General features: G+C 61.8%; 101 protein-coding genes and 3 pseudogenes (1 of these 104 cut by a window edge). 56 read left to right on the top strand and 48 right to left on the bottom strand.

What is annotated here, in order from left to right; translation table 11 throughout:
• A protein-coding gene (locus FIV39_RS25525; protein ID WP_090402319.1) for a pectate lyase family protein crosses the window boundary here: on the bottom strand, window positions 1-621 show its 5' portion. The gene continues 522 nt to the left of window position 1, outside the view; the window shows 621 of its 1,143 coding nt (coding positions 1-621); its start codon is at window positions 619-621; its stop codon lies beyond the left edge, outside the window.
• A 157-nt stretch (window positions 622-778) separates the two neighbouring features.
• Between FIV39_RS25525 and FIV39_RS33135 the strand changes: the two genes are divergently transcribed.
• Window positions 779-937, top strand: a complete 159-nt coding sequence (locus FIV39_RS33135) for a hypothetical protein (RefSeq protein WP_159440119.1) — start codon at window positions 779-781, stop codon at window positions 935-937.
• 4 nt (window positions 938-941) lie between these two features.
• On the opposite strand, the gene FIV39_RS25520 is transcribed toward FIV39_RS33135, so the two are convergent.
• A complete protein-coding gene (locus FIV39_RS25520) occupies window positions 942-1,487 on the bottom strand; it encodes a hypothetical protein (protein ID WP_090402321.1) in 546 nt (181 codons plus the stop codon).
• A gap of 283 nt (window positions 1,488-1,770) precedes the next feature.
• On the opposite strand from FIV39_RS25520, the gene FIV39_RS25515 reads away from it, so the two are divergent.
• From FIV39_RS25515 to FIV39_RS25505, 3 genes are all read left to right on the top strand, one after another.
• The gene (locus tag FIV39_RS25515) at window positions 1,771-3,033 is read left to right on the top strand and encodes a serine hydrolase domain-containing protein (protein WP_090402323.1); all 1,263 of its coding nucleotides are present in this window, start codon (window positions 1,771-1,773) and stop codon (window positions 3,031-3,033) included.
• Window positions 3,034-3,149: 116 nt separating this feature from the next.
• Entirely contained in the window at window positions 3,150-4,487 is a 1,338-nt protein-coding gene (locus tag FIV39_RS25510) for an alginate export family protein (protein ID WP_090402325.1), read from the top strand.
• A gap of 40 nt (window positions 4,488-4,527) precedes the next feature.
• Window positions 4,528-5,631, top strand: coding sequence for a polyamine ABC transporter substrate-binding protein (locus FIV39_RS25505; protein ID WP_090402327.1), 1,104 nt, complete (start codon window positions 4,528-4,530; stop codon window positions 5,629-5,631).
• Between the two features lie 46 nt (window positions 5,632-5,677).
• Here FIV39_RS25505 and FIV39_RS25500 read toward each other — a convergent pair whose 3' ends face one another.
• Both FIV39_RS25500 and FIV39_RS25495 read right to left on the bottom strand, forming a co-directional pair.
• The gene (locus tag FIV39_RS25500; protein WP_090402329.1) at window positions 5,678-6,289 is read right to left on the bottom strand and encodes a TetR/AcrR family transcriptional regulator; all 612 of its coding nucleotides are present in this window, start codon (window positions 6,287-6,289) and stop codon (window positions 5,678-5,680) included.
• A 96-nt stretch (window positions 6,290-6,385) separates the two neighbouring features.
• The gene (locus FIV39_RS25495; protein WP_090402331.1) at window positions 6,386-8,155 is read right to left on the bottom strand and encodes a sigma-54-dependent Fis family transcriptional regulator; all 1,770 of its coding nucleotides are present in this window, start codon (window positions 8,153-8,155) and stop codon (window positions 6,386-6,388) included.
• Window positions 8,156-8,425: 270 nt separating this feature from the next.
• On the opposite strand from FIV39_RS25495, the gene FIV39_RS25490 reads away from it, so the two are divergent.
• The 3 genes from FIV39_RS25490 (at window position 8,426) to FIV39_RS25480 (ending at window position 11,755) form a co-directional block, all read left to right on the top strand.
• The gene (locus tag FIV39_RS25490) at window positions 8,426-9,901 is read left to right on the top strand and encodes a benzaldehyde dehydrogenase (protein WP_090402333.1); all 1,476 of its coding nucleotides are present in this window, start codon (window positions 8,426-8,428) and stop codon (window positions 9,899-9,901) included.
• Between the two features lie 57 nt (window positions 9,902-9,958).
• Window positions 9,959-10,726, top strand: coding sequence for a coniferyl-alcohol dehydrogenase (locus tag FIV39_RS25485; protein ID WP_090402335.1), 768 nt, complete (start codon window positions 9,959-9,961; stop codon window positions 10,724-10,726).
• A gap of 81 nt (window positions 10,727-10,807) precedes the next feature.
• Complete coding sequence (locus FIV39_RS25480) at window positions 10,808-11,755, top strand: SphA family protein (RefSeq protein WP_090402337.1); 948 nt, start codon at window positions 10,808-10,810, stop codon at window positions 11,753-11,755.
• Here FIV39_RS25480 and mhpT read toward each other — a convergent pair.
• Window positions 11,733-12,941 (bottom strand): 3-(3-hydroxy-phenyl)propionate transporter MhpT, encoded by a 1,209-nt coding sequence (gene mhpT / locus FIV39_RS25475; RefSeq protein WP_090402339.1) that lies wholly within the window; start codon window positions 12,939-12,941, stop codon window positions 11,733-11,735. The two genes, FIV39_RS25480 and mhpT, sit on opposite strands and share 23 nt — an antisense overlap.
• Window positions 12,942-13,249: 308 nt before the next feature.
• On the opposite strand from mhpT, the gene FIV39_RS25470 reads away from it, so the two are divergent.
• Window positions 13,250-14,575, top strand: a complete 1,326-nt coding sequence (locus FIV39_RS25470; RefSeq protein WP_390620715.1) for an OprD family porin — start codon at window positions 13,250-13,252, stop codon at window positions 14,573-14,575.
• A 5-nt stretch (window positions 14,576-14,580) separates the two neighbouring features.
• Here FIV39_RS25470 and FIV39_RS25465 read toward each other — a convergent pair whose 3' ends face one another.
• A complete protein-coding gene (locus FIV39_RS25465) occupies window positions 14,581-15,069 on the bottom strand; it encodes a MarR family winged helix-turn-helix transcriptional regulator (RefSeq protein WP_056858004.1) in 489 nt (162 codons plus the stop codon).
• A gap of 212 nt (window positions 15,070-15,281) precedes the next feature.
• Here FIV39_RS25465 and FIV39_RS25460 point away from each other — a divergent pair, with 212 nt between their 5' ends.
• The 6 genes from FIV39_RS25460 to FIV39_RS25435 all read left to right on the top strand — a co-directional run bounded on the left by FIV39_RS25460 (window position 15,282) and on the right by FIV39_RS25435 (window position 23,363).
• A complete protein-coding gene (locus tag FIV39_RS25460) occupies window positions 15,282-16,112 on the top strand; it encodes a p-hydroxycinnamoyl CoA hydratase/lyase (protein ID WP_010567568.1) in 831 nt (276 codons plus the stop codon).
• 76 nt (window positions 16,113-16,188) lie between these two features.
• On the top strand, window positions 16,189-17,637 hold the full coding sequence (locus FIV39_RS25455; protein WP_090402343.1) for an aldehyde dehydrogenase: 1,449 nt from the start codon (window positions 16,189-16,191) through the stop codon (window positions 17,635-17,637).
• 62 nt (window positions 17,638-17,699) lie between these two features.
• The gene (locus FIV39_RS25450) at window positions 17,700-19,574 is read left to right on the top strand and encodes a feruloyl-CoA synthase (protein ID WP_090402345.1); all 1,875 of its coding nucleotides are present in this window, start codon (window positions 17,700-17,702) and stop codon (window positions 19,572-19,574) included.
• Window positions 19,571-20,812, top strand: a complete 1,242-nt coding sequence (locus tag FIV39_RS25445) for a thiolase family protein (protein WP_090402348.1) — start codon at window positions 19,571-19,573, stop codon at window positions 20,810-20,812. Before FIV39_RS25450 ends, FIV39_RS25445 begins: the two co-directional genes overlap by 4 nt.
• 27 nt (window positions 20,813-20,839) lie before the next feature.
• Window positions 20,840-22,582, top strand: a complete 1,743-nt coding sequence (locus tag FIV39_RS25440; RefSeq protein WP_146371640.1) for an acyl-CoA dehydrogenase — start codon at window positions 20,840-20,842, stop codon at window positions 22,580-22,582.
• A gap of 67 nt (window positions 22,583-22,649) precedes the next feature.
• On the top strand, window positions 22,650-23,363 hold the full coding sequence (locus FIV39_RS25435; protein WP_090402352.1) for a GntR family transcriptional regulator: 714 nt from the start codon (window positions 22,650-22,652) through the stop codon (window positions 23,361-23,363).
• Window positions 23,364-23,369: 6 nt separating this feature from the next.
• Here the strand turns inward: FIV39_RS25435 and FIV39_RS25430 are convergent, their stop codons facing one another.
• The 3 genes from FIV39_RS25430 to FIV39_RS25420 all read right to left on the bottom strand — a co-directional run bounded on the left by FIV39_RS25430 (window position 23,370) and on the right by FIV39_RS25420 (window position 27,034).
• Complete coding sequence (locus tag FIV39_RS25430; protein ID WP_090402355.1) at window positions 23,370-24,320, bottom strand: PDR/VanB family oxidoreductase; 951 nt, start codon at window positions 24,318-24,320, stop codon at window positions 23,370-23,372.
• 29 nt (window positions 24,321-24,349) lie between these two features.
• Entirely contained in the window at window positions 24,350-25,411 is a 1,062-nt protein-coding gene (locus FIV39_RS25425; protein WP_090402357.1) for an aromatic ring-hydroxylating oxygenase subunit alpha, read from the bottom strand.
• 135 nt (window positions 25,412-25,546) lie between these two features.
• A complete protein-coding gene (locus tag FIV39_RS25420) occupies window positions 25,547-27,034 on the bottom strand; it encodes an aldehyde dehydrogenase family protein (protein WP_090402360.1) in 1,488 nt (495 codons plus the stop codon).
• A 263-nt stretch (window positions 27,035-27,297) separates the two neighbouring features.
• Between FIV39_RS25420 and FIV39_RS25415 the strand changes: the two genes are divergently transcribed.
• On the top strand, window positions 27,298-28,467 hold the full coding sequence (locus FIV39_RS25415; protein ID WP_090402362.1) for a p-hydroxyphenylacetate 3-hydroxylase oxygenase component: 1,170 nt from the start codon (window positions 27,298-27,300) through the stop codon (window positions 28,465-28,467).
• A gap of 56 nt (window positions 28,468-28,523) precedes the next feature.
• Window positions 28,524-29,456, top strand: a complete 933-nt coding sequence (locus tag FIV39_RS25410) for a p-hydroxyphenylacetate 3-hydroxylase reductase component (RefSeq protein WP_090402365.1) — start codon at window positions 28,524-28,526, stop codon at window positions 29,454-29,456.
• 50 nt (window positions 29,457-29,506) lie between these two features.
• Here FIV39_RS25410 and FIV39_RS25405 read toward each other — a convergent pair whose 3' ends face one another.
• From FIV39_RS25405 to FIV39_RS25390, 4 genes are all read right to left on the bottom strand, one after another.
• Window positions 29,507-30,613 (bottom strand): class II histone deacetylase, encoded by a 1,107-nt coding sequence (locus FIV39_RS25405; RefSeq protein ID WP_090402367.1) that lies wholly within the window; start codon window positions 30,611-30,613, stop codon window positions 29,507-29,509.
• A gap of 34 nt (window positions 30,614-30,647) precedes the next feature.
• Window positions 30,648-31,811 (bottom strand): MFS transporter, encoded by a 1,164-nt coding sequence (locus tag FIV39_RS25400; protein WP_090402369.1) that lies wholly within the window; start codon window positions 31,809-31,811, stop codon window positions 30,648-30,650.
• Window positions 31,812-31,833: 22 nt separating this feature from the next.
• Window positions 31,834-32,715 carry a transporter gene (locus FIV39_RS25395; RefSeq protein WP_090402372.1) on the bottom strand — a complete coding sequence of 294 codons (882 nt, stop codon included), beginning with the start codon at window positions 32,713-32,715 and terminating at the stop codon, window positions 31,834-31,836.
• Window positions 32,716-32,846: 131 nt separating this feature from the next.
• Window positions 32,847-33,824: a helix-turn-helix transcriptional regulator gene (locus FIV39_RS25390; RefSeq protein WP_090402374.1), complete on the bottom strand. Its 978-nt coding sequence runs from the start codon at window positions 33,822-33,824 to the stop codon at window positions 32,847-32,849.
• 130 nt (window positions 33,825-33,954) lie between these two features.
• On the opposite strand from FIV39_RS25390, the pseudogene FIV39_RS33775 reads away from it, so the two are divergent.
• Both FIV39_RS33775 and FIV39_RS34035 read left to right on the top strand, forming a co-directional pair.
• Window positions 33,955-34,752, top strand: a pseudogene (locus FIV39_RS33775) (PAS domain-containing protein); the annotation flags it as partial.
• Window positions 34,738-35,049, top strand: a pseudogene (locus FIV39_RS34035) (methyl-accepting chemotaxis protein); the annotation flags it as partial. The pseudogenes FIV39_RS33775 and FIV39_RS34035, both read left to right, overlap by 15 nt.
• A gap of 45 nt (window positions 35,050-35,094) precedes the next feature.
• On the opposite strand, the gene FIV39_RS25380 reads toward FIV39_RS34035, so the two are convergent.
• The gene (locus FIV39_RS25380; protein ID WP_090402376.1) at window positions 35,095-36,423 is read right to left on the bottom strand and encodes an alginate export family protein; all 1,329 of its coding nucleotides are present in this window, start codon (window positions 36,421-36,423) and stop codon (window positions 35,095-35,097) included.
• Between the two features lie 291 nt (window positions 36,424-36,714).
• On the opposite strand from FIV39_RS25380, the gene FIV39_RS25375 reads away from it, so the two are divergent.
• From FIV39_RS25375 to FIV39_RS25360, 4 genes are all read left to right on the top strand, one after another.
• Window positions 36,715-38,214, top strand: coding sequence for an APC family permease (locus FIV39_RS25375; protein ID WP_090402378.1), 1,500 nt, complete (start codon window positions 36,715-36,717; stop codon window positions 38,212-38,214).
• On the top strand, window positions 38,159-38,779 hold the full coding sequence (locus FIV39_RS25370; RefSeq protein WP_090402380.1) for a DUF3156 family protein: 621 nt from the start codon (window positions 38,159-38,161) through the stop codon (window positions 38,777-38,779). Before FIV39_RS25375 ends, FIV39_RS25370 begins: the two co-directional genes overlap by 56 nt.
• 116 nt (window positions 38,780-38,895) lie before the next feature.
• Window positions 38,896-39,858, top strand: a complete 963-nt coding sequence (gene feaR, locus FIV39_RS25365) for a transcriptional regulator FeaR (protein ID WP_090402384.1) — start codon at window positions 38,896-38,898, stop codon at window positions 39,856-39,858.
• Between the two features lie 15 nt (window positions 39,859-39,873).
• Window positions 39,874-40,530 carry a TetR/AcrR family transcriptional regulator gene (locus FIV39_RS25360; RefSeq protein WP_090402386.1) on the top strand — a complete coding sequence of 219 codons (657 nt, stop codon included), beginning with the start codon at window positions 39,874-39,876 and terminating at the stop codon, window positions 40,528-40,530.
• 23 nt (window positions 40,531-40,553) lie between these two features.
• Here FIV39_RS25360 and FIV39_RS25355 read toward each other — a convergent pair whose 3' ends face one another.
• From FIV39_RS25355 to FIV39_RS25330, 6 genes are all read right to left on the bottom strand, one after another.
• A complete protein-coding gene (locus FIV39_RS25355; protein WP_090402388.1) occupies window positions 40,554-41,324 on the bottom strand; it encodes an SDR family oxidoreductase in 771 nt (256 codons plus the stop codon).
• Complete coding sequence (locus tag FIV39_RS25350; RefSeq protein WP_090402390.1) at window positions 41,317-42,117, bottom strand: SDR family NAD(P)-dependent oxidoreductase; 801 nt, start codon at window positions 42,115-42,117, stop codon at window positions 41,317-41,319. Before FIV39_RS25350 ends, FIV39_RS25355 begins: the two co-directional genes overlap by 8 nt.
• Window positions 42,110-42,931: a molybdenum cofactor biosynthesis F family protein gene (locus FIV39_RS25345; RefSeq protein WP_090402393.1), complete on the bottom strand. Its 822-nt coding sequence runs from the start codon at window positions 42,929-42,931 to the stop codon at window positions 42,110-42,112. Before FIV39_RS25345 ends, FIV39_RS25350 begins: the two co-directional genes overlap by 8 nt.
• 85 nt (window positions 42,932-43,016) lie before the next feature.
• Window positions 43,017-43,676 carry a response regulator transcription factor gene (locus FIV39_RS25340; protein WP_090402395.1) on the bottom strand — a complete coding sequence of 220 codons (660 nt, stop codon included), beginning with the start codon at window positions 43,674-43,676 and terminating at the stop codon, window positions 43,017-43,019.
• 57 nt (window positions 43,677-43,733) lie between these two features.
• A complete protein-coding gene (locus FIV39_RS25335; protein WP_090402397.1) occupies window positions 43,734-44,099 on the bottom strand; it encodes a cupin domain-containing protein in 366 nt (121 codons plus the stop codon).
• Window positions 44,100-44,130: 31 nt separating this feature from the next.
• Complete coding sequence (locus FIV39_RS25330; protein ID WP_090402399.1) at window positions 44,131-45,429, bottom strand: NAD(P)/FAD-dependent oxidoreductase; 1,299 nt, start codon at window positions 45,427-45,429, stop codon at window positions 44,131-44,133.
• A 238-nt stretch (window positions 45,430-45,667) separates the two neighbouring features.
• On the opposite strand from FIV39_RS25330, the gene hpaR (FIV39_RS25325) reads away from it, so the two are divergent.
• On the top strand, window positions 45,668-46,090 hold the full coding sequence (gene hpaR, locus FIV39_RS25325; protein ID WP_090402401.1) for a homoprotocatechuate degradation operon regulator HpaR: 423 nt from the start codon (window positions 45,668-45,670) through the stop codon (window positions 46,088-46,090).
• A 200-nt stretch (window positions 46,091-46,290) separates the two neighbouring features.
• On the opposite strand, the gene hpaI is transcribed toward hpaR (FIV39_RS25325), so the two are convergent.
• The 8 genes from hpaI to FIV39_RS25285 all read right to left on the bottom strand — a co-directional run bounded on the left by hpaI (window position 46,291) and on the right by FIV39_RS25285 (window position 53,581).
• A complete protein-coding gene (gene hpaI / locus FIV39_RS25320) occupies window positions 46,291-47,094 on the bottom strand; it encodes a 4-hydroxy-2-oxoheptanedioate aldolase (protein WP_090402403.1) in 804 nt (267 codons plus the stop codon).
• A gap of 13 nt (window positions 47,095-47,107) precedes the next feature.
• Window positions 47,108-47,911: a 2-oxo-hept-4-ene-1,7-dioate hydratase gene (hpaH, locus tag FIV39_RS25315; RefSeq protein ID WP_053139661.1), complete on the bottom strand. Its 804-nt coding sequence runs from the start codon at window positions 47,909-47,911 to the stop codon at window positions 47,108-47,110.
• A gap of 12 nt (window positions 47,912-47,923) precedes the next feature.
• Entirely contained in the window at window positions 47,924-49,228 is a 1,305-nt protein-coding gene (locus FIV39_RS25310) for an MFS transporter (protein WP_090402405.1), read from the bottom strand.
• Window positions 49,229-49,279: 51 nt separating this feature from the next.
• Window positions 49,280-49,672, bottom strand: coding sequence for a 5-carboxymethyl-2-hydroxymuconate Delta-isomerase (locus FIV39_RS25305; RefSeq protein WP_090402407.1), 393 nt, complete (start codon window positions 49,670-49,672; stop codon window positions 49,280-49,282).
• A gap of 99 nt (window positions 49,673-49,771) precedes the next feature.
• Entirely contained in the window at window positions 49,772-50,629 is an 858-nt protein-coding gene (hpaD, locus tag FIV39_RS25300) for a 3,4-dihydroxyphenylacetate 2,3-dioxygenase (RefSeq protein WP_090402409.1), read from the bottom strand.
• A 50-nt stretch (window positions 50,630-50,679) separates the two neighbouring features.
• The gene (gene hpaE / locus FIV39_RS25295) at window positions 50,680-52,140 is read right to left on the bottom strand and encodes a 5-carboxymethyl-2-hydroxymuconate semialdehyde dehydrogenase (RefSeq protein ID WP_090402412.1); all 1,461 of its coding nucleotides are present in this window, start codon (window positions 52,138-52,140) and stop codon (window positions 50,680-50,682) included.
• 5 nt (window positions 52,141-52,145) lie between these two features.
• The gene (locus FIV39_RS25290; RefSeq protein ID WP_090402414.1) at window positions 52,146-52,916 is read right to left on the bottom strand and encodes a fumarylacetoacetate hydrolase family protein; all 771 of its coding nucleotides are present in this window, start codon (window positions 52,914-52,916) and stop codon (window positions 52,146-52,148) included.
• Window positions 52,913-53,581 (bottom strand): fumarylacetoacetate hydrolase family protein, encoded by a 669-nt coding sequence (locus FIV39_RS25285; protein ID WP_090402415.1) that lies wholly within the window; start codon window positions 53,579-53,581, stop codon window positions 52,913-52,915. Before FIV39_RS25285 ends, FIV39_RS25290 begins: the two co-directional genes overlap by 4 nt.
• A 178-nt stretch (window positions 53,582-53,759) precedes the next feature.
• Between FIV39_RS25285 and hpaA the strand changes: the two genes are divergently transcribed.
• The 6 genes from hpaA to FIV39_RS25255 all read left to right on the top strand — a co-directional run bounded on the left by hpaA (window position 53,760) and on the right by FIV39_RS25255 (window position 60,141).
• Window positions 53,760-54,665, top strand: a complete 906-nt coding sequence (hpaA, locus tag FIV39_RS25280) for a 4-hydroxyphenylacetate catabolism regulatory protein HpaA (protein WP_090402418.1) — start codon at window positions 53,760-53,762, stop codon at window positions 54,663-54,665.
• A 183-nt stretch (window positions 54,666-54,848) separates the two neighbouring features.
• On the top strand, window positions 54,849-55,271 hold the full coding sequence (gene hpaR / locus FIV39_RS25275) for a homoprotocatechuate degradation operon regulator HpaR (protein WP_090402420.1): 423 nt from the start codon (window positions 54,849-54,851) through the stop codon (window positions 55,269-55,271).
• A gap of 168 nt (window positions 55,272-55,439) precedes the next feature.
• Window positions 55,440-56,432 (top strand): helix-turn-helix domain-containing protein, encoded by a 993-nt coding sequence (locus FIV39_RS25270; protein ID WP_090402422.1) that lies wholly within the window; start codon window positions 55,440-55,442, stop codon window positions 56,430-56,432.
• A gap of 68 nt (window positions 56,433-56,500) precedes the next feature.
• The gene (locus tag FIV39_RS25265) at window positions 56,501-57,433 is read left to right on the top strand and encodes a SphA family protein (protein ID WP_090402424.1); all 933 of its coding nucleotides are present in this window, start codon (window positions 56,501-56,503) and stop codon (window positions 57,431-57,433) included.
• A 10-nt stretch (window positions 57,434-57,443) separates the two neighbouring features.
• The gene (locus FIV39_RS25260; RefSeq protein ID WP_090402426.1) at window positions 57,444-58,676 is read left to right on the top strand and encodes an MFS transporter; all 1,233 of its coding nucleotides are present in this window, start codon (window positions 57,444-57,446) and stop codon (window positions 58,674-58,676) included.
• 16 nt (window positions 58,677-58,692) lie between these two features.
• Window positions 58,693-60,141 carry an amidase gene (locus tag FIV39_RS25255; RefSeq protein WP_090402428.1) on the top strand — a complete coding sequence of 483 codons (1,449 nt, stop codon included), beginning with the start codon at window positions 58,693-58,695 and terminating at the stop codon, window positions 60,139-60,141.
• 61 nt (window positions 60,142-60,202) lie between these two features.
• Here the strand turns inward: FIV39_RS25255 and FIV39_RS25250 are convergent, their stop codons facing one another.
• A complete protein-coding gene (locus FIV39_RS25250; protein ID WP_090402430.1) occupies window positions 60,203-61,066 on the bottom strand; it encodes a sensor domain-containing diguanylate cyclase in 864 nt (287 codons plus the stop codon).
• A 219-nt stretch (window positions 61,067-61,285) separates the two neighbouring features.
• On the opposite strand from FIV39_RS25250, the gene FIV39_RS25245 reads away from it, so the two are divergent.
• The gene (locus FIV39_RS25245; RefSeq protein ID WP_090402432.1) at window positions 61,286-62,065 is read left to right on the top strand and encodes a FadR/GntR family transcriptional regulator; all 780 of its coding nucleotides are present in this window, start codon (window positions 61,286-61,288) and stop codon (window positions 62,063-62,065) included.
• Here FIV39_RS25245 and FIV39_RS25240 read toward each other — a convergent pair.
• Window positions 62,005-62,838, bottom strand: a complete 834-nt coding sequence (locus tag FIV39_RS25240; protein ID WP_090409888.1) for an NAD-dependent epimerase/dehydratase family protein — start codon at window positions 62,836-62,838, stop codon at window positions 62,005-62,007. The genes FIV39_RS25245 and FIV39_RS25240 overlap by 61 nt on opposite strands.
• Window positions 62,839-62,919: 81 nt before the next feature.
• Window positions 62,920-63,645, bottom strand: coding sequence for an oligogalacturonate-specific porin KdgM family protein (locus FIV39_RS25235; RefSeq protein ID WP_090402434.1), 726 nt, complete (start codon window positions 63,643-63,645; stop codon window positions 62,920-62,922).
• A gap of 359 nt (window positions 63,646-64,004) precedes the next feature.
• On the opposite strand from FIV39_RS25235, the gene FIV39_RS25230 reads away from it, so the two are divergent.
• The 10 genes from FIV39_RS25230 (at window position 64,005) to FIV39_RS25185 (ending at window position 75,571) form a co-directional block, all read left to right on the top strand.
• Window positions 64,005-65,159 carry a mandelate racemase family protein gene (locus tag FIV39_RS25230; protein ID WP_090402436.1) on the top strand — a complete coding sequence of 385 codons (1,155 nt, stop codon included), beginning with the start codon at window positions 64,005-64,007 and terminating at the stop codon, window positions 65,157-65,159.
• A gap of 85 nt (window positions 65,160-65,244) precedes the next feature.
• Window positions 65,245-66,855: an ABC transporter substrate-binding protein gene (locus FIV39_RS25225; protein WP_090402439.1), complete on the top strand. Its 1,611-nt coding sequence runs from the start codon at window positions 65,245-65,247 to the stop codon at window positions 66,853-66,855.
• 20 nt (window positions 66,856-66,875) lie between these two features.
• The gene (locus tag FIV39_RS25220) at window positions 66,876-67,913 is read left to right on the top strand and encodes an ABC transporter permease (protein ID WP_027603508.1); all 1,038 of its coding nucleotides are present in this window, start codon (window positions 66,876-66,878) and stop codon (window positions 67,911-67,913) included.
• A gap of 45 nt (window positions 67,914-67,958) precedes the next feature.
• A complete protein-coding gene (locus tag FIV39_RS25215) occupies window positions 67,959-69,569 on the top strand; it encodes an ABC transporter substrate-binding protein (protein WP_090402441.1) in 1,611 nt (536 codons plus the stop codon).
• Window positions 69,570-69,611: 42 nt separating this feature from the next.
• Window positions 69,612-70,529 carry an ABC transporter permease gene (locus tag FIV39_RS25210; RefSeq protein WP_090402443.1) on the top strand — a complete coding sequence of 306 codons (918 nt, stop codon included), beginning with the start codon at window positions 69,612-69,614 and terminating at the stop codon, window positions 70,527-70,529.
• Window positions 70,530-70,543: 14 nt separating this feature from the next.
• A complete protein-coding gene (locus tag FIV39_RS25205) occupies window positions 70,544-71,383 on the top strand; it encodes an ABC transporter ATP-binding protein (protein WP_090402445.1) in 840 nt (279 codons plus the stop codon).
• Window positions 71,384-71,394: 11 nt separating this feature from the next.
• The gene (locus tag FIV39_RS25200; protein ID WP_090402447.1) at window positions 71,395-72,171 is read left to right on the top strand and encodes an ABC transporter ATP-binding protein; all 777 of its coding nucleotides are present in this window, start codon (window positions 71,395-71,397) and stop codon (window positions 72,169-72,171) included.
• A 199-nt stretch (window positions 72,172-72,370) separates the two neighbouring features.
• A complete protein-coding gene (gene kdgD / locus FIV39_RS25195; RefSeq protein ID WP_046035395.1) occupies window positions 72,371-73,282 on the top strand; it encodes a 5-dehydro-4-deoxyglucarate dehydratase in 912 nt (303 codons plus the stop codon).
• A 79-nt stretch (window positions 73,283-73,361) separates the two neighbouring features.
• A complete protein-coding gene (locus tag FIV39_RS25190) occupies window positions 73,362-73,730 on the top strand; it encodes a 5-carboxymethyl-2-hydroxymuconate Delta-isomerase (RefSeq protein ID WP_090402449.1) in 369 nt (122 codons plus the stop codon).
• Window positions 73,731-73,771: 41 nt separating this feature from the next.
• Window positions 73,772-75,571 carry a glycosyl hydrolase family 28 protein gene (locus FIV39_RS25185; RefSeq protein WP_090402451.1) on the top strand — a complete coding sequence of 600 codons (1,800 nt, stop codon included), beginning with the start codon at window positions 73,772-73,774 and terminating at the stop codon, window positions 75,569-75,571.
• 223 nt (window positions 75,572-75,794) lie between these two features.
• Here FIV39_RS25185 and ppk2 read toward each other — a convergent pair whose 3' ends face one another.
• Window positions 75,795-76,712 carry a polyphosphate kinase 2 gene (gene ppk2 / locus FIV39_RS25180; protein WP_090402453.1) on the bottom strand — a complete coding sequence of 306 codons (918 nt, stop codon included), beginning with the start codon at window positions 76,710-76,712 and terminating at the stop codon, window positions 75,795-75,797.
• Window positions 76,713-76,901: 189 nt separating this feature from the next.
• Between ppk2 and pstS the strand changes: the two genes are divergently transcribed.
• From pstS to FIV39_RS25150, 6 genes are all read left to right on the top strand, one after another.
• Window positions 76,902-77,930: a phosphate ABC transporter substrate-binding protein PstS gene (pstS, locus tag FIV39_RS25175; protein WP_027603516.1), complete on the top strand. Its 1,029-nt coding sequence runs from the start codon at window positions 76,902-76,904 to the stop codon at window positions 77,928-77,930.
• Between the two features lie 74 nt (window positions 77,931-78,004).
• Window positions 78,005-78,970, top strand: a complete 966-nt coding sequence (gene pstC, locus FIV39_RS25170; protein WP_053139617.1) for a phosphate ABC transporter permease subunit PstC — start codon at window positions 78,005-78,007, stop codon at window positions 78,968-78,970.
• Window positions 78,970-79,881, top strand: coding sequence for a phosphate ABC transporter permease PstA (pstA, locus tag FIV39_RS25165; protein WP_090402455.1), 912 nt, complete (start codon window positions 78,970-78,972; stop codon window positions 79,879-79,881). Before pstC ends, pstA begins: the two co-directional genes overlap by 1 nt.
• 76 nt (window positions 79,882-79,957) lie before the next feature.
• Window positions 79,958-80,719 (top strand): phosphate ABC transporter ATP-binding protein PstB, encoded by a 762-nt coding sequence (gene pstB / locus FIV39_RS25160; protein WP_010210300.1) that lies wholly within the window; start codon window positions 79,958-79,960, stop codon window positions 80,717-80,719.
• A 55-nt stretch (window positions 80,720-80,774) separates the two neighbouring features.
• Window positions 80,775-81,473 (top strand): hypothetical protein, encoded by a 699-nt coding sequence (locus FIV39_RS25155; RefSeq protein WP_090402458.1) that lies wholly within the window; start codon window positions 80,775-80,777, stop codon window positions 81,471-81,473.
• Window positions 81,473-82,096 carry a hypothetical protein gene (locus FIV39_RS25150; RefSeq protein WP_090402460.1) on the top strand — a complete coding sequence of 208 codons (624 nt, stop codon included), beginning with the start codon at window positions 81,473-81,475 and terminating at the stop codon, window positions 82,094-82,096. The genes FIV39_RS25155 and FIV39_RS25150 overlap by 1 nt, the downstream gene beginning before the upstream one ends.
• Before the next feature lie 71 nt (window positions 82,097-82,167).
• Here the strand turns inward: FIV39_RS25150 and FIV39_RS25145 are convergent, their stop codons facing one another.
• From FIV39_RS25145 to FIV39_RS25120, 6 genes are all read right to left on the bottom strand, one after another.
• A complete protein-coding gene (locus FIV39_RS25145) occupies window positions 82,168-82,419 on the bottom strand; it encodes a hypothetical protein (RefSeq protein ID WP_090402462.1) in 252 nt (83 codons plus the stop codon).
• 371 nt (window positions 82,420-82,790) lie between these two features.
• Window positions 82,791-83,138, bottom strand: coding sequence for a BrnA antitoxin family protein (locus FIV39_RS25140; RefSeq protein WP_090402464.1), 348 nt, complete (start codon window positions 83,136-83,138; stop codon window positions 82,791-82,793).
• Between the two features lie 3 nt (window positions 83,139-83,141).
• Entirely contained in the window at window positions 83,142-83,423 is a 282-nt protein-coding gene (locus tag FIV39_RS25135; RefSeq protein ID WP_090402466.1) for a BrnT family toxin, read from the bottom strand.
• Window positions 83,424-83,763: 340 nt separating this feature from the next.
• Window positions 83,764-85,104, bottom strand: coding sequence for a c-type cytochrome (locus FIV39_RS25130; RefSeq protein WP_090402468.1), 1,341 nt, complete (start codon window positions 85,102-85,104; stop codon window positions 83,764-83,766).
• 16 nt (window positions 85,105-85,120) lie between these two features.
• Window positions 85,121-87,352: a xanthine dehydrogenase family protein molybdopterin-binding subunit gene (locus tag FIV39_RS25125; RefSeq protein WP_090402470.1), complete on the bottom strand. Its 2,232-nt coding sequence runs from the start codon at window positions 87,350-87,352 to the stop codon at window positions 85,121-85,123.
• A complete protein-coding gene (locus FIV39_RS25120) occupies window positions 87,352-87,810 on the bottom strand; it encodes a (2Fe-2S)-binding protein (protein WP_090402472.1) in 459 nt (152 codons plus the stop codon). The genes FIV39_RS25125 and FIV39_RS25120 overlap by 1 nt, the downstream gene beginning before the upstream one ends.
• A 357-nt stretch (window positions 87,811-88,167) precedes the next feature.
• On the opposite strand from FIV39_RS25120, the gene FIV39_RS25115 reads away from it, so the two are divergent.
• Window positions 88,168-90,129 carry a methyl-accepting chemotaxis protein gene (locus FIV39_RS25115; protein ID WP_090402474.1) on the top strand — a complete coding sequence of 654 codons (1,962 nt, stop codon included), beginning with the start codon at window positions 88,168-88,170 and terminating at the stop codon, window positions 90,127-90,129.
• 46 nt (window positions 90,130-90,175) lie between these two features.
• Here the strand turns inward: FIV39_RS25115 and FIV39_RS25110 are convergent, their stop codons facing one another.
• From FIV39_RS25110 to FIV39_RS25095, 4 genes are all read right to left on the bottom strand, one after another.
• Entirely contained in the window at window positions 90,176-91,132 is a 957-nt protein-coding gene (locus tag FIV39_RS25110; protein ID WP_090402476.1) for a 2-hydroxyacid dehydrogenase, read from the bottom strand.
• Between the two features lie 34 nt (window positions 91,133-91,166).
• Entirely contained in the window at window positions 91,167-91,925 is a 759-nt protein-coding gene (locus FIV39_RS25105) for an SDR family oxidoreductase (protein WP_090402478.1), read from the bottom strand.
• Between the two features lie 42 nt (window positions 91,926-91,967).
• A complete protein-coding gene (locus FIV39_RS25100; protein WP_090402480.1) occupies window positions 91,968-92,660 on the bottom strand; it encodes a fumarylacetoacetate hydrolase family protein in 693 nt (230 codons plus the stop codon).
• A 98-nt stretch (window positions 92,661-92,758) separates the two neighbouring features.
• Window positions 92,759-94,108 (bottom strand): MFS transporter, encoded by a 1,350-nt coding sequence (locus FIV39_RS25095; RefSeq protein WP_090402482.1) that lies wholly within the window; start codon window positions 94,106-94,108, stop codon window positions 92,759-92,761.
• 552 nt (window positions 94,109-94,660) lie between these two features.
• Between FIV39_RS25095 and FIV39_RS25090 the strand changes: the two genes are divergently transcribed.
• Window positions 94,661-95,593, top strand: a complete 933-nt coding sequence (locus FIV39_RS25090; RefSeq protein ID WP_090402485.1) for a helix-turn-helix transcriptional regulator — start codon at window positions 94,661-94,663, stop codon at window positions 95,591-95,593.
• Window positions 95,594-95,607: 14 nt separating this feature from the next.
• Here FIV39_RS25090 and FIV39_RS25085 read toward each other — a convergent pair whose 3' ends face one another.
• Window positions 95,608-96,510, bottom strand: a complete 903-nt coding sequence (locus FIV39_RS25085; RefSeq protein ID WP_090402487.1) for a LysR substrate-binding domain-containing protein — start codon at window positions 96,508-96,510, stop codon at window positions 95,608-95,610.
• A 106-nt stretch (window positions 96,511-96,616) separates the two neighbouring features.
• Between FIV39_RS25085 and FIV39_RS25080 the strand changes: the two genes are divergently transcribed.
• Together FIV39_RS25080 and FIV39_RS25075 are read left to right on the top strand one after the other, a co-directional pair.
• Window positions 96,617-97,984 (top strand): MFS transporter, encoded by a 1,368-nt coding sequence (locus FIV39_RS25080; RefSeq protein ID WP_090409890.1) that lies wholly within the window; start codon window positions 96,617-96,619, stop codon window positions 97,982-97,984.
• Window positions 97,981-99,255, top strand: a complete 1,275-nt coding sequence (locus FIV39_RS25075; protein ID WP_090402490.1) for a glucarate dehydratase family protein — start codon at window positions 97,981-97,983, stop codon at window positions 99,253-99,255. The genes FIV39_RS25080 and FIV39_RS25075 overlap by 4 nt, the downstream gene beginning before the upstream one ends.
• Before the next feature lie 54 nt (window positions 99,256-99,309).
• Here FIV39_RS25075 and FIV39_RS25070 read toward each other — a convergent pair whose 3' ends face one another.
• Both FIV39_RS25070 and FIV39_RS25065 read right to left on the bottom strand, forming a co-directional pair.
• Window positions 99,310-100,992 carry an AMP-binding protein gene (locus FIV39_RS25070; protein ID WP_090402492.1) on the bottom strand — a complete coding sequence of 561 codons (1,683 nt, stop codon included), beginning with the start codon at window positions 100,990-100,992 and terminating at the stop codon, window positions 99,310-99,312.
• A gap of 142 nt (window positions 100,993-101,134) precedes the next feature.
• Window positions 101,135-102,073, bottom strand: a complete 939-nt coding sequence (locus FIV39_RS25065) for a LysR family transcriptional regulator (RefSeq protein ID WP_090402494.1) — start codon at window positions 102,071-102,073, stop codon at window positions 101,135-101,137.
• A gap of 108 nt (window positions 102,074-102,181) precedes the next feature.
• On the opposite strand from FIV39_RS25065, the gene FIV39_RS25060 reads away from it, so the two are divergent.
• The 6 genes and pseudogenes from FIV39_RS25060 (at window position 102,182) to FIV39_RS25040 (ending at window position 109,778) form a co-directional block, all read left to right on the top strand.
• Complete coding sequence (locus tag FIV39_RS25060) at window positions 102,182-103,681, top strand: CoA-acylating methylmalonate-semialdehyde dehydrogenase (protein ID WP_090402496.1); 1,500 nt, start codon at window positions 102,182-102,184, stop codon at window positions 103,679-103,681.
• A 394-nt stretch (window positions 103,682-104,075) separates the two neighbouring features.
• Window positions 104,076-105,065: a pectate lyase family protein gene (locus FIV39_RS25055; protein ID WP_244176271.1), complete on the top strand. Its 990-nt coding sequence runs from the start codon at window positions 104,076-104,078 to the stop codon at window positions 105,063-105,065.
• A gap of 251 nt (window positions 105,066-105,316) precedes the next feature.
• Entirely contained in the window at window positions 105,317-106,567 is a 1,251-nt protein-coding gene (locus tag FIV39_RS25050; RefSeq protein ID WP_090402500.1) for a glycoside hydrolase family 68 protein, read from the top strand.
• Between the two features lie 287 nt (window positions 106,568-106,854).
• Window positions 106,855-107,982 (top strand): annotated as a pseudogene (locus FIV39_RS34030) (HAMP domain-containing protein); the annotation flags it as partial.
• Between the two features lie 144 nt (window positions 107,983-108,126).
• Window positions 108,127-108,840 (top strand): methyl-accepting chemotaxis protein, encoded by a 714-nt coding sequence (locus FIV39_RS34025; RefSeq protein WP_390620716.1) that lies wholly within the window; start codon window positions 108,127-108,129, stop codon window positions 108,838-108,840.
• Between the two features lie 17 nt (window positions 108,841-108,857).
• Window positions 108,858-109,778, top strand: a complete 921-nt coding sequence (locus tag FIV39_RS25040) for a substrate-binding domain-containing protein (RefSeq protein ID WP_090402505.1) — start codon at window positions 108,858-108,860, stop codon at window positions 109,776-109,778.
• A 156-nt stretch (window positions 109,779-109,934) separates the two neighbouring features.
• Here the strand turns inward: FIV39_RS25040 and FIV39_RS25035 are convergent, their stop codons facing one another.
• From FIV39_RS25035 to xylF, 3 genes are read right to left on the bottom strand one after another with little or no spacing between them, the layout of a single operon-like run.
• A complete protein-coding gene (locus FIV39_RS25035) occupies window positions 109,935-111,071 on the bottom strand; it encodes a sugar ABC transporter permease (RefSeq protein ID WP_090402507.1) in 1,137 nt (378 codons plus the stop codon).
• Window positions 111,072-112,616 carry a D-xylose ABC transporter ATP-binding protein gene (xylG, locus tag FIV39_RS25030; protein WP_186731559.1) on the bottom strand — a complete coding sequence of 515 codons (1,545 nt, stop codon included), beginning with the start codon at window positions 112,614-112,616 and terminating at the stop codon, window positions 111,072-111,074.
• 5 nt (window positions 112,617-112,621) lie between these two features.
• Entirely contained in the window at window positions 112,622-113,623 is a 1,002-nt protein-coding gene (xylF, locus tag FIV39_RS25025) for a D-xylose ABC transporter substrate-binding protein (protein WP_090402512.1), read from the bottom strand.
• Between the last annotated feature and the right edge of the window lie 180 nt (window positions 113,624-113,803).

Here is a 113,803-nt window from a genome sequence, read left to right as displayed (position 1 = left end):
ATGCTGCTTCGGACGGCCGTTGGCGCTGCCGTTCTGGTCATCGGTACGGCGGCCATCGGTGAAGGTCACGTGATCGACCCACACGTTGTTGGCACCTTCGATGGTCAGGCCGTCGTATTCCGAGTTCCAGTTGCCGGCGCTGCCGTCTGTAGGGTCCCACTTCGGCTCGGGATCCCAAGGGTTTTCGATGGTGATGTTGCGGATGATGACGTCGTTTTCCTTGGCATAGAAGAAACCCTCGCGGATTTCAGCATTGCTGGTGGTACCGACGATGGTGGTCTTGCCAGGAATATCCAGGCGACCGCGGACCTTCATATCGGCAGTCGTCGTATAAGCCTTGCCTTCGCTGATATCGATGATGCCGGTGATTTTGATGATGCGGCCGTTGGTGCCCACCGAAGCCTTCAGTGCAGTTTTCAGCTCAGCCGCGTTTTTCGCCGTGTAGATATTATTCGCCGCGGCTCGCGAGCCGCCCTTGGTGCCGCCGTTTTGAGTGGCCCAGCCGGTGGTGGCTGAATCCAGCCAAATATCCGCGGCATGCGCAGGAACGCTGGACAGCAGCAGGGCACCGATAACGGCACTGGCCAGTTTGGAGGCAGTGAAGGTTGAGGGGTTTGTCATGAGTAATCAGATCCTTGATTAACTTGAGTGTTTAAACGCGCACAGGCATGCGCGTTTCTCGAGCGGACGTCCTTGCCACTGGTGCAGCGAATCGAACGTCCGCTGCATGAGAAATACTATCATATGGAATTGGCGTTGTCGTACAACTGATTGGGCTATGGCGTTGTTTCTTTTGCAGATCGAGAAGCCTTGGGTCTGGCGAAAGAGCGGCATCCGCAAAGCGGCCTCCGAAGAGACCATCTGGAAACTGGAATGCTCCGGCACCGCCCACATCTTCAACCCGGCCTTGGACTCCCCCACCCAAAGGGAGCCCTGACTGGTTACATGTTTCGTTTGGATTTATCCCACAGTGTCTTGGCCTCAACTTCACACATGGGTATAACTTTGATGATTTTAATTATGGAGGGGTCCAAGATACACAAACTTATTTCATCGTCGTCGTTTTCTACTTCGTTTTTATAACTGATGGCTTTAAATCCATGTTTGATTAAAGTGCTTGATAGTGCAGTACGCTCATAAGCACGGTTGCTTTTGTTTTCTTTTTTTAAATCAATAAGTTGTTCATGGAGAGACTTTATATCCGCAACCACAGCCGCTGATATTTTATAGTCAACATCAGCGGTAACGATTTGATTTGCAATCGCTATTGGGCTCGGTGAGCCCGCGTCGGGAGTATGTAAAACGTCTTTTTTATCTAGGTCGATTTCCACCTCAATGATGAGAGGATTTCCGTCATGACCGTCTTTGTATTTTTTATTTGCGCAAACCATTTTTGCAGCGTTGAAGTCACCAAAGTGTGAAAGCGGCCAAAACGCGTTGATATCTGGCGTTCGTGTTCCGTGATACCAGACTTTGTCCAGTTTCATGTTGTTGCTCTCCGAAATCGCGAGGGCGATACATTAAAAAGTGAGTGTCAAACAATACATTATTTGCTGGCGGCTGTGGTTGCCTGATCGAGGGTTTGGTGGTGCAGACACCGCCTCAGTCGCTACCGGTGAGGACTTGCGGGGGGCGACCTCATCCTTGCGGATTCACAGCGATCAAATCAAAGATTACTAAATAAAAAGTTTTATTGACTAAAAAAATATTATCGGATAATTATTCCCCTGCATCTGCTCCCATGCAGAGTCATTTTTCAGGGTTATCCCGATGAGTCATACAATCCCGTCGTCACTGGCGACTCTTTACGTCGAGGCCAATGAGTCGTCCTTTGCACCCCGCGTGGCACCTGTGCTGATGCAGGGCTTCCCGGCCGAGCCGAAACACCGAGTAACGTGGCATAACTGGATGCGCGCGCCCTTCAGCCAGTGGGGGTTCCGTCATCTGGCGCAGCTGCGTCCCACGATTGATGTGGCGGCGGGTTCAAGGCCTGCCGGTCAGCTCAAGGAAGCGCCCAAAGCGCTGGATCGCCTGTATTTCGACAGCGAGTGTGGGCTGAGCATCAGCGTTATCGAACACCTTGTGGCCAGCCAGACCGATGCCTTTTTGGTGATGCAGGGCGACACGGTGTTGTTCGAGCGCTACTTCAACGGCCAACGTGCCTGTGACCGGCACATCATGTTCTCGGTGACCAAGTCGCTGGTCGGCACCCTCGGCGAGCAACTGGTTTCCAACGGCATGCTCAAGCCCGAGTTGCCCGCCGCGTACTACGTGCCTGAGCTGGTGGGCAGTGCGTTTGGCGATGCCACGGTGCGTCAGTTGTTCGATATGGCCGTGGGCATCGACTACAGCGAGGTGTATGACGATCCCAGCTCTGAGAGCTCGCAGTATGGTTACGCCTGCGGCTTTCAACCGACACCGGCGCAGTACGCCCAGTTCGACTCGCTTTACCAGTACTTGCCGTCTCTCAAGAAGCGCGGCAGCCACGGTGGTTTTTTCCATTACGTGACCGCAACCACCGAAGTGCTGGCATGGGTCATGGAACGTGCCTCGGGCAAGGCATGCAGTCAGATGCTGGAAGAAATCTGGGGGCGTTTGGGATGCGACCGCGACGGTTATTTCATGGCCGATCCCTGGGGGCGTAACGTTGCCGGGGCGGGCTTCAGTGCCACCTTGAGAGACATGGCACGCTTCGGCCGCTTGCTGGCGAACGACGGTCGCCAGGACGGCGTTGAGCTGCTGTCGCCCGGGACCTTGGCCCGTATTGCCGCCGGCGCTGATCCGTCGGTCTACGCGCAAAATGCCGAGTTCTCCAGCTGGACGCCGGGAGCGTCCTATCGCAGCCAGTGGTACGTGTTCAACGACCACAGCCAAGCCCTGATGGCCGGAGGGATTCACGGCCAGTACCTGTTCATCGACAAACCGTCCGGCGTGGTGATCGTCAAGCAATCGTCACTCACCGATGCGGTCAGCCCGTTCGATACCGACAGCGTGCGCATGCTGCGCGCGATCGCCGCGCACCTGAGTCACTGACCCACGCCAAAAAACAAGAGTCTTGCGTTCTATTCACCTGGCTTGCCCAGGTGTTGGCGGCGCCCTGCGTCGCCATTCACTGCCCTGTAACAACAATAATTCCACAGGAGCTTCTTATGGTTTTCACCAAGCGTTTTTCCCGAGCGCTGTTAGCGCTCGGCTTACCCTTGACCCCCCACGTCGCGCTGGCGGGCTACACCTTTGAGGACGGCAACCTCAAGGGTGAAGTCAATCTCACGGTGGGCGGGGCGACGCTGTTTACCCGTGGCGTCAACTTCGGCAGCGGCCAGGTCGATGCGCGCAGCGGAAAAAACGGCGGCGCCAGGATCAACTGGCAAGAGGTCTACGTAAAACCAGGGGTCAAACTCGAGTACGCGCTGCAACCGGATTTCAGCCTGCTGGCGGGCGGTTCCCTGGTGGCGGCGAGCACGTTCGGCGATGGCGATGCGGGTGGCTTCAGCCGCAGCTCCGACGGCAAGGTCGCAGCCGAAGAACTCTACGGCGGTTTTCGTGCCGGCGAGTGGAAGTTCACCGCCGGCCGCCAGAACTACATGATCGGTACGGGGTTCATCGTCATGGACGGTAACCTCGACCAGTACAAGGATGCCGCCTACTGGCTCGGCCCGCGAACCGCCTTCAAGGATTCGGCGATCCTGGCCTGGGATCATGGCGCGCTGAAGTCTCAGGCCTTCACCTTGCGCACTGATGATGACTTGGGCGATTTCCGCATGACCGGCGTCAACCTCGATTACAACCTCGATGACCAGGTGACGCTCGGGGCCATGGCCATGAAGGTCAATGCCCTTGGCCCCAGAGGCAGCACGCTCCCGCGCCGTCGGGACGGGATGCAGGTATACAACCTGCGGGCGCTCAACGCCAAGGTGCCCGGCGTACAGGCGCTGACGCTGAATGCCGAATACGCGCTGGAGCGTGGCAGCGGCGAGGGGGTCGATTACGATGCCAACGCCTGGTATGCCCAGGCTGACTATGCCTTCAGCACCTTGCCGCTGACACCGATCCTCGGCTACCGCTACGCGAGCTTTTCCGGCGACGACAACCTCACCGACAACCGGCAAAAAGCCTGGGACTCACTGAGTAAAGGCTTCGTCGACTGGGGCACGTGGCTGGTCGGGGATGTGGTCGGCAACTACCTGCTGTTCAACAGCAACGAAAACGTCCAGCAGTTCTCCCTCAAGACCCACCTCAACGAAACCCTGACCCTCGGCGCGATTCACTACCAGTTCTGGCTGGACGAGAAAAACTACATGGGCGCACCGGTCAGCGACCGGCGCTTTGCTGATGAAAGTGTGGTTTTCCTCGACTGGACACCCACGCCGTCGTTCTATACGTCGCTGTCCTACAACTGGGTCAAGCCACTGGCCGCCGCTAAACAGGTCTTCGGCGATGACCAGACGTTCAGTGCGCTGGAACTGTATTTCACCTATCGCTATTAAGTGCTGCGAGCCATCGCGGCCGCGCTGGAGTGTTTTGATCATGAACAGATTTTTGCGTAATACCTTGCTGGGCACTCTCGCCTCGTTGCTCATCAGTGGTTTTTGCCTGGCTGAAGAACGCACCGTACGGATCTACAACTGGATCGAATACCTGCCACCCGACGTGCTCAAGAGCTTCCAGGAAGAAACCGGCATTCGCCCGATTTATGATGTGTTCGACAGTGCCGAAACCATGGAGTCCAAGCTGCTGACGGGCAACTCCGGGTATGACGTGGTGTTCCCCGGCACCGCCAACCTGGGCCACCTGATCACGGCCGGTGCCGTGCAGCCGCTGGACCGCAAGCAGTTGCCGAACTGGCAGCACCTGGACCCGCAGTTCATGCAATCGCTGGAAGCCGTGGGTGACACCGGCAATCGCTACGCCGCGCCTTACCTGTGGGGCACCACATTGATCGGCTACAACGTCGACAATGTGCGCAAAGCCCTCGGCCCCGACGTGCAGATGAACAGCTGGGACATCATCTTCAAGGAAGAAAACCTCGCCAAGCTCGCCAGCTGCGGGGTCGGCTTCCTCGACGCCGGCAACGAGATCCTGCCGATTGCCTTGCACTACAAGGGCCTCGACCCCAATAGCCAGAAGCGTGAGGACTATCCGCAGGCCCAGGCCTTGATGATGAAGATTCGCCCTTACATCACCTACTTCAATTCCTCGCGCTATGGCATGGACCTGGCCAACGGCGACATTTGCGTGGGTGTAGGCTGGTCCGGCGGTGTGGCGCTGGCCAAGCAATTGGCGGATGCCGCCGGCAAGGGCGTCAAGGTCGAGATGGCATTGCCCAGGGAAGGCGCGCCGATGTGGTCGGATGTGATGATGATCCCGGCCAAGGCACCTGATCTTGCCGAGGCCCATGCGTTCATCAATTACATCCTGCGCCCGGACGTAATTGCGCGCATCAGCAACAAGATCGGCTACCCCAACCCGAACAAGGACGCCACCGCGCTGGTGGACGCCAGCATCCGCAATAACCCCAACATGTATGTGCCGGAGGAAGCGCGCAAGACCCTGTTCGCCCTGGAGCCGATCCCGGCCGCTGTGGAGCGCATCCGTACCCGCACCTGGACGTCCATCAAGAGCAACCGCTGATCAGTGTGGCCCGGTGCGTGCGCGCCGGGCCCGACCCTGGAAGCTGTCAGGCCTGCATGCCGTAGAACAGCAGCTCGGTGATACGCCTGACCTGGGTGGAGTGCGCGTCGATATCCGGGTGTTCCTGGTTCACCAGCCTGAACAGTTGCAGGTGCGAATAGTCGTTCAGCAGGAACGCGGCCAATTCCACATCGAGTTGTGGGCGCAGCTTGCCGGCCCGTTGCAATTCCCGCAGCAGCTCGCTGATTTCCGCCCTGAGCGCATCGTTCATGGCCCGATAGCCAGCAGGCAGTTCATTGCTGCCGCCGAACAGGATCAGCGGCAGCAGTTCACGCCACAGGCTGGGGTGCATGACTTCCAGGGCATAGCCCGTGAGCAGGCGTTCCAGGTGGCAGAGCGCTTCGACCGGGTCGTCTATTTCGTGGATCAGGCTGCGGGTGTCGGTGATCGCGCGTTGATCGGCGTGGTGCAGGATTTCCAGGATGATTTCCTGCTTGTTGCCGAAGTACTTGAACACCGTCGGCGGCGACACTCCGGCCTGGCTGGCGATCTGTTCGATAGTGGTGTTCTGGAAACCCTGGCGTTCAAACAGTTCAATCGCGGCCTTGCTGATGGCTTGCCGGCGTTCGGCTTTTTGACGTTCACGCAGTCCGCTCACTGGAGATCCTTGTCACGAGTAAAAGAGGGGCGCTTGTCGCCCCGTACCCTTGCAAAATACTTAATTGGCTAAAGCTTTTAAAGCACTCATTACCATTCAAGGGATTTGCCGCTGATGCTTCTTCAACCGGTAGGCAAATTGAGCGCGGCTGAGCCCCACGAGCCTGGCGGCGGCGGCCAGGTTGCCGGCGTTTTGTTGCAGCGCTTCATTGATCAGGCGCGACTCCAGGCCTTCGATGGAAAAGCCCTGATCCAACTGGCCAAGGGTGTCCAGCAGTGCAGGGCGCGGCGCTGTTGTTGTCATCTGCGGCCCTGTGTTGGACAGGCTGCCATGGTCGTCCAGGCCATAGGGATCAGCAGGCATCGGCTCGTTGCGAAACAGGTGCACGAGGTCAATGGGTTGGCCTTCGTCACTGGCGATCAGGCCGCGTTCGATCAGGTTTTGCAACTCGCGCACATTGCCCGCGAAGTCATAGCGCAGCAAAACTTTCAGGGCGCGCATGGTCAGGCCTACCGGCGTTCGCGCGTATTCCTGGCAGAAGCGCGTGAGGAACGCATTGATCAGCAGTGGGATGTCGTCCCGGCGTTCGCGCAGCGGGGGCAGGGCGATGGGGTAGACATTCAGGCGGTAGAACAGGTCTTCACGAAAGTTGCCGTCAGCCACGGCTTTGCGCAGGTCGATATTGGTGGCGGCGACTACGCGCACATCCACCTTGATACCGCGCACCCCGCCGACCCGTTCGATTTCCCGTTCCTGCAAGGCTCGCAGCAATTTGCTTTGCCCGCCCAGGCTGAGGCTGGTGATTTCATCCAGAAACAGCGTGCCGGCCTGGGCCCGTTCGAAACGTCCAGGGCGCGAGTGCGTCGCGCCGGTATACGCGCCGCGTTCGACACCGAACAGTTCGGCCTCGATCAGGTTATCCGGAATGGCGGCGCAGTTGAGCGCCACGAACGGGCCGTCATGGCGGCGACTGAGCTGGTGCAACTGGCGCGCAAACATCTCCTTGCCGACCCCGGACTCGCCGCTGATCAACACCGTTGCCGGGGTCAGCGCGACCCGTTGCAGGGCTTGCATCGCCGCGTTGAACGCCGCACTGGCGCCCACCAACGGCTGGGGCTGGCTGATGCCGCCGCCGCTGCGCAGCGGATTGGCGAGCGTGGGGGCGGCAGGGTGGGTCACGGCTTGGGACACATTCAGGTAGCGCAGGTCCTGCTCGACGTCACCCCATTGTTCGGCGGTCTTGCCGACCACCTTACAGCTGCGATGGCCCATGCCCCGGCATTCGACTTCGCGGAAAATCACCATTTGCCCGAACAGGCCACTGACAAACCCGATGGCATAGCCGGTTTCAGTCCAGCACACCGGGTCCTGGCCAATGCCGTAGGCGCCCACATGTTCATCGGCTTCGCACGAGTGGTGCCAGAGGAACTCGCCTTCATAGAACCCTGAGTCGGCATCGAACTTGAAGTGCAGCGGTTCGACCTTGGCCATGCCTTCCAGGGTGTGCAGGTGGGTCCCGGCGCGAAACACGGCGGCGGCATCGGCCTGTGGCCAGCGCTCGCGTATCAACCGCGCATCCCGCGCGCCGGAGGCATAACCGGTGCGGGTGAACAGGCCACGCGCCTGCTCCAGCCCCAGGCGCGCGATGACCTCCCCGCGCAGGGCGCCGAACGACGAACTGTGCAGCAACACCATGCGTTGATCGTTGAGCCAGATACGCCCGTCTTCGGGCGAAAAGAACAGGCAGTCGGCCAGCTCCGCCGGCGTGGGTGAGCTGCTGTCGCTGAGTTGGCGACTGTCGCCGCGCGGATGGTAGGGCGCGATGGTCACCCGGTCGTCGGGCAGCGCGCTGTGGGGATTAGTCATTGTTATGCCCCTGCAAAGCGAGTGATCGATATGAGTAACTGCTCAGATAGTTATTAAACATAACCTTATCAATTGAACAAGTGGCAGCGCTCCGGTTTTTGCAGGTGATCGGCGGGTGAGGCATGAGCGGCGCGTGGCAGGCCCCGTCCCAAAGCCCTCGACGCTTTATGTCGGCGCCGTTGCGTACAAGCGGCACAGCCTTTGCTCAAGGCTTGATGCGGCGTTTGCACCCTGTGCAGGCGAAGACAATTACAAGAACCGGGAGTTGCCATGTCAGTGTCTGAAACCACCCACTTTCTACAGCGGGCCATTGAGTCCGAATGCCTGTTCAACGGCGATTGGATACCCGCCTCGGGTTCCGTGATCGCGGTGATCGAACCCGCCACCGGCGAACCCCTGATGCGCTGCGCCATGGCCAACCCGGCCGATATCGCCGTCGCCTGCCGCAGCGCGGCCCTGGCGCAGCCGGCCTGGGCTGCACTCGGCCCACGGGAGCGCGCCGAGGTGTTTCGCAAGGCGGCGGACCTGGCCCAGCAGTCCTTTGCCGAACTGGCGCTGTACGTCGCGCGGGAAACCGGCGGCGCGTTGTTCAAGGGCGAACACGAAGTACGCGAAGCGATTGTGCTGCTGCATCAGGCGGCGGGGCTGTTGTCCCAACCTCACGGAGTGGTACTGCCCAGTGAAGCAGGGCGCCTGTCCTATGCCCGGCGTCAGCCCCATGGCGTGGTCGGGGTGATTTCACCGTTCAATTTTCCGCTGGTGCTGTCGCTGCGTTCGGTGGCCCCGGCGCTGGCGGCGGGCAATGCGGTGGTGCTCAAGCCCGACCCGCAGACCCCGGTCAGCGGTGGTTTTCTCATCGCCCGGCTGTTCGAGGAAGCGGGCTTGCCCAAGGGCCTGCTGCAGGTGTTGCCCGGTGCCGCGCCAGCGGGTGAGGCGCTGTGCCGCGATCCGAATGTGCGGATGATCGCGTTCACCGGCTCCACGGCGGCGGGGCGCAAAGTCGCCGAAGTGGCCGGACGACACCTGAAAAAAGTCGCGCTGGAACTGGGCGGCAAAAACCCGCTGATCATTCTCGAAGACGCCGACCTCGACCTGGCCGCGAGCAATGCCGCCTGGGGCGCCTGGCTGCACCAGGGGCAAATCTGCATGGCGACCGGCTTGATCCTCGCCCATGAATCCATCGCCGAACGCCTCACGCGCAAGTTGGTGGACAAGGCCCGTGCGCTCACGGTCGGCAATGCCGCCCGTGGTGAAGCAGCGCTCGGCCCGTTGATCAACCAACGGCAATTGCAGCGCGTGCACGAGATCGTCAGCGACAGCCTGCACGCGGGCGCGCGGTTGGAGGCGGGCGGCGACTATGACCGCTTGTTCTACCAGCCCACTGTGCTCAGTGGCGTGCGTCCGGGTATGCGCGCGTTTGAGGATGAAATCTTCGGCCCGGTGGCCACGGTGGTCAGTTTTGCCACGGACGAGGAGGCCATCGAACTGGCCAACCGCACCGAGTACGGCCTCTCGGCCGCCATCATCTCTCCATCGGTCGGGCGCGCCATGGCCATCGGCGAGCGCCTTGATTGCGGCCTGCTGCACATCAACGACCAGACCGTGGCCGACGAATGCATCAACCCGTTCGGCGGGCGCGGCGCTTCCGGTAATGGCGGCAGCGTGGGCGGGCCGGCCGACTGGGACGAGTACAGCCAGTGGCAGTGGGTCACGGTGAAAAATACCCCGCCCAGCTATCCATTCTGAGCCCTGGCTCATCGGTTTGATCCACCCATGCCTATACAAAAATAAGAGGGCTTGAACATGAACCTGCACAACAAAACCTTGATCGTCACTGGCGTCGCTTCCGGCATTGGCGCTGAACTGGCGCGGCTCGCGCGGTTCCAGGGCGCTACGGTGATCGGCGTTGATCGCCATGAACCGCAACTGACCCTGGATGGCTTTTTCCAGGCTGACCTGGGCGATCCTGCCAGCATCGATGCCTTGGTGGCGCGCCTGCCGGCGCGGGTCGATGGGCTGTGCAACATTGCCGGCGTGCCCGGTACGGCGCCCGTGCCAGCGGTGGCCACGGTCAATTACCTGGGGTTGCGGCACCTGACTCAAGCGCTGCTGCCACGTATGTCGGCGGGCGGCAGCATCGTCAATGTTGCCTCGGTGCTCGGCGCGCAATGGCCGCAACGGCTGGAGCTGCACAAGGCTCTGGCCGCGACGCAAAGCTTCGAGGCCGGGCAGCAGTGGCTGGCGGCCAATCCGGTGGAGCAGGCCAGCTGTTATCAGTACTTCAAGGAAGCGCTCATTGTGTGGAGCTTCCAGCAATCCCAAGGCTGGTTTCGCGATCACTCGGTGCGCATCAACTGCGTCGCGCCAGGGCCGGTGTTCACGCCGATTCTCGGCGATTTCGTCAGCATGCTCGGGCCGGAGCGGGTGGCCGCGGACAGCCAGCGCATGACCCGTCCGGCCCTGGCCGATGAGGTGGCGGCGGTGATTGCCTTCCTCTGCTCGGACGCCGCGCGCTGGGTCAACGGGGTCAATCTGCCGGTGGACGGCGGGTTGGCGGCGACCTACATGTAGGGGTTGCAACAGCGATAAACCCCGGCGCGGATCCACCGTGCCGGGGGTCTTGAACAACAACAAAAATACAGGACATACAAGATGCTCAAGCCTATCTTGCGGGCGGTTGCGGCCACGACGTTTGTCGCACTGACATCGACTGCTTACGCTTATGATTTGCCCGGACTCAACCTCGGCAGCACCAGTTTCTACGACGGCTCACCGGCCCCGGCCGGCCCTGGCTGGTACCTGGAGGAATACCTGACGTACTCCCGGGCCAGCCGCTTCAATGATGCCAACGGCAACAAACTGGCGCTGCCCAAGCAGGACGTGGAAGTGGTGGCGCCTACCACGCAGATCATCTACCTCGGCCAACCTCTGGCCAACGGTGCGATGCCGGGGTTCACCCTGATCAACACCTCCCTGGCCCATGTGGATGTCGACGATGGGTTGAACAATGCGGCGCTGAGTTCTCGCGCCGGCTTTGGTGATGTGATTGTGGGGCCCTTCCTGCAACTGCCGACCCTGAGCCGCGCCGATGGCAGCCCACTGCTGACCCAACGTGTCGAAGTCGATATCTCGGTGCCGGTGGGTGCCTATGACCGCAAGCGCTCGATCAACCCCGGCAGCAACTTCTGGTCATTCAACCCATATTACGCGGCGACGTATTGGTTCAGCCCGAAGTGGTCGGCGAGTGGGCGTTTCATGTACCTGTGGAATGGCAAGAATGATGATCCGCAGGCCGGCTTTGGGGATGTATCCGATACCCAGGCCGGCCAGGCGTTGCATGCCAACCTGACGCTGCAATATGCCTTGAGCCAGCAACTGAGCGTGGGGGTCAACGGTTATTGGTTGAAGCAGATCACCGATACAAAGGTGGACGGGGATGCCGTGAGCGGGCGTCGGGAGAAGGTCTGGGCCATGGGCCCAGGCCTGGTCTATGCCTTCAGCAAGGAAGACGTGCTGTCGGTGAACGCTTACTTTGAGCAGCAAGCTGAGAACCGCACACAGGGCAACAAGCTGGTGCTCAACTGGCTGCACAAGTTCTAGGTGGTGCCTTACGCACCATGACGCTGATGATGGTCAGTGCGGCGATCACCACACCAGGGGCGGTCGCCAGCAGTACCCCGGCGGTGCCGGCGCCGGCGGCGAGCAGTTGCCCCGCCGCCAGTGGCCCGGCCACCGAGCCCAGGCGGCCAACAGCCACGGAGGCACCGACACCGGTGGCGCGTACCGAGGTTGGATACGAGGGCGGTGCCGAGGCGTACAGCACCAACTGCGCAGCCATGACAAACAGGCCGGCGGCAAAACCGGCAATGGCCATGGGCACGATGCCCACCGATAACCCGACCCCTGCCAACGCCGCCAGCAACCCGGCATACACCGACAGCACCACTTTGACGGCATTGCAGCGGTCCAGCAGCACGCCACCGAGCAGCGAACCGAGGGCGCCGCCGATATTGAAGAGCATCTGCACCATGCCCGCCTGGGGTTTGCTGAAGCCTTGTTCCAGCAACAGCGACGGCAGCCAGTTAAGCAGCATGTACATCACGGTCAGGGTGAAGAAGTAGCTGAGCCACAACGCCAGTGTGGTGCGCGCGCGACCTTCGCCGAACAGCGCCTGGCCGGTGGAAGGGCGGGCGGCGTGCGTGGTGTCGAGCTGTTGGCGAAAGGCGCTGGATTCAGGCAGCAGCAGGATCATCAACGGTACGGCCAGCAAGGGCGCCAGGCCGCCGATGATAAAGGTGGTCTGCCAGTGCTCACTGGAAAACATCGCCACCACTGCGGCCAATGCACCCCCCAGCGGCACCCCGCAGTACATCACGCTGATGGCCGTGCCACGGTTGCGTTCGCTCACCGCTTCGGCGCACAGCGCGATCAGGTTGGGCAGCGCAGCGCCCAGGCCCAGGCCGGTGAGAAAACGCACCAGCAACAGGCTTGAATAGCTGTCGACAAACGCGGTGCTCAGGGAAAACAGCCCGAACAGCAGCACGGCGCTCACCAGGATTTTCTTGCGCCCGATGCGGTCGGCGACCCAGCCGCCGAAGAACGCCCCCGGCAGCAGGCCGATGATGCCGACGCTGAACACCCAGCCGAGCATCTTCGGATCCAGGGCGAACGTTTGACGTAACCCAGCGGCGGCAGTGCCGGCGGCTTGCAGATCGAACCCCTCGATCAGCGCAACGATAAAGCACAACGCAATAGTCAGCGTCGAACGACGCGATGGACTGTCCATGGGCAAACCTCATTGTTGTTTTTGTTGTGGTGGCGAGCGCGAGTGGCTGCTGACGATTAAGATAACAAAGATAACTAAAAAATGAATCGTGGATTAAAAACATCTAAAAGACTGAATAAATTCACTGGATTCAAAAGGTTGCGATCTAGATCCATATACAACTAAAAAATAGATAGTTTTATTAATGTTCGATTATCGCTCAGTTGCGGTTGACGGGCACCGTCGGCTGTTTCCATTCTTGGCTCGCGAAGCCGACCGGGCCGAGCGTGTGCCACCCCAAAAACAACAACAAAAAATGGACATCGAACATGCCAGAACTCCCTATGGAGCACGCCGTTGCAGCGGCGCCCGTCGCCTGTGTGTCAAACAACACTCCACGCCTGCTCATGGCATGCCTGGCCTTGAGCGTGCTGCCCGCTCCGCTGTGGGCCGCAGGCTTTATCGACGACAGCCACGGTACCTTGACCTTGCGCAATTACTACCTGGACCGCGACTACAAGGACGACGGTGCGAAGACTGCCGCGCGGGAATGGGCCCAGGCGTTCATCCTCAACCTGGAATCGGGGTACACCCCAGGCCCCGTGGGTTTTGGGCTGGATGTACGCGGGCTGATGGGGGTCAAGCTCGACTCCTCGCCAGACCGCAGCGGCACCGAGTTGTTGCCGGTGTCGGCCAGCGACAAGCGCGCCGCCGATGAGTACTCGCGCCTGGCTCCCACCGCCAAGCTGCGGTTTGCGCAAACCACGGTGAAGGCCGGCGATGTGTCGATCTTCCTGCCGTTCGCCTTTGCCAGTCCGTCGCGCCTGCTGCCGCAAACCTTTCGCGGCACCACCTTGAGCTCCAAGGACATCGATGGCCTGACCCTTAACACCGGCTACATCGACCGTATCAACAAACGCGACTCCACCGACTACCAGGCCATGACCATCGCCTCGCCCAACCGGCGTTTCAACGCCACCGCCACCACGTCGCACCTGGCGTATGTGGGCGGTGACTATCAGGTCAACAAAGACCTCAGCCTGCGCGTCTATCACTCGCAGGTCGCGGACCTCTACCAACAGGACACCCTGGCGCTGCTGCATAACCTGCCGTTGGGCGATGGCGTGTTCACCAGCGACCTGCGCAGTTTTTTCAGTCGCGAAGATGGCAGTGCCAAGGCGGGCAAGGTGGATAACCGCAACCTCTCGGCGCTGTTTGGCTACCGCCTCGGCGGCCATCGCGTCAGCCTTGGCTACATGCACTCAAGCGGGGAGACGGCCACACCTTATATCTCCGGCACCGAGTTGATGGGCATGAGCGAACTGACCATGAGCTCGGACTTTCTCAACGCCAAGGAGCGCACCTGGCAGGCCATCTATGACTACGACTTCGCCGCAGCGGGTGTGCCGGGGTTGAAGACTCGGCTGCGCTATGTGCGGGGCGACAACATCGAACTGGCGGCTTTCAACGCCGAGGATCGCAAGGAGCGCGAGTTCCAGATGGAGCTGGGGTATGTGATCCAGGACGGCCCGCTGAAGAATGTCGGGTTCATGGCGCGCAAGTCGATCTACCGCAATGACTTCCCGAGCGGCGCGGCCTTTCGTGATGAAAACCAGACCCGTTTCCTGGTGCTCTACACCGTGGCGCTCTGGTAAGCCGATCAGTCCTGGTAGACCTTCTTCAGCAGGCGCAGCAGCTCTTCGCGTTCCTGGCCGTCGAGGGCGGCCGTGGCGTCCAGGTCGCTTTGGGCGGCGATGGCCTTGAGCTCCTTGAGCAGGGTTTCGCCGCTCTTGCTGAGGAAGATCCCGTAGGAGCGCTTGTCCGGCTTGCAACGCACCCGCACCGCAAGGGCGCGGCTTTCCAGCTTGTTCAGCAACGGCACCACCTGGGGCGGCTCGATGGCCAGGGCGCGAGCCAGATCGGCCTGCATCAGCCCAGGGTTCTGCTCGATGATCGCCAGGGCCGAGAACTGCGCAGGGCGCAGATCGTGGTCCGACAGCCGGCCGATCAGGTTCTGGAACAGCTTGAGCTGGGCGCGGCGCATGGCGTAGCCGATCAGATCGTCCAGGGCCGAATCCAGCGGCGGCCGTACCTCGTCGTTGTCGGGCAGGGCCTGGCTGGCGGTGGCGATGTTGGAAGGCTTGGCCATTGGCAGTGCAATCCTCAGGAGGTGGAGGTTAAGAAGGCTATCTAGTTTGCCGGGGTTGGCGCGCTATGGCTATGCCGGGTTTCACGGCGCCTGCACCGTGCGGGTTTTAAGCAGGAAAAATATTGGTTATCTGGATTAATAGTTAATTGACATAACTATATTTGCGGTTTAATTTCGAATCATCTTCACAACCAGAACAAGAGCGTACCGCCATGAGCAATTACGAAGGCCGTTGGACCACCGTCAAGGTTGAGATCGAAGAGGGCATCGCCTGGGTCATTCTCAATCGTCCGGAAAAACGCAACGCCATGAGCCCGACCCTGAACCGGGAAATGATCGACGTCCTCGAAACCCTCGAGCAGGACCCTGCCGCAGGCGTGCTGGTGCTGACCGGTGCGGGCGAAGCCTGGACTGCGGGCATGGACCTCAAGGAATACTTCCGCGAGGTGGATGCCGGCCCGGAAATCCTCCAGGAAAAAATCCGCCGCGAAGCCTCGCAATGGCAATGGAAACTGCTGCGCATGTACGCCAAGCCGACCATCGCCATGGTCAATGGCTGGTGCTTCGGCGGTGGCTTCAGCCCGCTGGTGGCCTGTGACCTGGCGATCTGCGCCGACGAAGCGACCTTCGGCCTCTCGGAAATCAACTGGGGCATCCCGCCGGGCAACCTGGTGAGCAAGGCCATGGCCGACACCGTGGGCCATCGCCAATCGCTGTACTACATCATGACCGGCAAGACTTTTGGCGGGCAGAAAGCCGCCGAAATGGGCCTGGTCAACGAAAGCGTGCCGCTGGCTCAACTGCGCGAAGTAACCATTGAACTGGCGCGCAACCTGCTGGAGAAAAACCCGGTGGTACTGCGTGCGGCCAAGCATGGCTTCAAGCGCTGCCGCGAATTGACCTGGGAGCAGAACGAGGATTACCTCTACGCCAAGCTTGATCAGTCGCGCCTGCTCGACACCGAAGGCGGTCGCGAGCAGGGCATGAAACAGTTCCTCGACGACAAGAGCATCAAGCCTGGCCTGCAGGCGTATAAACGCTGAAGGGCGCGGCCGCCTGGCCGCGCCGTTGTACCCTGCTTGAACGTATTCCCGATAAAGACAATAAAGAGGAATCACCATGCTGGACGTGCCCCTGTTGATCGGCGGCCAGTCGTGCCCCGCCCGTGACGGTCGAACCTTCGAACGTCGCAACCCGGTGACCGGTGAAGTGGTCTCGCGGGTGGCCGCCGCGACCCTGGAAGATGCCGACGCCGCCGTCGCCGCAGCCCAAGCCGCGTTCCCCGCGTGGGCGGCGCTGGCGCCCAACGAACGCCGCACCCGCTTGCTCAACGCTGCGGAGCAATTGCAGGCGCGCAGCGCCGAATTCATCGCCGCCGCCGGCGAAACCGGCGCCATGGCCAACTGGTATGGCTTCAACGTGCGCCTGGCGGCCAATATGCTGCGCGAAGCGGCGTCGATGACCACCCAGATCACCGGTGAAGTGATCCCCTCCGATGTTCCCGGCAGTTTCGCCATGGCCTTGCGTCAGCCTTGCGGCGTGGTGCTGGGCATCGCGCCGTGGAATGCCCCGGTGATCCTCGCCACACGCGCCATCGCCATGCCGCTGGCCTGTGGCAATACCGTGGTGCTCAAGGCCTCGGAGCTGAGCCCGGCGGTGCACCGCCTGATTGGCCAGGTGTTGCAGGACGCCGGCCTGGGCGATGGCGTGGTCAACGTCATCAGCAATGCCCCGGCGGATGCCGCTGCGATTGTCGCGCGGTTGATCGCCAACCCAGCCGTGCGTCGGGTCAACTTCACCGGCTCGACCCATGTGGGGCGGATTGTCGGCGAGCTCTCGGCGCGTCACCTCAAGCCGGCCTTGCTGGAGTTGGGCGGCAAGGCACCGTTGCTGGTGCTCGACGACGCCGACCTCGACGCTGCGGTCGCGGCGGCAGCCTTTGGGGCCTACTTCAACCAGGGCCAGATTTGCATGTCCACCGAACGCCTGATTGTCGATGCCAAGGTCGCCGATGTGTTCACCGCCAAGCTGGTGGCCAAGGTCGCGACCCTGCGCGCGGGCGATCCCATTGCAGCGGATTCGGTCCTCGGTTCCCTGGTGGACGCCGGCGCCGGCACACGCATCAAGGCCCTGATCGACGATGCCCTTGCCAAGGGCGCGCGGCTGGTAGTGGGTGGCCAACTGGACGGCAGCATCCTGCAGCCGACCCTGATCGATGGCGTCACCGAACACATGCGTTTGTACCGCGAAGAGTCCTTCGGCCCGGTGGCGGTGCTGCTACGCGGTGACGGGGATGAAGCCTTGCTGCGCCTGGCCAACGACTCCGAGTTCGGCCTTTCGGCGGCGATCTTCAGCCGTGACACCGGGCGTGCACTGGCCCTGGCGCAACGGGTCGAATCGGGCATTTGCCATATCAACGGCCCGACCGTGCATGACGAGGCGCAGATGCCGTTTGGCGGGGTCAAGTCCAGCGGCTACGGCAGCTTTGGTGGCAAGGCCGCGATCGAGCACTTCACGCAATTGCGCTGGGTGACCTTGCAGAACGGGCCACGGCATTACCCGATCTGAGCAGGCGTCGCCACATAACAATAACAAGGCGGCTGTGATCCGCCTTGCTGGAGGACACCCTTGTGAGTTCCGAATTCAGACCGCAACCCCAGCCCGCACCGCGATACCGCGAGGTCTCCATCGGCCACCCCCCGGTGGCGGTCACTGAAGAACACGGCGTGCTGCATATGCGCTCCCTGGAGCCCCTGGCCGAGTTGCCGGCGCGCTTGCTCGACCGCCTGGTGCATTGGGCCCAGGTGCGGCCCGAGCAGACGTTTATCGCGGCCCGCCAGGCCGGTGGTGATTGGCGCCGCGTCAGCTACCGCGAGATGCTCGACAGCGTGCGTGCGATTGCCCAGGGCCTGTTGAGTTACGGGCTCTCGGCGCACAAGCCGCTGGCATTGCTGTCGGGCAACGACATCGAACATTTGCAGGTCGCCCTCGGCGCGATGTACGCCGGCATTCCCTACTGCCCGGTATCGCCGGCGTATTCGTTGTTGTCCCAGGATTTCGCCAAGCTGCGGCATGTGTGCGACCTGCTGCAACCGGGGCTGGTGTTCGTCAGCGATGCGGCCGCTTACCAGCGCGCCATCGACGCTGTCCTGCCGGCCGAGACCCCGCTGATCAGCGTGCGCGGCCACGTGCCTGGGCGCACTCAGGTCAGCTTCGCCAGCCTGCTGCAAACGCCGGGCGGCGCCGAGGCCGATGCGGCGTTCCAGGCCACCGGCCCCGACAGCATCGCCAAGTTTCTCTTCACCTCGGGCTCGACCAAATTGCCCAAGGCCGTGATCACCACCCAGCGCATGCTCTGCGCCAACCAGCAAATGCTGTTGCAGACGTTTCCGGTGTTCGGTGAGGAGCCGCCGGTACTGGTGGACTGGCTGCCGTGGAACCACACGTTTGGTGGCAGCCATAACGTCGGCATCGTGCTCTACAACGGCGGCACCTTTTACCTCGACGACGGTAAACCCACGGTCCAGGGCTTTGCCGAAACCCTGCTCAACCTCAAGGAGATTTCGCCCACCGCCTATTTGACGGTGCCCAAGGGCTGGGAAGAACTGGTCAACGCCCTGGAACAGGACGCCGAGTTGCGCGAGCGGTTTTTTGCACGCATGAAACTGTTCTTCTTCGCCGCCGCCGGCCTGTCGCAAAGTGTCTGGGATCGCCTCGACCGCGTGGCCGAACAGCACTGCGGTGAACGCATCCGCATGATGGCCGGGCTGGGCATGACCGAAGCCGCGCCGTCCTGTACCTTCACCACCGGGCCGTTGTCCATGGCCGGCTATATCGGCTTGCCTGCGCCGGGCTGCGAGGTGCGCCTGGTGCCGTTGGACGGCAAGTTCGAAGGGCGTTTTCGCGGGCCGCACATCATGCCGGGGTACTGGCGGGCGCCCGAGCAAACCGCCGAGGTGTTCGACGAACAGGGTTTCTACTGTTCAGGTGACGCGATCAAACTCGCCGACCCGCACCAGCCGCAACTGGGGCTGATGTTCGACGGGCGGATTGCCGAGGATTTCAAGTTGTCTTCCGGGGTGTTTGTCAGTGTCGGCCCGTTGCGCAATCGCGCCGTGCTCGACGGCTCGCCCTATGTGCAGGACCTGGTGATTACCGCGCCGGACCGCGAATGCCTGGGAGCCCTGGTGTTCCCAAGGCTCTACGAATGCCGGCGGCTGGCCGGCTTGGGCGCCGACGCCAGCGACGCCGAGGTGCTGGGCAGCGCGCCGGTACGCCAGTGGTTCGGCGACTGGTTGCAGCGCCTCAACCGCGAGGCCACCGGCAATGCCAGTCGCCTGGAATGGATCGCCCTGCTCGACGAGCCGGCGTCCATCGACCGTGGGGAAATCACCGACAAAGGCTCGATCAACCAGCGCGCCGTGCTGCAATGGCGTGCGGCCAAGGTCGAGGCGTTGTATCGCGGCGAAGAGGCCACGATCCTGCGCGCCGGGCCCAAGCCTTGAGCAGCGCCGGGCAGTACTCGGCGTTTGCCGATGCGGCGATTTTCGCGGCGGTGCGCACGCCGTGGGTCGACCTTGGCGGCGCACTGTCCCAGGTGTCGCCCATCGACCTGGGCATCAAGGTGGGTCGTGAAGTGTTGGCCCGGGCCGGCATCGACCCCCAGGCGGTGGACAGCGTTCTGGCCGGCTCCATGGCCCAGGCCAGCTTCGATGCCTACTTGTTGCCACGGCATATCGGCTTGTACAGCGGGGTGGCGCAAGCGGTCCCGGCACTGGGGGTGCAGCGCATCTGCGCCACCGGTTTCGAGCTGCTGCGCCAGGCCGCTGAACAGTTGCGCGACGAGGTGCAACTGGCCCTGTGCGTGGCCAGTGAATCCATGTCGCGCAACCCGATTGCGGCCTACACCCATCGCGACGGGTTTCGACTCGGCGGCGAGGTGCAATTCAAGGATTTTCTCTGGGAGGCCCTGTACGACCCGGCCCCTGGCCTGGACATGATCGCCACCGCCGACAACCTGGCGCGCCGTTATGGCCTCAGCCGCAAGGCCGTGGACCGTCACGCCTGCGACAGCCATCAGCGCGCCTTGCAGGCGCAACGTGACGGCGCCTGGACGGAAGAAATCGTCACGGTCGATAACCAGGTGTTCGAGCTTGAGGGGTACCAGCCCAGGGGCATCAGCCTCGCGCGCCGGGCCAGTGCCGTCAGCGTCGACAGCCACCCACGGCCCACCGACCTTGCGGCCCTGACGCGCTTGCGCGCCGTGCATCCAGGCGGCGTGCAAACCGCCGGCAACAGTTGTGCGGTGGTCGATGGGGCGGCGGCGGCGCTGGTGGGGCGTGCCTCGGCCAGCACGCGTCCGGCCCTGGCGCGGCTGCTGGCCAGCGCGGTGGTCGGTGTGGCCCCCGAGTTCATGGGCATCGGCCCGGCGCCGGCGATCCGCCTTCTGTTACAACGCAGCGGGTTGAATTTGGGCGACATCGGCCGCTTCGAGATCAACGAAGCCCAGGCCGCCCAGGTACTGGCGGTGGCCCATGAACTGGAGCTGGACAGCACCCGCCTCAACGTCCAGGGCGGCTCGCTTGCGCTGGGGCATCCCTTGGCCGCCACCGGCCTGCGCCTGGTGATGACCCTGGCCCGACAACTGCGCCAGCACAACCTGCGCTACGGGATTGCCGCAGCGTGTGTGGGCGGCGGGCAGGGCATGGCGTTGCTGATCGAGAACCCTGTCTACCGCGCTTGATGGTTTTTTTGTCGAAGAGGTGTCCCGATGTGGAGCTATGAGGCGCCCCTGGGCGATATGCAATTTGTCCTGGAACACTGGTTGCAGGCGCCCGATACCTGGCAGCGCACCCCGGCGTTCGCGGCCCTGGACCTGCCGCTGGCGGTACAGGTGCTGGAGGAGGCGGCTCGCTTCAGTCAGGGCGTATTGGCGCCGTTGAATAGCAGCGGTGATCGCCAGGGCTGCCGCTGGCAGGCGGGGCAGGTCAGCACCCCGGACGGCTTTGCCGAGGCCTATCGCGCCTATGTCGACGGCGGTTGGCCGGCGCTGGCGTGTGCCGAGGAGCAGGGCGGGCAGGGCTTGCCGCAACTGCTCGATGCGGCGCTGCAAGAGATGCTCTACGCCAGCAACCATGCCTGGGCCATGTACACCGGGATCGCTCACGGCGCCTACCTGTGCCTCAAGACCCACGCCGCCCCTTGGCTGCAGGCGCGCTACCTGCCCGAGATTGTCAGTGGCCAGGCCTTGCCCACCATGTGCCTGACCGAGTCCCAGGCCGGCAGCGATGTCGGCTTGCTGCGCTGTCGTGCTGAACCCCAGGCGGATGGCAGTTATCGCCTCAGCGGCAGCAAGCTGTTTATCTCCGGCGGCGAGCACGACCTCACGGCCAATATCCTGCACCTGGTGCTGGCGCGCCTGCCCTATGCGCCGTCGGGCAGCCGTGGCATTTCACTGTTCCTGGTGCCCAAGCACTTGGACGATGGCCAGGCCAACGGCGTGCACTGCGACGGCATCGAACACAAGATGGGCATCAAGGGCAGCGCCACGTGTTCCCTGGTGTTCGACGCCGCCCAAGGCTGGCTGATCGGCGACGCCAATCGTGGCCTGGCGGCGATGTTCGTGATGATGAATTCGGCGCGCCTGCATGTCGGCCTGCAAGGCCTGGGGCATGTCGAGGCAGCTTGGCAGAACGCTCGCCAGTACGCCGCCGAGCGCTTGCAAATGCGTGCGCCGTCAAGGCCGGAAGAGGTAGCGGCCCAGGCGGCTGATCCGATCCGTTATCACCCGGCCATGCGCCGTGTGTTGCTGGAGCTGCGCACCACCAGCGAGGGCATGCGCGCCATCGGCTACTGGGCGGCGCACCTGCTTGATCAGGCCGAACATGACCAGGACTCGTCGGCCGCCCAGTTGGCGCCGCTGCTGACGCCCATCATCAAGGCGTTTTTCACCGAACAGGGCTTTCGCCAGGCCAGCAATGCGCTGCAGGTGTTCGGCGGTTACGGCTACGTCACCGAGTTCGCCATCGAGCAAACCCTGCGGGACAGCCGCATCGCGATGATCTACGAGGGCAGTAACGAGATCCAGGCCAATGACCTGTTGCTGCGCAAGGTGCTGGGGGATGAGGGCCGGGCCTTTGGCTTGCTGCTGGCCGAGTTGCGCGCCGAGGCCGCGCAGGGCAGGCAGTCTGTCGAATGCGCAGGCTTCTGTGGTGCGTTGGGCAGCCTGTGCGACGCGTTGGCCCGTGTGGTGAGCGCCATACGTGAACGCGCGCATGAGGACAGTGAATACCCCTATCGGGCGGCGCCGGATTTCCTCCAACTCTGTGGCGTCGCGTTGCTGGCCTTTGCCTGGGCGCGGGCCGCGCGGGTCTCCAGGGCACTGCCCGACGATCACCCCTTGCGCGCCGCCAAGCTGCAAAGCGCCGGGTTCTTTTTCGATTACCTGCCGTCGCGGCTGGCACAGCACCTGGGCGCCATAGACGGGGCACGGGCAGCGCTGGCGTTCATCTGACGCGGCCAGGTGATTGCGGTTCTACTTGCGGTACCATGGCGGCTCACGTTTTCTGGAAGTTGCCTGGATGAGTAAACCCGGTCAATTGGTGCTGGTTGCACTGCGCAAGATGATTGCCAGCGGGGAGTTGGCGGCGGGCGAACGGCTGATGGAGATTCCCACGGCGCAACTGTTCGGCGTGTCACGCATGCCGGTGCGCATGGCCTTTCGTACCCTCGAACAGGAAGGGCTGCTGGTGCCGTTTGGCGGGCGCGGCTATCAGGTGCGTTCGGTCAGCCCCAGCGACATTGCCGGCGCCGTCGAAGTGCGGGGTGTGCTTGAGGGCCTGGCTGCGCGTCAAACCGCCGAGCGTGGTTTGTCCGACGAGGCACGCAGAGTACTTGAGCGCTGCCTGGTGGAAGGCGATCAACTGTTCGAAAAGGGCTACGTGACCGAGGATGACCTCGAGGTCTATCACGACCTGAACATGCGTTTTCACCAGGTTATCGTCGAAGGCAGCCACAACCCGGCGATCGCCGACGCGCTGGCCCGCAATGATCACTTGCCGTTCGCCTCGGTGACCGCGCTGGCGGTGGATCGCGAGGACATGGCTCGCGAGTACCGACGCTTCAACTATGCCCACATGCAGCATCACTCGGTCTTCGACGCCCTGGTCAATCGCCAGGGCGCACGGGCCGAAGCCATCATGCGTGAGCACGCCAATGCAACGTTGCGCTATGCCGAGATCTTCAGTTCAGCCACCGCCGCCGCGCGCATGAAGGTGATTTTGCCCGCGTCGTGAACCCTGTCAGATATCGAGCACCAGCAGCGGGGTCTTCGAGCGTGAGCAGCAGGGCGTGAACTGATCATTCAGCGCCTGTTCCTGCTCGGTGAGGAACAGGTCGCGGTGCTCCGGTATGCCCTCCAGCACGCGGGTCAGGCAGGTGCCGCAAATCCCCTGTTCGCAGGACACGGCAATCTCGATGCCATGGCTTTCCAGGACCTGGACCACGGTCTTGTCGGCGGGAATTTCGAAGACCTGGCCGCTGCTGCCGAGCTTCACCGAAAAGCCGCCGTCGAGGCTGCTGTCCACCGGGGCCGCGCTAAAGTATTCGCGGTGCAGGCAGTCTTCCTGCCAGCCCTGTGCGCGTGCGCTGTCGAGCACATGCTGCATGAACCCGCCAGGGCCGCAGACATACAGGTGCACGTCGTCTGCGGGCGCCGCCAGCACCTCGGCAGCCTTCAAGGCCGTGTGCGGCTGCTCATCGAAATGCAGGAACACCCGCTCGGCAAACGGCGACGCCTTGAGCCGCTGCACAAACGCCGCACGCTCACTGGCACGGGCGCAGTAATGCAGTTCGAAGTCGGCACCCGCATGGTCCAGGCGCTCGGCCATGCACAGGAGCGGGGTGATGCCGATGCCACCGGCAAACAGCAGGCTGCGCCGCGCGTCGTGGGCCAGGGGAAACAGGTTGCGTGGCTCGCTGATGGTCAGGTGTGCGCCCTCGTGGACCTGCTCGTGCAAGGTGCGCGAGCCGCCCCGAGAGGCCGGGTCCTTGAGCACGCCAATCACATAACGATGGCGTTCCTCAGGGTGATTGCACAGCGAATACTGGCGCACCAGCCCATCGGGCAGGTGCACGTCGATATGCGCGCCGGCACTGAAGGCCGGCAGCGGCTGGCCATCGACACTGGCCAGTTCATAGCTGCAAATGTCCTGGGCTTCGTTATGACGGGATACCACCACCACATCGATCATGTTCGGTCCTCGCAAAGTTGTCGCGCTGTTCAGGCGGTGGTGGTGGTGATCAGGTGCGGTTCGAGGGCGCGTTCCCTGGCAATCAGTCGCTCCAGGATCTTGCGCGACTGCACGCCGCCCGCGTCGATATTCAACTTGAGCAGGTTGCGCTGCGGGTGGGCCAGCAGGTTCTGCTGCTGGCGCTCGAGCATCTCCAGGTCTTCACTGAAGATCTTGCCCTGGCCCTCGCGAATGCTCGCGGTCAGTGCCTCATCGTGGGGGTTGAAGTTGCGCGCCATGCCCCAGAAGTACCAGATCGAGGTGTCGGTCTGCGGGGTGATGAAGTCGACCACGATGCTCGCGGCCTTGTGTTCGGGGGCGGCGTTATAGCCACCTTTGCCGGCGTGGGCCACGCCGACTTCGATCAATACATGGCTGGGCGGGGTGAAGCGGCAGATCTGCCAGCGGTCCACCGGCACGTCATCGGCGAGGTTATTACCGCGCAGGGCCATGCGCCAGAACGGCGGGGCCATGATGTTTTCCATGTGCCGGGCAGTGACGACTTCATCGCCGTCCACCGTGGTCACGGGCGGCGTTTCGTCGATTTCCTTCTGGCCGATGCTGGAGGCGTGCACGTAGGTTTCGTGGGTCAGGTCCATCAGGTTGTCGATCATCAGGCGGTAGTCGCACTGGATGTCAAACAGCCCGCCGCCATAAGCCCATTGGTCACTCACGGCCCATTCCAAGTGGTGGATCAGCGCCGGGTCGGCCTGGGCCTGATCGCCGGGCCACACCCAGATGAAGCCGTAGCGCTCAACGGCGGCAAAGGTCTTGTTGCACGGAAAGCCGCGTACCCGCTGGCCGGGCATTTCCACGGTCTTGCCGTCGCCGCCCATGACCAGTCCGTGGTAGCCGCAGACCAGGTTGCCGTTTTCGACATACCCCAGTGACAGCGGCGCACCGCGATGAGGACAGAAGTCCTCGACCGCCACCACGGCGCCTTCCTGGCCACGATAAAACACCATCTTTTCGCCGCAGATCTGTCGACCCAGGGGCTTGTGCGCGATTTCATCGGGGGTGCAAGCGACATACCACGTGTTCTTGGGGTACATGATGACTCTCCAGGCAATGGATTATTCTTTTAATGGATCCATTAAATGGCTGGCCTGATGGAGAGTCAATCTTATATCGCTGTTTTATTGGGCGATTATCGGACATTTATACTTCAATGGATCCACTGTATGAAGTCAGTAGCGAATCATCACCGACTTCAGCTCGGTGTAGTCATCAATGAACGCACTGCCGAACTCCCGGCCTATCCCCGAGGATTTGTTGCCGCCAAACGGCACCGCCGGGTCCAGCATCGTGTGCATGTTCACCCACACTGTGCCGGCCTCGATGGCAGGCACCATGCGCAAGGCCTTGCCCAGGTCGTTGGTCCACAGGCTGGCGCTCAAGCCGTAGGGTGTGTTGTTCATCAAGGCCAGCAGTTCTTCTTCGCTGTCGTAGGGCAAGAACGTGGCAATGGGGCCGAAGGTCTCTTCGTTGAGCAGGGTGTCGTTGACGCTGTTGGCGAGGATGATTGTCGGCTCGACGTAACAGCCAGGACGGTCGATCAGGTTGCCACCGTGAATGATGCGGTTGTTTTCGGCGCGGGCCTTGGCGAAGAACTCGCCGAGTTTGAGTTGGTGCTGGCGGTTGGTGACCGGGCCGAATTCGGTGCGCTCATCCAGGGGCGAGCCGATGTTCAGCGTGCTCAGGCGCTGGGCCAGTTTGTCCATGACCGCTTCGATCTGCGAACGATGCACAAAGAAGCGTTCGGCAGCGGCGCAGATTTGCCCGGAGTGCAGAAAGCCCGCTTCGATGATGCCGTTGACGGCCTTGTCCAGGTCCACATCGCGCAGGAACCCGGCCGAGTTTTTCCCGCCCAGCTCAAGGGTGGCCCGGGTCAGGCCGGCGCCCATGGCACTCTGGCCCACTGCAATCCCGGTCGGCACGGAGCCGGTGAACGACACCTTGTCGGTGCCGGGGTGTTCGATCAGGCCTTTGCCGACGCTGCCGCCGCCGGTCAAGACGTTCAGCGCGCCGGCGGGAAGGCCGGCGTCAATCGCCAGTTCGGCGATGCGCAGGATGGTCAGTGGCGTGAACTCGCTGGGCTTGATGATGATGCTGCAACCGGTCACCAGCGCCGAGGCGAGTTTCCAGATGGCGATCATGGTCGAGAAATTCCACGGCACGATGCCGACCACTACCCCGACCGGCTCGCGCAGGGTGAACGCGGTGTAGCGCTCGCCGGCGAAGGAGGGCAGCGACGGGGTGATGGTCTGGCCGCTGATCTTGGTGGCCCAGCCGGCGTAGTAACGCAGGAAGTGCGCGGCCTGGTCGACTTCGAAAGCACGGGAAATCTGGATGATCTTGCCCGACTGGCAGGTTTCGATCTGCGCCAGTTCTTCGCGGTGTTGCTCCAGCAGGTCGGCCAGCTTGAGCAGCACGTTGCCGCGCACTGCCGGTGCGACCTGCGACCACTGCTTGAAGCCTCGGCTCGCGGACGCCACCGCTGCGTCGATGTCGGCCGGGTCGGCGTCGGCGACGTCGGCGATGACCTGCCCAGTGGCCGGGTTGATCACCTCCAGGCGCTGGCTGGAATGACTCTCGACGTAGCCACCGTCGATGAACAACGCATGGTTTCGACGGAGGAAGGCTTCAACCTGGGGCAGCAGTGGAATATCGCTCATGGGGTTTTTCCTGGTGGCAGACATTGAAAAAACCGAGGTTAATCCCCGTGGCCGGAACGGGCTTGACTGTGGCTGCCGAGCGGCATGTCTGTGGCTGCCAGTGCTTGTGCACGGCGGACCCGCCTGAGCCTTTGAAAAGTACAATCTTGACTCTGGAAGGTGCATGTTCTGCCTGGAAGGCGCGCTCCATACTGGCCCTGCATCCGGCGCCATGCCTCGATTTATGGCGGTGCCCGGACATCCAATAATAAGCAGGGCCATCCATGAAAAAGCCAAACCCGCTCCTCGAAGACCTCAAGTCCATCCTGCCGACCATCGCCGCCAATGCCTTTGTGGCCGAGCAGGACCGCAAGGTGCCCGCCGAGAATATTGCGCTGCTCAAAAGCATCGGCATGCACCGTGTGTTTCAGCCCAAAGCGTTCGGCGGCATGGAGTTGTCGCTGCCGCAGTTTGCCGACTGCATCGCGTTGCTCGCCGGAGCCTGCGCCAGCACGGCCTGGGCCATGAGCCTGTTGTGTACCCACAGCCATCAATTGGCGCTGTTCTCGGCCCAACTGCAGCAGGAGGTCTGGGGCACTGACCCGGATGCTACTGCGAGCAGCAGCATTGCGCCGTTTGGGCGCACCGAGGAAGTCGAGGGCGGCGTGTTGTTCAGCGGTGAAATGGGCTGGAGCAGCGGCTGTGATCACGCTGAGTGGGCGATCGTCGGGTTTCGCCGCAACAACGCCCAGGGCACCCCGGATTATTGTTTCGCGGTGCTGCCGCGCAGCGACTACCAGATCCGCGATGACTGGTTTGCCGCCGGCATGAAAGGCAGCGGCACCAAGACCTTGATCATCGACAAGGCCTGGGTGCCGGAGCACCGCATCCAGAAAGCCAAGGACATGATGGAAGGCAAGTCCGCCGGCTTTGGGCTGTACCCCGACAGCAAGATTTTCTACTCACCGTACCGGCCTTACTTTGCCAGCGGCTTTTCCACCGTCAGCCTGGGCGTCGCCGAGCGAATGCTCGAGGTGTTCCGCGAAAAAACCAAGACCCGCGTGCGCGCCTATACCGGGGCGGCAGTCGGTGCCGCGACCCCGGCGTTGATGCGCCTGGCCGAGTCGACTCACCAGGTGGCCGCCGCGCGCGCCTTCCTCGAAAAAACCTGGAACGAACACGCCGAACACAGTGAACAGCAGCGCTACCCAACCCGCGAGACCCTGGCGTTCTGGCGCACCAACCAGGCCTACGCGACCAAGATGTGCATCCAGGCGGTGGACCGTCTGTTCGAGGCCGCCGGCGGCAACGCCTGGTTTGAGCACAACGAGATGCAGCGCCTGTTCCGCGACTCGCACATGACCGGCGCCCATGCCTACACCGACTACGACGTCTGTGCACAGATCCTCGGCCGCGAGTTGATGGGCCTGGAGCCCGACCCGAGCATGATCTGAACCCGTTTTTGAAAACAACAATCAGGGCTGCGCCTGACGCAGCCCGGGAGTCTTGCATGTCTGAATCGACCTTCGACCCACGCGCCTTTCGCCGGGCCTTGGGCAACTTTGCCACGGGCGTGACCGTGGTCACCGCCGCCGACGCCTCTGGCCGCAAGGTGGGTGTTACCGCCAACAGTTTCAACTCGGTGTCCCTGGACCCACCGCTGGTGCTGTGGAGCATCGACAAACGCTCCAGCAGTCACGGGGTCTTCGAGGAGGCCAGCCATTTCGCGGTCAACGTGCTGGCGGCCGACCAGATCGACCTTTCGAACAATTTTGCCCGGCCCAAGGACGACCGCTTCGCCGAGATCGCCTATGAGCCGGGGGAGGGCGGGGCGCCGGTGTTCGCCGATTGTTCGGCCCGTTTTCACTGTGAAAAATACCAACAGGTGGATGGCGGCGATCACTGGATCATGATCGGCAAGGTGGTGGCCTTCGACGATTTTGGCCGTTCGCCGCTGCTCTATCATCAGGGCGCCTACTCCATGGTCCTGCCCCATACGCGCATGACCAAGCGGGACGAAAGCCAACCGCCGAGCAGCCACTTCCAGGGGCGCCTGAGCCACAACCTGTATTACCTGATGACCCAGGCGGTGCGCGCCTACCAGTCCAGCTACCAGCCCCGGCAACTGTCCACCGGCCTGCGCACCAACGAGGCGCGGATGCTGATGGTGCTGGAGAACGACGCCCGCCTGAGCGCCAGCGATCTATTGCGGGAAGTGGCGATGCCGGTGCGGGAAATCGATGACGCCGTGGCCAACCTCAAGCGCAAGGGGCTGGTCGACGACGATGAACACGGTGTGCGCCTGACCGCTGCGGGCATTGAACAGACCGAAGACCTCTGGGCCATTGCACGGGAACAGCAGGACAAGGTGTTCGCCGAGTTCAGCCAGGACCAGATCGAAACCTTCAAGACGGTGTTGAAGCAACTGATCAGCCACTGCTGAGTGCCCGAAATCCGATACCGGTAACGGCATCGGATTTTTTTGCGTCACGCTCAGCGGGCTTCGGCCAACTCATCGATCAAGCGTAACTGAAACGCCGCCAGCGCCGCTTTCGGTTGCTGCAACTGCACAAACTCCAGCATCGGGTCACCGACCTGCGTCCTGACACCCACCAATTCCTCAATGGCCGCCAACCCGCAAAACGGTACATAGGCTTCGGAATAGCCGCCTTCGTGCACCAGCACCAGACGGCCCTGGCACAGGCGTTCGGCTGCTTGGCGTACAAGACGGGTCATGTGCCGGAACGAGTCACTGTGCAACAGCATTCGCGCCAGGGGGTCGACGGCGTTGGCGTCGTAGCCGCAGGCGACGATGATCAATTCCGGCTCGAAGCGCTCCAGCGCTGGAATCACGATGCGTTCCATCGCGTGCATATAAGCCTCATGACCGCTGCCGGGGGGTAGCGGGATATTGATATTCGCGCCCAGCCCGGCGCCGCGCCCGCGATCGGCTTCACCGCTGTAACCTGCCGGGAAACAGCCGTCCTGATGCAGGGAAATCGTCAGCACGTCGCCGCGCTCTTCGAAGATCGATTGGGTGCCGTTGCCGTGGTGCACGTCCCAGTCGATCACCACGACGTTGCCTAGGCCACGCCGGGCTTTTGCGGCTTCGATGGCGATGGCGATGTTGGCCAGGAAGCAGAAGCCCATGGCGCTGTCGGCGAGGCAGTGGTGGCCTGGTGGGCGCGACAGAGAATAGGCATTGTCGACGTCGCCGGACAGCACCGCATCCACTGCCGCCATGGTCAGCCCGGCGGAGAGCCTGGCTATTTCATAACTGCCAGGCCCGATGGGCGCGTGTGGCCCCAACTCGCCGCCCCCGGCATCGCTCATCGCCTTGAAGCGTTGCAGGTAGTCGGGCGTGTGCACCCGCAGCAAGTCTTCATCGGTGGCCGCGACGGCACTTCGCACCTGTAAGTGGCGGGTCAGGCCGGAAACGTCCAGCAGGCTCTTCAAGCGACGCTTGGTTTCCGGTGACTCGGCGTGGCCGGCGGCGGCAGGAGGCTGCACCCACCCGCCCACCGGCAGGGTCAAGGCGTGCAGCCCGGCGCTGTGCCAGAGGCTGAGTTCGTCGAAGAAAAATGCACTTTTTCGGCTCATCGTCTTTCCATTTTCGTTGGGGTAAAAGGGCTTTTCAGGCACTCGGGCGGCTGCTCAGCATCAACACCAGGGACAGCGCGGTGACGCACGCCCCTGCGATCAGCAGTGATTGGAAGCCGCCGCTGGCTTCGATCATCCGGCCAGCCACGGTCGGGCCGATGGCCAGGCCTCCACCGATCACCAGGTTGGAAGCGTTCATCAGTTTCCCGGAGCGGTCGAGGTCGGCCAGGCAGGCCAGGATCAGCGGCAGGATGAAGGTCCAGGTGAACTTGAAGAGCAGCGCCGCCACGGCAAAACGCAGCATGTCGGGTTGGCCCAGCAGCAACAGCACGGCGCCTGCCATCAACGCGTACCCCAGCAGTAACAGCAACAGGCGTGGCAGACGGTCGCCGATCAGTGAGGCACAACCGGCCCCGACGATGCCCATCACCGTGGCGAGCGCCAGAATCTCACCACTGGCCTCGGCAGAGAGGCCGGAGTGGCTGCTGATGGAGCCGATAAATGTCCACACACCGCTCAGGCTGACGTAGAAACTCAGGATGCCCAGAATGCCCAGTGCGGCTTTCCATCGGGAAACGAGGGTGGTGCGCTCGGTGGTTTTCTCAGGCGCCGGGCTGCCCTGGGGAAAGTGTCGCGCCAGGGGCAGAAAGAGCGTCATCAAGGCGGCGAGGATCATGTAGCAGGCTGACAACCCGTAGTGCTCGAACAGCTGGGGCAGGATGCTCAAACCGATCGCCCCGACCACCAATTGCCCCATCACCCATAACCCGTAGACGCGCCCGGGATTGGCCGTGGAGGCCGCACTGGACAGGCAGATGATCATCAACGAGCCGCCGGCCAGGGCGCTGCAAAAGCGCAGTGCCAGGAGTATCGGGTAGTCGTTGGCCAGCATTGAGAGCAGGTTGGCGGTGATGAACAGCAGCCCGGACAGCAAGGCGGCGCGGCGCCAATCGACACGCTTGAGCCACCACAGTGCGGGCAGGGTGGCAAGGCTCATGGCGCCGAGTTCGGTGGAGAACAGGTCACCGATCTGCGACGGGCTCAACTGCCATTGCGTCGCCAGTTGTGCCGCCACGGCCGGTGCGGTCATCAGAATGGTCGGGGTGATGGCAGCGAACAGCACAATGGCGGCCAGCAATGCCAATGGGGATGAGGCGCGCGAACGTTCATCGGTCAGCGGTTGGGTCTGGGTGTTCATGGGCAAGCTCCGATGAGGGGGTTCAGAACATATGGACCAGGCGCAGCAGTGCGTCGGTACCGTGATAGCCGTTGTCGGTGGCGACGTTCTGCGAGAGGCCGAACATCAACTGGTTCTGTTTATCCAGCCAATGACCGACCTCGAAGCCCACCTGGGTGTAGCGCTTGTGGGTGTTGTCGATGCGCTGGTCATTGATCCGCAGTTCGCCGCCATCGGCGTGGATCAGTCGCAGTGCGCCGTAGGTGCCGGGTGTGAAGTCGTAGGAGGCAAAAGCTTGCAGGCGATACAGCGGATCCTGTTTCAGGTCGCTGCCGAAGTAGTCGTCGTTCTTGCCATAGAGTTGGGCTTCGAGGTTGGCTTCCAGCACCCATTTTTCACCGATGCCCTGGGTGTAGTTGTAAACGAAGGTGGTGCCCCAGCGATTGGCACCGGGCGATACATCGGGATTGTTGCCGTGGTATTCGCCGACTGGCAGGGTGATCAGGGTCAGTAGGCCGCTGTAGGTGCGCGAGGCAGGATCGTTGATGAAAAACACGGTACCGCCGACCTGGGGATCACCGAAACCGCTTTCTGCGCTGTGCTGGCCGGCACCCGGCAGGCGGGCGTTGATGTCGGCGAAAGGCACGATGAACTGTGGGGTACAGAGTGTGCCGCAGATGTCGGTGAAGAATACTTGGCGGTACGCCACGGCGTTGACCTTCAGGTCGGCCTTGCCGGTGCTGTCGGCCGGGCCGTGGAAGTCGCTGGCGCGGCTTGCCGGCAAGTACAGCACGCCCAGGCTGGTGCCCGAGGGGGCGCCGAAAAAATCCCGGGCATTGAGGTCGGCTGCACTGGCGTGCAGGCTCGACAAGCCGCCGAGCAGGGCCAGTGCGGTGTTGCGGGTGAAGGTCTGGATCATGGGCATGGCATCTCTTCTTTGAGGTGTGGTGCGGCGAATGGCTCGCCCTTGGGTGGCAGAGGGACAAAAAAAGCGCAAAGGTGTCCCGTGGCCGTCAAAACGACAGCGAAAAAGTCAGCGCGGGTCAGTGGTGCCGATCAGTCAGGCGGGGCGTGCAGCAGGTGGGCGATTCGGGCTTTGTCCTTGACCCCGAGTTTGCTGTAGATGGCGCGGATGTGATGGCGCACGGTATTGGGCGACATACCCAGGTCGCGGGCGACTTCCTTGTAGGTCTTGCCTTCACCGAAACCCTGGGCCACCGCATTCTCCCGAGGGCTCAGTTGCATCAGCACCGTGCGGCTGCGGGCGGCCAGCAGGAGCAGGTCGCCGACTGTCGAGGCCTCGACCTGCAGGTGCTTGCCGTCATAGCCCCCGGCGTCCATCGCTACCGGCAGGCAAGGGCCGGTCCAGTCCGGCCACTCGCTCAGCAGCAAGTCGACGAAGCCACGTTCCGCACAGTGCAGAGTGCCGCGCTGGTCGCACACGGCAAGCGCGAGATTGCGCGGGTGGGTGAGGGCTTCGCGCATGGCCACCAGGGTGCGAATCTGATTGGCCGAGACCGCCGCCACCAGGTGCCGCATGAGGTTGTTCAACAGCAGGCAGTCCTGCTCGGTAAAGCGTGCGGCGTCGGGCGCACGGTAGAGCGCGAGGTGATCGCTGAGGTGGGTTTGCGGGTCGATGTACACCACGCACAGCAATTCACCAATCGTGTAGCACGTGCCGAGCCAGTTGAGCCCGGGGCCGTTGGCGGGGTTGCGCATGTCGACGATGACCGCTTGCCCAGGCACATCGTGGACCCTGGCGATGGTCACATCGATATGGCGAATCGATTGCCAGTCGGCCAGGTAGCTGCGGGGCAGGTTGTAGAGGTAGGAGCTGTGCTCTTCCGGCAGGCCGTCAATCAGCGCAGCTCGGCCCCACCAGGCGCTGTCGAAGGGCAGCAGCTGGCTGATGCAGCGCAGCGCCGCTTCGTGGAAATGCTCGATGTCTTTGTCCTGTGCCAGACGTTGTAGCTCCAGTGTCATCGCGCTGAACGCCTCCAGGAGGCTGGCGTGACCATGATCATGACGGCTCATTCGTATGTACCTCTGTGCGACATTTTTATTGTTTTCGTCACGAAGTCATTAAGGGCCGGAACGTCGTTTGGACGTGGGCAGGGCCTGGGGGGAAGTATCGACGGGCTGAAAGCCGATCACCATCCTACAGATGCATGATAGCGCCCGACGCCCGGCTTTTTGTGGATGGCAGCCACGCGCAAAGGCATTGCAGGCTGGTACAAGCAATCACGCTCGGTTTGCGATCAGATCCGGGGTTTCGACTCGATCAGAAAGGGCCAGGCCGATGTTCTTCAAGAAAAAACCGCCGATGCAGGACATTGTCGCCGTCGTCAAGCAACTGCTGACCGGTGAGGCGTTGCAAACCCAAGCGCTGCATGCTTATCCGTCGGTGCAGGCCGACTTGGAGCAACTCGCCATACAACGTGCGCAGGCTGCGCGGCAGTTGCTGTTGCTCGAGGAGTCAGCCCGCGACCAGGCTGCCCAAGGGGCGCGCAGCGAACAGGCACTTGCCGTGCTTCGCCAGCAACTGGAACAGGCCGGGCTGCGTGAACAGGCGCTGGAAGCCGAGTTGCGTGAGCAGGCGCAGCGCGCCCTTGCGCATCAACACGAGACGCAGATCTGGGAGCTGCTGCTCTGCACCATGACCGAAGGCTGCTGGGACATCACCGTGGTCAACGGTGACGTGCAGGACCCCGCCAGCCGCATGCGGATTTTCAGTCAGTTCCGCCTGCTCCTCGGCTACGCGCCCCATGAGTTGCCCGACGGCTGGGACGCGCAGGTCAGCATCACCCACCCCGACGACCTGCCGAAGATCATGGCGATCTTCGACCGGGAAATCCTTGCGCCCCAGGGCAGCGGTGAGTACGTGTTTGAATACCGGATGCGCCACAAGACCCGGGACTACATCTGGTGTCGCGAGCGCGGGCGAGCGGTGCGCGATGCCCAGGGCCGTCTGACGCGGGTGCTCGGCGCGGTACGGGACATCAGCGATGAGCAGTCGGCGAAGACCACGCATCAGCAGTTGCTCGAGCACAATCAGGCCACCTACGGCCAGATCGCCACGGTGGTGAGTGTGATCAAGGGCATCGCCGACCAGACCAACCTGCTGGCCTTGAACGCCGCCATTGAAGCGGCCAGGGCCGGCGAGGTCGGGCGTGGGTTTTCGGTGGTCGCCGATGAGGTGCGCAAGCTGGCGGAAAACACTCGCCAGGCGACCCATCAGATCCAGACGATGCTGCATCAGCACGAACGCTAGGAGGGAGCTGCGTTGCGCAGCTCCTGAGGCCGGTCAGAAGGGCACGGCCACGGTCAGTTGGCTGTAGAGGTTGGTGCCGTTGCCACCCACCTGGTTACCGCCGCTGTCGGCATCCTTTTTGGGTTGGTAAATGCCCACCAGCGGGCTGATGATCAGGTGGCTGTTGACCGCCCATTCGGCGTACAGGTCCAGTTCCCGGGCGTCGAGGTTCAGCGCATTGTTTTTGCGCAGGGTATTGAAGTCGAAGTACAGCGCGCCGACTGTCAGGTTCTCCAGGGGCGTCGCCTTGAGACCGACGTGATGGATGCCGGTGTTGCTGTTGAACGGGCCGGCATAGTTGGAGGCGACTTCACCCTGGAACCAGGTGCCGTAGCCGGTGCTAAGCCCGGTGAACAGCGGGTCCCATTTTTGCGAGTAGCGCGTGTAGCGGTAGGTCACTTTGGGCGACCAACCGACATCGGCGAAAGTGTAGCCGGCCTCGGCGTACCAGGCTTTTTCCGGCCCCGCGTCCTTGTCTTGCCAGGCGTATTCGAAGGCGAAGCTGGCGTTGTCGATACCGGCGCTGCCTTCGCCGCGCACGCTGTAAGTGTCCAGGCCCTCACGCTGTTTCTGGAAGTCGCTGGCCCACTGGTCGGTGACGTTCATGCCGTGGACCCAGGTCAGCCCCAGCGTTCCGGCGGCGGCCGTGTAGTCGAGGGTGCCCGCCGCCAGTTCGGTTTCGGCCTGGGCGCGGTTGTCTGACTTGAGCCACAGCACCGAGCCGTGCAGCCCCTCTTGCCCGCCCAGGCGCAGCACCGCAGTGCGGTCGAAGGCGTGGCGTGCCGCCAGGTAATAGGCGCCGCCTCGGTTCAGCGCGCCGTCAGCCGGGCCTTTGCCGAGGTTGGGGCCGTCGTCGTTGATCAGGAAACCCCGGCCGATCTTGACCACCTGGCGTCCGACGGAAAAATCCACACCGTCCTTGCCCAGCGCCGGGAACAGGTCGGCCGAGCGCCATCCCAGGTAGGCGTCTTCGATTTTGGTGGTGCGTTCGCTGCCATCGGTGTTGCCCGCCGCATCGCCGTCGCCCCAGGTGCCGGAGCTGACCCAATTGAGCGCGCCATACGCGGTGCCGTTCCCGGCCAGGCCCTGGTCGCCGCTCACCCCGTACTTGATGAACCCTTCGCGCCAGGTCGAGCCGCCCGCTGTGCCGTCGTAGTTGTGGCGGCTGTTGAACAGGCCATATACCGCCAGGAAGTCCGCATTCAGGTGGGTATCCTCGTCGGCATACAGCTCATAGGCCTGGGCCGACGAATGGCCGATCAACAGCGCGATACCCAGGCCGACGACCAAGGACAGCGTGCGTGGTTTCAGTGTGTGCTCCATTGTTATATTCCCCAGCATGGTTAGGTCGAGGGCGCATTAAGATGACCCCAGGCGGAGGAAGTCTTTCACCTGCGTGCCACGTAATTGATCCTGCCCGCCAAGCCGTATGCCTTGGCAGGCAGCAACAAAAGCCACGGCAGACATGGGCAAGACGCTCGGTGCTCGGGAAGTGCACAGTGATTTTGCGCACGATGCCGTTTCGATCAGGGACTGGCTGGGGAGGGCTTTATCGCCGGCTCCTTGAACGGCTCGATGCATCCACTCAGAAATCCGCTTTCGAGGATCCGCACCATGTCGATCAATGACCGGCTCACACAGCATTTGAAAGGCGGCAGCGTCGGGTTTCCGACCGCGCTTGCCAGCACCATTGGCCTGATCATGGCCAGCCCGGTGATTCTCACCGCAACCATGGGCTTCGGTATTGGCGGCAGCGCCTTCGCGGTGGCCATGCTGATTGCGGTGGTGATGATGTTGGCCCAGGCGACCACCTTCGCCGAAGCCGCCTCGATCCTGCCGACCACCGGCTCGGTCTACGACTACATCAATTGCGGCATGGGCCGTTTCTTTGCGATCACCGGCACGTTGTCGGCGTACCTGATCGTGCATGTGTTCGCCGGCACCGCCGAGACGATTCTGTCCGGGGTCATGGCCCTGGTGAACTTCGAACACCTCAATACCCTGGCGGAGTCTGCCGGCGGTTCCTGGCTGCTGGGGGTGGGGTTTGTCGTGGTGTTCGGCATTCTCAATGCCTTTGGCGTCAGCGCCTTCGGCAGGGCCGAGATCATCCTGACCTTTGGCATGTGGACCACCCTGATGGTGTTCGGCGTGCTCGGCCTGATCGCGGCACCGGCGGTGCAACTGGAGGGCTGGTTCGGCGTGTCGCTGGTGGGCACCGACCTGATTACCATTCTGTCGCTGGTGGGCATGGCCATGTTCATGTTCGTCGGTTGCGAGTTCGTCACGCCGTTGGCCCCGGACTTGCGCAATTCGGCCAAGGTCATGCCCAAGGCCATGATTTTCGGTTTGTTGAGCGTGGCCACCTGCATGTTCATCTACGGCGCGGCGATGAAACGCCAGGTGGAAAACGTGGTGCTGGATGCCGCCACCGGCGTGCACCTGCTCGACACGCCCATGGCAATCCCACGCTTTGCCCAGCAGGTTATGGGGGATATTGGCCCGCTGTGGCTGGGGATCGGTTTCCTGTTTGCCGGTGCCGCCACCATCAACACGCTGATGGCGGGCGTGCCGAGGATTCTCTACGGCATGGCGGTGGACGGCGCGTTGCCCAAGGTCTTCACCTATTTGCACCCGCGCTTCAAGACGCCGCTGCTGTGCATCCTGGTGGCGATGCTGATTCCGTGCCTGTATGCCCTGTGGTTGGGCGGCAACACCGACAACATCATGCACCTGGTGCTGGCGGCGGTGTGTGCGTGGAGTTTCTCCTACCTGCTGGTGACACTGTCGGTGGTGATCCTGCGCATTCGTCGTCCGGATCTGCCACGGGCCTATCGTTCGCCGTTTTTCCCGTTGCCACAGATTCTTTCCAGCGTCGGCATCTTGCTGGGCATGTGGTTCATTACCCCGCCGGGCATGAACCCAGCGGACATTTATGTGCCGTTCGGGGTGATGCTCGGAATCACGGCTTCATACGCGCTGTTCTGGACACTGGTGGTACAGAAGGTCAATCCATTCAAGCCGGCTTCGGTAGAAGAAGTGCTGGCCAAGGAGTTTTCCCATGAGCCTGGCAACCCTCACAACCGTTATCTCGAGCAGGCTGCAAAAGCTGTCTGAACTGTTCAGCGCCCAACGGGCCCCGTCCGGTTACCGGCCTGGGGTTACGCTTGAGTACGTGCGGCGCAACCTCGGGCTGGCGAGTTTCACCTCGACGGGGCCAGCCCAGGCAAGGTTTTGCCTGGAGGACATCGGTCTTCAGGTCGACGTTGCCGAGCGCACGGAAGCGCAATTGCTGATGCACCTGGTCATGACCGAATTCATGTTCACGGTGCCCGCCTCAGAGCAGGGCAGTGCGCGCTTTGAACTGCACCACAGCGGGTCGATTCGACGCACGGGGCTGGCCTGTCGACAACGGGCAGGAGCGCCGGTTTTGCTGGCCAGGCTCCAGGCTGCCTTGAACGACGACCCTGGCCTGCATCCAGCCTTGATGGGGCTGGACTTCAAGCGACTGCACCTCGATTTGAGCGGGCAGCAATGGCACGTACGGCTTGAACACATGGGCGGCAGCGAGGTGGTCAACCGCATGCCGGCGTTTCGGCGCTACATCCCCTTGAGCGGCGCGCAGCGAGCAGGGTTGCTGACGGTGCTCGCAGGTTTGCAGCGGGTATTGGGCGCGCTCTGAGTTGAGGAATTGGCATCATTAGTGCTTCTACAGTCGGTATCACGGACTTGTTGCGCCTATATAGATAACATGTTAACTATTAGCCAACAAAAACAAGAAACCATTGTGGAGATGCCATGAGCACCTATCAGTCTGCGCACTATGGATTGGAAACCTGGACGCGGGATCTGCGAGCGGCCTGCGGTCATTTCGACACGGAACTGGCCTTCAACCGTTCACTGTTCATCGGTGAGGTTTCCAAGCACTCCCGCGGCGGCCTGTCACTGGCCAACCTGCGGACCAATGCCGGCCTGATCAAGCGCGAGCGGCCCAATGCCGATCACGATATGGACCAGCATTGCTTCCTCGTCAGCCAGCGCAGCGGCTATTGCCAGATCACCCAGAATGGCCAGGTCATTCAACTGGCCCCCGGCGATATGTTGCTGATGGATTCCACCGGTTCGATCGAGATAAGCCCCTTTGGTCTCATCGAACATGCGTCCCTGTCACTCTCGCGCAACGAAGTGTGCAAGCAACTGGGCAGCGCCTCGAAAACCTTCGGCAAGATCTCTTCGAGCAAGGCCTGTGGGCGCATGCTCCACGTGTTGATGGACCAGCTGTGCCGCGAGGGCCTGGAGGGCCAGGATTCGATTGAAGAGGCCGAGGCGCTGCAAGCGGCGTTTGTCTCCCTGCTCGGTTCAGCCTTTGAACTGCATGACGCCCCAGGCGACAGCGCCGTGTCCTTGCAGGGCAGTAACCTGCGTAGTTATGTGCAGAAAGTCATCGACGAGTCCCTGACCCAACCCGGCCTGAGCCCGGTGGGCCTGGCCAGCCGCTTGAACATTTCGGTGCGGCATTTGTACCGCTTGTTTGAAGAGCAGGACGACAGTGTCTGCCGCTACATCCAGCGTGCGCGGCTCAAACGCAGCGCGGATGATCTGACCAACCCCTTCCTCAAGAGCGAGTCGATCACGTCGATCGCCTACAAGTGGGGCTTCACCGATTCCGCGCACTTCAGCCGCTCGTTCAAGAAGCAATTCGAGCTGTCGCCCAAGGATTTTCGTTCCACTCATCTGCAGCAAGCGGTCGGTGCGGCGTAGGGTATCCATCGATCAATGAAACCGCTCACCCTGTCGGCCCATAACATTTGCGCAGTCGCGGTCGAACACTTTGCCGCCCATGGCTATGACGCCTCATCGCTGAACGAAATCGCGGTCGGGGCGGGCATGCGCAAGGCCTCGCTGTATGCGCATTTTGTCAGCAAGGACGCGCTGTTTCAGACGGTCTTCGAGATTGCCCTGGCCCATGAACATCAGTACATCGCGCAGTGCTTCAAGGAAGAAGTCGCCCACACCCGTGTGCCGGGGCAATTGCACCTTGAGCGGTTGAGCGGGCGCTATGAAGGGTCGGCGCACCTGCGCTTCCTGTTGCGCACGGCGTACTTTCCGCCGGCGGAAATTCGCAGCGTCATTACGGCGGGATTTGAGGGTTACCTGGCCAGCATTCGCCAAGACTTTCAGCGTGCCGCGCAAGGGCGGTACAGGACGGTACGACCCGAGGCGCTTGAAGTGTTTGGCGACGCCTACCTGGGGATCGTCGACAGCTTGCATGTGGAACTGATCTATTCGACGGCCCAGGGCTACGTCAAACGGCTTGCGGCGTTGTCGCGGGTGTTCAGTGATTCACTGGCGCTGCTTGAAGCAGCCGAGCGCTATTCAACGGATACACCACGGTCAACATGTGGGAGGGGGCAAGCACCCTCCCACAGCTGATCCGGTTTACATCCCGACAGAGGTCATTTCACCTCAGGCAGCGTCGAGCCGCCGTCCACCACGATGGTCTGCCCGGTGATGTAGGTCGCCAGGTCGGACGCCAGGAACAGCATCGCACCGGCAATATCCTGAGCGGCTCCCAGCCGTCCCAGCGGCACGCGACTGGCGATGTCGGCATTGACCTGGCTGTCGCCCAGGTTATCCATGGCCGGCGTGGCAATCATCCCCGGCTCTACGCCGTTGACGCGCACCTGATCAGCAGCCAGCTCCAGCGCGGCATTGCGGATAAAACCGTTGACCCCGGCCTTGGACGCCGCGTAGTGACTGAGCCCGGGATAGGCGACCCGTGGCCCGGTGACCGATGAGGTGACCAGCACGCAGCCACCGCCCTGGCGTTGAAACATCGGTAAGGCGGCCTGGGTCAGCCATAACAGCGCCGAGAGGTTCACCGCCAGCGTGCGTTCAAGCATGGCCGGGGTGATCTGCGCGAACGGTGTCAACGGAAAGTAGCCGGCGTTGTGCACCAGGATATCCAGGCGACCCCAGTCCTGCTCTATGCCCTTGATGCCTTCGAACACCGCAGTCGCGTCGGCCAGGTCAAGTGCAATGGCCTCGACCAGGCAACCTCGCGCACGCAAGCCTTCGGCCAATGCCTGGGCTTGTGCCAGGCGCAGGTCTGCGATCATTACGCGGGCGCCACGCCAGGCGAACGCCTCGACGATGGCCTGGCCGATACCCTGGGCGCCGCCGGTGACCAGCACGGTCTTGCCGCTGAAATCCAAGTCTTCAGGCATGTGCGCGCTCCATATGGACGTAAGCCAGTGTGGGCACATCGACGATGCTCGAACCGCCATCGGCGACCACGCTGGCCCCGGTGATGATCGAGGCATCCGGGCTGGCCAGGAAGCGGCACACCTTGGCGATTTCTTCGGCGCTGGCGGGGCGCCGCAACGGGACGTCGGCGCACACACGGGCATAGGCTTGCTGCAGGGTGTCGCCATGGAAGCTCATCAGCGGCTGCATTTCCTGGTCGGCCATCGGCGTGGTAACCCAGCCTGGGCACACCGCGTTCACGCGCACGCCGCGTGGGCCGTAATCCCGCGCCAGCGAACGGTTGAGCCCGAGCAGCGCATGCTTGGCGGTGGTGTAGCCGCACACGTCGGGCCCGGCGGCCAGGGAGGCGATGGAACCGAGCAGCACGATATTGCCGCCGCTTTCGATCAGCCGCGGCAGGCAGGCGCGGGCGCTGTAGAACGCGCTGTCCAGGTTGCTGCGCAAGGCCGCCTCCCAGGTCTGCGGGCTGGTCTGGGTGGCGCTGCCCACGCCATGCCCGCCGGCGCAGGCCAGCAGCACATCGAGGCGGCCGTAGCGCTGAGCAATCTGCGCCACGAAACCCTCCCAGGTGGCCGGGCAGGCCGCATCGCCCACCAGCACCAGGCCGCCGGTGTCCTGCGCAACCTGCTCCAGCGGCTCGCGGCGCCGGCCGATCAGCACCAGGTTGGCGCCTTCGGCGGCGTACAACCGCGCGCAGGCGGCACCGATGCCCGTGCCGGCACCGGTGATGACAACGGTGCGTGGATCAGGCATCGGGATACTCCGTGCGGTTGAGCACTTGGCAGTAGGAGCTGACCGGAAAGTTCGACAGCTCATCGAACGACGCACCGGCATAGCCGAAGATCTTGCCGTCGCTACGGTGCTGTTGCAGGTCGATCAGTACAAGGCCGAGGGTCGGGATGATCTTTTCGCGCCAGACAAACAGGTACAGCTGATCGGCGATTTTGTAGTAGTGGCAGCGATCGGTATCGCACAGGCCCTGCTCCACGCCCTTGAGGCATTGCCAGGCATAGAACTGATCGTTCAGGTAGATGTGCTCGTAGACTTCGCTGGGGCTGTAGCGATACAGGTTGCGCAGGCCGGTCAGTTCCTGGGTGGGCGCGTGCGGGCATTGGCCGGGCTGCCAGGCTTGATCGAGGCTGCCGTGCAGGAAATCTACTTCTACCGAGGTCAGGGCCTTGCCGGCCAGGGCGCGGCTGTAGAGGCCTTGCTCGGTTTGTTCGCGGTCCGGCATGCGCCCGATCACGGCGGTGAACGACGATGTGATGGTGTCCAGCACCAGGCTGATCGACCAGGCCTGGCCGGCTTCATGCTTGATGAAATCGACCAGGTACAGGCCCGGGCGTACCGAGGTGGCACGGTAGGCGGCCGAACCGCTGGAGTGGCCGTCGGCGGCGTGCCAGTGCAACTGCTCGGTGTCGAAGCGATGCTCGATTTGCCAGCCGTTGGCGAAGTGCAGGGTGAAGGCCTTGCCGTTGAGGTCGGCAAGGTTGGGCAGGATAAACGCGTCGGGGGCAAAACCGTCGGCGAGGGCGCCTACGGTGATCCAGTCGGATGAAGTGGTCATTGCATGGCTCCGGTTGATGGAATGGACGTCCCGGATCATGCGGTTGGCAACCTGGCTCGCCTATCAACCAAAGGGTTGAGGCGGCTTAAAGAAACAGCGCGGCGACCAGTTCGGTACGGCTGGTCACACCGGTTTTGCGAAACAGGTGGATCAAGTGGGTCTTGATGGTGGGCAGGCCTACATCCAGCTCCTGGGCCAGTTGCTTGTTGCTCGCGCCCTGACGTAATAACCAGGCAATCTGGCGTTCTTTGGGCGTGAGACCGGCCAGTGCATCGTCACAGGGCTGCATATTGGCCACGGCCATTTGCAGCAACGCCTGCAAGGCGTTGAGCTGAGCCAGTTGGTCGAGGGTAAACGCCCCTTGTTCCGCCGTGCGCAGCAAGGAAATAGCCGCCTGGGGCTGGTCGGCGCGGTGGGCGACGATCTCCACCACATCGACCACGCCATAACGCTGCAGGAAGTCTTGATAGCGGCGGCTGTCACGCAGGGGCTGGCGGGCCATGGCGAACCCCAGCGGCACCACCGCCAGCCCGCTGGACAGGCAATTGCGCGGTTGCAACGGGTCGAATTGGCGGTAGTTGTCCAGGTAGTCGCGGTGCATCTCGCCGCTCATGCCTTGCAGCCTGAAATCACGCGCTTGCAGCTGGCGGTCGACACAATAGAAGGCTGCCTGGCTGGCGGGTACCAGTTGAGTGAAAGCCTGCAGGCAATGACCGGCGACTTCCTGAGCGGGGATGGCATGCATGATCAGTCACCTGCGCCGGAACAAACGCTGCCGGCCGAAGCCGGCAGAGAGGAGCGATCAGACTACCGCGAAATAGTGCTTCACAAAACCTTCGCTCACCACCTCCCACAGCACCGGCGTGCCCTTGGTCACGAACCAGCTGTCGCCGGCTTTGTAGCGGGTGCTCTGGCCGGTGCTTTCGTCGGTCAACACCACTTCGCCGGTGACCACGGTGGCTTGTTCAGCGAACGGGTAGACCATCCGGAACTTGCCTTGGGTGGTGCCAAAATAGGCGCTGCTGACGGCGTCGGTCGGTGCGCCGAAGGTCATTTTGCCAAAGGCTTTGACTTCGCCTTCGAGGATCTCGGAACCGAGGTCGGCAACGGTGCCCCAGGCATCGAGGTCCGATAATTGGATGTCTTTCTTCAGGGTGGTAACGGGCATGGCAGTTCTCCTGTGAATGAAACAGCGGGGCTCAACGGCGACCGTTGAAGTAGCCCGAAAGTTGATGAAGGCTTTTGCCGGCCGTGAGCAGCAGCGGGCGGATATGGTCCTTGCCGAGGATCTGCGCATGTTTGACCGCGCTGATCAGGTCGTAGCGCGACGAGCCTTCGCTCATGCCCTCGGCCAAGACCTTGCAGATGATGTGGCTGGGCGTGACCCCGAAGCCGGCGTAGCCCTGCACATAAAAGGCATTCGGGCGCCCGCTGAGCGTGCCGATCTGCGGGAACAGGTTGGCCCCGGTCGCCATCGGCCCGCCCCACGCCAGGTCGATCTTGACGTCCTTGAGGTAGGGGAAAATCTTCAGCATCAGGTTGCGGTTCCAGGCTTTGAGGTCCAGCGGGATGTGCTCGACAAAAGGCGTGGCGGCACCGAACAGCAAGCGGTTTTCGTTGGTGACCCGGTAGTAGTCGATCACCGGCCGGATATCGCTGTAGGCGCCGCGTATCGGGCTGATGCGGTTGATCATCTCGTCCGACAACGGCTCGGTCATCAACTGGAAGGCATAGGTATTGACGGTGGTCTTGTGCAGTTCCGGTTCCAGCTTGTTGAGGAAACTGTCGCAGGCCCACAGCAACTTGGAGGCTTTGACCGAGCCTCGGCCGGTACGCACGGTGATGCGTTCGCCATAACTGACTTCCAGCGCCGGGCTGTGCTCAAAGATGCGCACACCGTGGCCGGCCAGGGCCTTGGCTTCGCCCAGCAACAGGTTCAGCGAGTGCACGTGCCCGCCGCCCATGTGCAGCAGCGCGCTGGTATAGGCGTCGGAACCAATGATCTGCTTGACCTCGGACCCTGCCATAAAGCGGATTTCGTCCTGGGTGTTGATCGACTTGAAGTCCTTCTCCCAGGCGCGCAGGGTTTTTTCCTGGCGGGCGTTGAAGCCCATATAGCCGTAGCCGTGGCAGAAATCGGCGTCGATCGAGTACTTGGCGATGCGATCCTTGATGATGCCGGCGCCCAGCTCACTGATTTCAAAAATCTGGCGCAGGCCTTCGTCGCCGACCTGGTGCTTGATCTTCTCCAGGTCATGGCCGATCCCCGCCATGATCTGCCCGCCATTGCGGCCCGTGCCACCGAAGCCCAGGTAGCGCGCTTCGAGCACCACAATGTTGGTGATGCCTTTTTCGGCGAGCTCCAGTGCGGTGTTGATGCCGGAAAAACCGCCGCCAATCACCACCACATCGGCTTCCACGTCCTGTTCGAGGGTGGGGAAGCTGAGGTTGTATTTCTTGGTTGCCGAGTAGTAGGTAGGCGTTTCGATATTGATCATGGCGCAGCCTGGGAAAGTGAAGGGGAACTCACTGCAGAGCCGACAAGAAGCTCTGTGCCTGTTGGGTGTATTAAGTGCCTTCCGAGCGGTAGGTGTCTTGATTCTGTGTGCCGCCACTCTTGACCGTGGCTGCCAATTATCAACCCTGAATCCGGCAGGGCGGTAAAGCTGCACACGCTGATCGGTCGCCAATGCTAGAATGTTGTTAATCTGTTAACTAATTACGACGCCGCCACCCATGTCCAAACCGCGCCAATCCCTGACCCTCACTTTGCTCCATGCGCGTGAAGCCGCCATGGGTTTTTTTCGTCCTTCGCTCAATCAACACGGGTTGACCGAGCAGCAATGGCGGGTCATTCGGATCTTGAGCCAGCACGATGAGCTTGAGATCAACCGCCTGGCTGAGCTGGCGTGCATCCTCAAGCCGAGCATGACCGGGGTGCTGGTGCGCATGGAAGCAGCGGGCATGGTTGAACGGCGCAAGGCGCAACAGGATCAACGCCGCGTGCTGGTGCGGCTGGCCGAGAAGGGCCGAGCCTGTTTCGACTCGATGGGCCAGAGCATGGAAGCCAATTACCAGCGCTTGCAGGCGGGGTTTGGCGAGGAGAAGTTGCAGACGTTGCTGACCTTGCTCAACGAGCTGAAAACCCTCAAGCGCTGAACCGAGGCCGGCATGCCGGTCAGATAAACCTGTGGCGAGCGGGCTTGCCCGCGTTGGGCTGCGCAGCAGACCCAAGACCTGACACTCTCAAACGACCTGACCCCCCAGTTGTTTTACTGGGGCCGCTACGCGTCCCAACGCGGGGCAAGCCCGCTCGCCACAGGGGGGCCTGCGTCTCTACAGGTCACTTTTCGTTCGCACTAATAGATAGCGCCGGCCGCGCTGGCAGGCGCCGGTGAATCCTTGAAGGCCGCCGCCAGGCTTTGCAGTCCGCGCATCAGCACAGTGGTGTCGACGCCCACCGCCACGAACGCCGCGCCCAGTTCGATGTAGCGCCGGGCCAGTGCCTGGTCGGCGCTCAGAATGCCGGCGGCTTTGCCGGCGCTGCGGATGCGCGCGATGGCGTCTTCGATTGCCGCCTGCACCTCAGGGTGGCCGGGGTTGCCGCGATGGCCCATCGACGCGCTCAGGTCGGCCGGCCCGATAAACACCCCGTCGACGCCTTCCACCGCCGCAATCGCATCCAGGTTGGCCAGGCCTTCGCGGCTTTCGATCTGCACCAGCAGGCACATTTGCTCGTCGGCTTTGTCGAGGTAACCGGCAATGCTGTTCCAGCGTGAAGCCCTGGCCAGTGCACTGCCGACGCCACGCACGCCCGTGGGCGGATAGTGGATGGCTTTCACCAGCGCCCGCGCCTGTTCTGCGCTTTCCACCATGGGCACCAGCAAGGTCTGTACGCCAATGTCGAGCACTTGCTTGATCAACGCGGTGTCGCCGATGACCGGGCGAATTACCGGATGGCTGGGGTAGGGCGCCACGGCCTGGAGCTGGCCGAGCATGCCGCGCAGGTCGTTGGGCGCATGTTCGCCGTCGATCAGCAGCCAATCGAAACCGGCATTGGCGGCCAGTTCCGCGCAGTAGGCATCGGCCAGGCCCAGCCATAGGCCGATCTGCGCTTCACCGCTGTGCAGGCGATGTTTGAAGGTGTTGATAGGCATGTCCATGAGCACGCTCCCGTTAAACGAATCGGCAGGCAATCGATCCCAGCATGTCGTAGTCGACATGGAAGGTATCGCCTGGGTTGGCCGCCACTGGGCGGGTGAAGGAGCCACCCAGGATGATTTGCCCGGGTTGCAGGGTGACGTCATAGGCGGCGAGTTTATTCGCGAGCCAGGCCACGCCCTTGGCCGGGTGATTGAGCACGGCGGCGGACACGCCGGACTCTTCGATTACGCCATTGCGGTAGAGCACCGCCGGCACCTTGCGCAAGTCGATCTCGGTGGGGCGCACGGCCCGCCCGCCCATGACCACGCCGGCGTTGGCGGCGTTGTCGGAGATGGTGTCGAACACCTTGCGGGTCGCCTTGGTGTGGGGGTCGACCTGCTGGATGCGCGCATCGATGATCTCCAGCGCCGGGATCACCCATTCGGTGGCGTCGAGCACATCGAACACCGTCACGTTCGGGCCTTTCAGCGGTTTGCCCAGGATAAATGCCAGCTCCACCTCGACGCGCGGCACGATAAAGCGCTCGAAGGGGATGTCGGTGCCTTCATCGAAGAACATGTCATCCAGCAACGCGCCGTAATCCGGCTCGGTGATGTTGGACGAGACCTGCATGGCCCGTGAGGTCAGGCCGATCTTGTGGCCGACCAGCTTGCGCCCGTCCTTGATTTTTTGCGCGACCCAGGCGCGCTGGATGGCATAGGCGTCATCGAGGGTGATCGCCGGGTGATCGAGGGAAAACTGACGCACCTGCTCGCGTGAACGTTCGGCCTGGTCGAGGCGCGCGGCGGCTTGCAAAATGAGCGATTGATCAAGCATGGCAAGAGTCTCTTATTGAGGGTTGACGATGGCCGCTCGGGTGCGCAGCACCAGCAAGCCACCAAGAGCAATGAGCAGCGCCAGGACGTACAGGGCCAGGCTGGCGCTCTGGGTGGTGTCGCGCATCCAGCCGATGAGGTAGGGCGCGAAGAATGACGCGATGCTGCCGAACGAACTGATCAGGGCGATCCCGGCGGCTTGGGTGTTGTTGGACAGGAACGCCGGGGGCAGTTGCCAGAACATCGGCAACGCCGCGCTGGCGCCCATGCCGGCGACGATCAAGCCGCCCAGCACCACGGCCGGGTTGGCGGGGGCGAGCCCGGCGATGGCGATGCCGGCGGCCGCCATCAGCAAGGGCACGCACAGGTGCCAGCGGCGTTCACGCTGGCGGTCGGACGAGCGCCCGCAGCCGATCATGAAGAAACACCCGGCCAGGTACGGCACGGCACTGAGCAGGCCGACCTTGCCGTCGCTGCCGATGCCGGCGCCGTGGATCAGCGTCGGCATCCAGAACGCCAGGGTGTTGACCGCCAGCATCACCGCGAAGTACACCGCCACCAGCAGCCACACCTGCGGGTTGCTGAGAATCGCTGAAAACGAGGTGATCGATTTGCGCTGTTCTTCAGTGTTTAACTGTTCGCGCAGTTGTTGCTTCTGCTCCGGCGTCAGCCACTTGACCGTCTCGAAGCTGTCCGGCAAGCACTTGAGTACCACCAGCCCGAGCAGAACCACGGGGGCGCCTTCGATGACGAACATCCATTGCCAGCCGCGCAGGCCGCCCAAGTCGTGAAAGTGTTCAAGGATGCCGCCGGAAAGCGGGCCGCCGATCACCCCGGCCATCGGCACCGCGATGGCAAACAAGGCGGTGACTTGCGCGCGACGGCCGGCAGGGTACCAGCGGTTCAGAAACACCAGGATGCCCGGGAAAAAACCGGCCTCGGCCACCCCCAGCAAAAAGCGCAGCACATAGAAGCCCATGGCGCTGTCGATCAGGAACATGCAGGTCGACAGCACGCCCCACACCACCATCAGCGTGGCAATCCAACGCCTGGGGCCCACACGGTCCAGGGCCATGTTGCTGGGGACGCCGAACAGCGCGTAGGCCACGAAGAACAGGCCGGCGCCGAAGCCATAGACGGTGTCGCTGAAGTTCAGGTCCGCGCTCATCTGCATCTTGGCGAAGCCGATATTGATGCGGTCGAGGTGGGCGAAGAGGTAGCAGATCAGCAACAACGGCATCAGCCGCCAGGTGATGATGCTGTGGGTTTGGTCGCGTACGACGGTGTCTAGCGTGTCGGCGGTATTGGCTGTGCTCATGGTTTTATACTTTTTGTCTGAGAGGCCGAGGGTGTGAGCGGGCAGGGCGCCTTAACCGACCTGAGCGTTGAGGAACGCGTGCACGTTGTTCTGCTTGAAGTTGAGCTGCTCGTGCAGTTCGATCATTTCAAACGACAAGGCCAGCAGGCGCTGGGCCTGAAGCTCGTCGAAGTGCTGGGTGATGACCGCGAACAGGCGCTCGGCGACTTGCTGCCGTGTGGCCAGGTCGCGGCCATGGCCGACCTTCAACGTCATGTGCACGAAGGCGTAGTCATGCTTGCCGTCGGCCATGCGCCAGGTGTCCAGGCGCACGCCACGGCTGCGGATGCCGCCCAGGGGAAACACGCCGCTGTCGCCCAGGCTGGCGTGGACTTTTTCAAACAGGCCCGGCAGGTCTGCCTGCTGTTCGATGTTGTCGGTGTATTCAGCGATGAAGTGGGGCATGGAACCTCCTGCGTCGGTAGCTTTTAGCGGCAAGCTTCAAGCGGCAAGTGAGCGTGATCGGCTTGTAGCTTGCGGCTTGAAGCTTGTAGCTGTTCTTATTCAAACCGGGAAAATGGCGTTGATCTGCCCGGTACCCGAGCTGCCGAAAGGCGCGGTGATGATCTCGGCCGGCTTGTCGTAGTCCGGCCCGCCGAGCAACCCCAGGAGCATGGCGGTGTCGTGCATCTTGCCTTCGCCAAAGCAATGCTCGGCATAGTCCGGGAGCATGGCGCAGAATTCCTTCCAGCGACCCTGGCGCCACAGCTCCACCACATGCAGGTCGACCTGCTTGTCGAATTCGCGGGTCCAGTTATGGATATTGGCTTCGGCATTGCGGTCATCGGAGAAGCGGTGCGACAGCGACCCCGAGGCCAGCACCACGACTTTACGGTCGCTCTTCTCGATGGCCCGGCGCACGGCGGCGCCGAAGGTGAAGCTGTCTTGCAGGCGATGCCAGGCACACCAGGCGGCTATCGAAACGACGTTGAATGTCTGCTCGTCCGGTACACCCATGTGCATGTAGCGCATCGGTACCAGGGTGCCGTATTCCAGCTCCAGGCTCGGGATGTTGTGGGCCAGGGTGCGCACGTCGGCGGCGTTGGCCTCGGCGGCGATCAGCTCGCCCAGCTCCGGGCAGCCGGGGTATTCGTACGGCATGTTCTTGATGAAGTGCGGCAGTTCGTTACTGGTGTAGATGCCCTTGAAGTGCTCGCCGCTGTTGACGTGATAGGCGCTGTTGACCAGCCAGTGCACGTCGAACACCACGGCGGTATCGGCGCCCAGCTCGCGGGCGCGCCGACCGATTTCCTTGTGCCCGGCAATCGCCGCTTCGCGGCAGCCGTGGTGCTTGCCAGGCAGCTCCGACAAATACATCGAGGGTACGTGGCAGATTTTCGCCGCCAGGACGACTTCGCCCATGATGATTCTCCTGAAATTGTTGTTGTTGTCTTCGGGGATTCTGGTGTGGCTCAGACGCCCCAGCGTGGAATGTGATGGCCGCCCATCGAGATGCACACGTTCTTGATCTCGGCGAACACCTCGAAGCTGTACTGGCCGCCTTCACGGCCGGTGCCGGAGCCCTTCACACCGCCGAACGGCTGGCGCAGGTCGCGCACGTTCTGGCTGTTGATGAACACCATGCCTGCTTCGATGCCGTAGGCCAGACGATGCGCCTTGCCGATGTCCTGGGTCCAGATGTAAGAGGCCAGGCCGTATTCGGTGGCGTTGGCCAGTTGCAGCGCTTCGGCTTCGTCCTTGAAGGGAATCAGGCACACCACCGGGCCGAAGATTTCTTCCTGGGCGATACGCATGTTGTTGTTCACGTCAGCGAACACCGTGGGCTGGATGAACTGGCCTTTGCTCAAGTGCGCTGCCAGGTTGGCCGGGCGCTCCAGGCCACCGGCGAGGAGGGTGGCGCCTTCTTCGAGACCGATTTTGATGTAGCCGGTGACCTTGTCGTAGTGGGCCTGGGTGATCATCGAGCCAACCTGGGTTTTCGGGTCTTGCGGGTCACCGATGATCAGGCGTTTGGCGCGCGCGGCAAACTCGGCGACGAACTGCGGGTACACGCTTTCCTGGATAAAGATCCGGCTGCCGGCGGTGCAGCGTTCGCCGTTGAGCGAGAAGATGGTGAACAGCGCGGCGTCGAGGGCACGTTCCAGGTCGGCGTCTTCGAAGATCAGCACCGGCGACTTGCCGCCGAGTTCCATGGAATACTTTTTCAGCCCTGCGGTCTGCATGATTTTCTTGCCGGTGGCGGTGCCGCCGGTGAAGGAAATCGCGCGCACATCGGGGTGGCGCACCAGGGCGTCACCGGCGGTCGCGCCGTAACCCTGGATGACGTTGAGCACGCCTTTTGGAATCCCGGCCTCCACCGCCAGGCGCCCCAGTTCGTTGGCGGTCAGCGGCGACAGCTCGGACATTTTCAGCACGGCGGTATTGCCCAGCGCCAGGCATGGCGCGGTCTTCCAGGTGGCCGTCATGAACGGCACGTTCCACGGCGAGACCAGCGCGCAGACACCCACCGGCTGGTACAGGGTGTAGTTGAGCATCTGGTCATCGACCGGGTAGCTGTGGCCGTCCATGCGCGTGCAGACTTCGGCGAAAAAATCGAAGTTGTGCGAGGCGCGGGGAATCAACACGTTTTTGGTCTGGTGAATCGGCAGGCCGGTGTCGAGGGTTTCCAGCTCAGCCAGGTGCGGCACGTTCTGTTCGATCAGTTCACCCAGCTTGCGCATCAAGCGCGCACGTTCCTTGGCCGGGGTGCCCGCCCATTTCGGGAAGGCTTCCTTGGCGGCGGCCACGGCTTGCGCGACTTCCTCGGCGCCACCGCTGGCTACTTCGCCGATGGCTTCGCCGGTGGCCGGGTTGTAGTTGACGAACACATCTTTGCTTTCGACCTCACGGCCGTTGATCCAATGTTTGATCATGCTGCTCAAGCCTCTTTACGGGCGCTGAAGAACGCCGTTTCGCTGACAATTCGGTTGACCAGGCGGCCTACGCCTTCGACTTCCACGATCACTTCATCACCGGGCACGACGTCGGCCAGGCCTTCAGGCGTACCGGTGGCGATCATGTCGCCGGGTTGCAAGGTCATGAAGCTGGACAGGTATTCGATCAGGTAGGGAATGTCGAAAATCATGTCCTGGGTGCTGCCTTCCTGGCGCAGCTCGCCGTTGATCCAGGTGCGCAGTTTCAGGTTGCCTGGGTCCGGCACGTCGGCTACATCGACGATCCACGGGCCGACAGGCGTGGTGGCGTCGCGGTTCTTCACGCGCAGGTTGGGCCGGTAGTAATTTTCCAGGTAGTCGCGAATGGCGTAGTCGTTGCACACCGTGTAGCCCGCCAGGTAATCCAGGGCGTCTTCGCGCTTGACGTTGCGTGCCGGCTTGCCGATGACCGCCACCAGCTCGCACTCGTAGTGCATGTAGGCGACGTTATCCGGGCGCCAGGTCACCTGGTTGTGGCCGGTGTACGTGCCCACGGACTTGATGAAAGCCAGCGGTTCGGTCGGTGGCTTGAACGCCAGTTCAGCGGCGTGGTCGGCATAGTTCAGGCCCAGGGCGAACATGTTGCCGGTTGCCGGTGGCAGCCATTGCACCTGGTCTTCGGCCAGCAGGCGGCCGTCAGCCAGGCGTACGGCGTTTTCAGCTTCGACCTGTACCGAATGGACTTCACCTTCAAAGCGAATACGGGCGTGTTTCATGAGTGCTCCTCTGCCTTGATGTGATTGACCAGGCGGCCCAGGCCACTGATCTCGACCTCCACGGTGTCGCCAGGCTGCACATCCACCCGGCCTTCGGGAGTGCCGGTGATCAGCACATCGCCTGCGTGCAGGGTCATGAATTCGCTGATCTCGGCGATCAGCAATGGAATGTTGCGCACGAAGTTGGCCGTGGTGTTTTGCTGGCGAATCTCACCGTTGACGTACAGCGTGATCGCGAGATTGTGCGGGTTGGAGACCTGCGCCGCAGGGATCAGCTCAGGCCCGATGGCACAGAAACCGTCGCGGCATTTGGCTTTGACGGCGGGACGGTAGTAGCTGTCTTCCGGCAGGCTGAACTCATTGACCACCGTATAGCCGGCCACGTAATCGAGGGCTTCGGCCGGGCTGACGCGGCTGGCGCTCTTGCCCATCACCACCCCCAATGCCGGCCCAGGCTGCAAGCGCTCGCCCTGGCCTGGATGCACCACCTCGGCGCCGTGTTGGTTGCGCGTGTTGGGTGTCTTGATAAACAGCACCGGTTTGACCGGCGGTTTCTGGTACGGCGGCTGTTCGAACTCGGCGAGGCGCTGCTTGAGCAGCCCCTGGTAGTTCAGCGCGACACCGAAAAGGGTGCCAGTCGCGACGTCATGCAAGGCGCGGCTCATGCTTTCTCCTGGCAGAGCCATGGGGCCCTGTATTTAGTTAATGTATTAACAGTTATAATTAAGATGTTAACTATCGTCAAGGGTGGCAGACTGTTTGTGCGGTGGTTGTGCCGCCCAAATCGGTGCAGGATGAGAGTCGCTGCACTGCAGCCATCACAATAAGAACGAGTAGCGTGCGATGAGCGACCGTCAACCCATTCCGAACATCAACATTGGCCAGGTGTACGACCAGCGTTACAGCGACGCCGAAGTCCACTACGACAAACTGGCGAACCTGGCGGATTTCTTCGGGCGCAACATGCCCGTTCACCGGCATGACCGGTTCTTCCAGGTTCACTACGTAAAAAGTGGCACCGTGCGTGTGTACCTGGACGACCAGCAATACGTCGAGTCCGGGCCGATGTTCTTCCTCACGCCACCCACGGTCCCGCACTCGTTTGTGACCGAGGCCGACAGTGACGGGCACGTGCTGACGGTGCGTCAGCAACTGGTGTGGCAACTGATCGAAGCCGACGCCAGCCTGGCTCCGGCCGGTGCGCAATTGCCGGCCGCATGTGTCGCCCTGGCGCAGTTGGAGCCGCAATACGCGGGCGATATCCGCCGCTTGGATTATCTGTTCGAGGAACTGAGCGAAGAGGTAAAAGCCCAGCGTTCCGGGCGCAGCGCAGCCCTGGACAGCCTGACGCGGTTGCTCATGATCAGCCTGTTGCGGCTGTGCTCCCACTCGTTGAAAGCCACGCCTGCGCGCCACGAAGACTTGAAAATCTTCCATCGCTTCAATGAGCTGATCGAAGCGCACTACCAGCAGCACTGGCCGTTGTCCCGGTATGCGCAAGGCATCGGGGTGACCGAGGCGCGGCTCAACGATGTGTGCCGGCGCATCGCCGACCTGCCGTCCAAGCGCCTGATCCTGGAACGCGTGATGCAGGAAGCCAAGCGCCTGCTGATGTTTACCGGCAGCTCGGCCAACGAGATCTGCTATCAGCTGGGGTTCAAGGACCCAGCCTATTTCAGTCGTTTTTTCCAGCGTTACGCACAGCTCACTCCGGGGGAGTACCGCCAGCGCCAGTCGGGGTTGCGTTGAGCCAGGCATAGGGGCTTCGCGCCTTGGTTTTGTTGATCTTGTACGGATCATCATGCGCATCGCCGCGGTGCGACAGAATGGCTTTTACGCGGAACCGATTGTACTTTTCACAGCGCCAGCGCCGCTTGCAGCCGCTGGCCGACGACACTAAGCTGCCGACTCGCCCATTCAAATGGTGCCGTCATGGCCAACCCCAGACCTTCGCTGACATTGACCCTGCTGCAAGCCCGTGAAGCCGCAATGGCTTTCTTCCGCCCGGCCCTGAACAAGCATGAACTGACCGAGCAACAGTGGCGGGTCATTCGGATCCTGCGCCAGCAGGGCGAACTCGAAAGCCATCAGCTCGCCCAGCAGGCCTGCATCCTTAAACCGAGCATGACCGGAGTGTTGACGCGCCTGGAGCGCGACGGCCTGGTGCGTCGGCAGAAGTCCAGCCAGGATCAACGCCGGGTGTTCGTGGGCCTCACCGAGCGCGGCCAGCAATGCTTCATCTCCATGAGCGAAGGCATGGAAAGCAACTATCAGAAAATCGAAGCGCAGTTTGGCGCCGAGAAAATGGAGCAGTTGCTGGGCTTGCTCAATGAGCTGAAAAACATCAAGCCTTGAACAGGCAAAAATTTAATTAATAGGTGAACGTTTTTGCCCGCAGATGGCATCGCGGGCGCAAATCCTCACTATCCATTTTCGGCACAAATGCGCGATCTGCCCCGGGTTCGGAATGGAACTTGCGTGCGATATGACCTGTAAGCCTTGCAACTGAAAAAGGTTGGGTCAATGAACAATAATAATGTGCTGATGCCTGCGGCCTCGGTGGTGCTTCCGCCGACGTTCCCCCTCCAGCGTTTTCTGACCAGCGACATCGACGAACACGCGCGCAACATGGACGGCTGGCAGGTTCGCTACGATCAGTTATCACCCGGCCCCTTTACCGGTGAGTTGGTGGCGTTCAGTTCGGACTGGATGCAACTGGTGCGCGACCGCTCTAATCAGGCCATGATCAAACGTGGCGCAGCCTGGAAAGGTGCAATCACCTTCAGCATTCCGTTGAGTGCCAACGGCCCGGTGTATTGCTCGGGGCATCCGATCCACGAGCCCAGCCTGTTGGTGGCCCACGGTGAAAATCTTCCCGAGCTGCATACCCCACAGCACCTGGATCTGCTCGGCGTGGCCATCGACGAACGCGCACTGGAACATGTGTTGGAGCGTCAGGGCAGTCAGTTTCGAATTACCGATCTTCCCAAGTGTTACCGCTTGGGCCATTCATCCGTGCAACGTGACCTCGCGGCGTTGTTCGATGAACTGGCGGGCTGCGATCAGGGCCGTGATGCCGTGCTGGGGCACGATTCGATCCGGCGCGGCATACGCGATGCGGTGATGCTGCATGTGCTGGAGTTGATCGCGCCGGACCAGGCGCCACCCCTCAACCCCACGGCGCGCAAAAGGATGGTCGACCGCGCTCGCGAATACGCGCTGAGCCACCTCGACGAACCGCTGTCGATCCTCGACCTGTGCAACCACATCGGCGCCAGCCGGCGCAAACTCCAATACTGTTTTCAGGAAACCCTGGGCATCAACCCGGTGGCCTATCTGCGTGCGCTGCGCCTCAATGCAGTGCGTCGCGAACTGCGAACGAGCACCCAAGCCCATGGCGTACAGGAAGTGGCGGCGCGCTGGGGTTTCTGGCATTTGAGCCGGTTCTCCAGCGATTACCGCACCCTGTTTGGCGAAAGCCCCTCACAGACCCTGCGTCGCACGCAACTCTGCTGAAAACGGATAACCGGCTCACGTCGCGCGTTACTAGGATGGCCCACACCACTTGATGGGAGGGGCATTCGATGATTCATAACAATAACGCAAGCGCCGTACGCATGACGCTGTTCACCCTGGGGCTGCTGGGGTGCTGCGCCAGTGTCCAGGCCACCGAGAACGGCGCGCCGACCACCGCCGTCGGCGTGTACGATTTCGGCGCGGGGATGATGCCGCCGGCCACACCGTTCGGGACCGTGGGGCTGCGCACGGCGTTTTACTCGGCCAATGTGCAGAAGGACCGTAACGGTCGCTCAATCGACAACCACTTCTCACTGGATGTGTTGTCCATCGGCGTCGCCTACATGCGCATGACCGATCACACGGTGCTGGGCGCCAACTATGGTTTCGGCGTGGTGGTACCTTTTTTCAAGATGGACGCTTCCGTCAAGGTGCCCACACCGGTGGGGCCGCTGAGCCTGGAAGCCGATCCGTTTCGATTGGCCGACGTGCAATTTCTGCCGGTGATCCTGCAATGGAATCTGTCGCCTAATCTGTTTATCAACACGCAGCTGCAGATCCAGGCGCCCACCGGTGACTACGACAAGAATCGTTTGATCTCCCCAGGGCTCAATCACTGGACGTTCTCGCCGATCGTCAACGCCACCTACATCACCGACAGTGGCTTCGAGGTTTCTTCCAGCTTTGAAGTCGACGTCAATACCCGCAATCCCGCGACCGATTACAAGAGCGGTGTCGAGTACCGGCACGAGTTTGCCGTGGGCCAACACGTGGGGCCATGGACCCTGGGCCTGGGCGGCTACTACTACCGCCAGTTCAGCGATGACGATGCGCCCGGCCTGCAATCAGGCAACCGCGCGCGGGTGCTGGCTGTCGGTCCGGCAGTGAGTTACTTCAAGCCCGGCCTGCCGCCCGTGTGGCTGCATGCCTATAAGGAAACCGATGCCCGCAACCGTGCCGAGGGTTACACCGTGGCGCTGCGTATTTCTCAAAGTTTCTAAGGGGCTGGCCATGAACTCATCACATTCCGATTCCCCATTGCCACGGCAAGCCACCGGACGCCGTGAAGGGCTGGTGCTGATGCTCGGCAGCAGCCTGACCATCATGGGCGCGGTCATGGTCGCGCCGATCCTGCCCAAGCTCGGCGCCGAGTTCGGTCCGCTGGAACCGCGTGCCGATCTATTGGTGCCATTGGCGGTGACCGGCCCGGCGCTGGCGATTGCACTGTGCGCGCCCCTGGCCGGCTGGTTGGCCGACCGGGTCGGGCGCAAGGCGTTGCTACTGATCGCCACGCTGTTGTATGCCGTGCTCGGAGCCATCCCGGCGCTGCTGGATAACTTGCCCGCCATCGTCGGCGTGCGCCTGTTGTTCGGCGCGGCGGAGGCTGCGGTGATGACCTGTTGCGCCACGCTGATTGCCGACTATTGGCACGGCGAGGAGCGGCTGCGCTACATCAACCGGCAGGTGGTCACCATCGGCCTGGTCGGCTCGCTGTTCTTTGTGGTGGGCGGAGCGTTGGGTGAACACTCCTGGCGCCTGCCGTTTTTGTTGTACCTGCTGCCACTGCTGCTGGTACCGGTGATGATGAAGGTGCTATGGGAACCCACAGCGACCCGGCACACCGTCGTGACGCCCGGCCAGGGCAGGGTGGCGATCGTGCCCGTGGTGCTCGGTTATCTGCTGATCCTCAGCGGTATGGTCCTGAGTTTTATCGTACCGATCCAGGCGCCGATTCTGCTGGTCAGCCTGGGGGTTACGTCGAGCACGATGATCGGGCTGTCGGCCGGCTTGGGGTTGCTGGCGACCTTGGTCGGTTCATTGGCCTGGCCGCTGCTGCGCCGCCGCATCGGCATCCTCGGGTGCAATGCGTTGCTGCTGACCCTGCTGGGCCTGGGGTTATGGCTGCTGATGCGCGGGCAAAGCTACAGCGCGGTGTTGGTAGCGGTGCTGATTCACGGCCTGGGTGCGGGGCTGCTGGTACCTAACGCGATGACGCCGGTGATGAATGCCCTGAGTGCCAGCACCCGAGGGCGCGGTCTGGGCGGGTTCACCGCGTTTCTGTACTTCGGCCAATTTGTCAGCCCGCTGGTGGTGGCCGTGCTCAGTGCTTACTCGGGCGACCTGCGCCACTCCATCCAATGGCTGGCGATTGCCAGTTTCGCCTCGGCCCTGGTCTGGGCGCTGGCAGGCCTGCAAGCGCGGCGCAAAGCACACGCCCAGGCATTCGGCTCAAGTCATTCGTAATTAAGAGGAGATAAGGATGGACATCCAGAACCTGCTGGACATCGAAGACGCCACCGGCCTGGCCGAATGGGTCAGGCGCGGCGACGTGCAACCTGGCGAGCTGCTGGAGGCGGTGATTGATCGTATTGAACGGGTCGAACCTCAGCTCAACGCGGTCGCCGAGCGGCTTTATGATGCGGCCCGTACGGCAGCACTCGCATCGCGGCCGGGTCACGGCGTGTTCGCCGGGGTACCGACCTTGATCAAGGACCTGTTTTCACCGGTCAACGGCGCGGCGATGACCAATGGCTCGCAAGCGCTGGGAGGTTTTCGCGCGGACTTTGAAGCCGAACACGTAAGCCGTATCCGCCGTGCCGGGTGTGTGATTCTCGGCACCAGCACCTCACCCGAGTTCGGCACGTCGTACTCCACCGAATCCAACCGCTTTGGCGCCACGCGCAACCCCTGGAATATCGGCCACAGTGCGGGCGGTTCCAGCGGCGGCGCGGCAGCCCTGGTGGCGGCACGTGTCGTACCGTTTGCCCATGGCAACGATGGCGGCGGGTCCTTGCGTGTGCCGGCGTCCTGCTGTGGGGTGTTCGGCCTCAAGCCCAGCCGTGGGTTACTGCCGTCCGGGCCGATGGTCGGCGAAGGCTGGGCCGGGATGGGCACCCCCCATGCGATTACCTTGTCGGTGCGGGACAGCGCCGCGCTGCTGGATGCCACGGCCGGGATCGACCTGGGCGCACCCTATGCCGCGCCGCTGCAGGCGCAGCCCTATGTCACCGCGCTGCAGCGTGACCCTCGGCCGCTGCGTATTGCCCTGGTTGAGCAACTCGGGCCCTGGCCGACCTCCGGCGAAAGTGTGGAAGCCGTGCGCCAGGCCGCCAGGTTGTGCGAATCCCTGGGCCACCGCGTTGAACCGGTCAGCTTGCCGGTGGCGCTGCCGGCGTTTCTCGATCAGGTCTTCACCATCATCGGTGCAAGTACTCGCCACTACGTCGATGTGTTGGGGCAGATGCGCGGTTTCGCCGTGCAGCCTGAAGAGCTGGAAGCTCGCACCCGCATTATTTTGCGCAGCAAGGGCGATGTCAGTGGTGCGCAGTATGCGGGTGCCGTGGAGTGGATTCATGCCTTGGGTCGGCAGTTGGCGGTGTTCATGCAGGATTACGACCTGATCCTCACGCCGACCCTGGCACGCGAGCCGGTGCCGATCGGTGAGCTGGACCTGCAAGACGACCGCCTGAGCCTGGAGGAACTGATTGAACGGTTCCACAGCTACTCGCCGTTCACGGCCCTGTTCAATGCCAGCGGGCAACCGGCGATGTCAGTGCCGTTGTACTGGAGCGCTGCCGGCTTGCCGATGGGCGCCCACTTCGCCGCTCGCTTTGGCGAAGAAAGTACCTTGTTTGCCCTCGCGGGGCAGTTAGAGCGGGCCCAGCCCTGGCGCGGTCGGATACCGCCGGTCAATGCCTGTCGGTTATAAGCGTCCGAGGAATTCTGCATTGGGCGGGTAATCGACCTGCCTGATGCAAAACGCGCCCTTGTCACTGCGCTGCAAACCGGTGCCTTTTTATCCGGTACATATCACCGTCCGCATGGCTGAGCAGGGTATCGGCATCCTCCCCGTCAATCGGATAAACCGCCACGCCGATACTGCAGGACGGCATCTTCACCCCACCAAACTCGGCACCCAGCGGCTCGGCCATGACCGCGAGTATCTGCACCACCTTGGCAGAAATAGCCTCCCGCGACGGGGTATCCGTCAGCAGCACCGTGAACTCATCACCGCCCATCCGCGCCACCAGGTCGCTGTCGAGTACGCAGCGTTCCAGCCGTCGTGCAATCACACACAGCACGCGATCGCCCATGGCATGGCCATGCACATCGTTGATGCCCTTGAAGTCATTGATGTCCAGAAACAGCAACGCCAGGCTGCGGTTGCGGGACTTCGCACTGTGCAGCGCCTGGTCCAGCCGATCATTGAACAGTGACCGGTTGGTCAGGCCGGTCAGCGGATCATGGTGGGCGAGGAAGCGCAGTTCTTCCTCGGCCTGGGTGAGCGCCGTCACGTCCCGCGCGACCCCGATTCGCGCGCCCACTTCTTCGGACCAGAAGGCCGCCCACAGGATGTGCACGACACTGCCGTCCTTGCGTATATAGCGGTTACGGAAGTCGACATGGGATTGGCCATTCATGACCCGCACAATGGAGGCGCGGGTGCGCGCCAGGTCTTCAGGGTGCATGTAGTGGGTGATCAGGGTGCCAACCAGTGCGTCGGCACGGTAGCCGAGCAATGCCTCACAGGCATCGCTCACGAAGACAATCTGGTTGTCACCGTCGACGACAAAGACCGTATCCAGCATCAGGTGGATCAGTTTGGGGTAGAGAGCGTGCAGGTCAATGGGCATGGGGCATCGAGCGTCCGGTTCATATCGGCCGATCATAGCCCGATCATGAGCGGGGGCGTTGAGCAATCCTGCACATTTTTAGTCCGCTCTGTCGCCGTCGAGCGCCGCCTGGCAGAGGCTTTCGCTTAGCGGGAGGTGCTGCGAGCCACAGGAAAGGTTGTCGTACAACCGAATGCGCTATGATGCGCGTTCCTCCGCCAACCGAGATACCCGTTCTTGATGGACAACCCGAACGTCCAGCCCACCGTTCGCCGCCGGCACCGCAGCCTGGCCGAAGAACTGGTCACCGAGCTTTCCCGGCGCATCTGTACTGGTGAGCTCCCGCGTGGCACCAAGCTGCCCACCGAATCCGAAGTGATGGCCGAACATGGTGTGAGCCGCACGGTGGTGCGCGAGGCCATTTCGCGTCTGCAGGCTTCGGGCCTGGTGGAAACCCGGCACGGCGTCGGCACCTTTGTGAAGGATATTCCCAGCCCCAGTGGGTTTCGCATCGATCCGGACACCATCGTGACCTTGCAGGATGTGCTGGCTGTGCTGGAGTTGCGCATCAGCCTGGAGGTGGAGGCCGCCGGCCTGGCGTGCGTGGGGCGGACCGACCAGCAATTGCAGGTGATGCGCGACTCGCTGGATGCGCTGAACTCGCGGGCGGTGAGTGCCGACTATGCGGTGTCGGCAGACTTTCAGTTTCATCAGCAGATCGCGTTGGCCACGGGCAATCGCTACTTCACCGATATCATGTTGCACCTGGGGGTCAACATCCTGCCGCGCACACGCCTGCACTCAAAACGCTTGGCCAACGACAACAAGGAACCCTTCCTGCAGCGCTTGAGTCGTGAGCATGAGGACATCTACAAAGCCATCCTGCGCCGTGACGCCGATGCGGCTCGGGCGGCGATGCGCCTGCATCTGTCCAACAGCCGCGAGCGTATGCGCCGGGCCTATGAAGCCGCCGCCGCCGAATTGTCGAATGGCCCGGCCGCGGTGAACGCGCCGCCCTGAAGCCCGCTGCCCGGTTCATCAGCCGCCGCTGGCGGTTGCTGCTCGACCTTGGCGCGAAACTGCTCCGAACTGTCCTTGGGTGCAAAACCCAGGTGCTCGGTGTGCCGAGTGCTCCACCAGCGATCCCGATTGGCCGACACGCCATACACCACACTGTGCCCGGCGTCCTTGGCCAGCAGGGCGCGCGCCACCAGATGGTCCAGGTCGCTGTAACTCAGCCACGTCGAAAGCATCCGCCGGTTGCGTGGCTCGGGGAACGACGAGCCGATGCGCAAGCTCACGGTTTCAATCCCGTAGCGGTGAAAGTAGAACGCCGCCAGGTCTTCGCCGTAGGCCTTGGAGAGCGCGTAGTAGCCATCCGGACGGCGCTGTGAGTGCACGTCCAGTTCAACGTCCTGGGGATAGAAACCGGTGACGTGGTTGGAGCTGGCAAACACAATCCGCTTGACTCCCTGTTGTCGCGCCGCCTCATAAATGTGGAACGTGCCGCGAATATTGGCGTCGAGAATCTCCTCGAATGGCCGCTCCACTGAAATCCCGCCCAAATGAACGATGGCGTCGACGCCGTTGACCAGCGCCGCAACGGCGGCCTTGTCGGCCAGGTTGCAGGCGATCACTTCGTCGTGCTCACCACGGCTCGGCGCCATGGGGCTGATGTCCGAGACGCGGACGATGTCGGCATGGGCCTGCAAGGTTTCGCGCAGGATTTGCCCCAGGCCGCCGGCGGCGCCGGTGAGCAGAATGCGCGTGAAGGGTTTGGGTTGTGTGGTCATGGTCAGGTCTTCCATTGAACGCTGAATGCAGGTGGCTTGCCTGTCGAGCGATGCGCGCTCGCCAGGCAAGTCGTGGGGGCTTTACATGAAGTTGTACTGGATGCCCAGGCGCCACCGCGCCTGGCGGTCTTCGGACGTGGAGTTGACCTTCACATCACCAATCTCCATGAACGGAGCCCATTCCTTGTTGAGCTTGTATTTGACGGATAGGTTCTGTTCGTAATCGCTCTTCTTGTTGTCGTAGCGGATGTAGTCAGTCTTGAAATAAATGAACTGATATTCATACGCCCACTTACTGGCCGGCGTGTAGCCGAGCCAGCCCTCGAAACGATGGGTGGTCTGGTCATCCTTGATGTGGTCGGGCAAGTCCTCGTCCACCTGATCGCGGTCCAGCTTCTTGGTATCCAGGCGATAGCGCGTGGCGGCGTAGAAGGCGTCGTTGATCTTGTAGTTGTACTTGAGGCCTAACTTGTAGGTGGTCGAGTCTTTCGAGCTGTCCATCTGGAACGCCGGGGTCAGCGTCGATTGCGCGCTGAGTTTGTAGTTGTAGCTCACGGTGAACTCGTGTCCGTTGTTGACCATGTTGTCGTAGGCGACGTCTTCCCGGTCTCCGGCGGTGCGGTATTTCATTTCCGCTTCAAATCCCAGGCCACTGTCCAGGCGGTAGTTGAGCTTGATTCGGTCAGCGTGGGCGCTGTCCTCCTCGGTGAACTGGTGGCGGTAGTTGATGCTGGCAGAGTCAGCGCTGACATACAGCGGCAGGCCGAGGGTCAGGGCAGTAACGAGCGTGCGTAGGGTGGTGTTCATACGGTCTTCTTTTTTGTTTTTGTTAGGGTCGTTTGACGGTTGCTACGGCAGTGCGTTGTTGCGTATGGATCTCATCTAATGTGCCGATATACGTTATCGTACGACAAGACGACTCGTCTATGGGTTATCAGTGGTTTTGAAACATCTTGAAATATATGTGCCCAGTGAATAGGGCTTTACAGCGATTCAGGTTGTTCCTTGGTTGTCTTTAAAAATAAGGGTTTTGTCGGGATTTTCTGAAAATGTACACAGGTGGGAGGCAGGTTATTGGGTCTTTTCAAGTGTTGTACGATGACCTATGATCGGTCGCAACAGACGACACTCCCGTCACAAATCCAATAAGAAGGCTTACGACGTCCATGAGAATCACAGCAGTCAACGTCCAGGTATTTTCCTACCCGACCCGTCGCGCAGTGGACAGTGCCGGCCATGCGCACCCGGGTGATGTCACCCAGGCGCAGATGGCTTTGCTGCGCATCCAGACCGAAGACGGCCAGGAGGGTTATGCCTTCGGCGCGCCCGAACTGATCCGTCCGTATGTGCTCGATGGTTTCGTGCGCAAAGTGCTGGTGGGGCAGAACGCCTTCGATCGCGAAAAGATCTGGCACGACCTCGCGCATTGGCAGCGTGGCAGTGCCAGCCAGTTGACCGACCGCGCCTTGGCGCTGGTCGAGCAGGCCCTGTGGGATTGGGCCGGGCGCAAACTGGGTGTGCCGGTGCACAAGTTGATTGGTGGTTTCCGCGACAAGGTGCCGGCCTACGGCTCCACCATGTGTGGCGACGAACTGCCCGGTGGCCTGGCCACCCCTGAAGACTACGGGCGTTTTGCCGAGACCCTGGTGCAGCGTGGCTACAAGGCCATCAAGTTGCACACCTGGATGCCGCCGGTGTCGTTCGCGCCGAGCCCGCGCATCGACGTCAAGGCCTGCGCTGCGGTACGCGAAGCGGTCGGGCCGGACATCGCCCTGATGCTTGACGGTTATCACTGGTACAGCCGCACCGAAGCGCTGTACATCGGGCGTGAGCTGGAGAAGCTCGACTTCGCCTGGTTCGAAGAGCCGATGATGGAAGAGTCCGCCGAGTCCTATGCCTGGCTGGCGGGGCAGTTGGATATTCCGGTGCTGGGCCCGGAAACCCTGTCCGGTAAACACCTGAGCCGCGCCAGTTGGGTCAAGCACGATGTGTGCGATATCTTGCGCGCCGGTGTGGCGGGCGTCGGTGGGATCGCGCCGTGCCTGAAGGTTGCGCACCTGGCTGAATCCTTCGGCATGGATTGCGAGATTCATGGCAACGGCGCCGCCAACCTGGCTGTCGTCGGCGCGATCAAGAACTGCACCTGGTATGAGCGCGGCCTGTTGCACCCGTACCTGGATTACGACGAAGTACCGGCTTACCTCAAGCGTCTGGTAGACCCGATGGACAGCGACGGTTTTGTGCACTTGTCCGACTTGCCGGGCCTGGGTGAAGACATCGATTTCAACTTCATCGAGACCAATACGCTTAAAAGCTTCTGACGTGCACACGGTCAGTCCGGCATGAGTCGGGCTGATCAAGAGCACCTACCAATACAAGAATAAATATAAAAAAGGCACTCTTGTTATGAGCATTTTCCCTTCGCTGTGGGCGCGGGTGTTCGTCGCCGCCCTGGCCGTTACCGCTGTACCTGCAAGCTTTGCAAAAACCCCGGCCGATCAACTGATCGTCGGCATGAGCATGATCAACCTGCTGTCCCTTGACCCGGCGGCCGCCACCGGGCTGGACGTGTCGGAGATCAACGCCAATCTCTATGACATGTTGCTGGTGCAGGACGTCGCCCAGCCGGATCGCCTGGTACCGGCGCTGGCCGAGCGCTGGCAGGTCAGTGATGACCGCAAGACGCTGACCTTCAACCTGCGCACCGGAGTGAAATTCCAGTCCGGCAATGACCTGAGTGCCGACGACGTTGCCTGGTCGTTGCAGCGCGTGCTCAAGCTCAACCTGGCGCTGGCTTCCACCTGGAAGGCCTATGGCTTTACGGCCGAGAACGTCGAGCGCTACATGCGTGCCACGGATGCCACGACCTTCGTGATCGAGCTGCCTCGGCCGACCGACCCGCTGCTGGTGCTCAACACCCTGGCGACCTCGCCGAGTGCGTTCATCCTCGATCGCAAAAAAGTCCTCGAGCACCAAAAAGGCAGCGACATGGGCGCCGCCTGGCTGGTGACTCACGCCGCCGGCAGCGGTGCATTTGTGCTGAATGACTGGCGCGCCAACGACGTGATCCTGATGACCCGTTTCGACGGGTACTGGGGCGGCCCGGCCAAGCTCAAGCGCATCGTCATGCGCAACATGACCGAGTCGCAGTCGTTGCGCCTGATGATCGAGCGCGGCGACCTGGACATCGCCAAAGGCATGTCCGCGCCGGACATCGAAGCCCTGCAGAAAAGCGACAAGGTCCGCACCCAGACCTTGCAGCGCGGCACCCTGTACTACGTAGCCCTGAGCGTGAAGCAACCGATGTTTGCCGATGCGCGCGTGCGCAAGGCCGTGCGTGCGCTGATCGATTACCAGGGTATCAACCAGACCGTCATGCCCCATTACGGGGTGATCAACCAACGGCCGCTGCCGCTGGGCCTGGCCGCGCGCCTGCCGGATCCGGGTTACACGCTCAACGTCGAACAGGCCAAGGCCTGGCTGGCCGAGGCCGGTTACCCGAACGGTTTCAAGACCACCATCCGCGTGCTCGCCGAACCGCCGTTTATCAACATTGCCTCCAACCTGCAGTCGACCCTGGCCCAGGCCGGTATCGACGCCAGCATCATCACCGGCACGGGCAACCAGATCTACGGCGCAATGCGTGAGCGCAACTTCGACATTATCGTCGGTCGCGGCGGTGGCGGCGCGGAACGGCATCCGCACTCCAGCCTGCGTACGCTGGTGTACAACCCGGATAACCGCGATGAAGCCAAGCTCACCAACTTCCAGGGCTGGCGCACGTCCTTCTACAGTCCTGAGCTGAACCAACTGATCGAGCGCGCGGAAGTCGAGCCTGACACAGGCAAGCAACTGGCCCAATACCGCGACATCCAGGAACAGGTCGACCGGCAGGTCGGGGCCATTTTGCCGGTCTCGCAAATGACCGACACCGTGGTGGTGTACGACGACGTGGCCGACTTCCAGGGCCATACCGCCGCGACCACGCGCTACAAAGACGTCTACAAGAAGCGCTGACCGATTATCAGGAGCTCACTATGTTTGTTATGACTGCCTCTGTCATGGGCGCTCGCGCGTCCAACACAGCCCGGCGTGCCGGTACGGTGCTGGTGACCTTGCTCGGCCTGCTGGCCCTGACGTTCATCATCGGCCGGGTCATGCCGCTCGACCCCGTGCTGGCGGTAGTCGGGCCGGATGCCGACAGTTCCACCTACGATCAGGTGTACCGGTCGATGGGCCTGGACAAGCCGATCTGGACCCAATTCGGCCTGTACCTCAATGACCTGCTTCACGGTGACTTCGGCAATGCGCTATTGACCGGCCACCCGGTACTCGACGACATCCTGCGCGTATTCCCCGCGACGATCGAACTGGCCACCCTGGCGATCCTGTTCGGCGTGCTGATCGGCTTGCCGCTGGGCGTCTGTGCGGCCAGCAACCAGGGTCGCCTCGGCGATCACGTGGCGCGGGTGATCACCTTGTTCGGCTACTCCACGCCGATTTTCTGGCTGGGCATGATGGGGCTGCTGGTGTTCTACGCCTGGCTCGGCTGGGCCGGTGGAGCGGGGCGCATCGACCTGGCCTATGACGGCATGGTGCCCGAGGTCACCGGCCTGCTGCTGATCGACTCGACCCTGGCACGTGACTGGGATGCCTTCGCCAGCGCCCTGCGCCACATCGTGTTGCCGGCGCTGATCCTCGGCCTGAACTCGGTGGCGTATATCAGCCGCATGACCCGCAGCTTCATGCTCGAGCAGCTGTCCCAGGAGTACATCATCACCGCGCGGGTCAAGGGCCTTTCCCGGCGCCAGGTGGTGTGGGGGCATGCGTTTCGCAACATCCTCGTGCAGTTGCTGACGGTGGTTGCGCTGGCCTATGGCTCGTTGCTGGAGGGCGCGGTGCTGATCGAAACCGTATTTGCCTGGCCGGGGTTCGGCCAGTACCTGACCAGCAGCCTGATGCTCGGCGACATGAACGCGGTGATGGGCTGCGTGCTGGTGATCGGCTTGATTTTCGTCGCGCTCAACCTGATCAGCGACGCCTTGTACAAGGTGTTCGACCCCCGTACCCGTTAACGCACTGCGCAGTACCGATAAAACTATAAAAAGAAGGAATTTTGCATGAAGACGGTATTTTCAACACTGCACCTTGGCCTGTTGACGGCGGTACTCGCCCTTGGGCCGATGACAACGGCCAGTGCCAAGACCCCCGCCGATCAATTGATCGTCGGCATGAGCATGGTCAACCTGTTTTCCATCGACCCGGCCAATGCGCCCGGCCTGGATGCCTCCGGCGTCAACGCCAACCTCTATGACACGCTGATCAAGCGCGACCAGGGCAATCCGGAAAAACACCTGCCGCAATTGGCCGAACGCTGGGACATCAGCGAAGACGGCAAGCAGGTGACCTTTCATCTGCGCCAGGATGTGAAATTCCATTCGGGCAACCCGCTGACCGCCGAGGACGTGGCGTGGTCGCTGTACCGGGTGATGAAGCTCAATTTTGGCCTGGCCACCACCTGGAAGGCCTACGGCTACAGCGTCGAGAACATCCAATCGCTGATCCGCGCCACGGACGCCCACACCCTGGTCATCGACCTGCCGCAGACCATGGACCCGCTGCTGTTGGTGGACTCCCTGGCGATCTCGCCGAGCGCCGTGGTAGTGGACCGCAAGACGGCCCTGGCGCATGAAAAAAATGGCGACCTCGGCGCCGGCTGGCTGGTGACGAACGAGGCGGGCAGTGGCCCCTTCGTGCTGACCAAATGGAGTGCCAACGATTCGCTGCTGCTGACCCGTTTCGACGGCTACTGGGGTGGCGCGGCCAAGCTCAAGCGCGTGGTGGTGCGGCACATGACTGAATCCCAGTCGCTGCGCCTGATGCTCGAACGCGGCGACCTCGACCTGGCCTACGGCATGGCGGCACCGGACATTCGCGCCATCGACGGCTCGGACAAGATCCAGGTGCAATCATTGCCGCGCGGCACCATGTACTACGTGGCGATGAGCATGAAGCAACCCGAGTTTGCCAAGCCTAAGGTGCGTGAAGCGGTGCGCAACCTGATCGACTACAAGGGCCTGGATGAACAGGTGATGCCGTATTACGGCAAGCTCAATCAGCAGCCGATGCAGCTGGGGCTGGAAGCGCGCTTGCCGGATCCGGGCTATCACATGGATGTGGCCAAGGCGAAACAGCTGCTGGCCGAGGCGGGTTACCCCAACGGTTTCAACACCACCATTCGCACGCTGTCGGAACCGCCGTTCATCGACATCGCCGCACGCCTGCAAGCGACCCTGGCTGAGGGCGGGATCAAGGCCAGCATCGTCACCGGCACCGGCAACCAGGTCTATGGCGCGATGCGCGCGCGCAATTTCGAGATCATCGTGGCCCGCGGCGCCGAGCGTTATCCGCACCCGTATTTCAGCCTGCGCACCTTCGCCTACAACCCCAACAACAGCGATGACGCCGGCTTGCCGAACTTCCAGGGCTGGCGCGCTTCATTCTTCAATCCGCAGCTCAACAGCCTGATCGACCAGGCTGGGGTGACGCGCGATGCGGCGCAGCGGGTCAGCCTGTATCACCAGGCGCAGACGCTCTATGACCAGCAGGTGGGGCCGATCCTGATGATCTCGCAGATGACCGACACCGTGGTCAGTGCTGCCGACGTCAAGGGTTTCAGTGGTGACGATGCCGAGGCCACCCGTTACCTGGGTGTCTACAAGCAGCGTTGAGTGGGGCTGCGGCCCTTCAGAATTCACACAGAGAAGATGCTTATGAATGCCAATCTGTCTTCCATCGAAACGGCGGCGAAGCGGCCGGTGGATCGCTCGCCGGGCTCCAGTTTCGATGCCTTCTGCAAGAGCGGCCTGCGGGTGCTGCGTCACCTGTTGCGTAACCCCATGACCCTGGCGGGCCTGCTGGTTGCGCTGCTCTTGGTGGTGGTCGCGGCTTTTGCGCCGTGGATCGCCACCCATGACCCGGTCGCGCAGAACCTCGCCACAGCCTTGCAGGCGCCGGGCTCGGCGCACTGGTTCGGCACCGACGAATACGGCCGGGATATTTTCAGTCGGCTGGTCTATGGCTCGCGGATCACGCTGTACATCATTGCGCTGGTAACCGTGATCGTCGGTCCCATCGGGCTGTTTATCGGCACCGTCTCGGGCTACTTCGGCGGGGCGGTCGACACGGTGTTCATGCGCCTGACCGACATCTTTATTTCCTTCCCCAGCCTGGTCCTGGCGCTGGCCTTTATCGCTGCCCTGGGCCCTGGCCTGGAGCATGCGGTGGTGGCGATTGCCTTGACTTCCTGGCCACCGATTGCGCGGCTCGCGCGGGCTGAAACCCTGTCCCTGCGCAACGCCGACTTTGTCGTCGCCGTGGAACTGCAAGGCGCGTCGCCGGCGCGGATTATCCTGCGCCATATCGTGCCGATGTGCCTGTCCTCGGTGATCATCCGCCTGACCATGAACATGGCCGGGATCATCCTCACCGCGGCCGCTTTGGGCTTCCTCGGCCTGGGTGCCCAGGCGCCGCTGCCGGAGTGGGGCGCGATGATTTCCACCGGGCGCCGCTACATGCTCGAGTGCTGGTGGCTGGTGGCGGTTCCCGGGGCGGCGATCATGTTGGTCAGCCTGGCCTTCAACCTGTTAGGCGATGGCCTGCGGGACATCCTTGATCCGCGCAGCGAATAATCGGAGAACACCTTATGTCCGCCATCAAACTGAATGTCGAAGGGCTTAATGTGCGCTTCGTCAGTGGCCAGAAAGAAACCCACGCCGTGCGCGATGTGTCCTTTACCTTGGGTCGGGAGAAGCTGGCGATTGTCGGTGAGTCCGGCTCAGGCAAGTCCACCGTCGGGCGCAGCCTGCTCAAGCTGCATCCGCCCAGCGCGAAAATCACCGCCAAGACCATGGCGTTTGGCGAGGTCGACCTGCTCTCGGCCAGTGAAAAGGCAATGCAGAAGATTCGCGGCCAGCGCATCTCGATGATCATGCAAGACCCCAAGTACTCGCTGAACCCGGTGGTCAAGGTGGGCGACCAGATTGCCGAAGCCTACCTGGCCCACCACAAGGCCAGTCGCAGTGATGCGCGCGAGCGGGTCATGCAGATGCTCGAGCAGGTGCATATCCGCGATCCGAAGCGGGTCTACAACCTGTACCCGCACGAAGTGTCCGGCGGTATGGGCCAGCGCATCATGATCGCGATGATGGTAATCACGCGTCCGGAAGTGATCATTGCCGATGAGCCCACGTCGGCGCTGGATGTCTCGGTGCGCCAGCAAGTGCTCAACGTGCTGGAAGAACTGGTGGACCAGCAGCAGATGGGGCTGATTTTTGTCAGTCACGACCTCAACCTGGTGCGCAACTACTGTGACCGCGTGTTGGTGATGTACGCCGGGCGCGTCGTCGAATCCCTGGCCGCCTGCGACCTGCAATACGCCGAGCATCCCTACACCCGTGGCCTGCTGGCCGCGCTGCCGAGCATGGATAATCGTCGCGTGCACCTGCCGGTGCTTAAGCGCGATCCACTCTGGCTGACTCAATAAGGAACCTGACCATGCCCATGATCCAAGCGCACGCCTTGAACCTGAGCTTCGGCACAGGCGCTGCCATCAACCAGGTGCTGCACGATGTGAGCCTGAGTGTCGCCGACGGCGAATCGTTCGGCCTGGTGGGGGAGTCCGGTTCGGGCAAGACCACCGTACTGCGCTGCCTGGCCGGGCAATACCGGCATTGGCACGGGGCGCTGAGCATCGCCGGCGCGCCGTTGCAGCACAAGATTCCCAAGGAGCACTTTCGCAAAGTGCAGATGGTCTTCCAGGACCCCTATGGCTCCCTGCACCCCCGGCACACCATCGACACCGCCCTGCGCGAACCGCTGATCATCCACGGGGTAGGGGACAAGGACGACCGGATCAACGAGATCCTGCTCAAGGTCGGCCTGAACGACAGCTTCCGCTTCCGCTATCCGCATCAGTTGTCCGGTGGGCAGCGCCAACGCGTGGCGATTGCCCGCGCATTGATCCTTGAGCCCCGCGTGCTGTTGCTGGATGAGCCGACCTCGGCCCTGGATGTGTCGGTGCAGGCCGAGATCCTCAACTTGCTGGCGGACCTGCGCGAGCGCGAGAAACTCACCTATCTGCTGGTCACTCATGATCTGGGGGTGGTCACTCACTTGTGCGACCGGGTGGCGGTGATGCAGCACGGCAGGATCGTCGAATTGCTCGACTGCCAGGCCCTGAGTCAGGACCAGGCCGTGCACGACTACACGCGCATGCTGGTGCAGGCCAGCCGTGACTTCAGTCAGGAATCTGTAGGGCGTAAGGTCGGCTGATTCCTATAGTCATCGTATGACTTTGATTGAGTGATGATGCGTGTCTTCAAGTTTTTTGCACGTAATAAGCTGGTTTTATTGATTAAATTATATTGGCGCAAACAAAAGCGCTTAGAGGGTAGCTAACTCATCTGCACAGTTGTACGATGACGTACCTCTTGAGGTATTCCCTTTATTTTTCGATTTGAGGTTTGCGAACATGACGCCACAAGAACTAAAAACAGTCCTGTCTTCCGGCTTGCTCTCGTTCCCGGTTACCGACTTTGACGCGGCCGGTGACTTCCGCGCCGACACCTATGCACGCCGCCTGGAATGGCTGGCACCCTACGGCGCCAGCGCGTTGTTCGCGGCAGGGGGCACCGGCGAATTCTTCTCCCTGGAAGCCAAGGAATACACGCAGATCATCAAGACTGCGGTGGACACCTGCAAAGGCCAGGTGCCCATCCTCGCCGGTGCCGGTGGCCCTACACGCCAGGCTATCGCCTATGCTCAGGAAGCCGAGCGCCTCGGTGCCGCCGGTATTCTGCTGATGCCACATTACCTCACCGAAGCCAGCCAGAAAGGCCTGGTGGCCCACGTTGAGCAGGTGTGCAACTCGGTGGATTTCGGCGTGGTGGTGTACAACCGCAACCTGTGCCGTCTCAATGCCGACAGCCTGGAACAGTTGGCCGAGCGCTGCCCGAACCTGATCGGTTTCAAGGACGGTATCGGTGAAGTCGAATCGATGGTGTCGATCCGTCGTCGCCTCGGCGACCGCCTGACCTACCTCGGCGGGCTGCCGACCGCCGAAGTCTATGCAGCGGCCTACAAGGCCCTGGGCGTGCCGGTGTATTCCTCGGCGGTGTTCAACTTCATCCCGAAAACCGCGATGGATTTCTACCGCGCGGTGGCCGCCGACGACCACGCCACCGTGGGCCGCTTGATCGATGATTTCTTCCTGCCGTACCTGGCGATCCGCAACCGCTGCGAAGGATATGGCGTGAGTATCGTCAAGGCCGGTGCACGCCTGGTCGGCCACGACGCCGGCCCGGTGCGCGCGCCGTTGACCGACTTGCTGCCTGAAGAAGTGGAGCAGCTGGACGTGCTGATCAAGGCGCTGGGCGCCCAGTAATCAAGGCGTTCGAAAAACACTGGAGATCAATGTGGGGGCTCGACAGCTCCCACATTCAACCTGCTTGTGAGGATCCACCATGCCCCACTGCATCATCGATTGCCCAGCGGCCTTGGCCCAACGCATCGGCGAACACACCCTGCTGGCCACCGTACACGATGCCCTCGACAGCTTCGGCGTATTCAAGCCCGGCGACATCAAGGTGCGGCTCAACGGCTTCAGCCATTACCGCTGTGGCAGCACTCAAGATGACTTCGTGCACGTTGCCCTGTACCTGTTCGCCGGGCGCACTGCCGAACAACAGCGCAGCCTGGCTTCGGCAACGCTGGGCGCCCTGATTGAACTGCTGCCGCAGGTCGAGGCGCTGTCCATGGACGTGCGCGAAATGCCCCGCGAAACCTTCGTCAATCGCAGCCAATACCTCGAAGAGTCCGGGCGGCAGATGTAGCGCCCCTCGGTGTGAATACCGGCAAAAACAAGGAGAACAACATGCCGTATCAACCCTCGAAAACAAACCCGGTGCGTTGCGCGCTGGTCCTCGTGGCCCTTGGATGCAGCCCGCTGGCATGGGCGCTGCAAGCCCCGTCAAAACTGCAAGTACCGACGCTGGCTTTTGATGACCGGCAAATCATCCTGGTGTGGGAAAAGCCTGCCGAGCATGCGGGCATCAAGGATTACCGGGTATACGCTAATGGCACGCTGCTGGGCAGCGCCAATGCCAACAATGACCAGGTGTCACCAGCCAAACCCTACATCGACCAGTTTTATCGGCAAGACACTGCCAACTTCCATCATCGCATCGGCATTCACAGCTTCACCGCCCACGGCCTGAAGCCCGACACGGCGTACCGCTTCACCGTGCGTTCGGTGGACGGCAACGGCAAAGAGTCCGCCGACAGCGCCCCGGTGCTGCAACGCACTACTCAGGTTGCGGCGGTATTTGACGTGAAAAAATACGGCGCCAAAGGCGACGGTAGCCATCTCGATACCCAGGCGATCCAGAACGCCATCGATGCCTGCACCGTCGGTTGCAAAGTCTTGCTGCCTGAAGGCACCTACAAAAGCGGCGCGCTCTACCTCAAGAGCAACATGACCCTGGAGATCGCCGAAGGCGCGACCCTGCTCGGTTCCGAGCGCGCCGAAGATTATCCGTTGGCCGGCTACATCCAGTACCCGTATTCCACCACCGTGCGCCCGGCCTCGCTGATCAACGCGTTGCCCCGCGATCCACGCCAGCATCAGTCATTCGAAAACATCCGCATCGTCGGCAAGGGCACCCTCGATGGCAATGGCTGGAAGCGTAACGCCGATGTCGTCGACGAGCGTGGCCAGGCACTGCCGTTCTACCTGCCCAGCGACAATACCCGCTACGCCCAGGACGGCATCCTGGCCAAGGCGCAGGTGGAGCAGGCCGTGGCGCGCGGCATGAACGTCAAGGATGCCTACGGGCAGATGCGCTCCTCGCTGATTACCCTGCGCAATGTGAAGAACGTGTTCTACGGCGGTTTCACCGTGGTGAACCCGGCGTTCCACGGCATCATGAACCTGGAGACCGAAAACGTGGTGCTGGCCAACACCACCCACAAGACCTACGACGCCAACAACGGCGACGGCATCGAGTTCGCCAACAGCAAGGGCGCGATGGTGTTCAACAACTTCTTCGACACCGGTGATGACTGTGTGAACTTCGCTGCCGGCACCGGTGCCGATGCCGTGCATCAACCGCCGCAGGAAGACGCGTGGATCTTCAACAACTACTTCCGCAAGGGCCATGGCATGGTGGTCGCCGGCAGCCATACCGGTGCCTGGATCCAAAACATCCTGGCCGAAGACAACGTGTCGGACGGCACCGATGCCGGGTTGCGCATGAAAAGCACCAACTTCATGGGCGGCGGCGCGCGCAACGTGACGTTCCGCGACTCGGCGATCCGCAACACCGTCAAGCAGGCGTTCATTTTTACCCTCGACTACAACGACCCGAACGCCAAGCTCGACTATCAGCGCTCAACCATAGCGGGGCAGTTCAAGGACGTTCGGGTGAGCGACGTGAGCGTAGAAAATGCTCAAGGCGCGGCGATCGAGGTCAAGGGCGATGCAGCGCACAACGCTTACCATCAGGGCCTGGTGTTCGAGCGTGTGCGTTTTCGCGGCGCGGCCAAGGCGCGTATCGACGGGCTGAAAGACTCACGCTTCGACCACGTGGTCTTCAGCCAGACCGGCGGTGCCAACCCGTGGCAGGTCAGCGGTAGCCAAGGGCTGGTGTTCAAGGAGGTGGAGCCGGCGCCGTAAGCGCAAACGTTATGGTGAATGGACCCTTGTAGTGAGCGGGCTTGCCCCGCGCTGGGCTGCGAAGCAGCCCCAATAAGAACGCTGCAGTGTGCCAGACAGTTCCGGGGCTGTGTTTTGGGGCTGCTGCGCAGCCCAGCGCGGGGCAAGCCCGCTCGCCACAGGTACGGTGTTCGCTGTTAACTGAACGGCCTGCTCACCACTGGGGAATCTATTACGTCCTACGTTAATAGACCTGCGGCACAATGATTTGCGCTGGCGTCGGGCTGCGCGAGTAGTCCTCCTGCCTGACCCGTTGCGGCAGCTCGATCACCGGCAGTTCCACTTCCTCATAAGGCATCTGCCCGAGCAGGTGGTGGATGCAGTTGAGTCGGGCTTTCTTTTTGTCATCGGCCTGCACCACCCACCATGGCGCTTCGGCGATGTGGGTGCGCTCGAGCATGACTTCCTTGGCCTTGGTGTAAGCCTCCCAGCGCCGACGCGACTCCAGGTCCATGGGGCTGAGTTTCCACTGTTTGAGCGGGTCGTGAATGCGGCTGAGAAAGCGCAGGTGCTGTTCCTGGTCGGAAATGGAGAACCAGTATTTGATCAGCTGGATGCCGGAGCGGGCGAGCATGCGCTCGAACTCCGGCACGGTGCGGAAGAACTCTTCGTACTGGTCCTCGTTGCAAAAACCCATGACTTGTTCGACGCCGGCGCGGTTGTACCAACTGCGGTCGAACAGCACGATTTCACCGGCCGCCGGCAGGTGCGAGACGTAACGCTGGAAGTACCACTGCGTCTGTTCGCGGTCGTTGGGGGCGGGCAGGGCGGCGACGCGGCAGACCCGCGGGTTGAGTCGCTGGGTAATGCGTTTGATCACACCGCCTTTGCCGGCGGCATCGCGGCCCTCGAAGAGGATCACCACTTTGGCGCCGGTCTTGACCACCCAGCTTTGCAGCTTCACCAGTTCGCCTTGCAGGCGGAACAATTCGCTGAAGTAAATCCTGCGCGCGGCCTTCTCCGGGCTTTCCTCGACGTGCTCATCGAACAGCGCGTTCAGGTCGTGCCCGTCTTCGGATAATTCCAGTTCGAGCTCTTCGTCACTGTGATCCAGCAGCTCACGGTGGATGCGCTGGATCAAGGCGTCGTCTACTGCAGACATGGGAGGCACTCGCGTCGTGGGGGGAGATGGCAAAGTCTTAGTCGCATTTTGTTACCAACCAATTACATCGAAATGCGTGGCTGTGGCGAAAAGGCGCGACGAAATAGCGGTTTGCCATTCAATTTTCATAAAAGCGTAACAAAGCTGCTGCAAAGTTCCGGGAGCCCGTAATCACAAGGATTTCCCTGAATGAAACGTCTGATGAAGTCAGCTGCACTCGCCGTTGCGGTTTCTCTAAGTGCCACCTCGGTATTTGCTGCCGAGAACGTCCGTCTGACAGGTTCTGGCGCCAGTTTCCCAGCGCCGATCTACCTCACCTGGTTCAAGGATTTCAGCAAGAAGACCGAGGGCGTCACGGTTGACTACCAATCCAAAGGCAGTGGCGCGGGTGTACAGGACTTCCTGAACAAAACCGTGGACTTCGCCGCCAGTGACTCGGCGATGAAAGATGAAGACATCGCCAAGGTCGCCGAAGGCGTGCAGTTGCTGCCGATGACCGCAGGCGAAATCGTGCTGGCGTTCAACCTGCCAGGTAATCCTAAAGAACTTAAGTTGCCACGCGATGTGTACTCCAACATCTTCCTGGGCAAGATTACCAAGTGGAACGATCCGCAGATCGTCGCCGCCAACCCTGGCCTGAAACTGCCGGATATGCCGATCACCGTGGTCGTGCGTGCGGACTCCAGCGGTACCACTGCCGTTTTCACCAAGCACTTGGCGGCCATCAACCCACAGTTCCAGAAGGACTTGGGTGAAGGCAACACCGTCAACTGGCCAGCCAGCGACAAATTCATCAAATCGCCGAAGAACGATGGTGTGACCGCCACCGTACGCCAGACCCCAGGCGCGATTGGCTATATCGAATACGGCTTCGCCAAGCTGGCCAAGGTTGACTTCGCCCAGCTGCAAAACAAGGCCGGCAAGTACGTGGTACCTAACGCCGAAAGCGGTGCCGAAGCCCTGGCGGCGGTGAAGATGCCGGAAAGCCTGGTGGCCTGGCTGCCGGATCCGGACGGTGCCAAGTCCTACCCGATCACCTCCTACACCTGGATGATCTTCCGCAAGGACAACGGCAACCCGGCCAAGGCCAAGGCCATGCGTGAAATGGTCGAGTACAGCCTGACCGAAGGTCAGAAAATCGCCGACTCGATGGGCTATATCCCGCTGCCGAAATCGGTGGTCGATCAGGTTCGCAAAGCGTCTGCCAACATCCAGTAACGCTCGTGAGGCCTCTCTCGGCGGGTGTTGTCAGCCTTGCCGGGAGAGTTACCCCCCTGTTCCGGAATTAGCCAATGAACACACCGTTTGTCGTACCGGGTAACCCGGATTCTGCCTGCCAGCCACCTTCTACGAAGGACTTCCTGGTTGACCGCACCTTCCGTGCGCTTGCGCGAATAGGCGTGGTTCTGGTGCTGGCGTTGGTGTTTGCCCTGGTCTTCGAAGTCGGCCGCAAGGCCCTGCCAGGCATGGAGAAGCACGGTTTTGACGTGCTGCTGGGCAGCGTCTGGGACGTCAACCAAGGCAAGTACGGCATTCTGCCGGCCATCTGGGGCACGCTTTACAGTGCCTTTATCGCGTTGCTGATCGCAGGTGTTTTCGGCGTCAGCATGGCGATTTTCCTCACTCAGGATTTTTTGCCGGCGAAGCTGGCGGCGGTGTTTCGTACCATCGTCGAACTGCTCGCGGCCATCCCCAGCGTCGTTTACGGCCTCTGGGGCATTTACGTGGTCATCCCGGCGATTCGGCCGTTGACCGCATGGTTGAACACTGAACTTGGCTGGATCCCCTTTTTCGGCACGTCCCTGAGCGGGCCGGGGTTGCTCCCGGCAGCATTGGTGCTGGCGATCATGATTCTGCCGACCATCGCCGCCGTGTCGCAGGATGCGCTTACGGCCGTGCCGATGAAAACCAAGCAGGCCGCCTACGGCATGGGTACCACCCACTGGGAAGCGATTCTCAAGGTGATGGTGCCGTCCGCCGCCACCGGCATCTTCGGTTCCCTGGTGCTGGGCCTGGGCCGCGCGCTCGGTGAAACCATGGCCCTGGCCATGCTGGTGGGCAACGCCAACAACATTTCTCTGTCGCTGTTTGCACCGGCCAACACCCTGGCGGCCTTGCTGGCGCTGAACTTCCCTGAAGCCGGGCCGAACGAGATCGAGGTGCTGATGTACGCCGCACTGGTGCTGATGTTGATCACGCTGATCGTGAACATCTTCGGCTCCATGATCATGATGTACGCCCAACGGGGTAATAAGTGATGACTGATCTCACTGCTGCAACCGACCTGACATCCCCCGCCGGCGCGATGCCCAGCCTGCAGCGCCGGTTCGAAGGCCGTGCCCTGCGCAGCCTGGTATTGACCACCCTGGTCTGGACGGGCGCGCTGCTGGCCAGCGTGCCGCTGATTTCCGTGCTCTACATGCTGATCATGCGCGGCGGCGCGCGCCTGAGCCTGGAAGTGTTCACCGAACTACCGCCCACCGGTTTCGAGACCGGCGGCGGTTTCGGCAACGCGATGGCCGGTACCTTCGTGATGGTCGGCATTGCCGCTGCCATCGCCGTGCCGGTCGGCATCATGGCAGCAATCTTCCTCGCCGAACTGGGCCCGGACAGCAAGCTGGCGAACGCCGCGCGTTTTGCCGCGAAGATGCTCACCGGCCTGCCTTCCATCCTCGCCGGTGTGTTTGCCTACGCCCTGGTGGTGATGACCACCGGCACCTACTCGGCCCCGGCCGGTGGTGTGGCACTGGCGGTACTGATGCTGCCGATCGTGGTGCTGACGGCTGAGGAGTCGATGCGCATGGTGCCCAAGATCATGAAGGACGCCGCCTACGGCATGGGCTGCACGCGCTCCCAGGTGATCTGGAAAATCGTCTTGCCCACCGGCCTGCCGGCCATCCTCACTGGCGTGATGCTTGCCGTGGCCCGCGCCGCAGGAGAAACCGCGCCGCTGCTGTTTACCGCGCTGTTCAGCAACTACTGGATCTACCACGACGGCAACCTGGCGGTGATGAATCCGACGGCCTCGCTGGCCGTGCTGATCTACAACTTCTCCGGCATGCCCTTCGACAACCAGCTTGAACTCGCATGGGCGGCGTCGCTGGTACTGGTAATGATCGTGCTGGTCGTGAATATCGTGAGCCGTATTTTCGGCAAGCCAAAATATTGAAAACGGGAGCATCTGAATCTTGAACGTATCAACTGCGCAAATAGCCGCTCCGTTTGTCACCCAGGCGCCTGTGGTCATGGACTGCAAGCTGGACAAGATCTTCTACGGCAACTTCATGGCCGTGCGTGACAGCCATGTGCCGATCGAAAAGAACAAGATCACCGGCTTCATCGGGCCTTCCGGCTGCGGTAAAAGTACCGTGCTGCGTAGCCTCAACCGCATGAACGACCTGGTCAAGGGCTTCCGTTTCGAGGGCCATGTGCACTTCCTCGGCCAGGACGTCTACGGCAAGGGCGTGGACCCGGTGGTCGTGCGCCGCTATATCGGCATGGTGTTCCAGCAGCCGAACCCGTTCTCGATGAGCATCTTCGACAACGTTGCCTTCGGCCTGCGCCTGAACCGCTACAAAGGCGACCTGGGCGACCGCGTCAAACACGCCCTGCAAGGCGCCGCGCTGTGGGATGAAGTCAAGGACAAGCTCAAGGTCAGCGGCCTGTCGCTCTCCGGCGGCCAGCAGCAACGCCTGTGCATCGCCCGCGCCATTGCCACCGAACCGGAAGTGCTGTTGCTCGATGAACCCTGCTCGGCGCTTGACCCGATCGCCACGCGCCGGGTCGAGGAGTTGATGGTCGAGCTGAAGAAGGACTACACCATCGCCCTGGTGACCCACAACATGCAGCAGGCCATCCGTGTGGCCGACACCACGGCGTTTTTCTCGGTGGATATTTCCCAAGGCACGCGCACCGGCTACCTGGTGGAGATGGGCCCGACGGCGCAGATCTTCGAGAACCCGCGTGAACAAATGACCGGGGACTACATCAGCGGCAAGTTCAGCTGATGCCCCTGCGGGAGCTCGGATGCTCCCGTATTTTCAACTGCTTATGGGAATGCCAATGCCTGCAACACGACGCCTTGATTTGCCCGCGATTGAACGCGCACTGCGTGAGGTGCAACAGCGCTTTGCCGAACTCAGCCGGGACTTTACCGAGCCGCGCGACCCGTTGACCGACGAAGTGCTGCACAACGTGCTTGAAGGCTACGCACTGATTGACGACTATGTGGCGCGGGGCGTCGACCTGTTTGACCTTCAGCAACTGAACCTGATGCTGGAGATCAACGCCACCGTGCTCTGTGGCCGCGACCCGGCGCGCCGCCTGGAATATGCCCAGCACCTGGCGGCGACCGAGGAGCACTTCTTCAACAACGTTGAGGGCGGCATCAAGGATTTGTACAACTGGTACTGCGCGTACCGCAGTGAATCAGTCTGGAAGCGTGCAGCCGGGGTGTATGTACGCATCCTCAGCAAGCCGCAGTTGTTCATCGAAGGCAACAACCGCAGTGGCTCCCTGATCGTCAGCTATTTGCTGATGCGTGCAGGTTTGCCGCCGTTCGTGCTGACGCTGGAGAACGCCGAGGGCTACTTCAACCCCTCGTCGGTCATCCGCAACTCAGCCAAACATGGAGTCAAGGCGTTGTATGAATTGCCCAAGATCAAGAAAAAATACGCCGCCTTCCTGGAAGAACAGGCGCCGGATCCGATGAAGTTTTTTCTCAAGGACCAGTCCTTGCCCGTTTATCAAGGGGGTCATTGATGAGCGCTTATCCCTTGTTCGCCAGGGCAGGGCAGGCGCTCCAGCGCGTGCTCCCGATGCAGCTGGTCAAGCGCCCGCGCATCCGCATTTCGTTTGATATCGACGACACCCTGGCCTGCCAACTGCATCACTGCGACGTCGAGAAAAGCCAGCTGCCGGCCTGCGTGCACCGCTGGCTGGGTGAGCCCTTGCGTATCGGCACGCGCTCCCTGACCCGCGAGCTACGCCGCCAGGGCTGCAGCATCTGGGTCTACACCTCGTCCGGTCGCACGCCGTCGTATATCCGCCGTTGGCTGATGCTGTACGGCATCCGCGTCGACGGTGTGGTCAACAGCGTGCTGCACAACCATGCGCTGACGGCGCACGGCCTGTCGAACGCGCCCTCGAAATTCCCGCCGGCCTTCGACATCGACCTGCATGTGGATGACTCCGAAGGCGTGCGCAGTGAAGGCCATGACCACGGTTTCCGCGTGGTGGTGGTGGACCCCCAGGACGAGAACTGGGCACAGCGGGTGCTGGAGGCTGTGGCCCAGGTTCAGGCGCAGCTCGCTCGACAGCAGCCGGTCCGGCACAAAACAGCAACACAGGGTGCGCGGAGGTTTTTTCTGCCTGAGGCACTCTGAAGGCCCATGCAAAGGCCATCCTCGGCGTACTCTGCGCTACACCTCAACGCCCGTAGCCCAAGTCGGCCGCCTCAGTCGGTGCGTGCCGCCTCCATGCCGCGCCGAATGCGCATCAGGTCCTGATACGCCTCCGTGCGCTTGGCATCCGCCACCTGTTTCGCCTCGGTAAAGCGCAACCACGCGCCGGCATCGGCCAGGCTGCTGCCAATGATGGCGTAGGCCTGCGTTTCCAGGCGGTCGGCCTCGTAGAACAGTTCGGTGTTTCTGGCCAGCTCTGTTTCCCAGCCGGTTTGCTTCGACGCTTCACGCATGTTCGCTGACATGGCCTCACCCCAAGGTCGTCATGTGCGAGCGAAGAGTGCAGGGGCCTGATCGAGGCCGCCGGGTTCGTAGCTCGCATAGGAGCGACACGAGCCGTTCTCGTGTCTGATAGGTCCTTCAGTGTTGATGGGTAAAGAAACGGGTTCGTTCAAATTAGTTCGGGTTGCGGGATGTGCGGTGTGCCTTGACCATTCGTCAGGCCGCGAGGTGAGGAGTTGAACGAGCCCGCGTTTGTCTCGGCCAGAGAGAGAACAGTCCGGCCTCAGCCGAGCCCACATTTTGAGCCGGCTGGGACGAATACCGATTCACATCACGGGGCGCTGGGCCGTGAACAACTCAAGTGGGAGTCGGGGTAAGTCGCAACGCACCTTGGTCAATCGGCTGGTTTGGATGTGCCCAGCACTCGATTCAGCTCGCCAGCGACAGCGATGAGTTGCTGTTCCAGCGCTTCAACCTCAGAGAGGCTGATGCCATTGTTGATAACTTGCAGGGTTTTAGCCCGCTTCTTTGGGGCGGGCGCCAGATTGTGTGCTTGTTGCGAAATCAACGCCTGACGCAACAGATTGTTGATCACGGTTTGATAGCCCGTACCGGCGCTTTCTGCGCGTTCACGGGCGGCATCGATAACCGCATCGTCAAGCATGATGGTGATGCGGGTCTTGCCCTTGTTGCTGGCGACAGCACCGCGTTTGCCGTGGGTGAAATCGTATTCGTCTTTCATTGTTCAAGCCTCCAGATAACGGCGCCGTTCATTTTTTGATGCGAGCCTGGCGCTGATAACGCGTACGAAATTTGGATCGCGGTAAGTGTATGTCACTACCAAAATTCGTCCCCTCGCGTCAGTGCCCATGGTCACCCAGCGCTCTTCATCGTGATCGTGGTCTTGTATGGTCAGGGCGATCTCATCGTTGAACACCGGTTCCGCGTCGGCGAGGCTTATACCCTTGTGCTTCTGCTGGTTGGCGATGCTCTTTGCCTCATCGTATTGAATCCTGAATGTCTTAATTATGCATACTTTATATGTATGAAAAAGCGGTTGAAGGAACCGTCAGTCAGGAAGATGGCCAGCCATAAATAGCGGTAGTGTGAATTTGCCATGTTCCGCTCGGTCAGTTGGGTCTCGATCTTGCTGAGGTTGCCAACATATTTCCGTGCGTAATGGCTAATCCGTTACGTAGAAGGATTCTGTTTTGATTGTCAGAAGAGGCGAGCTTGAACAGGCGAGTAGTCGGATAGGTCAACGTGCACGAGGCCGGGTCAATACTAAGTTTGCGCGCATTGCCCCTTTATTCCCCGGCATGCTCAGGTTACTGACCACGCCGGGGAAAGTGCCGCGAGAACGACCTTCAACGCATATGCAAAATAATCGGACTGCTGCTGGCCGGGTCGGTATGCCCGCGCAGCTTGCTGACTGCCTTGGCGTCGACCGCGTCACCGTGGTTGCCCCAGGTGCTGCGCACGTAGGTCAGCACCTGGGCGATTTCCTCATCGGACAGTTGCTCACGAAACGCCGGCATGCGGTAGGCGTCCGGTACGCCGGCGGCGACTACCCGCTGTGAGCCGTTGAGGGTGATGTTGATCGCCGAGGCGCTTTCCTTGGCCAATGCCGAGGTGGCGCCGGCCAGGGGTGGCATCCATTCGGGTTGGCCCTTGCCGTCAAGGCCATGGCAGGAGGCGCAGCGGGTCGCGTAGGTGTGGGCGCCGGGAATGTCCTGGCGTGTGTCGGCGGCCGCGTACTGCCAGGGTGTGCCGTCACGCTGTGGGTCGCCGGGCAGCGACTTGAGGTAACGGGCGATGGCGGCCAGGTCGGCGTCTTCCATGAACTGCGTGGAGTTGTTGAAGGCTTCGGTCATCGAGCCGTAGACCACCGCATGGGCGTTGCGCCCGGTCTTGAGGAACTGCACGATCTGCGGCTCGCTCCAGCGCCCCAGGCCGGTGTTCGGGTCCTGGCGCAGGCTCGGTGCGTACCAGCCGTCGAGCAGGGCGCCGGCGAGGAACGGCTTGCCGGATTCGTCCAGGGCTTTTTCGTTGAAGGCCAGGCCGCGCGGCGTGTGGCAGCTGCCGCAGTGGCCAGGGCCTTGGACGATGTAGGCGCCACGATTCCACAGCGCGTCCTGGTTGGGTTTGGCCGCGTAGGTGGCGGTCGGCGCGAAGAGGCCGTTCCACAGGGCGATGGGCCAGCGCAGATTGAGCGGCCAGGGAATATCGCTGGGGATGTTGGGCTCGTTGGCCGGTTGTACGCCTTTCATGAAAAACGCGTACATCGCGCGTATATCGTCGTCACTGAGCTTGGCGTAAGACGGGTAGGGCATCGCCGGGTAGAGCCGGCGCCCGCCCGGTGCTACGCCGTGGCGCACCGCGCGGTCGAAGTCAGCGAGGCTGTAGGTGCCGATGCCGTGGGTGCGGTCCGGGGTGATGTTGGTGGCGTGAATGGCGCCCAGCGGCGTGGCCATTTCCAGGCCCCCGGCGAAGGGCGCCTTGCCCGGCAGGCTGTGGCAGGCCACGCAGTCGCTGAGGCGGGCAACGTATTCGCCGCGACTGACCTGTGCGGGGTCGACGCTGGCAGCCTGTTCCTGCGCGAACGGTGTGGCGGGCTGACGGGTGACATACCAGGTTAGTAGGCCGGCGGCGACCAGGCAGGGCAGCACCAGCCAGCCTGCGGTTCTTGCGAATCGACGGTTGTTCATGGGCGGTCTCGCTCGGTTAGCTGAAGGTGTGTCGGCTTAATGGCAGGCTGCGCACACGCTGGCCGGTCAACTGCGCTACCGCATTGACCACGGCCGGCGCCACAGCGGGGAGCGGAGGCTCACCGATGCCGCCCATCTTCTCGCCACTCTCGACGATCTTTACGTGCACCTGCGCCATCCGTGAGGGCGGCAGGATCGGGTACAGGTCGTAGTTGCGCGCCCGTGGCTTACCGTCCACATACACCGCTTCTTCCAGCAAGGTTTGCGATAAGCCCAGGGCCACCGCGCCATTGACCTGGGCTTGCACAATCGCCGGGTTGACGATGCTGCCGGGGTCGATGGCTTCCCAGATGTGGTGCACCTTGACCTGGCCGTGTTCAAGCGACACTTCGGCGATCACCGCCGCGTGGGAGCCGAACGGCGAGGCCATGGCCACGCCACGGGCGCGCCGAGTGCCGTCTTCGGCGGTGTAGGGGCCACGCTTCCAGCCACCGGACAACTCGCCCACGGCCTTGAGCAGGGTGGTCAGCCGTGGGTTGTCGCGCAGCAGGTGCAGGCGCAGCTCATAGGGATCGCGGCCGCCTTTGTCCGCCAGTTCATCGAGGAACGCTTCGTAGAAGAAGTCATTCAGCGAATTGCCCACCGAACGCCAGTAGCCGAGCATGGCCGGGCCCTTGACGTAGATCTGCGCGATGCGTTTGTTGGGGATGGCGTAGCTCTTACCCGACAGGCCTTCAAGGGCGGTGGGGTCGAGTTTTTCGCCCTGCTTGCCGGCGATGGCTTCGGTAGGGCCTTCGGTGGCGCTCACCGCTTCGATCGCCACCGGCAGGCCGTCGGCGTCCAGCGCGGCGCGGAACTTGACCACCGCGACCGGGCGCAGCACGTCGCGCAGGAACTCTTCCTCACGGCTCCAGATCAGCTTGATCGGACGGCCCACCGCCTTGGCCAATGCAATCGCCTGCGGGTAGGGGCTGGCCGAGTCATAGAGGAAGTGCCGGCCGAAAAAACCGCCCAGCAGCGGCGAGTGCAGGGTCACTTGCGCGGGGTCGAGCCCGGCGCGCTTGGCGATGTCGGCGCGGAACATATCCGGCGCCTGGTTGGGCAGCCAGATCTCCAGCGAACCGTCGGGGTTGAAGCGCGCCAGGGCTGACGGCGGCTCCAGTTGCGCATGGTTGAGGTACTGGTTGTGGTAGGTGGCTTCGACCTGGGTCTTGGCGTTTTTCAACGCGCCGGCCACATCGCCCTCGTTCTCGTCGTCACGCGCCGGACCTTGCTGGGCCGCGAGAAAATCGCGAAAGCCGTCGCTGGAAAAATCAGCGGGCATGCCGCGCACTTTTGAGTCGGTCGTCGGTTCCTGCCAGTCGACCTGGATCGCCTCCACCGCACGCTTGGCGTGCCACCAACGTTCGGCTACCACGGCCACCGCACCGGGCAGCACATGCACCGAGTGCACACCTTTCATGGCTTCGACCTGCGATTGGTTACGCAGGCCACCCACGGTCATGCCCAGGCGCGGCGCGTGCTGCACGGCGGCGTGGAGCATGCCGTCGACCTTCATGTCGATGCTGTACTGCGCCTTGCCGGTGGATTTGTCATAGGCATCCAGGCGCTTGACCGGCTTGCCGATCCAGCGGAACTGGCTCGGGTCGCGCAGGGTGATGCCGGCCGGGTCGGGCACCGGCATGTCCAGCGCGCGGCCGGCCAACTCGCCGTAGCCCAGGGAGCGTCCGGACGCGGCGTGGACCACGCGGCCGGGTTGGGTGGTCAGTTCGGCCACCGGCACACCCAACTGCTCGGCACCGGCCTGCAACAGCATGGTGCGGGCGAGGGCGCCCAGGCGGCGCATGACCGGGTAGCTCATGCGCACCGACATGCTGCCGCCGGTGATGCGCATGCCGTTGTCCATCACCACGTAGGCTTCACCGGGCGGTGCGGCTTCGACGATGAAGGTGGCGGGGTCGGCATCCAGCTCTTCGCCGACGATCTGCGCCATGGCGGTGTGGGTGCCTTGGCCGCCTTCCATAAAGGGGCTGAGCAGGCGCACGCTACCGTCCGGGCGAATCTCCAGGAAAGCCGGCACCTGGGTGCCGCGTTCTGCGGCGGCAGCCGCCTGTACTCGGGCCGAGCCCAGCGGCAGGCCAAAACCGATGACCAGCGCACCCACGGCCGTGCTGGCCAGGAAGCGGCGACGCGACAGGTTGATCGGCTCGCCCAGGGTGAGGCCGGGGATGACGTCAGGCGTATTCATCAGGCGCTCTCCTTCCCGGCGGCCAGGTCATGCATGGCGGCGTGGATGGCGTTGTAGGTGCCGCAGCGGCACAGGTTGACCATGGCCGCGTCGATCTGCGCATTGGTGGGCGCAGGGGTGTGCTTGAGCAGCGCGGTGGCCGCCATCACCTGCCCGGACTGGCAGTAACCGCATTGCGCCACTTGATGCTCGACCCAGGCACTGACCACCCGCTTGCCCACTTCATCGGCTTCGATGGCTTCGATGGTGGTGATCTCACGCCCGACCACCCCGGCCACCGGCGTGACGCACGAACGCACGACATTGCCGTCCACCAGCACCGAGCAGGCGCCGCATTGGGCCAGGCCGCAGCCGTACTTGGTGCCGGTCAGCCCGAGGTCATCGCGGATCACCCATAGCAGCGGCGTGTCCGCGTCGGCATCGACCTGATAGGCCTTTTGGTTAATACGTAATTCCATGGCTGGCTCACCTGCTGATCATCGGTTGGTAGTGCTTGTTTCTTATAAGAAAGGCGATGGGCGCCCATTGTCGAACTCTAGACCAGGGCACAAGGGCTATCTATAAAAAAGCCGACGACTCGGAGGATCAGGCAAGTATTCAAGAGGATTGAGCCAGTCAAGCAAGGTGGTCGATCAACTTAGGCACCCGCAGCCGCTTGATGTGTGAACGTTTATTGATTTGGGTCAGTACAAACCCCTATTGGCTCCAGATAGCCGTCCGAGAGCGGTAGCGCCGTTTTCATGGGTGATATTATGGCGCCACTATCTTGGCGTGACAGGCGCCAGTCTGACCCATGGACATGAGGCTTTAGGGAAATGCTTAAGAACGCTCCGCTGCGTCTGAAACTGTTGTTGATTCTGCTACTGCCCATGCTCGGGTTCCTGACCTTGGCCGGCGTGTTTGTGGTGGACAACTACAAAACGCTGCGTGACATGAACACCACGGTGATGGCCAGCGCCACCGCGCAGAAGTTGAGCCAGTTGATTACCACGTTGCAGCGTGAGCGCGGTGCCAGTGGGGTGTTCCTCGGCAGTGGCGGCAAGTCCATGGGCGCGCGGATGCTACAGATGCGCAGGGACTCCAGCGCGGCCGTCGAGGTGGTGCGCGGTTTGTCCACTTCCGGCAATGCGAACCTGGACGACGTAGTGCGGGCCCTGGACCAACTGCCGGCCATGCGTGGGCAGGTCGATAAGCTGAGCATCAACAGCACCGAATCCGGCGCGCGTTATACCGCAATCATTCAAGTGCTGACCGGTTACACCCACTCCCTGGAAGCGAGCGTCAACAACGCGACCATCGTTTACGCGCTGGGTGCACTGAATCAATTTATCGAAATGAAAGAGCGGGCCGGGCGCGAGCGCGTGGTGCTGGGCCTGGTCTTCAGCCAGGGGCATTTCGACGAGGCCCTGTTGTCGCGCTTCAGCCGCAACCTGGGCGAGTTCGGCGCCTATTACGATGCATTCCGGCGCAAGGCGCCCGCTGCCTCGCTTGCGCAGTTCGATACGCAAATGCAACAACCTGCTGCCGTCGAAGTCGCCAAGTTGCAGCGCCTGGCGTTTGAGGTGCCGATGGGGCAGGCGCTGGGGATCAAGCCCGAAGCCTGGTTTGAAACCTCCACACAGCGCATTGACCTGATGGGCCAAGTCGAGGAAGCCCTGGGCCAAAGTGTCAGCAGCCTGGCGATGCACGAGCGGGATGACGCCAGCCGCGCCCTGTGGCTGACCGTCGGCGCAGTGATCGTGGCCCTGTTGGCGGTGGCGGTGTTGTCCTGGCTGATCATCCGCATGATCGATTCGGCGGTGCGCGACCTGAATCGGGTGCTCAACGACTTGGCACAGCGCGATCTCACCGCGCGGGCGACCTATGAGAGCAAGGACGAGTTCGGTCAGATCTCGCGCAACCTCAACCGCATGGCGCAAGAGATCAGCGGCGTGGTGCAGGAAATCGGCAACGCCACCGCGCAGGTTGCAACGGCGGCGGAGGAATCCTCGGCCGTGACGATGCAGACCAGCCAAAGCGTCGAGCAGCAGCGCCAAAGCACTGAGTTGGTGGCTACGGCGATCAACGAAATGAGCGCCACCGTGCGCGAGGTGGCACACAGCACCAACGATGCGGCGCAACTGTCGCAACGGGTCAATACCAGCACCACCCAAGGGCGCACCGAGATCGAAGGCACCATCACACTGATCCGCCAGCTCTCGGGGCAGGCCGAGGACACCGCGCTGATCATTGACGAACTCAAACAGGAAAGCGACGGGATTTCCTCGGTGCTGGATGTCATTCGCGGCATTGCCGAGCAAACCAACCTGCTGGCGTTGAACGCGGCCATCGAAGCGGCGCGGGCAGGGGATCATGGGCGCGGATTTGCCGTGGTGGCGTCCGAGGTGCGGGTACTTGCTCAGAAGACCCAGGAGTCCACGGGGAACATTCGGCAGATGATCAGCAATCTGCAAAGTGGTTCCGATCGCGCGAGTTCGTCCATGCAGGAGACCTTGGGCAAGGCCCAGGACGGTGCGCGCAAGGTCGAACGTGCGGGTGAATTGTTGTTGGAGATCGCCGAAGGCGTGGCCAGTATCAGTGATCGCAACCTGCAGATCGCCTCGGCGGCCGAAGAGCAGAGCGCGGTTTCAGAAGACATCAACCGCAACGTCAACGAGATCAATGATCTGGTCATCCAGGTCAGTGCCGGCGCCGAGCAAACCGCAATCACCAGCCAGGAACTGGCGCGCCTGGCCGAGCACCAGCAGCGTCTGGTCAATCGTTTCAAGGTGGCGTGAGGTGTGATGAGTTTCGAGGGGCGCTACGCCCCTCGGTGGCCGGTGCTCAATCCGTCACACAACCCTGGGGCTTTTTCCCGGCAAAGCTGTCCAGCAGGCTCGCCACCACCATGTCCCCCATGCGCGTGCGGGTTTGCAGCGTCGCGCTGGCGCGGTGGGGTTGCAGCACCACTTGCTCATTGGCAAAGAGCGCCTCGGGAACATTCGGCTCGTCGACAAACACGTCCAGGGCCGCCCCCGCGATCTCACCGGCGGCCAGCGCGGCCACCAGGTCCGCCTCGTTGACCAGCTTGCCGCGCGCCACGTTGATCAGGAAACCGTCCTTGCCCAATGCCTGCAACACCTGGGCGTTGATAATGGCTTCAGCCTGGTCGGCGGCAGCGGCCAGGATCAGCGCGTCGCTTTGGCTGGCCAGCTGTTTCAGGTCGGCGACAAAGGTGTGGTTCACATCGCCCATCGGTTGCAAATCGGTGTAGCTGATCGGGCAACCGAACGCAGCGGCCCGGGTGGCCACCGCACGACCGACCCGGCCCATGCCGACGATGCCGATGCGCATTCCCGAGACTTGGCGCGCCAACGGCAGCGGCGCTAAAGGTGTCGGGCTCTGTGGCCACTGGCCCGAACGCACATAGCGATCACTGGTGCACAGCCCACGGCACACGGCGATCAGCAAGCCGATGGCCAGGTCGGCGACGTCCTCGGTCAGCGCGCCGATCGTTGCGGTCACGCGGATCCCGCGATCCCGGGCATAGGCCAGGTCCACCGCATCGGTGCCCACACCATTGACCGCCACCACTTCCAATCGCGGCAGTTGGGCCATCAGCGCCTGGCTGATGCCGGTATGCCCGCCGGTGATCACCCCGCGAATGTTCGCACCGTGTTCCTGTATGTAAGCCTGCTTGTCGGCCTGCTGGAAGTAGCGCCTGACGGTAAACAATTCATCGAGCCGTGCGTTGATTTCGGGGATCAGGATCGGGCTGAGCTGCAAGACTTCTGGTTTCATTGGGAACCTCGTGTAACGGAATAAAAAGGCCGGCTTAACCGCGACCGGCAAACGGCATGGCGCTGGCCATGACGGTCATGTTCAGGACGTTCGCTTCCAGGGGCAGCGCGGCGATGTAGCGCACGGCATCGGCCACGTGTTTGACGTCGACCATCGGCTCCACGGCGATGGTGCCGTTGGCCTGGCGTACGCCTTTGGTCATGCGCACCGACATCTCGGTCAAGGCGTTGCCGATGTCGATCTGGCTGCAGGCAATGTTGAATTCACGCCCGTCCAGGGCCAGGGATTTGGTCAGTCCCAACACCGCATGTTTGCTGGCGGTATAGGCGCTGCTGAACGGCCGTGGGGTATGCGCTGAAATCGAGCCGTTATTGATGATGCGCCCACCCTGTGGCTGTTGATGGCGCATCAGCCCGAAGGCGCCACGCGCGCAGAGGAAAACGCCGTTGAGGTTGGTGTCGATCACGTTGCGCCACTGCTCGAACGTCAGTTCATCCAGCGGCACGGCAGGGGCGTTGACCCCGGCGTTGTTGAACACCACATCGAGACGTCCGTACACCTCGGCAATGGTTGCAAACAGCGCGTCGACACTGGCCGGGTCGCGCACATCCGTGGGGACGGCCAAGGCTTCGTGGCCCTCGCTGGCCGCCAACTCGGCCAATGCCTGCAACGGTTCCGGCCGGCGCCCGGCCAGCACCAGGGTGAAACCGTCCGCCATCAAGCCCAGGGCCACGGCGCGGCCGATTCCGCTGCCGGCGCCGGTGACCAGGGCCACCTTCAAAAGATTCGACATGGTGTTATCTCCTTTTTCCGTTCACGGGTAGGTGTGCCGGGTTCAAGCGCGCTGGCCGACACGCATTTCGAGTTGGCCGATGCCGTCGATCCCGGCGTTGATGAGATCGCCCGGTTGCAGCACATCGACGCCCGCCGGGCTGCCGGTCATGATCAGGTCACCGGCCCGCAGCGACACCGACTGCGAGATGCGGCTGATGATCTCGCTGACCGACCAGATCTGGCTGTCGAGGCTGTCACGCTGGCGCTCCTGGCCATTGACGTTGAGCCACAACTCGCCGCTCGGGTGCCCTGCGTGGGTCACCGGCACAATGGCGGTCATGGGCGCGGCACCGTCGAACACCTTGGCGCCTTCCCAAGGCAGGCCCTGGCTTTTGGCTACGCGCTGCACATCGCGGCGGGTCAGGTCCAGGCCGACGGCATAGCCCCACACATACGCCAGTGCCTGGCTCTCCGGGATATGAGTGCCGCCCTCACCGATGGCCACGACCAATTCGATTTCGTGGGCAAATTCTTCAGTCAACGGCGGGAACTGCACTTCACCCGTTGCATCCACCACACTGCTCGCCGGTTTCATAAAGAACACCGGCGGCTGGCGGGACTGGCCTTGGGTATCCGGCCAAGGGTAGTTGCGGCCGACGCAAAATACCCGGCCGACGGGAAAGCGCTGCTGGCGACCGGCGACCGGCAAGGTCACGGGAAGATCGGGGGTAAACACGTACTCAGTCATGGTCATTTTTATCAGTGTCCTGTTGGAAGCAGCAGCCTACGGCGGCATTCGTGGATGAAGTTGGACGATTGCGGCCTGGTGTTGGAGAAAAACATGTTTTTGACTCAGCGCACCTTGAGTTCGATGCGGAACAAGCGGCCGAGCAGCAACGAGTAAGACAAGGTGCCAATCAGCGCGACACCGCCGATAAACCAGAACGCGTAGGCAAACGAGCCTGTCGCGTGAACGATGCCGCCAATCACGATCGGGGTGACGATCCCGCCGATATTGGCGGCCAGGCTGGTGATCCCGCCGGTCAGGCCGATCAGCTCTTTGGGTGCCACTTCCGATACGGCGGCCCACGACGACGACGCGATGCCCTGGGCGAAGAAGGCAATGGTCAGTACCGCGATGCAGATCACGTTCGAGTCGGTGAAATTGACCAGCACAATCGACATGCCCAGCATCGAGCCAACCACCAACGGCAACTTGCGCGCGAAGGACATTGAGTAACCACGGCGTATCAGCAAGTCGGAAACGATGCCGGCCAATAGAATGCCGACGGTAGCGCCCACGAACGGTAGTACCGCGAAGATCCCGGCCTTGATCATGGTCAGCTTGCGTTCTTCGATCAGGTACGTTGGGAACCAGGTCAGGAAGAAGTACAGCGCCGAGGTGCTGGCGAACTTGCCGATGCAAATCGCCCAGATCTGCCGGTAGCGGAACAGCTCGGCGATCTGCCGCCAATTGAAACGGGTGCGCTCCTGGCTGCTCTTGACCAGCCCGCCACCGGCTTCGATGTACTTTAATTCTTCCTGGCTGACGCGCTTGCAGTTCAACGGGTCGCGGTACAGGTACAGCCAGGCCACGCCGAACACGATGCCGAGCAACCCGGTGCTGTAGAACACATGGCGCCAGTCATAAGTGGTGGCCAGCCAGAGCAGCAGGCCGGTAAACAGGGCCGTGCCCAGGTACTGGCCGCACACATAGATGCTGCTGGCCACGCCGCGTTCGCGGGCCGGGAACCACACCGTCACTGCCCGGCTGTTAGCCGGAAACGCCGGTGCTTCCATGGCGCCGACGGCCAGGCGCAAGCCGAATAACGAGGCAAACCCGGTGGCGAAGCCCTGGCATACGGTCACGGTTGACCAACTGATCAGTGACACGCCGTAGGTGAGCCGGGAGCCGAAGCGATCGGCAACAAAACCTGCGGGCACCAGGGCGAGGGCATAAGTCCAGGCAAATGCGGAGAAAATCAGGCCCATTTCAATCTTGTCCAGGCCCAGGTCCTTGGCCATGAACGGTGCTGCAATCGAGATGTTCACACGGTCGATGTAATTGATGATGGTTGCAATCAGCAGCAACGACAGCATGAACCAGCGACGCCGGGTCGGCAGCCGCTGGGACAGGACGGCGTCCTGTACGCCGGCACTCACCGACGGCGCGGTGGACGGGGAGAGGTGCGAGTTCGACATGGGTAGACCTTTTTATTATCAGGTGAATCGTGAAGTTCGCGCGCAGCCGAAGCCGATGCCCCCCGTGTCGGGGCAGAGCAATCGCTGCATTAATGAGAGGCGCGGACAGCCGCTGTCAGATGCTCAGAGAGACCTTCGCACGGGCCGGGCCGGGGGAGGGGGGATAGGGCAAAAAAGCAGGTTCATGGGGTGCGCACCTTTTGATTGTTTTTGGAAGGTTCGGGCTGCATGGGTGATTACAGTGGTCGTACAACATTCCAAAATCAACGCGTGCGTTAGATCGTTTTTTCTTTATGAAAAGGCCTTGAATGCAGGAGTCCAAGAAAAAACGCATCAACTTGTTGGGTTATAAACTCCCGATTTTTTCAATAATTTATTGTTTTTTAAGGATTAATTATTTTCTGGTGCGTACGGTTTTTTTGGACAGAGAAAATCGCAAACGCAGGTGAAAATAATCCGTCACCTCTGGCTGTTATCCGATGACATGTTGAAGCTGCGCCGGTCCGCCTGCACAATCGCCCTGACCATGTACCTGTCGAGGAGCCTCAGGCAATGTCATCACCCAGTCGAGTCCCCACTTACGTCATGCAGCAACGCAGCGAGTTGACCGACTTTTACATCCGCGACAAAAAGGGCCGCCGCGCAGAAACCAGCCCCCACCGTCATGAGTACTTCCAGATCCAGGTCAACCTGGGTGGCGACACCGTGCAGCACATCGGCAATGCCGAACGACCCTTTCCACGCAATGCACTGGCTTTCATCCTGCCGCATCGGGTGCATGTGATCCCCCATCCGGCAGACAGCAACTTCATTGTGATCAATTTCTCCCAGACCTTCCTGCTACCGCATTTGCAGTGCGACCCGATGGATCTGGAGGAAGTCTCTATCCTGCTGGCGCCCGAGTTGTCACCGTTCCGCTTCCAGGAGCATCTGGATTTCATTCTGGGCGATGAGGACTTCGGCATCGTCTGTGGCGTGATCGAACAGATGCGTGCCCTGGATGAAAACCGCCAGTTTGGCACTCGCGAGATGCTCAAGGGTTTGCTGCTGCAATTGATTGGACGCGTGTGCGCGCTGTATGCCGAACCGCTCAAGCGCTTGGCCGAAGAGAATGCCGCCGAGGTCAGTCGGCGCGATGCACTGAGCAGAATGTCTGAATACCTGCGCAAGAATATTGCAGACCCCGACCTCAACCTGATCAAGGTGGCGGCGGCGACTTACCTGTCACCGACCTACTTGACGCATTGGTTGCGCAAGGAAATCGGCAAGACCTTTACGGAATTGGTGCTTGAGCGCCGGATGCACGCGGCCCGTAATTATTTGCTCAATGGCACACGACCGGTGGGTGAGGTGGCCAGGTTGTGCGGTTTTGCCGACGAGGCGTATTTCTCCCGACGTTTTCGCCAGATACACGGCCAGCCGCCCGGGCAATTCAGGCGCCAGCAACTCAACCCTGACACGCCGCAATCACCCACCGGCACCTGAGTCGGCACGCGCGGTCAGTCCGCCCATCCGTCACGCACGGCGCTGCGAATCCCCTCCAGCAGCATCGCGAACGCCGGGTTGTCATTGTTCTCGCGCCAGATCAGGTGCAGTTCACTCTGTGCGCCTTCGCCCAGGTCGATATCGCGAAACACCACGTTCTTGAACACCACACTGCTGGCGCAACGCGGTACCAAGGCCAATCCCATGCCAGCGTTGACCAGGGCCAGGATGGTCAGGGACGAGCCCAGCCACTGCACGTATTCAGGGGCGACACGCGCCGAACGCAGCAGGCCGGTGAGCAGTTCGTTGAACGGCGGGTAGGCCGAATGGGCGTACATCAGGAACGGCTGGGCATCGAGGTCCTGGACGCTGACGTTCTCGGCGCTGGCCAGTCGATGGCTGCTCGGCACTGCCAGCACGAAGGGCTCGCGCACCAGGCATTCAGTGGCATAACCCGGCTCCAGCAGCGGCGCGCGGACGATGCCCAGGTCGATGCGGCGCGCACGCAGGGCTTCGTATTGCTGGTAGGTGTTCATCTCCGAGAGGTCGATCTTGACCTGGGGCTGCTTGAGCCGCGCCTCGGCAATGACCCTGGGCAAAAACTCATACACCGCGCTGCCGACGAAACTGATATTCACCGTACCAATGTCGCCCTCGGCAAAACGTCGCGCGGTCACGGCCGCCTGCTGGGCCCGCTCCAGCAGGTTCTGGGCCTCGATAAAAAACGCGCGGCCGGCGGCGGTGAGGGCAACGCTGCGGGTGGTGCGGGTAAACAGTTCCACGCCGAGGTGATGCTCCAGCAATTGGATCTGTCGGCTCAGGGGCGGCTGGGTCATGTTCAGGCGTTCAGCGGCGCGGCGAAAATTCAGCTCGGTGGCCACGGTGGTGAAGCAGCGCAGTTGCGTCAGTTCGAACATTGATCTAATCCAGGTATCAATCGAATGCCAAGTTAGATTAGACGGGAACAATCCCTGGCGTCCATCATCGGTGCGTCCCTAAAAAAACAATGATTGGGAGTTGCCCTTGGATACCGTCCAGAATCCGCCCGACCCGAGCGTGCTCGCCCGCGCAGCCGCCAAGGTCAAGCGTCATGTACTGCCGTTGTTCGTGGTGATGTTCATCGTCAACTACATTGACCGGGTCAATATCGGCTTTGTGCGCAGCCATATGGAGACCGACCTGGGCATTGGCGCCGCTGCCTATGGCCTGGGTGCCGGGCTGTTCTTCATCGGTTACGCGATCTTCGAAGTGCCGTCCAACCTGCTGCTGCAGCGCTACGGCGCACGGGCCTGGTTGACGCGCATCATGTTCACCTGGGGCGCGGCCGCGATGGCCATGGCCTTTGTCAAAGGCGAGACCAGTTTTTATATCCTGCGCTTCGTGCTTGGCGCTGCCGAAGCCGGTTTTTTCCCCGGCATCATCTACTACTTCACCCAATGGTTGCCGGCCGCCGAGCGGGGCAAGGCGATGGCGATTTTCCTCAGTGGTTCGGCCATTGCCTCGGTGATTTCCGGGCCGGTGTCGGGGGCGTTGCTCAACGTCAGCGGCTTGAGCTTGCATGGCTGGCAGTGGATGTTCCTGATCGAGGGCTTTGCCTCCATCGTATTGTGCGGGTTTGTGTGGTTCTGGTTGCAGTCTCACCCCCATGAGGCCAAGTGGCTCAGCGACGAAGAAAAACACGCGCTGGTGACGGCCATCGCGCTTGAGCAAACGGCGCGCGAAGCCACCCAGAGCGTGCGGCCGTCGATGTTCAAGCTGCTGGCCGACAAGCAGATCGCGCTGTTCTGCTTTATCTACTTTTCCATCGCCCTGACCATCTACGGCGCCACGTTCTGGCTGCCAAGCATGATCAAGAAAATGGGCAACCTGGGCGACTTCCAGGTGGGGTTGTTCAACTCGATCCCGTGGTTGATTTCCATCGTCGCCATGTACGGTTTTGCCGCCCTGGCCAGCAAGTGGAAACACCAGCAGGCGTGGGTGGCGCTGATGCTGGTGATCGCCGCCGTCGGCATGTTCATGTCCACCACCGGTGGGCCGGTGTTTGCGTTTGTCGCCATCTGTTTTGCCGCGATTGGCTTCAAGGCTGCCTCGGCACTGTTCTGGCCGATTCCCCAGGGTTACCTGGATGCGCGCGTCGCGGCGGCGGTGATTGCCTTGATCAATTCGGTCGGCAACCTCGGCGGGTTTGTTGCACCCACCACCTTCGGCCTGCTGGAGCAGACCACCGGTTCGATTGAAGGCGGGCTCTACGGCCTGGCCGCGACATCGCTGGTGGCCGCGGTGGTGGTGTTTTTTGCGCGCACCGCACCACGGCCCGGTGTGCCCCCCACCTCCACACCAACGACTCATCATCACGCCTTGCGTCCAGGCCCACAGGGAGCCGCCTCTTGAAAATCGTCCGCGTTACCGTCACCCCCATCGCGTTTCGCGACCCGCCGCTGCTCAACGCCAGCGGGATCCACGAAGCCTTCGCGCTGCGCTCGATCATCGAAATCGAGAGCGACACCGGCTACATCGGCCTTGGCGAAAGCTACGGTGATGCCCCGGCGCTGGCGATCCAGCAACAGGTCAAGGACCAACTGATCGGCCTCGATCCGTTCAACCTCAACCAACTGCGCGCCATCGTGCAGGCCACCGTGGCGGCGCACAAACCTGCGAGCATTGCCGGTGCCGAACTGGCCCCCGGCTCCCATGCGAGCAAGGCGGTGAGCAATGCCTATTCGGCCTTTGAGGTGGCGTTTCTCGACCTGCAGGCGCACTCGCTGAATGTGCCGCTGGTGGACCTGCTGGGCGGCGCGATCCGCGACCAGATCCCCTTCAGCGCCTACCTGTTTTTCAAGTACGCCGAGCACATCGACTCGCCCTATAAGCCCGACAGTTGGGGCGAAGCCCTCAACGAAGTACAGATCGTCGCCCAGGCGCGGCGGATGATCGAAACCTATGGCTTCAAAAGCATCAAGCTCAAGGCTGGTGCGCTGGATCCGGAGCATGAAGTGGCGTGCATCAAGGCCTTGAAAAAAGCCTTCCCTGGCGTGCCGCTGCGCATCGACCCGAATGGCAACTGGTCTCTGGAAACCTCGATCCGCATGGCCGAATTGCTCGGCGATGACTTGCAGTATTACGAAGACCCGACCCCCGGCCTGGAAGGCATGGCCGAGTTGCATAAACGCACCGGCTTGCCCCTGGCGACCAACATGGTGGTCACCGATTTTGACGAGTTCCGCCGCAGCGTGGCCCTGAACAGCGTGCAGATCGTACTCGCCGACCATCATTACTGGGGCGGCCTGCGCGACACCCAGGTATTGGCAAAGATGTGCCAGACCTTTGGCCTGGGCGTGTCGATGCACTCCAACTCACACCTCGGCATCAGCCTGATGGCCATGGCCCACGTGGCCGCGTCGGTGCCCAACCTCGACTATGCCTGCGACACTCACTACCCGTGGCAGGAACCGGACGAAGAAGTGATCAAGGGCGGCAAACTGCCGATCGTCGATGGCTGCGTGAAGATCACCCGCGCACCGGGGCTGGGCCTGGAGCTGGACCATGACCAACTGGGCAAGCTGCATGACCAATACCTCACCTGTGGCATTCGCCAGCGCGACGACGTGAAGCAGATGCAGCGCTATCAACCGGATTGGAAGACCGTCAAACCGCGTTTCTGAAGCTGGTCGCTTCGTTTTGCCCGGCGATGCCTGGAAAGGCCGCCGGGCTTTTTTTCAGCTGAAATCGTCCTCGAAGTGCTCGTGCTCACCGCGCGTCTCGCTCTGGCGTCGCACCACCTCCATCTGCCGCAGCTCCACCCGGCGAATCTTGCCGGAAATGGTCTTGGGCAATTCGCTGACAAACTCGATCCGCCGCACCCGCTTGTATGGCGCCAGGTGCTCACGGGCGAAGGCGAGGATGTGCGCGGCCAATTCGGCGCTGCCGGGGGCGTCATGGGCCAATATCAGGAAGGCTTTCGGCACCGCCAGGCGCAACGGATCTGGGCTGGGCACCACGGCCACTTCCATCACCGCCGGGTGTTCGATCAGGGCGCTCTCCAGCTCGAAGGGGCTGATGCGATAGTCGGAGGCCTTGAACACGTCGTCGGCGCGCCCCACGAAGGTGATGTAGCCGTCGGCGTCGATCTGCGCGGTGTCGCCGGTGCGGTAGTAACCGTCGCGCATCACCTCGGCGGTTTTCTCCGGGCTGTCTTCGTAGCAGAGCATCAGGCCCAGTGGGCGTATATCCAGCGGCAGGGCGACTTCACCCTCGGTGCCCGGCACGCCGTCGGCGTCCAGCAGGGTCACTTTGTAGCCCGGCAATGGGCGCCCCATGGACCCTGGCTTGAGCAACTGGCCCGGGGTGTTGCCCACCAATGCGGTGGTTTCCGACTGGCCGAAGCCGTCGCGCAGCGGCAGGCCCCAGGCTTGTTGGATCTGCTCGATGATCTCCGGGTTCAGTGGCTCACCGGCGCCCACCAGTTCGCGCAGGTTCAGGCGCGTTTTGTAGCTGGCCAGGTCTTCCTGGATCAACATGCGCCACACCGTGGGCGGGGCGCACAGGCTGGTCACCCGATACTTCTCCAGCGCGCCGAGCAACGCCTGGGCACTGAACCGCGCGACGTTATGGATAAAGATGCAGGCGCCGGCATTCCACGGCGCGAACAGGCAGCTCCAGGCATGCTTGGCCCAGCCCGGTGATGAGATGTTCAGGTGCAGGTCGCCGGGTTGCAGGCCGATCCAGTACATGGTCGACAGATGGCCGACCGGATAGCTCTGGTGGCTGTGCAGCACCATCTTCGGTTTTGAGGTGGTGCCAGAGGTGAAATACAGCAGCATCGGGTCCGTGGCCAAGGTACGGCCCTCGGCCTCGAACCGCTCGGGGTATTCAAAGGCGGCGCTGTGCGCGACCCAGCCAATAGGCGCCGCCCCCACGCAGACGCGGCTGCAACCCTCACCCAGGTCGTCGAACTTGGCAACATGCGCCTCGCCGACCACCAGGTGGCGTACCTGGCCCCGCTCGATGCGGTCGTGCAGGTCAACCGGGTTGAGCAGGGCGGTGGCGGGGATCACCACGGCGCCGAGCTTGAAGGCCGCCAGCATGGTTTCCCACAGTGCCACATCGTTGCCGAGCATCAGCAGCACGCGCTCGCCACGGCGTACGCCGAGGGCACGCAGGTGGTTGGCGACCTGATTGGAGTGCGCGGCCAGTTGCTGGAAGCTGTAGCGTTGCTCGCTGCCGTCCTCTTCGACGATCCACAGCGCGTCGGCGGCATTGCCCTCGGCCATGGCATCGAAGTAATCCAGGGCCCAATTGAACGTGTCCAGTTGCGGCCAGCGGAAGTCGCGGGCAGCGGTGGCGTAGTCGGTGCGATGCGCGAGCAGAAAATCCCGGGCAGCCAGGAAGGACTGGGTCATGGTCGGTGTCCTTAATTATTGTTGTGGGGACTGACCTCCTCGGGTGCACCGAGAGGCTGGACCGAGTATAGGCACGCATAAATAAGAGCAAAACGCTCAAAAACACCGGAGCGTTGTGCAAAAAAGTCATGGGTGCAGTGCCTCAAACTACGAACCGAAATCCACCCGACAACTTGCCCTTCAAATAACCCACCAACGCACTCACCGACTTCGGTACATGGGGCGAGTACGGCCGGATCAGGTAGATTTCATCGGCAAACGCGCCCTTGAGTGTCCAGCCCTTGAGCACCTGCACCAGCTTGCCGCTGGCCAGTGCGGTGTGGGCGCTGAAGTCTGGGAGCAGGGCGATGCCCAAGTGGTTGAGCGCCGAGTCGCGCAGGGCTTCGCTGTTGTTGGTGGCGAAGCTGCCGGCGATGGGCACGGTGAGGCGTTCCACGGTTTTGTTGCCGCGCTCGAATGTCCACGCGGGCTGGTCGGTGCCGCGCGGGTAGAACAGGCAGTTGTGCGCGGACAGGTCGCCGGGTTCGCGCGGTTCGCCGTGGCGTTGCAGGTAATCACGGGTGGCGACCAGCACCGAGCCGGTGTCGCAGAGTTTCCATGCCACGTGGGTTTCCGGCACCTGGAAGCCATGCCGCACGGCCAGGTCGTAGCCTTCGGCCGCCAGTGAACTCAGCGCATCCGACACATCCAGCTGGATGCGCACCTGCGGGTACTGCTGCAGGAATTCCGACAAGTGCGGCACCAGTTGTTGCCGGGCGAATGCTACCGGCGCGGTCAAGCGCACCAGGCCTCGAATTTCCCCGGTGGAATCGCGCACCGACGAGAAACTGCGCGCGATTTGCTCATAGGCACCGCGCACTTCACGGGTCAGCGACAGTCCGGCGTCGGTCAGCCGCACACTGCGCGTGGTGCGCGTCACCAGCCGCGTGCCGGTGGCTTTCTCCAGGTCGGAAATGCGCTGGCTGACCGCAGATTTACTCACCCCCAGGCGCGCGGCGGCGGCGGTGTAGGTGCCGTGTTCTTCCAGCACTGACAGCCAGTGGATGTGGGTCCACAGGCCTTCGATCTCGGATTTTTCCATGTGTCTATTGTTCGCTTATAAGGACAATCAGTTCTGGATTCTGCTCTAGTTTGGAACAAATCGAAAGCCTATCGTATGTCCCAACGCAACCCACCTGGATCGACTGCCATGACGACAACAATCGAGCACTACATCAACGACCAGCGCGTAAGCCGCGATGATCGCTATCAGGACGTCTACAACCCGGCCACCGGCGAAGTGACCGGCCGCGTCGCACTGGCCAGCAGCCAGACCGTGTCCGAAGCCGTCGCCGCTGCCCAGGCCGCCTTTGCCGGTTGGGCCGACACCCCGCCCATCCGCCGCGCCCGCGTGCTGTTCGAATACCTGCACCTGCTGCGCGAGCGCAAGGACGACCTGGCGCGCATCATCGTCGCTGAACATGGCAAGGTCTTCACCGATGCCCAGGGCGAAGTCGACCGTGGCATCGACATTCTCGAATTCGCCTGCGGCATCCCCAACCTGCTCAAGGGCGAGCATTCCGACCAGGTCTCCCGTGGCATGGACAACTGGACGATGCGCCAACCCCTGGGCGTCGTGGCCGGCGTCACGCCGTTCAACTTCCCGGTGATGGTGCCCATGTGGATGTACCCGATCGCCATCGCGGCGGGCAACACCTTCATCCTCAAGCCAAGCCCGACCGATCCAAGTGCTTCGTTGTTCATGGCCGAGTTGCTGCGTGAAGCCGGCCTGCCCAAAGGCGTGTTCAACGTGGTGCAGGGCGACAAGGAATCGGTGGACGCACTGATCGCCCACCCGGACGTCAAGGCCGTGAGCTTCGTCGGCTCCACGCCGATTGCGCAGTACATCTACGAAACCGGTGCGCGCAACGGCAAGCGCGTGCAAGGCCTGGGCGGCGCGAAGAACCACATGGTGGTGATGCCCGACGCAGATATCGAAAAAACCGTCGACGCCTTGATGGGCGCCGCCTACGGCAGTGCCGGCGAACGCTGCATGGCCATCTCCGTAGCGGTGCTGGTCGGCGATGTCGGTGACAAAGTCATCGCCGCCCTGACCGAACGCGCCAAGCACCTGCGCATCACCGACGGCCGCGACCTCAAGGCCGAGATGGGCCCGATTGTGTCCCGCGCGGCACTGGAGCGCATCAGCGGCTACATCGAGCAAGGCGTGCAGGCCGGCGCACAACTGCTGCTCGACGGGCGTGACTATGTACCTACCGAAGCCGGCCTGGAAAACGGCTTCTGGCTCGGCGCGACCTTGTTCGACCACGTGACCAAAGAGATGAGCATCTACCGCGAAGAAATCTTCGGCCCGGTGCTGGCCTGCGTGCGCGTGAATGACTTTGCCGAAGCGGTGAAGCTGGTCAACGACCACGAATTCGGCAACGGCGTCAGCTGCTTTACCCGCGACGGCAACATTGCCCGCGAGTTTGCCCGACGTATCGAAGTGGGCATGGTCGGCATCAACGTGCCGATCCCGGTGCCGATGGCCTGGCACGGGTTTGGTGGCTGGAAGAAGAGCCTGTTCGGCGACATGCATGCCTACGGCACTGAGGGGGTGCGCTTCTACACCAAGCAGAAATCGATCATGCAGCGTTGGTCGGAGAGCATCGAGCAGGGCGCGGAGTTTGCGATGCCGGTGTCCAAATAACGCTTGGAAGAACACTGCAAGGAAAATGTGGGAGGGGGCTTGCTCCCGATGAGCATGGGTATCTACACAATTTTCAGTGGTCTGTGGTGAGGGAGCTTGTTTCCGTGGCGGCCCAAAGGCCGCCACGAAAGCAAGCCACAGACCGCTGAAAGTTGTGTAGATACCTATGCCCCGATGAGGGGGTGTCAGTTGATACATTTGTGGCTGACCCACCGCCATCGGGGGCAAGTCGAATCGTCGCACCGCCCCTCCCACATTTTTTTTGACCGCGTAAGGGTTGACGATTTAGCGAATCAAGAATACTGTACATAAACACAGTGTTTAAGCGCTGACCAACCAAACCCGGCAACCTCAGCCATGCCAAACACCGTGTGTAAGTTAATGGATTAACTTAATGCCCAGGCTCGTTATACCGAGCCGTTTTTTATTGATAGAGAGGGAACTCATGTCGTACCCAGAAAGCAAACTCACCGGCTTGACCGGTTTCGCCCTCGCGGCAAAAGTCAGTGGCGGCTGGTCCGGCCCTGTGGTCAGTATCACCACCCTGGATCAACTCAAGGCCAATATTGGCGACACCACCCCACGGGTATTGGTGATCAACAGTAATATCTCGGCGTCGAGCCTGACCAAAGTCAACTTGGGCGCCAACAAGACCTTGATCGGTTCGTTCCAGAACCGTACTTTGGAGAATATTCACCTGCGTGCAACCGCGCAGTCGCAGAACATTATTCTGCAGAATATTATCTTCAAGCATTCGGCGAGTATTAAGGCCAATGACGATATTCAGGTCTATCTGAACTACGGCAGCAAATACTGGATTGACCATTGCTCTTTTGTCGGGCACAGCTGGTCCACCACTGACGGCAGTGAAGACAAACTGCTGTATATCGGTGAAAAGGCTGATTATGCCACCATCAGCAACTGCTTCTTTGGCAGCCACAAGTACGGGCTGATCTTCGGTCACCCGGCAGATGATAATAAGGCAGAGTTCAACGGTTATCCGCGCCTGACGGTGTGCCATAACCGCTTCGACAATATGGAAGTGCGTGCGCCCGGCTTGATGCGTTACGGTTATTTCCATGTGTATAACAACTACATCAATAACTTCCACCTCGGTTTTACCCTGGCGCAGAACGCCAATATCCTGTCTGAAAGCAACTATTTTGGCGAAGGCAGCCAAAACAAAGGCATGTTGGATGATAAGGGTACCGGTACTTTTACTGATACTAACAGTGTGCCGCCGATCACCAACCAGAAGTCGCCCAAAGCACAATGGACGGCCAGTTCCAACTACGCCTATACCTTGAAGACGGCGGCGCAAGCCAAGGACTTCACACAGAAGAATGCCGGGGCACAAGCGGCGGCGCTGGTATTCGTTAGTTGATTAGCTAGCTTTCTATTGAGCTGTCATTTATTGCAAGTGCCACTGTATTTATATCAAGGATATAAATACAGTGATGGCCTTTGTAGTATAAATAATTCTTCATGTTGCGATAAGCGAGTGCCCATGTTAAACCTTGGTGCGCACTTGCAGAGCCAACTATCTCTTGCTCTTTCAGTCAGTATTAAGTTGCTGGCTGCCAGGTGCTATTTAATCTTCGCTTATCACTTAAGCGTTAGCAAAAGGACATCATCATGAAACATGCGAATCACACACCCACTCGCTGGACACGGGCCGATGCGCTGAAAGTTAATGAGAATGACCCGACGACTACCCAGCCGTTAGTGAGTCCTGACTTTCCTGTCATGAGTGACACGGTCTTTATCTGGGACACCATGCCATTGCGTGAACTGGATGGCACAGTGGTATCGGTGAATGGCTGGTCAGTGATCTTCACCCTGACCGCCGACCGTCGCCCCCATGACCCACAATTCATCAACGCCGATGGCCGTTACGACATCAAGCGCGACTGGGAAGACCGCCATGGTCACGCGCGGATCTGCTACTGGTACTCGCGCACCGGCAAGGACTGGATCTTCGGCGGCCGTGTCATGGCCGAAGGGGTGTCGCCGACCACCCGTGAATGGGCGGGCACACCGATCCTGTTGAATAACAACGGCGACATCGACCTGTACTACACCTGCGTCACACCGGGTGCCACGATTGCCAAAGTCAGGGGCCAGGTTGTCACGTCGGACACCGGTGTCACCCTCCAGGGCTTTGATCAGGTCAAGTCGTTGTTCGAGGCCGACGGCACCTACTACCAAACCGAAGCGCAGAATGCGACCTGGAACTTTCGCGATCCCAGCCCCTTTATCGATCCCGTCGATGGCAAGTTGTACATGGTGTTCGAAGGCAATGTTGCCGGCGAGCGCGGGACTCACGAAGTGGGCCCGAATGAAATAGGCCTGGTGCCACCAGGGCATGAAGATGTGGGCGGTGCGCGTTATCAGGTGGGCTGTATTGGCATCGCGGTTGCCAAAGACCTCAACGGTGACGAGTGGGAGATTTTGCCGCCGCTGGTGACTGCCGTCGGGGTGAACGACCAGACCGAACGGCCGCACTATGTGTTCCAGGACAACAAGTACTACCTGTTCACCATCAGCCACAAATTTACCTATGCGGATGGCGTGACGGGGCCGGATGGCGTCTATGGGTTCGTCAGCGATCAGCTGTTCGGCCCCTATACGCTGATGAATGCGTCGGGGCTGGTACTTGGCAATCCGCCTTCGCAGCCGTTCCAGACGTACTCTCACTGCGTGATGCCCAACGGCCTGGTGACGTCGTTTATCGACAGCGTGCCCACCACCGGCGATGACTACCGCATCGGCGGCACTGAAGCGCCGACGGTCAGGATCGTGTTGAAGGGCGCTCGCTCGTTTGTGCAGGAGGCTTACGACTACGGTTACATTCCGGCGATGCGGGATGTGGTGTTGAGCCAGTAAACGCAGTGCAAAAGCCAGCCTGATTCATCAGGTGTAAATCGATCCAAATGTGGGAGGGGGATTGCCCCCGATGGCGGAGTGTCAGTCACTGTAGATGTCGACTGATCCACCGCCATCGGGAGCAAGCCCCCTCCCACATTTTTTTGACCGCGTTTGAGCCTGTCTTCAACGCTCAAGTCCCAGCCCACCAAGCCGATACAGGCACTAGCACCACGAGCGATCCCGAACTCGTAGGTGCACGCCTGGTCGTCGCCCAGGTCAACGAATAAAAATCAAAAGGGGTGGCCATGACCATATTGCAACGTGTGATCGGCGGATTTGCGGTGTTGGTGCTGTTATTGCTGATCATGGCGGGGATCAGCTATCAGAACACGCAGTCCATCAGCAGTCGCTTGACCATTATCACCGGCCAGTCGGCCCCCTTGAGCCGCGCGGCCAGTGAGCTCTACGTGCATATCCTGCGCGCCAACCAGGCGTTGCTGGCCATTCAGATCAGCACCGACCCCAAGCAGATCGAGGACGGCAAGCCACCGTTTACCGAGAGCATCGCCCAGTTCAATCAATTGCTCGACAGCACGGTTGCCTATACCGGCGAGCATGAGGCGCTGCGGACAAACCTGGCGCAGCAGCGCCAACAGGTAGCGGCCTACGCCGAACAGGCGCAGGCGTTGATGACGTCCCACTTGCAACATGTGCAGCAGTTGGCGCTGACGCGCAAACTGCAAGGCTACAGCAGTGCGCAGGCGATGCAGCTGACCAGCTATTTGCGTGATTACATTGCGCATGCGCGCAGTGTCGACGAACCGCAACAGGTGGCCGCAGCGGAGAAGCTGCTGTTGGAAGTCAACAAATCCTACGATGGCTTCGCGGCTCATACCGTCACGCCCGCCATTGATAAATTACAGCGCGTGCTCAATCTGCAGGACGAAGTGATCAGCACCCGCGCCCAGGCCCTGACGGCGATTGACCCGAGGGTCGGGCGGATCGCCGGCGTCATGGTCAATCGCCTGCTGACTGACCTGACCGCCCCTGACGGCCTGTTCCAGGCTTATCAGGTGGAGGCGAAACTGGCCGCGCAGGTGCAGCAGCAGCGCAATGCGGTGGATGCGGCGCTGAAAACCACCCTGGAGAGGATTGGCGAGTTCGGCAGCCAGTCCCTGGAGGTCGCCAACCAGGCCAGTCAGTCGGCCAATGCCACCATCGGCACCAGTCGCAGCTTGCTGTTGATCGCATGTGTGCTTGCGGTGCTGGCGGCGGTGTTGATTGGTACGTGGGTCGCCTTCAGCCTGCGGCGTCCGCTGGCGGCGTTTCGCGAAGTGCTCAAGACGCTCACTGCGGGGGACATGCGGGTCAGTTTCGATGTCAGCCGTAAAGACGAGTTCGGTGAGTTGGGCGGTTACCTGAACGAACTGACCACGGCCCTGCGCAAAACCTTCCGTGAATTGATCGGCTCTGCCGATGCGCTGGCCGTGACGGCCGGGAGCAACGCCTTGAACAGCGAGCAGACCACCCGTGTGGTGGATGAGCAGAAGGACCGCTTGCAATCGGCAGCCTCGGCCATGACGCAGATGGAAAGCACGGTCGAAGAGGTGGCCCGGCGCGCGCAGGACACCCGCCAGGCCGTGGACGACACCAGTGAACTCACGCACAAGGTGCAGGCGCGCGTGGCCGAGACCATCGTCAATATCCGCCAGCAGGCCGACCAGGTGAACAAGGCCACGCAGGTGACCGATGAGTTGCAGAAGTACGGGCAGAATATCGAGGGCATTGTTGTCGCTATTCGCACCATCGCCGAACAGACCAACCTGCTCGCCCTGAATGCGGCGATCGAAGCGGCCCGTGCCGGTGAGCAGGGACGCGGTTTTGCGGTAGTGGCCGATGAAGTGCGCTCCCTGGCCAGCCGTACCCAGACCTCGACCAGCGAAATCCAGGACATGATCGGGCTCATGCAGGAAAAGATTCACTCGGTGGTGCACGTGATGAACGAAAGCCAGGCGCAGTCCACCCAGTGCGTGTCCCTGGCCTCGGGCGCGGGTGACTTGCTGCTGTCGATGAGCGACTCGGTCGACAGTATCCGCGACATGAATATCCAGATCGCCGCTGCCACCGAGGAGCAGAGCGCCACGGTGCAGGAAACCAGTCGGATGGTCATCCAGATCAACGATTCGGCCCAGCAGACGGCAAATGGCGCCGAGCAGTCCGCCATCAGCAGCCACGAGCTGTCGGACATGGCCAAGGTGCAGCGCGAGCTGCTCCATCATTTCAGCGTTTGAGCCGCGGGAGTCAGAACATGAAAGCATGGTTAATGCTCGCCTTGGGGGCGACGCTGTTCATTCCGGCCCCAGCCCAGGCCGATACGCCCTTGCTGGGTGTGGGCATGGCAAAGTACGACGATAACTTCCAGACCCTGCTGCGCAATGGGGTGCAGCAACAGGCCAGTGTCATGAACGTCGACATCTTTATGGAGAACGGGCAGGACAGCGTGGATTTGCAGATGCGCCAATTCCGCAACCTGGTCAATTCCAAGGTGGACGCGATCATCGTCGCGATGGTGGACGGCAAAAGTGCGGCGCAGATGATGCAGCTGGCCTCGGACGCCAAAATCCCGCTGGTCTTCGTCAACCGCAATCCGAGCCCGGAAAAGTGGCCGGCGCAGACCGCGTTTGTTGGTTCCAACGAGCTGGAGTCGGGCACTTTGCAGATGGAAGAGCTGGCGCGTCGCGCCGGTTACAAGGGCAACGTGGTGATTCTGGTGGGCGACCCGGCCAACGCGTCCTCGTTGATGCGCACCGAGGACGTGGAAAAAGTCGTCGCCAAATACCCCGATATGAAAGTCGTACAGAAAAAAGTCGGTAACTGGGAGCGTAGCCAGGCCGCCACGATTGTCATTGACTGGGTCAAGCAGGGCGTCGATTTTTCGATCATCGCGGCCAATAACGATGAAATGGCGATCGGCGCGATCATGGGCCTGGAAAAGGCCGGAAAGCAGGCCAAGGACTATTGGGTCGGCGGCATCGATGGCACCCCGGACGGGTTGAAATTGATGGCTGAGGGTAAGATGGCGGTCAGCGTGTTCCAGGATGCCGCCGGCCAGGCCGGTGGCGCCGTGGACACCGCGCTACGCCTGGTTCGCGGCGAGGTGCTGGAGTCGACGGTGGTGTGGGTGCCGTTCAAGTTGATCACGCCGGAGAATCGGCAGGCGTTTGAATAGGACTGCCCACCTCGCTCCAACCTTGGAATGCAGTCAAATGTGGGAGGGGGCTTGCTCCCGATAGCGGTGAGTCAGCCAGCTTATCTGTAGCTGACCCACCGCTATCGGGGGCAAGCCCCCTCCCACAGGGTTATGGGGTGTTAGTGAGAACGGGCGTCAGCGCCGCCCCGTGCGCGTACTCACATCGACCCACACCGCCAATACCAGGATGCTGCCCTTCACAATCATCTGCCAGTAACTGTCCACGTCCAGCATCGACATGCCGTTATCCAGGCTGGTGATCACCAACGCCCCGAGCAACGCGCCATACACCGTGCCCGAGCCGCCGCGCATCGACGTACCACCAATAAAGCACGCCGCGATGGCGTCGAGTTCACCCATGTTGCCCGCAGACGGTGAACCGGCAGCCAGGCGCGCGGTATTGACCAGGCCGGCGAGGGCGCACATCACGCCCATGATGCCGAAGATCCACAGTTTCACCGCCTGCACGTTGATGCCTGAAAGGCGCGTGGCTTCCATGTTGCTGCCTACGGCGTACACGCGGCGGCCGAACACGGTCTGGCTGGTGACGTAGCTGAACACGCCGAGCAGTACCAGCAACAGCAGCACCGGTACGGGGATGCCGTCGTAGCTGTTGAGGGTGGTGACGAACCCGGCGAGCACCGCGCCGATCACCCCCACGCGCAGCACATCGCGCATCAGGGCGTGCGGTGCCAAGCCATGCAGCGCGCGGTTGCGCCGTTGTTTCCAGGTCAAAAACAGGGTCAGGGCAAACAGCAAGACCCCAAGGCCGATCCCCACCGCATGCGGCAAATACCCCTGGCCTACATACACCAGCGACGGCGACACCGGCGCGATGGTGGTGCCGCCGGTGATCCCCAGCAGAATCCCGCGAAACGCCAGCATGCCGCCGAGGCCAACGATAAACGACGGAATGCGCAGGTAAGCCGTCATATAGCCGTTGGCCAAGCCGATCATCAGGCCGCACAACGCCACCAGGCTGAGGTTGGCCAGCAGCGGGATGTGATAGACCACGTCCAGGATCGCTGCGAGCCCGCCCAATAATCCCAGCAACGAACCCACCGACAAATCGATCTCGCCGCTGATGATCACCAGCACCATGCCGCACGCCAGGATGCCGGTGATCGACATCTGCCGCAGCAGGTTGGACAGGTTGCGCGGGGTGAGGAAGCCGCCCTCGGTCTGCCAGCTGAAAAACAGCCAGATAAACGCCACGGCGATCACCAGGGCGAGCATTTTATAGCGAGTGAACAGCTGTTTGACCTGATTCATCTACGCGGTTTTCCGATTGTTATTATTTTGGCTGAGCGCGGCGGCGAGCACCTGTTCCTGGGTGAGCCCCTCGTTGATGAAGTCGCCACGCAACTGGCCGTCGCCGATCACCAGCACGCGGTTGGACACTCCGAGCACTTCGGCCAGCTCCGACGAAACCATGATGATCGACACGCCTTCGGCCGCCAGCGCGCCCATCAGTTTGTAGATCTCATACTTGGCGCCCACATCCACCCCGCGCGTGGGCTCGTCGAGGATCAGCACCTTGGGCTTGGCCATCAGCATTTTCGCCAGCACGGCCTTTTGCTGATTGCCACCGGACAGGCTGGTGATCGGCAGGAACGGGCTGGCCGTCTTGAGGTGCATGCGCGCGATCTGCTGGTCGATGCTGCCCAGTTCGGCCTCGGCATCGATGCGGGTCAGGTGGGCGTAGGTGTCGAGCACCGCCAACGTGATGTTCTGGCCCACGCCCAGGTCGGGAATGATGCCCTGGCGCTTGCGGTCCTCGGGCACCATGCACAGCCCGGCGCGGATCGATTTGAGCGGCGTGCGCGTGTCGATCAGCTGGCCGTCGAGCCACACCTCGGCGCTGTAGCGGCCGGGGTAGGCGCCGAACAATGCCGACACCAGCTCCGTGCGCCCGGCGCCCACCAGCCCGGCAATGCCGAGGATTTCGCCGCGCTTGAGCACGAAGGAAATATCGTCGACGCGCTTGCGCTTGGGGTTGTCGACGTCATAGCAGGTGACATTGCGCGCTTCGAAAATCACCTCGCCGATGGCATGGGGCTCGGTGGGGTAGAGGTTGCTCATTTCCCTTCCGACCATCTGCGTGATGATCTGCGCGATGTCCATGTCGGCCATGGCGGTGGTCGCGATGTGCTTGCCATCGCGGATCACTGCGATGGTGTCGCACACGGCCGCGACTTCATCAAGCTTGTGGGAGATGTACACGCAGGCCACACCTTTGGCCTTGAGGCCGCGGATGATGTCGAGCAACACCTCGATTTCCGAGCGGGTCAGGGCCGAGGAGGGTTCGTCGAGAATCAGCAGGCGCGCCTGTTTGTTCAGGGCCTTGGCGATTTCCACCAGTTGCTGGTAGCCGCCGCCGTACTGCGACACCGGCAGCGCGACGTTCATGTCCGGCACCTTGAGCTCGCGCATCAACGCTTCGGCGCGGTGCAGCATCGCCGGGTAGTTCATGCGCCCGCCGGGCAAGGTCAGCTCGTGGCCCATGAAGATGTTCTCGGCCACCGACAGGTCGGGCACCAGGGTCAGTTCCTGGTGAATGATGACGATGCCGGCGGCCTCGGTTTCACTGATGGACTGAGCCCTGAGCGGTTGCCCATCCCAGAGGATTTCCCCCTCCCAGGTGCCGTGGGGGTAGACCGCCGACAGCACCTTCATCAGGGTGGATTTACCGGCACCGTTCTCGCCGCACAGGCCGACACATTCCCCCGGCCTCACCTTGATGTCGATGCCGTTCAGCGCGTTGACACCGCCAAAGGTTTTGACGATGCCGTTCATTTGCAGCAGGTAGTCGGCCATGGCGGTCACTGCCCGCCGATCTGCTCTTTGGTATAGAACCCGTCCTTTTCCAACAGGTCGATATTGGCCTTGGTCAGCGGGGTCGGGGTGAGCAGGATGGTGTCGACTTTCTTGCTGCCATTGTCGTACTGCGAGCTGTAGGTGGGCTTCTCGTTACGCGCCAGCTGCACCGAGAGCTTGGCGGCTTCGGTGGCGATCAGCTTGAGCGGCTTATACACAGTCATGGTCTGGGTACCGTCGATCACGCGCTTGACGGCGGCGAGGTCGGCGTCCTGACCCGAGATCGGCACCTTGCCCGCCAGCTTCTGCGCGGCCAGGGCCTGGATCGCGCCGCCGGCGGTGGCATCGTTGGAGGCGACGATGGCGTCGATTTTGTTGTTGTTCCGGGTCAGGGCGTTTTCGACGATGCTCAGGGCTTCGGTGGGGTTCCATTCCTTGACCCACTGCTGGCCGACAACCTTGATGTCGCCCTTGTCGATGGCCGGTTGCAGCACCTTCATCTGACCTTCGCGCAGCACCTTGGCGTTGTTATCGGTAGGCGCGCCGCCGAGCAGGAAGTAATTGCCCTTGGGCGCCGCTTGCAACACACCGCTGGCCTGCATCTCGCCGACTTTTTCGTTATCGAAGGAGATGTACGCATCGATGTCCGCGTTGAGAATCAGGCGGTCATAGGACACCACCTTGATCCCGGCTTTCTTGGCTTCGGCGACGGCATTGGTCAGCACGGTGGCGTTGAACGGCACGATGACGATCACATCGACGCCCCGGGAAATCAGGTTTTCAATCTGGGAGATCTGCTTCTGCTCGTTGGCATCGGCGGACTGCACAAAGACCTTGGCATCGAGTTTTTCCGCAGCGGCGACGAAGTAGTCACGGTCACGGGACCAGCGTTCCAGGCGCAGGTCGTCGATGGAAAAACCGATTTTCGGGTGGGCGGAATCGGCCATCACCGGCAGTGCGAGCAGGGCCAGGGCGGTGGCGAGCAGGGTACGTTTGAATGACTTCATGGTGGTGCGTCCTTTTATTGTTGTTGGAAAGACACTGGGTGAAGACTCTAGGCGAACACTGTAATTGTGGCTAACCGGGTGTTGTGGCTAACCGGGCTTTTGTGGCGAGCGGGCTTGTTGTGGCGAGCGGGCTTGCCCCGCGTTGGGCTGCGAAGCGGCCCCAAACCCAGGCACCTCGGT

The sequence above is a fragment of the Pseudomonas grimontii genome, assembly GCF_007858185.1.
GTDB lineage: Bacteria > Pseudomonadota > Gammaproteobacteria > Pseudomonadales > Pseudomonadaceae > Aquipseudomonas > Aquipseudomonas grimontii.
The sequence above is the reverse complement of the archived record's forward strand: the minus strand, read 5'-3'. Positions and strand labels throughout refer to the sequence as shown.

Bases quoted from the DNA above. Each gene is read 5' to 3' on its own strand.
- FIV39_RS25390 (WP_090402374.1), bottom strand. From the start codon at position 33,824: ATGAGCCGTCATGATCATGGTCACGCCAGCCTCCTGGAGGCGTTCAGC.
- FIV39_RS25410 (WP_090402365.1), top strand. From the start codon at position 28,524: ATGTCTGAATCGACCTTCGACCCACGCGCCTTTCGCCGGGCCTTGGGC.
- FIV39_RS25140 (WP_090402464.1), bottom strand. From the start codon at position 83,138: ATGAAAGACGAATACGATTTCACCCACGGCAAACGCGGTGCTGTCGCC.
- hpaR (WP_090402420.1), top strand. From the start codon at position 54,849: ATGGCCAACCCCAGACCTTCGCTGACATTGACCCTGCTGCAAGCCCGT.
- FIV39_RS33135 (WP_159440119.1), top strand. From the start codon at position 779: ATGGCGTTGTTTCTTTTGCAGATCGAGAAGCCTTGGGTCTGGCGAAAG.
- FIV39_RS25330 (WP_090402399.1), bottom strand. From the start codon at position 45,429: ATGATCAATATCGAAACGCCTACCTACTACTCGGCAACCAAGAAATAC.
- FIV39_RS25155 (WP_090402458.1), top strand. From the start codon at position 80,775: ATGCCTGCAACACGACGCCTTGATTTGCCCGCGATTGAACGCGCACTG.
- FIV39_RS25150 (WP_090402460.1), top strand. From the start codon at position 81,473: ATGAGCGCTTATCCCTTGTTCGCCAGGGCAGGGCAGGCGCTCCAGCGC.
- FIV39_RS25355 (WP_090402388.1), bottom strand. From the start codon at position 41,324: ATGCCTGAAGACTTGGATTTCAGCGGCAAGACCGTGCTGGTCACCGGC.
- FIV39_RS25440 (WP_146371640.1), top strand. From the start codon at position 20,840: ATGTGGAGCTATGAGGCGCCCCTGGGCGATATGCAATTTGTCCTGGAA.
- xylF (WP_090402512.1), bottom strand. From the start codon at position 113,623: ATGAAGTCATTCAAACGTACCCTGCTCGCCACCGCCCTGGCCCTGCTC.
- FIV39_RS25395 (WP_090402372.1), bottom strand. From the start codon at position 32,715: ATGCCCATGATCCAGACCTTCACCCGCAACACCGCACTGGCCCTGCTC.
- FIV39_RS25335 (WP_090402397.1), bottom strand. From the start codon at position 44,099: ATGCCCGTTACCACCCTGAAGAAAGACATCCAATTATCGGACCTCGAT.
- FIV39_RS25505 (WP_090402327.1), top strand. From the start codon at position 4,528: ATGAACAGATTTTTGCGTAATACCTTGCTGGGCACTCTCGCCTCGTTG.
- FIV39_RS25035 (WP_090402507.1), bottom strand. From the start codon at position 111,071: ATGAATCAGGTCAAACAGCTGTTCACTCGCTATAAAATGCTCGCCCTG.
- FIV39_RS25040 (WP_090402505.1), top strand. From the start codon at position 108,858: ATGAAAGCATGGTTAATGCTCGCCTTGGGGGCGACGCTGTTCATTCCG.
- FIV39_RS25115 (WP_090402474.1), top strand. From the start codon at position 88,168: ATGCTTAAGAACGCTCCGCTGCGTCTGAAACTGTTGTTGATTCTGCTA.
- FIV39_RS25190 (WP_090402449.1), top strand. From the start codon at position 73,362: ATGCCCCACTGCATCATCGATTGCCCAGCGGCCTTGGCCCAACGCATC.
- FIV39_RS25265 (WP_090402424.1), top strand. From the start codon at position 56,501: ATGATTCATAACAATAACGCAAGCGCCGTACGCATGACGCTGTTCACC.
- kdgD (WP_046035395.1), top strand. From the start codon at position 72,371: ATGACGCCACAAGAACTAAAAACAGTCCTGTCTTCCGGCTTGCTCTCG.
- FIV39_RS25260 (WP_090402426.1), top strand. From the start codon at position 57,444: ATGAACTCATCACATTCCGATTCCCCATTGCCACGGCAAGCCACCGGA.
- FIV39_RS25210 (WP_090402443.1), top strand. From the start codon at position 69,612: ATGAATGCCAATCTGTCTTCCATCGAAACGGCGGCGAAGCGGCCGGTG.
- FIV39_RS25070 (WP_090402492.1), bottom strand. From the start codon at position 100,992: ATGACCCAGTCCTTCCTGGCTGCCCGGGATTTTCTGCTCGCGCATCGC.
- FIV39_RS25305 (WP_090402407.1), bottom strand. From the start codon at position 49,672: ATGCCCCACTTCATCGCTGAATACACCGACAACATCGAACAGCAGGCA.
- FIV39_RS25345 (WP_090402393.1), bottom strand. From the start codon at position 42,931: ATGACCACTTCATCCGACTGGATCACCGTAGGCGCCCTCGCCGACGGT.
- FIV39_RS25185 (WP_090402451.1), top strand. From the start codon at position 73,772: ATGCCGTATCAACCCTCGAAAACAAACCCGGTGCGTTGCGCGCTGGTC.
- FIV39_RS25235 (WP_090402434.1), bottom strand. From the start codon at position 63,645: ATGAACACCACCCTACGCACGCTCGTTACTGCCCTGACCCTCGGCCTG.
- FIV39_RS25490 (WP_090402333.1), top strand. From the start codon at position 8,426: ATGTCAGTGTCTGAAACCACCCACTTTCTACAGCGGGCCATTGAGTCC.
- FIV39_RS25465 (WP_056858004.1), bottom strand. From the start codon at position 15,069: ATGGCCAAGCCTTCCAACATCGCCACCGCCAGCCAGGCCCTGCCCGAC.
- hpaR (WP_090402401.1), top strand. From the start codon at position 45,668: ATGTCCAAACCGCGCCAATCCCTGACCCTCACTTTGCTCCATGCGCGT.
- FIV39_RS25130 (WP_090402468.1), bottom strand. From the start codon at position 85,104: ATGAACAACCGTCGATTCGCAAGAACCGCAGGCTGGCTGGTGCTGCCC.
- FIV39_RS25105 (WP_090402478.1), bottom strand. From the start codon at position 91,925: ATGTCGAATCTTTTGAAGGTGGCCCTGGTCACCGGCGCCGGCAGCGGA.
- xylG (WP_186731559.1), bottom strand. From the start codon at position 112,616: ATGGCCGACTACCTGCTGCAAATGAACGGCATCGTCAAAACCTTTGGC.
- FIV39_RS25290 (WP_090402414.1), bottom strand. From the start codon at position 52,916: ATGAAACACGCCCGTATTCGCTTTGAAGGTGAAGTCCATTCGGTACAG.
- FIV39_RS25455 (WP_090402343.1), top strand. From the start codon at position 16,189: ATGCTGGACGTGCCCCTGTTGATCGGCGGCCAGTCGTGCCCCGCCCGT.
- FIV39_RS25370 (WP_090402380.1), top strand. From the start codon at position 38,159: ATGAGCCTGGCAACCCTCACAACCGTTATCTCGAGCAGGCTGCAAAAG.
- FIV39_RS25055 (WP_244176271.1), top strand. From the start codon at position 104,076: ATGCCCAGGCTCGTTATACCGAGCCGTTTTTTATTGATAGAGAGGGAA.
- ppk2 (WP_090402453.1), bottom strand. From the start codon at position 76,712: ATGTCTGCAGTAGACGACGCCTTGATCCAGCGCATCCACCGTGAGCTG.
- FIV39_RS25125 (WP_090402470.1), bottom strand. From the start codon at position 87,352: ATGAATACGCCTGACGTCATCCCCGGCCTCACCCTGGGCGAGCCGATC.
- FIV39_RS25220 (WP_027603508.1), top strand. From the start codon at position 66,876: ATGTTTGTTATGACTGCCTCTGTCATGGGCGCTCGCGCGTCCAACACA.
- FIV39_RS25240 (WP_090409888.1), bottom strand. From the start codon at position 62,838: ATGACCACACAACCCAAACCCTTCACGCGCATTCTGCTCACCGGCGCC.
- pstC (WP_053139617.1), top strand. From the start codon at position 78,005: ATGAACACACCGTTTGTCGTACCGGGTAACCCGGATTCTGCCTGCCAG.
- hpaI (WP_090402403.1), bottom strand. From the start codon at position 47,094: ATGGACATGCCTATCAACACCTTCAAACATCGCCTGCACAGCGGTGAA.
- FIV39_RS25145 (WP_090402462.1), bottom strand. From the start codon at position 82,419: ATGTCAGCGAACATGCGTGAAGCGTCGAAGCAAACCGGCTGGGAAACA.
- FIV39_RS25515 (WP_090402323.1), top strand. From the start codon at position 1,771: ATGAGTCATACAATCCCGTCGTCACTGGCGACTCTTTACGTCGAGGCC.
- pstS (WP_027603516.1), top strand. From the start codon at position 76,902: ATGAAACGTCTGATGAAGTCAGCTGCACTCGCCGTTGCGGTTTCTCTA.
- FIV39_RS25485 (WP_090402335.1), top strand. From the start codon at position 9,959: ATGAACCTGCACAACAAAACCTTGATCGTCACTGGCGTCGCTTCCGGC.
- FIV39_RS25425 (WP_090402357.1), bottom strand. From the start codon at position 25,411: ATGTACCCCAAGAACACGTGGTATGTCGCTTGCACCCCCGATGAAATC.
- hpaA (WP_090402418.1), top strand. From the start codon at position 53,760: ATGAGCGACCGTCAACCCATTCCGAACATCAACATTGGCCAGGTGTAC.
- FIV39_RS25110 (WP_090402476.1), bottom strand. From the start codon at position 91,132: ATGAAACCAGAAGTCTTGCAGCTCAGCCCGATCCTGATCCCCGAAATC.
- FIV39_RS25350 (WP_090402390.1), bottom strand. From the start codon at position 42,117: ATGCCTGATCCACGCACCGTTGTCATCACCGGTGCCGGCACGGGCATC.
- FIV39_RS25340 (WP_090402395.1), bottom strand. From the start codon at position 43,676: ATGCATGCCATCCCCGCTCAGGAAGTCGCCGGTCATTGCCTGCAGGCT.
- FIV39_RS25495 (WP_090402331.1), bottom strand. From the start codon at position 8,155: ATGACTAATCCCCACAGCGCGCTGCCCGACGACCGGGTGACCATCGCG.
- FIV39_RS25085 (WP_090402487.1), bottom strand. From the start codon at position 96,510: ATGTTCGAACTGACGCAACTGCGCTGCTTCACCACCGTGGCCACCGAG.
- FIV39_RS25405 (WP_090402367.1), bottom strand. From the start codon at position 30,613: ATGAGCCGAAAAAGTGCATTTTTCTTCGACGAACTCAGCCTCTGGCAC.
- hpaD (WP_090402409.1), bottom strand. From the start codon at position 50,629: ATGGGCGAAGTCGTCCTGGCGGCGAAAATCTGCCACGTACCCTCGATG.
- FIV39_RS25510 (WP_090402325.1), top strand. From the start codon at position 3,150: ATGGTTTTCACCAAGCGTTTTTCCCGAGCGCTGTTAGCGCTCGGCTTA.
- FIV39_RS25200 (WP_090402447.1), top strand. From the start codon at position 71,395: ATGCCCATGATCCAAGCGCACGCCTTGAACCTGAGCTTCGGCACAGGC.
- FIV39_RS25095 (WP_090402482.1), bottom strand. From the start codon at position 94,108: ATGTCGAACTCGCACCTCTCCCCGTCCACCGCGCCGTCGGTGAGTGCC.
- FIV39_RS25230 (WP_090402436.1), top strand. From the start codon at position 64,005: ATGAGAATCACAGCAGTCAACGTCCAGGTATTTTCCTACCCGACCCGT.
- FIV39_RS25120 (WP_090402472.1), bottom strand. From the start codon at position 87,810: ATGGAATTACGTATTAACCAAAAGGCCTATCAGGTCGATGCCGACGCG.
- FIV39_RS25480 (WP_090402337.1), top strand. From the start codon at position 10,808: ATGCTCAAGCCTATCTTGCGGGCGGTTGCGGCCACGACGTTTGTCGCA.
- FIV39_RS25065 (WP_090402494.1), bottom strand. From the start codon at position 102,073: ATGGAAAAATCCGAGATCGAAGGCCTGTGGACCCACATCCACTGGCTG.
- FIV39_RS34025 (WP_390620716.1), top strand. From the start codon at position 108,127: ATGACGCAGATGGAAAGCACGGTCGAAGAGGTGGCCCGGCGCGCGCAG.
- FIV39_RS25205 (WP_090402445.1), top strand. From the start codon at position 70,544: ATGTCCGCCATCAAACTGAATGTCGAAGGGCTTAATGTGCGCTTCGTC.
- FIV39_RS25285 (WP_090402415.1), bottom strand. From the start codon at position 53,581: ATGAGCCGCGCCTTGCATGACGTCGCGACTGGCACCCTTTTCGGTGTC.
- FIV39_RS25215 (WP_090402441.1), top strand. From the start codon at position 67,959: ATGAAGACGGTATTTTCAACACTGCACCTTGGCCTGTTGACGGCGGTA.
- FIV39_RS25060 (WP_090402496.1), top strand. From the start codon at position 102,182: ATGACGACAACAATCGAGCACTACATCAACGACCAGCGCGTAAGCCGC.
- FIV39_RS25250 (WP_090402430.1), bottom strand. From the start codon at position 61,066: ATGCCCATTGACCTGCACGCTCTCTACCCCAAACTGATCCACCTGATG.
- mhpT (WP_090402339.1), bottom strand. From the start codon at position 12,941: ATGGACAGTCCATCGCGTCGTTCGACGCTGACTATTGCGTTGTGCTTT.
- FIV39_RS25050 (WP_090402500.1), top strand. From the start codon at position 105,317: ATGAAACATGCGAATCACACACCCACTCGCTGGACACGGGCCGATGCG.
- FIV39_RS25380 (WP_090402376.1), bottom strand. From the start codon at position 36,423: ATGGAGCACACACTGAAACCACGCACGCTGTCCTTGGTCGTCGGCCTG.
- FIV39_RS25100 (WP_090402480.1), bottom strand. From the start codon at position 92,660: ATGACCATGACTGAGTACGTGTTTACCCCCGATCTTCCCGTGACCTTG.
- hpaH (WP_053139661.1), bottom strand. From the start codon at position 47,911: ATGCTTGATCAATCGCTCATTTTGCAAGCCGCCGCGCGCCTCGACCAG.
- FIV39_RS25270 (WP_090402422.1), top strand. From the start codon at position 55,440: ATGAACAATAATAATGTGCTGATGCCTGCGGCCTCGGTGGTGCTTCCG.
- FIV39_RS25360 (WP_090402386.1), top strand. From the start codon at position 39,874: ATGAAACCGCTCACCCTGTCGGCCCATAACATTTGCGCAGTCGCGGTC.
- FIV39_RS25255 (WP_090402428.1), top strand. From the start codon at position 58,693: ATGGACATCCAGAACCTGCTGGACATCGAAGACGCCACCGGCCTGGCC.
- FIV39_RS25225 (WP_090402439.1), top strand. From the start codon at position 65,245: ATGAGCATTTTCCCTTCGCTGTGGGCGCGGGTGTTCGTCGCCGCCCTG.
- hpaE (WP_090402412.1), bottom strand. From the start codon at position 52,140: ATGATCAAACATTGGATCAACGGCCGTGAGGTCGAAAGCAAAGATGTG.
- FIV39_RS25420 (WP_090402360.1), bottom strand. From the start codon at position 27,034: ATGAGCGATATTCCACTGCTGCCCCAGGTTGAAGCCTTCCTCCGTCGA.
- FIV39_RS25460 (WP_010567568.1), top strand. From the start codon at position 15,282: ATGAGCAATTACGAAGGCCGTTGGACCACCGTCAAGGTTGAGATCGAA.
- FIV39_RS25520 (WP_090402321.1), bottom strand. From the start codon at position 1,487: ATGAAACTGGACAAAGTCTGGTATCACGGAACACGAACGCCAGATATC.
- FIV39_RS25415 (WP_090402362.1), top strand. From the start codon at position 27,298: ATGAAAAAGCCAAACCCGCTCCTCGAAGACCTCAAGTCCATCCTGCCG.
- pstB (WP_010210300.1), top strand. From the start codon at position 79,958: ATGGACTGCAAGCTGGACAAGATCTTCTACGGCAACTTCATGGCCGTG.
- pstA (WP_090402455.1), top strand. From the start codon at position 78,970: ATGACTGATCTCACTGCTGCAACCGACCTGACATCCCCCGCCGGCGCG.
- FIV39_RS25430 (WP_090402355.1), bottom strand. From the start codon at position 24,320: ATGATCGATGTGGTGGTGGTATCCCGTCATAACGAAGCCCAGGACATT.
- FIV39_RS25470 (WP_390620715.1), top strand. From the start codon at position 13,250: ATGCCAGAACTCCCTATGGAGCACGCCGTTGCAGCGGCGCCCGTCGCC.
- feaR (WP_090402384.1), top strand. From the start codon at position 38,896: ATGAGCACCTATCAGTCTGCGCACTATGGATTGGAAACCTGGACGCGG.
- FIV39_RS25400 (WP_090402369.1), bottom strand. From the start codon at position 31,811: ATGAACACCCAGACCCAACCGCTGACCGATGAACGTTCGCGCGCCTCA.
- FIV39_RS25375 (WP_090402378.1), top strand. From the start codon at position 36,715: ATGTCGATCAATGACCGGCTCACACAGCATTTGAAAGGCGGCAGCGTC.
- FIV39_RS25310 (WP_090402405.1), bottom strand. From the start codon at position 49,228: ATGAGCACAGCCAATACCGCCGACACGCTAGACACCGTCGTACGCGAC.
- FIV39_RS25090 (WP_090402485.1), top strand. From the start codon at position 94,661: ATGTCATCACCCAGTCGAGTCCCCACTTACGTCATGCAGCAACGCAGC.
- FIV39_RS25435 (WP_090402352.1), top strand. From the start codon at position 22,650: ATGAGTAAACCCGGTCAATTGGTGCTGGTTGCACTGCGCAAGATGATT.
- FIV39_RS25245 (WP_090402432.1), top strand. From the start codon at position 61,286: ATGGACAACCCGAACGTCCAGCCCACCGTTCGCCGCCGGCACCGCAGC.